Consider the following 114,967-nt stretch of genomic DNA (forward strand, 5'->3'; position numbering starts at 1 on the left):
GACCGGGGGCGCCGGGTCTGACCCGGGTCTGGCGTATCCGCAGTTCCTCGGCGACCGGCTGACCCTGGAGGGGGTATCGCGGGGTGTCGGCCGGTTTCTGCGGATCCGCGAACGCTCAGCGGAGGGGGACGGCCGCGCTCCAGTCCGACGGCGCGTGCTGCGCTGCGAGCACCCGCCAGTCGCCGCTCCGCGGCCCCCACGTCCGCGTCTCCGGGTCCCGCTCGAGGGTCGGCCGGGCGTCGATGGCGACCCGCACCGTCGAGGATGCGCCGGCGTCGAGGCGGACCTTCGCGAAGCCGAGCAGCTGCGCCACGGGCCGGTCGCGCGACACGTCGGCGCCGTAGAGCTGCATGACCGTCGTCCCGGCCCGGGCCCCGACGTTCTCGACGCGGACCTGCGCCTCGCCGCCGCCGTCGTCGAAGCGGTGCCCCTCCCAGGTCAGCGCGAAGTCGGTGTAGCCGAGTCCCCAGCCGAACGGGTGGGCGGCCGGGTGGCCGTCCGCGTCGAGCCGGCGCTGGCCCCAGCGGTCGTCGTAGACGACCCGGCGCGCCAGCCGGCGGAACGGCGGCAGGTGCGCGGCGTCGGTGGGGATCGCGAACGGCAGGCGGCCGCCCGGCTCGGCCGCGCCGGTGAGCACGTCCGCGATCGCGGCGCCGCCGGCCATGCCGCCGTACCAGGCGAGGAGGACCGCGGGCACGCGGTCGCGCCACGACTCGGTCAGGATCGCGCTGCCGCCGATCAGCACCACGACGGTGCGCGGATTGGCCGCTGCCACGGCCTGGATGAGCGACTCGTCGTGCGGGCGGAGGGTGAGCCGCTCCCGGTCGCCGCCGCGCACGAACCGGGCCGCGAGGTGCGCGAGCCCCACGACGACCGGCCGCAGGGGCCCGCGTCGGAACACCGAGCCGAGCACCCCGACGTCGACCCGGCCGGTGACGACGGATTCGCCCTCGTCGTGCTGGTCGTAGCCGACGACGACCACCGCCGCGTCCGCGTCCCGCGCGAGCGCGGTCGCCGTCCGCTCGTCCCGGCCCGCGTCCCAGCACACATCGGCGGCCGGGAGCGCGGCGCGGAGGGCGTCGAGCGGCGTGTCCGCCGTCGGGGGCCGCACTCGCGACGAGCCGTGGTCGCCCAGGTTCGGGCGAGCCGCCGCGGCGCCGATCACGGCCACGGAGCCGATGTCGGGCGGGAGCGGCAGCAGCGGGCGCCCGTCGATCCGCTCGTTGCGCAGCAGCACGGCCGCGGCGACGGCCGCCTCCTTGGCGAGCGCGCGGTGCTCGGGCGAGGCGATGACCGTCCGTGCCGGCTCGGCCCGGTCGCGCTGCGCGGCATGGAGCAGGCAGGTGCGGAGGATGCGGCGCCCGGCCTCCTCCGCCAGCGCGCGCGGCAGCCGGCCCGACCGCGCCGCGCGCGGCAGCCGGCGGGCCCGGATGAGCCGGAGCGGCATCTCCACGTCGAGGCCCGCGGCGAGGCTGTCGACCGCGGCGTGGGTGCCGAACACCCAGTCGCTCGTCGTGAAGCCGCGGAACCCCCACTCCTCCCGCAGCACACCGGTGAGCAGCGGCCGGTTCACGTCGGCGTACTCCCCGCGGATCCGGTTGTAGGCCGTCATGATCGAGTCCGCCCCCGCGTCGATCGTCGCGCGGAACTGCGGCAGGTACACCTCGTGGAGCGCGTGCTCGTCGACGTCGACGTCGACCTCGAAGCGCGCGTCCTCCATCGAGTTCAGGGCGAAGTGCTTCACGCACGCCATGACGTTCCGCCGGAGTCCGCGCGTCGTCGCGGACCCGAGCACGCCGGTGAGCAGCGGATCCTCGCCGTAGCACTCCTGCGCCCGGCCCCATGCGGGGTGCCGCAGCAGGTTCACGCACACGGAGGCGGCGTAGTTGGCGCCGCTCGCCCGCGCCTCCAGCCCGATCGCGACGCCGACCCGCTCCTCCAGCTCGGGATCCCAGGCCGCCGCGCGCGCGATGGCGACCGGGAACGCGGTGGCGCGGCCGAGCACGACCCCCCGCGCGCCGTCGGTGAAGCGGACCCCAGGGATCCCGAGCCGCGGGATCGCGCCCGCCGTGAACGGTCGCCGGGGCTGCAGGAGGGGGATGAGCGGGAGCATCCAGCCGGGCGCGTCCCCGTCGAGCAGCCCGAGCAGCTCGCGGTCGCGCAGCAGCCCGAGCAGGCGGTCGGCGGTCGCGTCCGCGTCCGCGCCCCGCTGCACGGCGCGGACGGCGTCCGCCCACGCGTGCGGGCCGCCCCGCTCGATGCTCCTGCCCGCCATCCGTGCCTCCGGTCGGTTCAGCGTATGGCCGTCCGAGCCGCGCGCTCGGAGCGTCCCGTAGGGTCCTCCAGTGGTCGTCCGCATCGAGCCGAGCATCCTGTCCGCCGACTTCGCGTCCTTCGCGCGCGAGATCGAGCGCATCCCCTCCGCGGACCTCGTGCACTGCGACGTGATGGACAACCACTTCGTGCCGAACCTCACGTTCGGGCTGCCGATGGTGCAGCGGCTCGCGCAGGTGAGCGCGCTGCCGCTCGACGTGCACCTCATGATCGACGATCCCGACCGATGGGCTCCCGGATACGCGGAGGCCGGCGCTCACACCGTCACCTTCCACGCGGAGGCCGCGCAGGATCCGGTCGCGACCGCGCGGGCCATCAGGAGGGCGGGCGCCAGGGCCGGCATCGCGCTGAAGCCGGCGACGGACGCCGGCCCGTACCTGGCGTCGCTCGGCGAGTTCGATCAGGTGCTCGTGATGACGGTCGAGCCCGGCTTCGGCGGCCAGTCGTTCCGATCCGAGCTGATGGACAAGGTGCGGGAGGTGCGCGCCGCGATCGGCGACCGGGACGTGTGGCTGCAGGTCGACGGCGGCATCGCCGCGGACACGATCGGGACCGCGGCCGCGGCCGGCGCCGACACCTTCGTCGCCGGCAGCGCCGTGTTCGGCGCCGACGACCCCGACGCGGCGGTGCAGCGCCTCCGCGCCCTCGCCCAGGCCTGACCCGAGGCTCGCGGATCCGGAGATCCTGCGCGACACCCCGCCTCCGGACCGGATCCGCCGGCGTGTCGGCGGATTTCTCCGGATCCGCGGACGACCAGCCGACTCACTCGACCCCGATAGCCTGAACGGGTGAAGACGTTCGAGGGGCTGTTCGCCGAGCTGTCGGCGAAGGCGGCCTCCCGTCCGGCCGGCTCCCGCACGGTCGCGGAGCTCGACTCCGGTGTCCACGGCATCGGCAAGAAGATCGTGGAGGAGGCGGCCGAGGTCTGGATGGCCGCCGAGTTCGAGAGCGACGACCGGCTGGCGGAGGAGGCGTCGCAGCTGCTGTACCACCTGCAGGTGCTCCTGCTCGCGAAGGGCCTGACGCTCGAGGACGTGTGGCGACATCTCTGACGAGACGTCCGTGCCCGCCTCCGACCAGGAAGACCACCCCATGCTGAGGATCGCCGTGCCCAACAAGGGCGCGCTCGCCGACACCGCCGCGCAGATGCTCGGCGAGGCCGGCTACCGGCTCCGCCGCGACCCCAAGGAGCTCACCGTCTCCGACCCGCGCAACGACGCGGAGTTCTTCTACCTCCGGCCGCGCGACATCGCGACGTACGTGGGCTCCGGCGCCCTCGACGTCGGCATCACGGGCCGCGACCTGCTGCTCGACTCCGGTTCGCCCGCGGTCGAGGTGGCCGCGCTCGACTTCGCGTCGTCGACGTTCCGGTTCGCGGGACCCGCCGGCCGCTTCACCGGCCTCGATGACCTCAGGGGGCTGCGCGTCGCGACCAGCTACACCGGGCTCGTCGGCGCGTTCCTGGAGCGGGAGGGCGTGGAGGCCGACCTCGTGCACCTCGACGGCGCCGTGGAGACCGCGGTGCGGCTCGGCGTCGCGGACGCGGTCGCCGACGTGGTCGAGACCGGCACCACGCTCCGCGCGCAGGGGCTCGAGATCTTCGGACCCGTGATCCTCGAGTCGACCGCGGTCCTCATCTCCGGTGCCGCGCGGGCGGACGGCATGGAGGTGCTCGAGCGCCGCCTGAACGGCGTGCTCGTCGCCCGCAGGTGGGTCATGGTCGACTACGACATCCCGCGGCACCTCCTGGACGAGGCCGCAGCGGTCGCGCCCGGGTACGAGTCGCCGACGGTCACCTCCCTCCACGACCCCCAGTGGGCGGCCGTGCGCGTGCTCGTGCGGCGGACCGAGATGAACCTGATCATGGACCGCCTCTACGCCCTCGGGGCGCGGGCCATCTTCGTGACCCCGATCCACGCCGCGAGGCTCTGATGGTGCTGGCGACCCGCGTCATCCCGTGCCTCGACGTCGCCGCGGGCCGGGTCGTCAAGGGGGTGCGCTTCCAGGGCCTCACGGACGCGGGCGACCCCGTCGAGCTCGCGGCCCGCTACGCGGCGGAGGGCGCGGACGAGATCACCTTCCTCGACGTCACGGCGACCGTGGAGGCGCGCGGCACGCTCCTCGACACGGTCCGCCGCACGGCGGAGCAGGTGTTCGTCCCGCTCACGGTCGGCGGCGGGGTCCGCAGCGTCGCCGACGTCGACGCCCTCCTCCGCGCCGGTGCGGACAAGATCGGCGTGAACTCGGCGGCGATCGCCCGCCCGGAGCTGATCGCCGAGATCGCGGACCGCTTCGGCGCCCAGGTGTGCGTGCTCAGCCTCGACGTCCTGCACGATCCGCGCAGCCCGTCCGGCTGGTCGGTCACGACGCACGGCGGTCGGACGAACACCGGCATCGACGCGCTCGAGTGGACCGAGCGGGCCATCGCGCTCGGCGCGGGGGAGCTGCTGCTCAACTCCATCGACGCCGACGGCACGAAGGCCGGCTACGACCTGCGGCTCATCCAGGCGGTGCGGGCGGTCAGCACGGTGCCGCTGATCGCCTCAGGAGGCGCTGGCGGCCTCGAGCACTTCGCGCCCGCCGTGGCGGCCGGGGCGGACGCGGTGCTCGCCGCGAGCGTGTTCCATCGCGGCGAGCTCACGATCGGCGAGGTGAAGGCGGCGCTCGCGGACGCGGGGGTCGTCGTCAGGACGGAGCGGGTGCGATGACGGCGGTGCTCGACCCGGAGGAGGCGCTCGCGCTCGCCCGTTTCGGCCCGGACGGGCTGCTGACCGCGGTGGTGCAGGAGGAGACGACCCGGCAGGTCCTCATGGTCGGGTACATGGACCGCGAGGCGCTGCGCAGGACGCTCACCGAGGGCCGGGCGGTGTTCTGGTCCCGATCGCGAGGCGAGTACTGGCGCAAGGGCGACACGTCGGGGCACGTCCAGTTCGTCCGCGGTGCGGCGCTCGACTGCGACGCCGACGCCCTCCTCCTGACCGTCGAGCAGGTCGGTCCCGCGTGCCACACGGGCGCGCACGCCTGCTTCGACACCCACCCGGTGCACGCCGAGACGGGAGCGCACGCATGACCGGCATGCCGGGCACCACCACGAGGCAGGGCTTCGCGTCGCTGCTGGCCGGCCGTCGCGTCGTGCCCGTCGCGCGCGTGCTCTTCGCCGACAGCGAGACCCCGCTCGGGATCTTCCGGAAGCTCGCGATGCGCGCGGGCGGCCGGATGCGGCCCGGCTCCTTCCTGCTCGAGTCCGCGGAGCAGGGCGGCATCTGGTCGCGGTACTCCTTCGTCGGCGTCGCCGCGTTCGGCGCGCTCACCGAGCAGAAGGGCCACCCGGTCTGGCAGGACTGGGGCCTGCCCGCCTCCCGCGCGTTCGGCAGCGGCGGCATCACGGGCGACTACCTCGAGGCGCTCGACGACCTCCACTCGCACTGGGCGTCGCCCCGTGTGCCGGGGCTGCCGCCGCTCACGGGCGGCCTCGTCGGCTACATCGGCTGGGACGCCGTCCGCCTGCTCGAGCACCTGCCCGACGCGCCGCCCGCGGACTACGCGGTGCCGGAGCTCGGGATGGTGTTCGCGTCGGAGGTCGTCGCGTTCGACCACCTCGAAGGCACCGTGTCGCTCATCGTCACGGTCCTGAACGACGACGCCGCGCCGCAGTCGCCCGACGAGGCCTGGGCCGACGCCCAGCGCCGGCTCGACGCGCTCGAGCGTCGGCTCGGCACGCCTACCGAGGCGTCGCTGGCCGAGGTGGACTTCGGGATCGCCCCGGAGCCCTCCGCCCGCACGACGCGCGACGACTACCTCGCCGCCGTCGAGCGCTCGAAGGCGCACATCCGGGACGGCGACGTGTTCCAGGTCGTGATCGCGCAGCGGTTCGACCTGCCGACCACGGCCAGCCCACTCGACGTGTACCGCGTGCTGCGGCAGCTGAACCCGTCGCCGTACATGTACCTGATCGCGCACGAGCGGCCGGACGGCGCACCCGTCGCGGTGGTCGGCTCGTCGCCGGAGGCGCTCGTCAAGGTCGAGGGCGGCCGCGTCTACAGCCACCCGATCGCCGGGTCGCGACCCCGCGGGGCGACGCCGGAGGCGGACGAGGCGTTCGCCGCGGAGCTCGGCGTCGACGAGAAGGAACGCGCGGAGCACCTCATGCTCGTCGACCTCGCGCGGAACGACCTCGCGAAGGTGTGCGTGCCCGGCACCGTCGAGGTGACCGAGTTCATGCGGATCGAGCGGTTCAGCCACATCATGCACATCACCTCCAGCGTCGAGGGGGAGGCCGGTCCCGGCGTCGGCCCCGTCGACGTGCTGCGCGCGACGTTCCCCGCCGGCACGCTCTCCGGGGCGCCGAAGCCGCGGGCGCTCGAGATCATCGACGCGCTCGAGCCCGCCCGCCGCGGCGTGTACGGCGGCGTGGTCGGCTACTTCGACTTCGCCGGCGCTCTCGACCTCGCGATCGCGATCCGCACGGCCGTGATCGCGGACGGGGTCGCGCGGGTGCAGGCGGGCGGCGGCCTCGTCGCCGACTCGGTGCCGGAGCTCGAGTGGGCGGAGAGCTGGAACAAGGCGACCGCACCGCTGAAGGCGGTCGCGGTCGCGAGCGCCATGCGGCAGGTCGGCTCCGCATGACGGCGGCACGCGAACGGCTCGTCGTCGTGCTCGGGGTGCTGCTCGCCGGCGCACTCGCGGTGCTCGCGTCGACCCAGACCTTCGCGACGGCGACCGTCACCGGCGTGCGCGCGCCCGTCGTCGTGGCCGGTCAGGCGGCGGCGCCCGCCCTCGCCCCGCTCGGGATCGTCGCGCTCGCGCTCGGCATCGCGCTGACCATCGCGGGCCGGGTCGCCAGGGTCGTGCTCGGCGTCGTGCTCGTGCTCCTCGCGGCCGCTGTGCTCGCCGTCTCGTTCCCGAGCGTCGTCGACGACGCCGCAGGCACGAAGGGCGCGATCGTCACCGCGACCGGCGTGAGCCAGGTCGACCCGTTCGTGGTCGCGAGGCACGGCACGGCCTGGCCGCTCGTCGCCGTGATCGCCGGCGTGCTCGCCCTGGTGCTCGGGCTCGTCGTCGTGATCCGCGGGCGGCGGTGGACGACGGGCGGCAGGCGCTTCCGCGCGGACGGCGTCGTGGCCACGGACCCGATCTCGGAGTGGGACGCGTTGTCCCGCGGCACCGATCCGACGGGGGCCGGCGAGGGGCCGGACGGGCCGGACCGGTAGGATCCGAGCATGGCGAACACCACCGACGAGCCCGGCCACGGCTCCTCCCCGGCGGCCTGGACGGCCGTGGTCATCATGCTGATCGGGATCGCGATCGCGACCGCGGCGCTGTTCCTGAACGTGATCCCGCTCGTCTGGCTCGGCGCCGCGATCGTGCCGGTCGGCCTGATCGTGGGCGGCGTGATGAAGGCCGCGGGCCTCGGGGTCGGCGGACACCGCGCCGGAGGCTCGCACTGAGCAGCGCAGCCACCCTCCGGGGCCTGCTCGCGGACCTCACTGCGGGGTCCGCGGAGGACGCGCGCGCACGGGAGGCCGATCGTCCGCTCCTCGCGGTCGAGCGCGCCGCGCTGAGCGCCCCGCCCCCGATCGACGCGATCGCCGCGCTCGCGCCGGACCCGGCGGTCGTGAAGGTGATCGCGGAGGTGAAGCGCGCGAGCCCGTCCCGGGGAGCGATCGCCCCCATCGCGGATCCCGCGGCGCTCGCGCGCACGTACGCCGACTCGGGGGCGAGCGCCATCAGCGTGCTCACCGAGCAGCGCCGGTTCGCGGGGTCGCTCGCCGACCTCGAGGCCGTCCGGGCGGCCGTCGACGTGCCCGTGCTGCGCAAGGACTTCGTCTCCACCCCGTACCAGGTGCTCGAGGCGCGCGCCGCGGGCGCCGACCTCGTGCTGCTCATCGTCGCGGCGCTCTCCGACGAGGAGCTGCGCCCCCTGCTCGCGCTGGTCCACGACCTCCGCATGACGGCGCTGGTGGAGACGCACGACGAGGGTGAGGTGGATCGCGCGCTCGCGGCCGGAGCCGCGCTGCTCGGCGTGAACGCCAGGGACCTCGACACCTTCGAGCTCGACCGCGGGCTGTTCGGCCGGGTCGCGGACCGCATCCCCGACGGCGTGGTCAAGGTGGCCGAGTCCGCCGTGCGGACGGCGGACGACGTCGCCGCGTACCGCGCGGCCGGTGCCGACGTGGTGCTGGTGGGGGAGGCGCTCGTCACCGGCGACCCTGCCGTGCTGATCGAATCCTTCAGGAGGGCCGGCGCGTGACCGATCTCGCTGCTCCGCTCAGCCCGTCGGGGCAGGGCCCGTACTTCGGCGCCTACGGCGGCCGCTGGGTGCCCGAGCCGCTCGTCGCCGCGCTCGACGAGCTGGCGACGGCGTGGGAGGAGCTCCGGGTCGACCCGGGGTTCCGCCGCGAGCTCGCCGACCTGCACCGCGACTACACCGGCCGACCCTCTCCCTTGACGGAGGTGCCCCGCTTCGCCGCGCACGCGGGCGGCGCCAGGGTGTTCCTGAAGCGCGAGGACCTGAACCACACGGGCTCGCACAAGATCAACAACGTGCTCGGCCAGGCGCTGCTCACCCGGAAGATCGGCAAGAAGCGGGTGATCGCCGAGACCGGCGCAGGCCAGCACGGTGTCGCCACGGCGACCGCGGCGGCGCTGTTCGGGCTCGACTGCACCGTCTACATGGGCGAGGTCGACACCGAGCGGCAGGCGCTCAACGTCGCGCGGATGCGCCTGCTCGGCGCGGAGGTCGTGCCGGTCACGGCCGGGTCCCGCACCCTGAAGGACGCGATCAACGAGGCGATGCGCGACTGGGTGACGAACGTCGCCACCACGACCTACATCTTCGGCACCGCGGCGGGCCCGCACCCGTTCCCCGCGATGGTGCGCGACCTGCAGCGGATCATCGGCGACGAGGCCCGCGCGCAGCTGCTCGAGCGCACGGGCGCGCTGCCGGACGCGGTCGCGGCCTGCGTGGGCGGCGGTTCGAACGCGATCGGCATCTTCACCGCGTTCCTCGACGACCCGGACGTCGCGCTCTACGGGTTCGAGGCGGGCGGCGACGGCGCGGACACCCCGCGCACCGCCGCCACGATCGGGGTGGGCCGGCCCGGCGTGCTGCACGGCGCGCGCACCTACGTGCTCCAGGACGAGGACGGGCAGACCCTCGAGTCGCACTCGGTCTCAGCCGGCCTCGACTACCCGGGCGTCGGCCCGGAGCACGCCTACCTCGCGGACATCGGCCGGGCCACCTACCGCTCGGTGACCGACGCCGCCGCGATGGACGCCCTGCGCCTCCTGAGCCGGACGGAGGGGATCATCCCGGCCATCGAGTCCGCGCACGCCCTCGCCGGGGTCCTCGAGCTCGGCGCCGAGCTCGGCCCGGAGGGGACGATCCTCGTCAACCTCGCGGGCCGCGGCGACAAGGACACGACGACCGTGGCCCGCTGGTTCGACCTCGTCGACCGCGGCGCGGTGCAGGAGTGAGCGCCTCGACGCGGCCCGCGTCGCGCGCCGAGGCGAGGATCCGCTCGGCGAAGGCGTCGCGTGCGGGCGCGCTCGTCGGCTATCTCCCGATCGGCTACCCGGACCTCGCGACGAGCATCGAGGCCGCGATCACGCTCACCCGGCACGGCGTCGACATGCTCGAGCTCGGCCTGCCGTACTCCGACCCGGTGATCGACGGCCCGACGATCCAGGCCGCCACGACGCAGGCGCTCGAGAACGGCTTCAAGCTGCGGCACGCCTTCGAGGCGGTGCGCGAGATCAGCGCTGCCTCGGACGCCGTCGTGCTGTGCATGACCTACTACAACCCGGTGCTGGCGTACGGGGTCGACCGGTTCGCCGGCGACCTCGCCGACGCGGGCGGCGCCGGCCTGATCACACCGGACCTGGTGCCGGACGAGGCGGGGGAGTGGATCGCGGCCAGCGATGCGCACGGGCTCGACCGCGTGTTCCTCGCCGCGCCCACCTCCACCGACGCCCGACTGCGCAGCGCGACGGCGGCGTCGCGGGGCTTCACCTACGTCGTCTCGACGATGGGCATCACGGGTGCGCGGTCGGACGTCGACTCCGCGGCTCGCACGCTCGTCGGCCGGCTGCGGCCGCGGACCGAGCGCCCGCTCGCGGTCGGGATCGGCATCTCGACGGGTGAGCAGGTCGCGGACGTGCTCACCTACGCCGACGGCGCGATCGTCGGCAGCCACCTCGTCACGGCGCTCGGTCGCGGTCTCGGCGCCCTCGCCGACGCGGCGGACGGCCTCGCCGAGGGCACCGCGCGCCGGTAGCCGTCGGCGGACCCCGGCCGCCCGGTATCTTCGAGGCCGTGATCCCGGCGTCCATCCCGAGTCCTCCCGCCTCCTGGGCGTCGTTCTCGATCGGCGTCTTCACGTTCCGCAGCTACGCGCTGTGCATCCTGGCGGGCATCATCGTGGCGGTCCTGCTCACGTCACGCCGCCTCACGAAGCGCGGTGCGCAGCCCGGCGTGGTCGTCGACTTCGCGATCGTCGCGATCCCGCTCGCCCTCATCGGCGCCCGGGCGTGGCACGTGCTCACGCACCTCGGCGACTACTTCGGACCGGCCCACCCGCTCACCGACATCGCCACCTACGGGAACGCGATCGCGATCTGGAACGGCGGCAACGCGATCTTCGGCGCGATCGTCGGCGGCGCGGTCGGCGCGTGGATCGCGAGCCGCTGGACCGGCGTCCGGTTCCTCTCTTTCGCCGACGCCGTCGCGCCCGGCCTGCTGCTCGCGCAGGCGATCGGGCGGATCGGCAACTGGTTCAACACCGAGCTCTACGGCATGCCGACGACGCTGCCGTGGGGTCTGCAGGTGCCGTCGTCCAACCCGTCGTTCCCCGCGGGCCTCGCCCCGGGCACGCTGTTCCACCCGACCTTCCTCTACGAGCTGGTCTGGGACGTGGCCGGCGCCGTCGTGCTGCTGCTCGTCGAACGGAGGACGGCGCTGCGCTGGGGCCGCGCGCTCGGGTTGTACCTGATCTGGTACGGCCTGGGCCGCAGCGTGTTCGAGTCCATCCGGATCGATCCGACCACCGTCGTCCTCGGCCTGCGGGTGAACGTGTGGGTGGCGTTCCTCGCGGTCCTGATCGGCATCGCGATCATCGTCGTCTCCAGGAGGCGCCACCCGGGCGTCGAGGCGAGCGTGTACCGGCCCGGGCGCGAGTGGGTTCCCGACGCGCCGGTAGTATCGCGCTACACCGCAGCGGACTTCGAGGACGATCCCCACGCGGATCAGGCCGAGGCGCCCGCCACAAGCGGAGCCCCGAGGCGGCGGTGAGGCGGCGCGGCGGACGAACGCGCTCCGCCGTCCCCGACGCACCAGGGCCGAAGGCGTCCCGCACGGAACATCTGTCCCCCCGATCCCCGGGCCCCCTGGAGGACGTCATGGTCGACACCGCATCCCCCGCAGGTAGCGCGCTGCCGTTCAGCAGCGTCCCCGCGGCCACCGGTCTCTACGACCCCGCCGCCGAGAAGGACGCGTGCGGGCTCGCGATGGTCGCGACGCTCCGCGGCACCCCTGGCCACGACATCATCGACCACGCGCTGGACGCGCTCCGGCACCTCGAGCACCGCGGGGCGGTCGGCTCCGACGCCGGCACCGGGGACGGCGCGGGGATCGTGACCCAGATCCCCCACGAGTTCCTCGCCGCGGTCGCGCCGTTCCCGCTGCCGGAGGCGGGGGAGTACGCGGTCGGGCTCGCGTTCCTGCCCACGGACGCGCGCGAGCGGAACGCGCAGAAGGCCGCGATCGCGGAGATCGCGGGTCAGGAGGCGCTCGAGGTCCTCGGCTGGCGCCAGGTCCCGACGCGCCCGGAGACGATCGGCACGCTCGCGCGGAACGCGATGCCGGTGATCGAGCAGCTGTTCGTGGCGTCCACCCGCCGCACCGACGGGCGGCGTCCCGCCGGCATCGTCCTCGACCGGCAGGCGATGCGGCTGCGCAAGCGCGCGGAGCGCGAGCTGCAGGCGTACTTCGCGTCGCTGTCGAGCCGGACGATCGTCTACAAGGGCATGGTCACGACGCTCCAGCTGGAGCCCTTCTACCCGGACCTGTCCGACGAGCGGTTCGCCTCCACCCTCGCGCTCGTCCACTCCCGGTACTCGACGAACACGTTCCCGTCCTGGCCGCTCGCGCAGCCGTTCCGGATGATCGCGCACAACGGCGAGATCAACACGGTGCAGGGCAACCGCAACTGGATGCGGGCGCGCCAGTCCCAGCTCTCCTCCGAGCTCATCGGCGACATCGAGCCGCTGCTGCCGATCTGCACGCCGGGCGTCAGCGACTCCGCCTCCTTCGACGAGGTGGTCGAGCTGCTCAGCCTCGGCGGCCGCAGCCTCCCGCACGCGGAGATGATGATGGTGCCGGAGGCGTGGGAGAACCAGCCCGACCTCGACCCCGACCTGCGGGCCTTCTACGAGTACCACTCGGGGATCATGGAGCCGTGGGACGGCCCCGCCGCGATCGTGTTCACCGACGGCTCGCTCGTCGGCGCGACGCTCGACCGGAACGGCCTCCGGCCCGGCCGCTGGCTGGTCACGACGGACGGGCTGATCGTGCTCGCCTCCGAGACCGGGGTGCTCGACATCGCCCCGGGCAGGGTCGCCAGGCGCGGGCGGCTCCGTCCGGGGAAGATGTTCCTCGTCGACACGGAGGCCGGCCGGATCATCTCCGACGACGAGATCAAGTCCGAGCTGGCGGCGTCGAAGCCGTGGGCGCAGTACATCGAGCAGGGCCGCATCCGCCTCGCCGATCTGCCGGAGCGCGAGCACGTCGTGCACACCCCCGCCTCCGTGCAGCGCCGCCAGCGCACGTTCGGCTACACGGACGAGGAGGTGCGCATCCTGCTCGCTCCGATGGGGGAGAAGGGTGCGGAGCCGCTCGGCGCGATGGGGTCGGACACCCCGATCGCGATCCTGTCGAAGCGGCCGCGGCTGCTGTTCGACTACTTCGTGCAGCAGTTCGCGCAGGTGACGAACCCGCCGCTCGACTCCATCCGCGAGGAGGTCGTGACCTCGCTCGGGCTGGGGCTCGGGCCGGAGCGCAACCTGCTCGCCTCCACGCCCGAGCACGCGCGGCAGGTCGTGCTCGACTTCCCGGTGATCGACAACGACGAGCTGGCGAAGCTCCAGCACATCGACGGCGCGCCGGGCTCCGCGACGACCACGGTCGTGCGCGGCCTCTACCGCGTCGAGGACGGCGAGCGCGCGCTCGAGGACCGGATCGCGGCGATGCGCGACGAGGTCGACCGCGCGATCGAGCGCGGCGCCGAGTTCATCGTGCTGTCCGACAGGGACTCGAGCCGCTAGCTCGCGCCCGTGCCGAGCCTGCTCATGATCTCCGCGATCCACCACCACCTCATCCGCAAGCAGAACCGGATGAAGGTCGGGCTCATCGTCGAGGCCGGCGACGTCCGCGAGGTGCACCACGTCGCGCTGCTCATCGGCTACGGCGCCTCCGCGGTGAACCCGTACCTCGCGATGGAGACGGTCGAGCAGCTCGTCCGCTCCGGTGCGCTCACCGGTGTCACGCCCGAGAAGGCGGTCAGGAACCTGATCAAGGCGCTCGGCAAGGGCGTGCTGAAGATCATGTCGAAGATGGGCATCTCCACGGTGTCGTCGTACGCCGCCGCGCAGGCCTTCGAGGCGGTCGGCCTCTCGGCGGAGTTCGTGGAGGAGTACTTCACCGGCACCACGACGAAGCTCGGCGGCATCGGCATGCCCGAGATCGCGGCCGAGTGCGCCGCGCGGCACGAGGCCGCGTTCCCGGAGGAGGACGCCGCCCTCGCCCACGTCGGCCTCGCGACCGGCGGCGAGTACCAGTGGCGCCGCGGCGGCCCGCCGCACCTGTTCAACCCGGAGACCGTCTTCCGCCTCCAGCACGCCACGCGCGCCAGGCGCTACGACGTGTTCAAGGAGTACACGCACCTCGTCGACGACCAGGCGAAGGACCTGATGACCCTGCGGGGCATGTTCGCCTTCGCGCCCACGCACCGCGACCCGGTGCCGCTCGACGAGGTCGAGTCGATCGAGTCGATCGTGTCCCGCTTCAACACGGGCGCCATGTCGTACGGCTCGATCTCGAAGGAGGCGCACGAGACGCTCGCGATCGCGATGAACCGGCTCGGCGGCCGTTCGAACACGGGCGAGGGCGGCGAGGACGTCGAGCGGCTGCTCGACCCGGAGCGGCGGAGCCGGATCAAGCAGGTCGCCTCCGGCCGGTTCGGCGTCACGAGCATGTACCTCACGCACGCCGACGACATCCAGATCAAGATGGCGCAGGGCGCGAAGCCGGGCGAGGGCGGCCAGCTGCCGCCCGCGAAGATGTACCCCTGGATCGCGCGCACCCGGCACTCGACCGCGGGCGTCGGGCTCATCTCACCGCCGCCGCACCACGACATCTACTCGATCGAGGACCTGAAGCAGCTGATCTTCGACCTGAAGCGGGCGAACCCCGCTGCGCGGATCCACGTCAAGCTGGTCAGCCAGGCCGGGATCGGCGCGGTCGCCGCGGGCGTGACGAAGGCGAAGGCCGACGTCGTGCTCGTCTCCGGGCACGACGGCGGTACGGGCGCCTCCCCGCTCAACTCGCTCAAGCACGCGGGGACGCCCTGGGAGCTCGGGTTGGCGGAGGCGCAGCAGACGCTCATGCTGAACGGCCTCAGGGACCGGGTGACCGTGCAGGTGGACGGGCAGATGAAGACCGGCCGCGACGTCGTCGTCGCCGCGCTGCTCGGCGCGGAGGAGTTCGGCTTCGCCACCGCGCCGCTCATCGTCGAGGGCTGCGTCATGATGCGCGTCTGCCATCTCGACACCTGCCCGGTCGGGGTCGCGACGCAGAACCCGGAGCTGCGCGCCCGGTTCTCCGGGAAGCCGGAGTTCGTCGTGAACTTCTTCGAGTTCATCGCGCAGGAGGTGCGGGAGCTGCTCGCCGAGCTCGGCTACCGCAGCATCGAGGAGATCATCGGGCGCAAGGAGCTGCTCGACGTGAACGCCGCGATCGAGCACTGGAAGGCGGACGGACTCGATCTCGAACCGATCCTCGTCGGCCCGACCTTCGCCGACGACGAGCCGCGCACCCGCCGGGTCGGTCAGGACCACGAGCTCGACGAGCACTTCGACAACCTCCTGATCCAGCGGGCCGCCGACGTCCTCGCGAACGGCGGCGCGACGAGCATCGAGCTGCCGATCCGGAACACCGAGCGCGCGGTCGGCACCATGCTCGGTCACGAGCTGACGAAGCGGCACGGCGAGCACGGACTGCCGTCCGGCTCGATCGAGGTGACCCTCACCGGGTCCGCCGGGCAGTCGTTCGGCGCGTTCCTGCCCGCGGGCATCACGCTGCGCCTCATCGGCGACAGCAACGACTACGTGGGCAAGGGGCTCTCGGGCGGCGAGATCGTGCTGCGGCCGCACCCCGACGCGTCGTTCGAGGCGGCGGACAACGTGATCGCCGGGAACGTGATCGGCTACGGCGCGACCCAGGGCACGATGTTCATCTCCGGGATCGTGGGCGAGCGGTTCCTGGTCAGGAACTCCGGTGCGACCGCGGTCGTCGAGGGCGTCGGCGACCACGCGCTCGAGTACATGACGGGCGGCCTCGCGGTGATCCTCGGGCCGACCGGGCGCAACCTCGGCGCGGGCATGTCGGGCGGCACCGCCTACGTCCACGCGCTCGCGCCGGAGCGGGTGAACACCGAGGCGCTCGCGAGCGAGCTCGACCTGGTGCCGATGGACAGCGCGGACGCGGAGATCCTCCGCGACCTCCTGCAGCGCCACGTCGAGACCACCGACTCGGCGCTCGCCGCCAGGATGCTCGACGACTTCGACACCGTCGTGGACGAGTTCGTCAAGGTGCTGCCCCGCAACTACGCCGCCGTCCTCGCGACGCGCGCGGAGGCGGAGGGCGAGGGCCTCGACCCCGACGGCGACGTGGTGTGGCGCCGCATCCTCGAGGTGACCGGTGGTTAGCGGGCTCCGCCCGCGGAGCGTCCGGAACCGCGCAGCGAGCCTCGAGACCACCCCGACCCCTCTTCCCGCTGGTCGAGGTGCGAGCGAAGCGAGCCTCGAGACCACCCCGAGCAAGAACGGCATCTCCCATGGCTGACCCCAAGGGCTTCCTCAAGACCCGCGAGCGCGAGCTGCCGCCGCGCCGCCCGGTCTCCGTCCGGCTGATGGACTGGAAGGAGGTGTACGAGCAGCAGGAGTCCGGCGAGCTGCGCAGGCAGGCGGGTCGCTGCATGCAGTGCGGCATCCCGTTCTGCCATCAGGGCTGCCCGCTCGGCAACCTCATCCCGGAGTGGAACGACCTCATGCACCGCGGCGAGGGGCGGCTCGCCATCGAGCGCCTCCACGCCACGAACAACTTCCCGGAGTTCACCGGCACGCTCTGCCCTGCGCCGTGCGAGTCCTCGTGCGTGCTCGGCATCAACCAGCCCGCGGTCACGATCAAGCAGGTCGAGGTCTCGATCATCGACCAGGCGTTCGAGCACGGCTGGGTGCAGCCGCACCCGCCGCAGCGGCTGACCGGGAAGACGGTCGCGGTCGTCGGCGCCGGGCCGGCCGGCCTCGCCGCCGCGCAGCAGCTGACCCGGGCCGGCCACACGGTCGCCGTGTACGAGCGCGACGACCGGATCGGCGGCCTGCTCCGCTACGGCATCCCCGAGTTCAAGATGGAGAAGCACCGGCTCGACCAGCGGCTGAACCAGATGATCGCCGAGGGCACCCGGTTCCGCGCGGGCGTCGAGATCGGCAAGGACCTCGCCTGGGACGAGCTCCGGCGGCGCTACGACGCGGTGATCGTCGCGACCGGCGCTCCCGTGCCGCGGGATCTGCCGGTGCCGGGCCGCGACCTCGACGGCGTCCACTTCGCGATGGAGTACCTGACCCAGTCGAACAAGGCGGTCGCGGGCGACGACGTGCCCGGGCAGATCACGGCGGAGGACCGCCACGTGGTCGTCATCGGCGGCGGCGACACGGGTGCGGACTGCATCGGCACGGCGCACCGGCAGGGTGCCGCGAGCGTCACGAACCTCGCGATCGGGCGGCAGCCTCCTGCCACCCGCAGCGACTCGCAGCCGTGGCCCATGATGCCGACCGTCTTCGAGATCTCGAGCGCGCACGAGGAGGGCGGGAAGCGCGAGTACCTCGCCTCGACCGTCGAGTTCGTCGCGGACGAGCAGGGCCGGGTGGCGCAGCTCCGGGTCGCGGAGACCGAGTACCTCGACGGCCGCCGCGTGCCGAAGAGCGGCACGGAGCGGCTGATCCCGGCCGACCTGGTGCTGCTCGCGATGGGCTTCAGCGGTCCGGAGCAGGACGCGATCGCCGAGCAGCTGGGGCTGCCGTTCGACGCGAGCGGGGCCGTGGCGCGCGACGACCGGTTCCAGACCTCCGAACCCGGCGTCTTCGTGGCAGGAGACGCGGGCCGGGGGCAGTCCCTGATCGTCTGGGCGATCGCGGAGGGCCGCAGCGTGGCCGCCGAGGTCGACGCCTACCTGGAGGGGCGCACCGAGCTGCCCGCCCCCGTGCGACCGACCGACCGGCCGATCTCGCTCTGACCCCGCCCGTTCGTCGGCGCCCGCGACATGCGGATAGCCTCGACGGGCACCATCCGCACCACACGCCGAAAGCTGGAACCGCACCGCATGAGACGCGCCAAGATCGTCGCCACGTTGGGCCCCGCGACCTCGAGCCTCGAGAACATCCGGGCCGTGATCGACGCAGGCGTCGACGTCTGCCGGATGAACCTCAGCCACGGCAGCTACGAGGTCCACGAGGGCGTCTACCGCAACGTCCGCGAGGCGGCCGACGCCTCCGGGCGCGCCGTCGCCGTGCTCGTCGACCTCCAGGGCCCGAAGATCCGCCTCGGCCGCTTCGCGGACGGGCCCCACGACCTCGCCGAGGGCGACGTCTTCACGATCACGACCGAGGACGTCCTCGGCACCAAGGAGATGGTCGGCACGACCTTCAAGGGGCTGCCGCAGGACGTGCACCCCGGCGACTTCCTGCTGATCGACGACGGCAAGGTCCGTGTCCAGGTCATCGACACGGACGGCGTCCGCGTCCGCACCAGGGTCGTCGTCGCCGGCACGGTGTCGAACAACAAGGGCATCAACCTGCCCGGGGTCGCGGTGAACGTGCCGGCCCTGTCCGAGAAGGACGAGGCGGACCTCCGCTGGGGCCTCCAGCTCGGCGCCGACCTGATCGCCCTGTCGTTCGTGCGCAGCCCCGACGACCTCACCCGCGTCCACGAGATCATGGACGAGGTCGGCAGGCGGGTCCCCGTCATCGCGAAGATCGAGAAGCCGCAGGCCGTCGAGCACCTCGAGGCGATCATCGACAGCTTCGACGGCGTGATGGTCGCGCGCGGCGACCTCGGCGTGGAGCTGCCGCTCGAGCAGGTGCCGATCGTCCAGAAGCAGGCGTGCGAGATCGCTCGCCGCCTCGCGAAGCCGGTCATCGTCGCCACCCAGATGCTCGAGTCGATGATCTCCTCGCCCGTGCCGACGCGCGCCGAGACCTCCGATGTCGCGAACGCGGTGCTCGACGGCGCGGACGCGGTCATGCTCTCGGGCGAGACGAGCGTGGGGGAGTACCCCGTCGTGACCGTCTCGACGATGGCGCGGATCGTGACCTCGACCGAGGACCACGGGCTCGAGCGCATCAAGCCCCTCGGCACGAAGCCCCGCACCCAGGGCGGCGCGATCACGCTCGCCGCGGCGGAGGTCGCGGACTTCGTCGACGCCCGGTACCTCTGCGTGTTCACGGAGTCGGGCGACTCCGTCCGGAGGATGGTGCGGCTGCGCTCGAAGATCCCCGTGCTCGCGTTCACGCCCGAGCCCGGCATCCGCTCTCGGCTCGCCCTGTCCTGGGGCGTCGAGACCTTCCTCGTGCCGCGGGTCACGACGACCGACGAGCTCATGCACCAGGTCGACGACGTGCTGCTCGGCATCGACCGCCTCCAGCGCGGCGAGAAGGTCGTCGTGATCGCGGGGTCCCCTCCCGGCATCCCCGGATCCACGAACGACATGCGCGTGCACGTGATGGGCGACGCGATCGGCGGCGCCGCGCCCGCCTACCAGCGACTGGTGTGACGCGGTGGCCGAGACGTTCGCGGTGACCGTCTCGGCCGGCACCCTGCGCGACGACGGCGCGCTGTTCACGAGTCCGCACCGGTGGACCGAGGGCGGCGTGTCCGTCGTCGGCGCGTTCACGGGCGCGCACCTGCTGCACGTCGCGGTCGGCGGGTGCGTGCTGAACGACGTCTACCGCGAGGCGGAGGATCTTGGCATGGACGTGCTCGGGGTCCGCGTCGCGGTCGAGGGCGGCTTCGACACGGCGACCTGGGCGTCCACCGGGATCGGCTACCGCGTCGAGGTCGACGCGGCCGCGTCGGCGGCCGAGGTGGGCGCGCTCCTCGACCGCGTGGAAGCGGTGGCTGAGATCCCGAAGGCGATCACGCAGGGCACCCGGGTCACCCGCCTGCCCTGACCCGCCTGCCCCGACCCGCCGCGTGGAGCACGTCAGCAGGACCGAGGAGCTTCAGCAGGACAGGACGCGCGCCTCCGTCCTGCCGACGGTGCTGGGTCCTGCTGTCGTGCTCGGAGTACCGGTGGTGGGACTCGATCCCTGCGCGCGCCCCACGCCGTCGCTCCGCGCCGCCGTGGGACCCCGGCGCGCGCAGGGGCCCACCACAGGTGCGTCCTCGCCGACACCACCGGTCCGGGACGGCCGACGGTCCTTCGGACGGTCGCACGTCCCGTACCGGTGGTGGGACTCGAACCCACATGCCCTTGCGGACAGCGCATTTTGAGTGCGCCGCGTCTGCCGTTCCGCCACACCGGCTCGTCGATCGGCACCACCATAGGGGGCTGCACGGTCGTGCGTCGGTCCGCGTGGGCGCAGGGTGGGCGTGTCGGGTGCCCTAATGTTGCGTAGGTGGCCGAGAACGCAACCGATGCTCCTCGCCGCGTCGTCGTCGCGGAAGACGAATCCCTGATCCGTCTCGACATCGTCGAGATCCTGCGTGACAACGGATTCGACGTCGTGGGCGAGGCCGGTGACGGTGAGACCGCTGTCCAGCTCGCGACCGAGCTCCGTCCTGACCTCGTGGTGATGGACGTGCGGATGCCGCAGCTCGACGGCATCAAGGCCGCGGAGCGGCTGACCAAGGACCACATCGCCCCGGTGGTGCTGCTCACCGCGTTCAGCCAGAAGGAGCTCGTCGAGCAGGCGAGCGAGGCGGGCGCGCTCGCCTACGTGGTGAAGCCGTTCACGCCGGCCGACCTCCTGCCGGCCATCGAGATCGCGCTCGCGCGGTACGCGCAGATCGTCGCGCTCGAGTCCGAGGTCGCCGACATGGTCGAGCGCTTCGAGACGCGCAAGCTCGTCGACCGCGCGAAGGGCCTCCTGAACGAGAAGATGGGCCTCTCCGAGCCGGAGGCGTTCCGCTGGATCCAGAAGGCGTCGATGGACCGCCGGCTGACGATGCACGACGTCGCCCAGGCCGTCATCGAGCAGCTCTCCGCCCCCAAGAAGTAGCCTCGTCCCTCCGGCGGAGGAGCACTTCGGCAGGCTGAGCGCGCTCCGGCAGGCTGGAACAGCGCTTCTTGGCCTGCCGAAGGGGAACCGGCCTGCCGAAGTGCTCCGGTGACAGGCGTCAGCGGGCGTCGCGCAGGAGGTTCGTCATCCGGACCGTCGAGCAGCGGTTGCCCGCCTCGTCCCGGACGACGATCTCGTGCGTGCACAGGGTGCGGCCGAGCACCAGCGCCTCGCACGTCGCCGTCACCCAGCCCTCGGTCGCCGACCGGGAGTGGGTGGCGTTGATCTCGATGCCCACCGCGTAGCGTCCCGGCCCTCCGTGGATCGCGGAGGAGATGCTGCCGAGGCTCTCGCCGAGCACGACGTACGCGCCGCCGTGCAGCAGGCCGACGACCTGACGGTTGCCCGCGACCGGCATCCTCGCGACCGAGTGGGACGCGGACAGCTCGAGGAACTCGATGCCCATCTTCACGGGCAGCTCGCCGCCGCGGGTGTCCACGAGCCGCTGCACGAGCTCGGGGTCCAGGTCGTCGGGGAGCTGCACGGTGCCTCCAGGGGGCTCGGGGGAGCGTCGGGGGCGCTCACTACGCTGGCATCATGCCCGAATCGTCGAAGCCGACGCTGCTGGTGGTCGACGGGCACTCGCTCGCGTTCCGCGCGTTCTACGCCCTCCCCGTCGACAGCTTCACCGCGGCCGACGGCCAGCACACCAACGCGATCCACGGCTTCCTGTCGATGCTGCTGCTCCTGCTGCAGAAGGAGCGCCCGAGCCACCTCGCGGTCGCGTTCGACATCTCCCGCTTCTCCTTCCGCAGCCGCGAGTACCCGGAGTACAAGGGCACGCGCGGGGAGACCCCGCCGGAGTTCAAGGGCCAGGTGCCGCTGCTGCAGGAGGCGCTGGCGGCGATGAACATCCCGACCGTCACGAAGGAGGACTTCGAGGCGGACGACATCCTCGCGACGCTGTCGGTGCAGGGCCGCGAGCAGGGGTACCGCGTGCTGGTGGTCTCCGGCGACCGCGACACCATCCAGCTGGTGAACGAGGACGTGACGCTCCTCTACCCGTCGGTGCGCGGCGTGAGCGAGCTCACCCGGTACGACGTCGAGAAGGTGCACGACCGCTACGGCATCGAGCCGCACCAGTACCCGGAGATCGCCGCGCTCGTCGGGGAGACGAGCGACAACCTGCCCGGCATCGACAAGGTGGGCGAGAAGACCGCCGTCAAGTGGATCCTCCAGTACGGCTCGCTCGAGCAGCTCCTCGAGCGCAGGGACGAGATCAAGGGCGTCGTCGGCAACAACCTGCGGGCGCAGTGGGAGAACGCGGCGCGGAACCGCCGACTGAACCGGCTGCACACCGACGTCGAGCTGCCGGTCGCTCCTGACGACCTGGTGCGTCGGCCGATCGACGAGGCGGCCGTCCGCGCGGTCTTCAAACGGCTCGAGTTCCGCACGCTGCTCGACCGGGTGCTGAAGCTCGAGGGCGGCGGCGTCTCCGGCTCCGCGCCGGAGGCGGACGAGGACGCGGACGCCGCCCCGCCCGCCCCGGCTCCCGCGCAGCTGCTCGGCGAGCAGCTCGAGGGCTGGCTGGACCGGATGCGCACCGCGAATCCCGAGGGCCTCGGGCTGCAGGTGGAGTCGCAGGGCGGCAGGGTCGCGTCGATCGGCGTCGCCGGGCCGGAGGAGTCGGTGGACGTGCCGTGGCAGCCGGACCGCGCGGAGTTCGCGCCGCTCGAGCGCTGGCTCGCCGACCCCGATGCCCCGAAGCTGCTGCACGACGCGAAGACGCAGACGAAGGCCCTCACCGCCGTCGGGCTCGCGCTCCGCGGCACCGCCTTCGACACCCTCCTCGCCGCGTGGCTGCTGCGGCCGAGCGGGCAGGAGAAGACGCTCGTCCAGATCGTGTCCCGCTACCTCGACGAGACGCTGCCCGAGGCGGATCCGAACCAGCTCGTGCAGGACATCGGCGGCGGCAGCCCCGCGCCGACCCACGCCTGGTACGTCCTCCGCGCCGCCCACGTGCTGAAGGCCGGCCTCGACGCCAAGACGCTCCAGGTCCTCGTGGACATCGAGCTGCCGGTCCTCGACGTCCTGGCGAGGATGGAGACGGCCGGCGTCGCGATCGACGCCGTTGCGCTCGACGCGCTGAACACCGAGCTGTCGACCCGCATCGCCGAGCTCGCCGACGAGGCGTACCGGATCGTCGGCCACGAGCTGAACCTCGGCTCCCCGAAGCAGCTCCAGGAGGTGCTGTTCGGCGAGCTCGGCATGCCGGGCACCCGTCGCACGAAGACCGGCTTCTCGACCGACGCCGACTCGCTCGCCGACCTGCAGGCCTCCCACCCGCACCCGTTCCTCGACGTGCTGCTGCAGCACCGCGACGCGTCCAAGCTGCGCCAGATCATCGAGACGCTGCAGCGCGGGATCGGCGAGGACGGCCGCATCCACACCACGTACGTGCAGACGGGCACGACGACCGGGCGGATCTCCTCCAACGACCCCAATCTGCAGAACATCCCGATCCGGGCGGAGGAGGGCAGGCGGATCCGCGCCGCCTTCGTCGCGGGGGATGGGTACCCCACGCTCCTGACGGCGGACTACTCGCAGATCGAGATGCGGATCATGGCGCACCTCTCCGAGGATGCCGGGCTGATCGAGGCGTTCCACTCCGGCGAGGACCTGCACCGCTTCGTGGGATCGCGCGTGTTCGGCGTCGCGCCCGCCGAGGTGACGCCGTTCATGCGCACGAAGGTCAAGGCGATGTCCTACGGCCTGGCGTACGGGCTGTCGGCGTTCGGCCTGTCCCAGCAGCTCCGGATCGACCGCCGCGAGGCGGAGGACCTGATGCAGGGCTACTTCGAGCGCTTCGGCGGCGTCCGGGACTACCTCCGGAACGTGGTGGAGCAGGCGCGCGTGGACGGCTACACGGAGACGATCTTCGGCCGCAGGCGGCCGTTCCCCGACCTGAACAGCGCCAACCGTGTGTTGCGCGGCAACGCGGAGCGCGCGGCGCTCAACGCGCCGATCCAGGGCACGGCCGCGGACATCATGAAGATCGCCATGATCGGTGTCGGTGCGGACATGGTGGCTGCGGAGCTGCGGTCGCGGCTCCTGCTCCAGGTCCACGACGAGCTGGTGCTCGAGGTCGCTCCCGGCGAGCAGGAGGTGCTCGAGGAGATCGTGGAGCGCCGGATGCGCGACGCGGCACAGCTCCGGGTGCCGCTCGAGGTGCAGGTCGGTCTCGGCCACGACTGGGACGCCGCAGCGCACTGAGTCGCCCCGCACTGGGGGTGCCCGGTGCGTGTGCCGCTTCCACGGTTGACACGGTCAACGTTAAAGGCTTGGATGCACTCGGCCGCCGTATCGGCGCCACCGCTGCACACGCTGTACCTGACCTCTGGACTCGCTACAAAGGAGTAACAAGGACAATGTCCGCTTACACGCCGACCGTCACGGGCACCGGCCCGCGCGCGGCGGTCCAGCGCTTCGGCGCCTTCCTCGCCGGCATGATCATGCCGAACCTCGGCGCGTTCATCGCGTGGGGCCTCATCACCGCCCTCACCATCCCCAACGGATGGATCAACCTGATCGCGCGCGCCACCGGCGCCATCCCGAACACCGCGACCAGCTCGACGGCGTTCTCCACGACGGTCGGCGTGGTCGTCGGCCCGATCATCGTCTTCCTGCTGCCGATCCTCATCGGCTACACGGGCGGCCGGCTCGTCCACGGGCAGCGCGGCGCCGTCGTCGGTGCGATCGCGACGCTCGGTGCGGTCGTCGCGCCCGTCGCGCTGCAGATCGCGCCCGCCGGCCTGGCCGTTCCGAAGGACATCACGGGCCTCGGCCCGAACTTCCTTGCGGGCTTCGTGATGGGCCCGCTCACGGCCCTCGTGCTGAAGCTGTGGGACCGGCTCGTCGACGGCAAGCTCGCCTCCGGCTTCGAGATGCTCGTGGACAACTTCTCCGCCGGAATCATCGGTGGCCTGTTCGCGGTCATCGGCATCTACGTGTTCGGCCCGATCATCATCGCGATCAACACGGGCCTCGGTGCGGTCGTCGACTTCCTGGTGAAGTCGAGCCTCCTGCCGCTCGCGTCGATCATCGTCGAGCCCGCCAAGGTGCTGTTCCTCAACAACGCGATCGGCAACGGCGTGCTCGTGCCGCTCGGCACCCAGCAGGCGCACGGTGGCGGCACCTCGATCCTGTTCATGATCGAGTCGAACCCCGGCCCGGGCCTCGGCATCCTCGTCGCGATGTGGCTCTTCGGCCCGCGCGCCATCCGCCCCACGGTGCCGTCCGCGATCATCGTGCAGTTCCTCGGCGGCATCCACGAGATCTACTTCCCGTACGTGCTGATGAAGCCGATCCTGGTCATCGCGGCCATCCTCGGCGGTGGCATGGGCGTGCTCACGTTCGTGCTGCTGGGCGGCGGCCTCGTCGCCCCGGCGTCGCCCGGCTCGATCATCGCCTACGTGCTTGTCTCGGCCCCGAGCACGATCGTCGCGAACCTCATCGGCGTCGTGATCGCCGCCGCCGTGGCGTTCGTCGTCGGGGCGCTCCTCCTCGGCTTCGGCCGGAACGAGAAGGTCGCCATGGACCTCGACGAGGCGAATGCCCGCAACGCGGAGAACAAGGGTCGCAAGACCGCCGTCGCCGGCGCCTGATCGACCCATCGGAGGGCGGGGCGGGGGCATTGCCCCCGCCCCGCTCCCGGTGTACCGGGTGCGGCCCGGAGCCCCTTCCGGCTTGCCGGACCGCGGCCAAGCGCAGTGAAGTAGGGTCGGCAGCGACCCGGGAACCGAAGGAGCACACCCCCAAGATGACGACCATCGACGGCTCGAGCATCAAGAAGCTGATCGTCGCGTGCGACGCCGGCATGGGCAGCAGCGTGATGCTGGCCGGTCAGCTGAAGAAGCAGTTGAAGAAGAACGGCGTCACGGTCGAGCACTCGCCCGTCGCCCACATCCCGCAGGACGCCGACATCGTCGTCACCCAGGCGGGCCTCGCTGATCGCGCCAGGGGCGTCGTGCCCGACGTGCCCGTCATCCCCTTCCAGCTGTTCCTGGGCGACCCGAAGGTCGCGAAGATCGTCAAGGCGATCCAGGACGGCTCGACCGTCGAGATCTGACGATGACCGACACCGCACTCACCTCCCTGCTGGCGGAGGACTCCATCCGGCTCGACTGCACGGCCGAGGATCGCTTCGACGCGGTCCGGCAGTGCGGGGCCGCCCTCGTCGCCGCAGGCGCGGTCGACGAGTCCTACGTCGACGCGATGATCCAGCGCGAGGAGACCGTCTCCACGTTCGTGGGCGAGGGCGTCGCGATCCCGCACGGCACGCTCGCCGGCAAGGAGTCGGTCAAGCGCGACGCGCTCGTGGTCCTGCGCTTCCCGGAGGGCGTGGACTGGGAGGGCAACGCCGTCTCGGTGTGCGTCGGGATCGCCGCGGCGGGCGGCGGCCACATCGCGCTGCTGTCGCAGCTCGCCGAGATCCTGCTCGACCCGGACAAGGCCGAGCAGCTGCGGAACGCGTCGAGCGCCGAGCAGGTCTACGCCCTGCTGACGCCCGACGAGGACGACGACTGAACCCGGCCGAAGCCCCCTTCGATCCCACCACCTAGGAGCACCATGCCTGAGCGCACCGTTTCCATCGCATCGAGCGTCGGTCTGCACGCCCGGCCCGCTTCCCTGTTCAGTCAGGCGGCGGCCAAGGCGGGCGTGCCCGTGACGCTGACCACCAAGGCCGGCAAGAGCGTCAACGCCGCCAGCATCCTCGGCATCCTCTCGCTCGGCATCGGCCACGGCGAAGAGGTCACGCTGAAGGCGGACGGCGACGGCGCCGACGCCGCGCTGGACTCGCTCGTCGAGCTGCTGTCGACCGACCTCGACAAGGAGTAGCCGAGCACTTCGGCAGGCTCTCCTCCCTTCGGCAGGCCAGGACCTCGGGTCCTAGCCTGCCGAAGGTGTTTAAGCCTGCTGAAGTACTCAGCCTGCTGAAGTGCTCAGCCTGCTGAAGTGCTCAGGCGACGCGGCGGGAGGCGTCCGCGGCGGAGAGCGGGACCGTCCGAACCGCGAGCGTCGCGAGATCCACCCGGGTCACCGTCTCGGGCGGCACCGCGTCCCAGCCGGCGATGTCGAGCCCGCTGGAGGCGAAGACGATCGAGCCGTCCGGCCCGCGCCGTGTGCGCATCAGGTAGTAGGCGTCGACGTGGTGCCGCGGCAGGCGGTCGGCCGGGATGCCGCTCGCGACGAAGGCGCCGTGGGGGATCGGCACGCCCTCGCTCGCGTGGACCGCGAACAGCTCGGTGGGCGTGAGCAGCAGCGCGTTCAGGCTCCGCTCCGGGTAGGCCGCCCGCAGGGAGGAGACCGTCGAGACGAGCGCCTCGAACACCGAAGCGCCGCGCGCGACGAGGGTGCGGATCGCCGCGAAGTAGCGCTCGCTGTCGGTCGTGCCGCGGAGGGAGGCGAGCTGCTCGCGGCCGACGAGCCGCTCGACCGGGCCGGCCGGCTCGAGCGATCCGTTGTGCGCGAACGCCATGCCGTCGGCGAGGAACGGGTGCGTGTTCGCCGGCGTCCGGGCGAGTCCCATCGTCGCCAGGCGAAGGTGCACGATGCGGGCGGTCGACGGTTCGTGGGTCAGTACGGTCTGCAGCGCGGTGTCGCCGACCCCGCTCGTGGGACGCCGGTCGCCGCGGACGCGGCCCTCGTCGTCGAGGCACGCCGTGCCCCAGCCGTCGCCGTGCAGGCGCGCCATGTCGGCGAAGACCGCACGCTGTCCGCTGCCAAGGACGGTCTCGACGGTGACGGGTGCGGGCGAGGCCGCACCGAGCAGTCGGCACATGCCGCCTCCAGCGCGTCGGGTGTTGGCCAGCGACACCCTTGACGCCGGTGGGATCCCTTCCACGGTACGCCGCCGTGCGGCGGGATCGTGTGCACACGCTGATGAGGCGCGCGGAGACCGTGTCCCGACCGGCCGGCCTCGGCTAGCGTCGCCGCGTGGAGCCGACGCGCGAGTGGACCGAGATCGACCGGATCGCCGAGGACTGGGTCGACGAGTCGCTGTCGCTCCACCCGGAGCTCGCGGTCTTCCTCGGCCGGCAGGGGTTCGAGGGCCGGTACAGCGACTTCTCGACGGACGGTCTCGCGGCGGAGGACGCCGCGGAGCGCGCCGTCCTGCGGCGCCTCGCGGGCGTCCGGCCCCTCGACGAGACGGACGCGGTGACGAAGGCCGACCTCACGCGCGAGCTCGAGCTGTCGATCGAGCAGCGGGCGGCGCAGCTGCCGCTCCGCGACCTCAACAACGTCGAGTCGCCGCTCCAGGGGGTGCGGGACGTGTTCGACCTCGAACCGACGGCGACGGAGGACGACTGGGCGCACATCGCGAGCCGGCTCGAGGCGGTGGGCGCGGCGCTCGACGGCTACGCGCACCGGTTGCGCGCCGGGATCCGCGCCGGGGTGGTCCCCGCGGTCAGGCAGGTCGCGCTCGCGGCCGGGCAGGCCCGCGAGTTCGCCGCTCCGCACGGGTTCTTCGCCGACCTCGTCGGCCGGGCGCCGGAACCCGGCGGGGCGCTCGGTGCGCGGCTGGCCGCGGGGGCGAGGGACGCCGCGGAGGCGTACGACCGGCTCGCCCGGATGCTCGAGGACGAGCTCGCGCCCGTCGCAGGGGAGGACGACGCGGTGGGCAGGGAGGCGTACGCCCTGCAGTCGCGCCGGTTCCTGGGCGCGGCCGTCGACCTCGACGACACCTACGAGTGGGGGCTCGAGGAACTCGCCAGGATGGCGGCCGAGCAGGAGGCGACCGCGCGCCTCATCGTCCCGGGCGGCACGGTGGAGGACGCGATCGCGGCGCTCGAGCAGGACCCGGCGCAGCGCATCGACGGGACCGAGGCGCTGCAGGCGTGGATGCAGCGCCGCTCCGACGCGGCCATCGACGCCCTCGGCGCGACGCACTTCGAGATCGAGGGCCCCGTCCGCACGCTCGAGTGCCGGGTCGCGCCGACGCACTCCGGTGTCATCTACTACACGCCGCCCGCCGACGACTTCTCCCGGCCCGGCCACATGTGGTGGTCGGTACCGGAGGGGGTCGAGCGCTTCACGACCTGGCGCGAGACGACGACGGTGTACCACGAGGGCGTCCCGGGGCATCACCTCCAGATCGCGACGGCCCTCACCAACCGGTCGCTGAACACGTGGCGTCGCAGCGCGGGCACCTCCGGGTACTGGGAGGGCTGGGCGCTGTACGCGGAGCGGCTGATGGCCGAGCTCGGGTACCTCAACGCCCCGGCCGACCGGCTCGGCATGCTCGACGGCCAGCGGATGCGCGCGGCTCGGGTCGTGATCGACATCGGCCTGCACCTGCGCAAGCGGGACCCCGACGGCGCGGTCTGGACGCGCGACTCCGCGCTCGCGCTGTTCCGCCGGCACGTGCACATGGACGACGCCTTCCTCCGCTTCGAGGTGGACCGCTACTGCGGGTGGCCGGGCCAGGCCGCGTCGTACAAGGTGGGGCAGCGGATCTGGGAGGAGCTGCGGGCCGCGTCCGCCGCCCGGGCGGGCGCGACGTTCGACCTGAAGGCGTGGCACCGGCGGGTCCTGCGGGAGGGCGGGATGGGCCTCGACACCCTCAGGTCGACGCTGCTCGGCTGAGCGTCACCTGGCCGAGCAGGAGGGAACCGCCGAGGGAGCACGGCCTTCGGCGGCGGGGGAGGCGTGGCCGGGGGAATGCGGGTAGACTGGGGGATCGCGTTCGCGGGTCACCTCGCGCTCGCGCGCGGCGCCGGTTCGGAACCATCGACCGACGCCCTGGGCATCGCCCCTCCCGGGGCGCCCGCCACAACTCCATCCGCACCGCTCGCGGCGCCGTTCCGGCGCGTCCGAGCCAGACACGAAACCATCACACCATCTCCATGACGATTACACCGACCGCATCGGCCCCCAAGCAGGTCGCGATCAACGACATCGGATCCGCTGAGGAATTCCTGGCCGCGGTCGAGAAGACCCTCAAGTTCTTCAACGACGGGGACCTCATCGAGGGCACCGTCGTCAAGATCGACCGCGACGAGGTCCTCCTCGACGTCGGCTACAAGACCGAGGGCGTCATCCCCTCGCGCGAGCTCTCGATCAAGCACGACGTCGACCCCAACGAGGTCGTCGCCGTCGGCGACAACGTCGAGGCCCTCGTCCTCCAGAAGGAGGACAAGGAGGGTCGGCTGATCCTCTCCAAGAAGCGTGCGCAGTACGAGCGCGCCTGGGGCGACGTCGAGCGCATCAAGGACGAGGACGGCGTGGTGACGGGCACCGTCATCGAGGTCGTCAAGGGCGGCCTGATCGTCGACATCGGTCTCCGCGGCTTCCTCCCGGCCTCGCTCATCGAGCTCCGTCGGGTCCGCGACCTCACGCCGTACCTCGGCCAGAGCCTCGAGGCGAAGATCCTCGAGCTCGACAAGAACCGCAACAACGTGGTCCTCTCCCGCCGCGCGCTGCTCGAGCAGACGCAGTCCGAGAGCCGCACGACGTTCCTCAACAACCTGCACAAGGGCCAGGTCCGCAAGGGCACGGTGTCCTCGATCGTCAACTTCGGCGCGTTCGTCGACCTCGGCGGCGTGGACGGGCTGGTGCACGTCTCCGAGCTCTCGTGGAAGCACATCGAGCACGCGAGCGAGGTCGTCGAGGTCGGCCAGGAGGTCACCGTCGAGGTGCTCGAGGTCGACCTCGAGCGCGAGCGCGTCTCCCTGTCGCTGAAGGCGACGCAGGAGGACCCGTGGCAGGTCTTCGCCCGCACCCACGCGATCGGTCAGGTCGCGCCGGGCAAGGTCACGAAGCTCGTGCCGTTCGGTGCGTTCGTCCGCGTCGCGGACGGCATCGAGGGCCTCGTGCACATCTCCGAGCTGTCGGCCCGCCACGTCGAGCTCGCCGAGCAGGTCGTGTCCGTGAACGACGAGGTGTTCGTCAAGATCATCGACATCGATCTGGAGCGTCGCCGCATCTCGCTCTCGCTGAAGCAGGCGAACGAGGACGTCGACCCCGAGGGCACCGAGTTCGACCCGGCGCTCTACGGCATGCTCACCGAGTACGACGAGCAGGGGAACTACAAGTACCCCGAGGGCTTCGACCCGGAGACCAACGAGTGGCGCGAGGGCTTCGAGGAGCAGCGCGACAAGTGGGAGCAGGAGTACGCCGCGGCGCAGGCCCGCTGGGAGGCGCACAAGGCGCAGATCCAGAAGCAGCTCGCCGACGAGGCGACCGCTGCCGCGGAGAACTCGTTCTCGAGCGACACCTCCTCCGGTGGCGCGCTGGCCGACGACGAGGCGCTCGCCGCGCTTCGCGAGCGGCTCGCCAGCCGCTGATCGGCTGATCGCAGCGACAGGGCGGTTCCCCTTCGGGGGAGCCGCCCTGTGCTGTTCGCCGCGCCGCCGCTGCTGCGGCGCGGCTGCCGTACCGGCGCGCTGGACGCGCGCTTGGCTGACGGCGGTGCCGGTCTCCCGCCCGCCCGGATGAGCGCTCTCGCGAGGGCTCGACGGGGAGCGCTCAGCCCGCGAGGGCGGGGAGCGCGAGGAGCACCGGGGGGACGACGACCAGCGCGATCGAGGCGATCGGCACGAGCACCCGGACGGCCGGCGCCGCCGGGGCCGGCGCGACGAGCCGGCGCACCCGGCGCTCGACGGACGCCGGGTCCGCGGCCGCGGCGTCCTCCACGTCCGCGCCCCGCTCACCGCCTCCGGTCGCGACGGCCGCGATCGCCTCGGCGAGCACCGGGTCCGGCACGGACCGGCGGGCCTCGTCGTCGGCGAGCATCTCCGTGAGCAGCCCGACCGCGTCCTGCGCCCGGCTCGCGACGGGGAACCACGGGAGCGCGATCCGCCAGGCGCGGAACGCCACGAGCACGAGCGCGTGGTGCTGGCGGAGGTGGGCGCGCTCGTGCTCCACGACGCCCTGCACCTCCTGCGGCGTCAGGAGGTCGAGCAGCCCGGCGGACAGCACGGTCAGGCTGTGCACGGTGCCGGGCAGGCAGTACGCGATCGGCGCGGCGGCGTCGAGCAGCCGCGTCCTGGGCGCCTCGGGCATCGGCGCGCTGAGCATCAGGAGGAGGCTGCGGTGCCTGGCGCGCTGCCGCTCGGTCCGCACCACGGTGAAGACGAGGTTCGCGACGAGATGGCCGGCGAGCAGGACGGCTGCGGCGAGCGCGAGCGCGGACGCCCAGGTCGTGCCGGGCGGCACCTCGGCGCGGGTGAGATCGCTCGCGAGCACCTGGATGGCCGCGACCGGGTGGTCGCCGTAGGGGGCGAGGCCGCTCACCAGGAGCGCCCCGAGCAGGGACAGCACACCGGCGAGCGCGATCGCCTGCCACAGGAGGAGCGCCGTGCCGGGCGCGCGGTCCGGCCACGTGCTCCTGGCGAGCGCGAGCGGCACGGGCCAGGCGAGCAGGATCGCCATCACCGCGAGCAGCGCCGCCGCGAGGATCATCGTGGGCGCGGTCAGCCGAGCCCGAGCAGACGCTTCAGCGCGGCGGTCTCGTCCGCGGTCGCGCGGCCGACGAAGCGGGCGAGCGCCTCGGTCCGGTCGCCCGCCGCGCCGAGCGCGTCGTGCATCAGCTCGGCGATGTACTCCTCCCTGGCGGAGACGGGCGCGTACGTCGCCGGGCGCACCGAGCGGTCACGCGCGACGAAGTTCTTCTTCTCGAGACGGCTGAGCACCGTCATCACCGTCGTCAGCGCCAGCCCGCGCCGATCGCCGGTCGCGAGCCGGTCGCGCAGCTCACCCGGGGTGAGCGGTGTACCGGCATCCCAGAGCTGCTCGAGCGCGGTGCGCTCCAGCTCACCGAGCGACTCCATGTCGTGACCTCCCGAACTCTTCTACACGTGGTAGAAAACTGTTGTCTCTACGAGACGTAGAAATCATCCCACGGGGGAGGGCCTGCATGGACGTCGTCGCGATCGCTCGCTGGCAGTTCGGGATCACGACCGTCTACCACTTCCTGCTCGTACCGCTCACGATCGGCATGGGGCCGGCGCTCGTCTTCATGCAGTGGCGCTGGCTGCGCACCGGCGACGACCGCTGGTACAGGATGACGCGCTTCTGGGGCAAGGTCTACCTGATCAACTTCATCATGGGCGTGGCCACCGGCATCGTCCAGGAGTTCCAGTTCGGTCTCGCCTGGAGCGAGTACAGCCGCTTCGTCGGCGACGTCTTCGGGGCCCCGCTCGCGATGGAGGCGCTGCTCGCGTTCTTCGTCGAGTCGACGTTCCTGGGGCTCTGGATCTTCGGCTGGCAGCGGCTGCCCAGGCGGCTGCACCTGCTCGCGCTCACGCTCGCGGCCGGCGCCAGCGTGTTGTCGGCCTACTTCATCATCGTGGCGAACTCGTGGATGCAGCACCCGGTCGGCGTCGCGCTCGTGCACGGGCATCCGGTCATGACCGACGTGTGGGCCGTGCTCACGAACAACACCGCACTCGTCGCGTTCTCGCACACGATCGCCGGCAGCGCCGGGGTCGCGGGCGGGTTCCTGCTCGGCATCGGCTGGTACCAGCTGTGGCGGCGGCGGCAGGAGGGCATCGACACGGTGGGCGCGGACGGCCGCGTCGTGCCGGGGGAGGACCCCGCCCAGCCCGGTCGCGACCGGCTCGACCACCGGGTGTGGATCAACACGCTAAGGGTCGGCGCCGTCGTCGCGGTGCTCGGCTTCGGCGCGGTCGCGATCACCGGTGACGCGCAGGGCAAGCTGCTGTTCCAGCAGCAGCCGCTGAAGATGGCGTCGGCCGAGGCCGCGTGCGAGACCGGCACGTCGTTCTCCGTGCTCGCCGTCGGGGACGTGTCCTCCGCCTCCTGCGCGAACGTCACGAACCTCATCGAGATCCCGGCCGTCCTGTCCTTCCTCGCGAACGGCGACTTCACGACACCGGTGCGGGGCGTGAACGAGCTCATTCCGCAGTACCAGCGGGAGTACGGCCGGACCCTGCCGACCGGTTCGATCTACGGCAGCCGCTCGGGGCAGGCGATCGACTACCAGCCGGACATGACGGTGACCTACTGGGGGTTCCGCATCATGATCGGGTTCGGCGCGATCGCCGCGTTCGCGGCGCTCGTCGCGCTCTGGCTGACCAGGAAGGGCACCGTCCCGGCGTCGAAGCCGCTCATGCGGCTCGCGCTGTTCGGCATCCTCGCCCCGTTCGGCGCCAACGCCGCCGGCTGGATCTTCACGGAGATGGGACGGCAGCCGTTCGTCGTGGCCCCGAACCCGACCGGGGTGGACGGGCTGCACCTGTTCACGGCGGCCGCGGTCTCGCCCGGGGTCACCGCGGGCGAGCTGATCACCTCGCTCGTCTCGTTCGCGGCGCTGTACGGCGCGCTCCTCGTCGTCGAGGTCTTCCTGATCGCCCGCACCGTCCGCGGGGGCGTCGCGGCGGTGGTCCCCGAGCTCGAGCCGCCCGCGCCCGCCGACCGCGAGGACGACGTCCTCGCCTTCGCCTACTGAGTCCGGAGGGATCCGCAGCATGGACACCGTCCTCCCCGTCGTCTGGTTCGTGCTCATCGGCGTGCTCTGGGCCGGCTACCTGTTCCTCGAGGGGTTCGACCTCGGCGTCGGCATGCACATGCTCGTCAGCGCCAGGTCGGAGGAGGACCGGCGGGTCATGCTCAACACGATCGGGCCGGTGTGGGACGGCAACGAGGTGTGGCTGCTCACGGCCGGAGGCGCGACGTTCGCCGCGTTCCCGTACTGGTACGCGTCGCTCCTCTCCACCCTCTACCTGCCCTTCCTCGCGCTGCTGCTCGCGCTGATCGTGCGCGCCGTGGCGATCGAGTTCGCGGGCAAGGTGGCGCGCGCCGGATGGCGCCGGTTCTGGGACACCGCCATGGGCGTCGGCTCGTTCGCCGCCGCGTTCTGCGTCGGCGCGGCGCTCGCGCTCACCACCACGGGCCTGCCGCTCGACGCCAACGGCGACCGCGTCGGCGGCCCGTTCGTGTGGGTGACCTGGCAGGCCCTGCTCGGCGGCCTCGCCGTCGTCGGCTTCTGCCTGGCGCACGCCTCGACGTACCTCGCCCTGAAGACGGACGGACCCGTCCGGGCCAGGGCCGCCCGCTTCTCGGCGCGATGGGCGCCGGTGGCGCTGGTCCCGATCGCGGCGTGGGTCCTCGAGCTGCAGCTGCGTCGCGGGACCCCGGTCACCTGGTTGCTCCTCGGCGTCGCGCTCGTCACGGCGGTGGCAGGAGGCGTCGCCGCTGGCCGGAGGCACGAGGGCAGGGCGTTCCTCGGCTACGGCGCGTTCCTGCTGCTCGGGGTCGGGGCGCTGTTCGGCGCCGCGTTCCCCGTCGTGCTGCCGTCGACCCTCCGTGCCGCGTGGTCCCTCACGGTCTGGAACGCCTCCTCGTCGCCGTACACGCTCGGTGTCATGTCCGTCGTCGCGGCGTTCGGCGTCCCGCTCGTGCTCGCCTACCAGGCCTGGAGCTACTGGGTGTTCCGGCGCCGCATCGCGCCCGGCGCCATCCCTGCGGCACACTGACGCCCGTGTCGTCCCGACGGTCGCCCGCTGCGGATCTGCGGGTGCTCCCTCGCGGGCGGATGCTCGCGCTCGGGGCCGCGAGCCTGGTCAGGGCCGCCGGGCTGGTGCTGCTCGCGGAGGGCGTCGCCGACGGGATCGCCGCGGCGGTGCAGGGGAGGCAGGCGCCCGCGGCCGTGCTGCTCGGGGTGCTCGGGGCGCTGCTGCGCGGGGCGGCCGTCGCCTGGACGGCCCGCGTCTCCTCGTCCGCCGCCGCGGAGCTCAAGGACGGACTGCGCCGCGGGCTGCTCGGCGCCCTGGTCCGGACCGCTCGGGCGCGGACCGGCTCCTCGGCCGTGCTCGCGACCGACGGGCTCGACGCGCTCGACGACCACGTCGGGACGTACCTGCCCGCGCTCGTCGAAGCCGCGGTCGTGCCGGTGCTCGTCGGGCTCAGGATCCTGGGCGCGGACCCGCTGTCCGCCGCGATCATCGTGCTCACGGTGTGGCTCGTGCCGCTGTTCATGGTGCTGATCGGGCAGCACACCAGGGACCGCGTGGCGCGGAGCGCCGACGCGCTCGCGCGGCTGTCGGACCACCTGGTCGAGCTGGCCCGCGGCCTGCCGGTGCTCGTGGGACTCGGGCGCCTCGAGGCCCAGGCTGCGCGGCTCCGGTCGGTCTCCGACGCGTACGCGGACCGGAGCGTGCGCGTGCTGAGGACGGCGTTCCTCTCCGCGCTCGCGCTCGAGCTGATCGGTACCGTCTCCGTCGCGCTCGTCGCCGTCGTCATCGGTCTGCGGCTGCTCGTCGGCGAGCTGCCGCTCTCCGCGGGGCTGCTGGTGCTGCTGCTCGCGCCCGAGTGCTTCACGCCGATCCGGGAGGTGGGCGCCGCGTTCCACCAGGCGCAGGACGGCCGGGAGGCGGAACGGCGTGCGCGCGCGGCGATCGACGAGGCGCCGCCGCTCGCAGCGCCGTCCGACGGCGGCACGATCGCCGTCCGCGGGCTCACGGTCCGCCGTCCGGACGGCCGCGCGCCCGTTCGCGACCTCGACCTCGAGGTCCGGCCGGGTGAACTCGTGCTGCTCGCGGGCAGCAGCGGCAGCGGCAAGTCCACCGTGCTCGACGTGCTCGCGGGGCGCGGCGCCGCGCTCGAGCCGGGCGCCGTCGGCGGCGCCGTCGCGTGCGGCGGACCGCTCGCGGTGCTGCCGCAGCGGCCCGCCTTCGTCGCCGGGACCGTCGAGGACGAGCTCGTCGCGTTCGGGGCCCAGCGGGAGGACGTCCCCCGGCTGCTCGCGGCGGCGGGCCTGGCCGGCGCGGATCCCGCGGCGGAGCCGGCGACCCTGAGCCCGGGGGAGGGGCGCCGGCTCGCCCTCGCCCGGGCGCTCGCGCGGGTCGAGGCCGGCGCCCGGATCGTGCTGCTCGACGAGCCGACCGCGCACCTGGACGGGGCGGCCGCTGCGACGGTGCTGCGGCTCCTCGAGCGCCTCCGGGAGCACGCCGCGGTCCTCGTCGCGAGCCACGACCCGGCGATCGCCGCCGTCGCCGACCGCGTCGTCGCGCTGGACGGGGGCGCTCCCGCAGCAGGCGAGGCGCCGGAGGCGGCCCGGGAGAAGGCGCGGCACGCGATCGGCGGGGCGGGCGCCCCGGCGGCGACCCCGTCGACGGTGCGTCTGCTCGCGTCGATCGTCGCTCCGGCGGCGCCCAGGCTGGTCGGCGCGACGCTGCTGTCGGCGCTCGCGTCCGCGATCTCGGTCGCGCTGCTGGTGCTCTCCGGCTGGCTCATCGTGCGCGCTGCGGAGGAGCCCTCGATCGCGCTCATCACGGTCGCGATGGTCGGGGTGCGCTTCTTCGGGATCGGCCGGGCCGCCCTCCGCTACGCGGACCGGCTCGCCGTGCACGTCGCGGCGTTCGCGGCCGCCGGCGCGCTGCGCATGCGGCTGTGGCGCGGGCTCGCCCGACTCGGCCCCGCGTCCCGCGCGCTGCTCACGCCCGGCGCCACGATCGAGGCGCTCGTCTCCGACACGGACCGGGTGCGCGACCTCCTCCCGCGCACCCTGGTGCCGATCGCGGCCGGCGGCACGGTGCTCCTCGCCGCTGGCGTCGCGGCGCTCGTCCTCGATCCGCTCGCCGGCCTGCCGGTCGCGGCGCTCGCCGTGGTCGGCGGCGTCCTGCCCGGGATCGCCGCGGTGACGGCGCGCTCGGCGCAGCGGCGGGCGGTGGCGCTGCGGTCGGCCGGCGTGCGGTCGACCGCGGCCGTGCTGGCCGCTGCGGACGACCTCGTCGCCAACGGGGTCGAGGCGGCGGCGGTCGATCACGCGGCCGGTCTCGCCGCGGCCGCCGACCGGGAGGAGGCGATCCACCGGCGACGGCTCGGGCTGCTCAGGGGGACCGGCGTGCTCCTCGGCGGCCTCGCGGCGCTGAGCGTGATCGCGCTGGCGACCGCCGGGGTCGCCGGCGGCGGCCTCACCGGCCCGGCGGTCGGCGCACTCGCGCTGCTGCCGCTCGGGCTGGTCCCCGTGCTCGACGAGGAGGTCGTCGCCGCGTCCAGGGCCGCACGGCTCGCGCCGCTGCTCGCCGCGCTCGAGCCGCTGCTCGCCGGGGCCGAGCCCGAGCCGTCCGGGGGAGCCGAGCCCGGACCGGTGTCGGCGCTCGCGGTCCGCGACCTCGCCGTGCGGTACCCCGACGCGCCGGTCCCGGTGTTCGCCGGGCTCACCGCCGGGCTCCGGCGCGGCGAGCGCCTGGCCGTCACGGGGCCGTCCGGGTCGGGCAAGTCGACGCTGCTCGCGGCGCTGCTGCGCGCCCTCCCGGCCGACGCAGGCGCGATCGAGTTCGACGGCGTCCCGTATCCGGCGCTGTCGATCGCCGGGGTGCGACGGCGGATCGCCTGGGCGCCGCAGGAGGCGCACGTGTTCGACTCGACGCTGCGCGGGAACCTGCTGCTCGCCAGGGGCGAGCACGACCGGCCGGACGACGACGAGCTGCGCGAGGTGCTGGCCCGGGTGGGCCTCGGCCCGTTCCTCGCATCGTCGCCGGCGGGGCTCGACACCCCGGTCGGCCCGGCTGGCTCGTTCCTGTCCGGCGGTCAGCGGCAGCGGCTCGCCGTGGCGCGGGCGCTGCTGACCCGCGCCGACGTGCTGCTCCTCGACGAACCGACGGCCCACCTCGACCGGGAGGCGGCCGACGCCCTGCTCGCCGACCTCGACGCGGCGCTGGTCGACCGGCTCCAGGTGCTCGTGACCCACGACGTGACCGCAGCGGCGACGGCGGACCGCACGGTCGCCATCGGCGGCCCGCTCGCGGTCGTCGGGGAGGCGCGCCACGGGTCCTAGGCTTCCGGCGTGCCCCTGATCGCCCTCACCGGCGGCATCGCCTCCGGCAAGTCGACCATCGCGGACCGCCTCCGGGAGCTCGGCGCCGTCGTCGTGGACGCGGACCGACTCGCCCGGGAGGTCGTCGAGCCGGGCGAACCGGCGCTGGCCGCCATCCGGGACGCGTTCGGCGACGAGGTGATCCGGGAGGACGGCTCGCTCGACCGGCAGGCGCTCGGCCGCATCGTGTTCGGGGACCCCGAGCGGCTGCACGTGCTGAACGGCATCGTGCACCCCGCCGTGCTGCACCGGTCCCAGGCGGCGTTCCGGGCGGCGCTCGGCAGCGACCCGCTGGCCGTCGTCGTGTACGACGTGCCGCTGATCGACGCGAGGGGGGTCGGCGAGTTCGACCGCGTGGTCGTCGCCGACGCGCCCGTCGAGACCCGCGTCGACCGCCTCGTCCGGCTGCGGGGGATGACCGAGGAGGACGCCAGGGCCAGGGTCGCGGCGCAGCTCGACGACGACGAGCGGCGGCGGCTCGCGACCGACGTCGTGGACACGGGCGGGACGCTCGAGCGGACGCTCGAGCAGGTCGATGCGCTCTGGGCCCGGCTCCGGCCCTGACGCCGACCGCGCTCAGCGGATGCGCCGGGTCGCGAGCACCGCGAGGACGTTCGCCGCGCAGACCGCCGCGATCCCGCACAGCTGCACGACCCCGAGCAGCTGCTGCAGCACCAGCAGACCGAACAGCGCCGCGGCCACCGGGTGCAGGCTCTGCAGCATCCCGAACAGCGCCCGAGGCATGCGCCGCAGCACGAGCAGGTCGATCGAGTACGGCAGCGCGCTCGAGAGCAGACCCGTGACCGCCCCGAGCAGGAGCAGGTGCGGCAGCTGCCGTGCCGGCACCGCGAGCAGCAGGACCACGAGCCCCGGCAGGGTGAGGACCGTGCCGGTCAGGCTCGCGACCGCGGTGCCGGTCACCCCGGGCAGCGTGCCCGCCCGCTGGTTGAGCAGGATGTAGGCGGCCCACAGCACGGCCGCGGCCGCGCCGAACGCGAGGCCCGCCACCTCCGGACGCGCGCCGGCCAGCGGATCGGTGATGAGCACCACGCCGGCGAGCGCGAGCGCCCCGCAGCCCGCCCGGGCCGCCCTGGCGCGTGCGGTGACGGCGCCCGCGCCGATCAGCGCGACGGCGAGCGGGCCGAGGAACTCGACGGTGACGCCGAGTCCGAGCCCGATCCGCTGCACCGCCGAGTAGAGCGAGAAGTTCATCCCGACGAGCACGAGGCCGAGCAGCACCGCGGGCAGCAGCCGCCTGAACCCGATGCGGTGCAGCGGCGGTCGCGCCACCGCGAGCAGCGCGACCGCGGCGACGACCTGCCGCATCGCGGTGACGCCGAAGGGCCCCACGAGCGGGAACAGCGTCGCGCCGACGGCGGCGCCGGCCTGCACGGAGGAGGCGCTGAGCGCGACCGCGGCGACCGGGCCGGCCTCGTCGCGCGCACCCGGACCTCCGCGCGCGCGCACGCCATCAGCGTACGCGCGCGGCGCTGTCGGCGGCCGGTCGTAGCGTGTCGGCATGCGACCCACGCGCGCCGTCCGCCCGTTCGAGGTGGTGAGCGACTACACGCCGAGCGGCGACCAGCCGGCGGCCATCGCCGACCTCGCGCGCCGGGTGAGGGCCGGCGAACCCGACATCGTGCTGCTCGGCGCGACCGGGACCGGCAAGTCGGCGACCACCGCCTGGCTGATCGAGCAGGTGCAGCGGCCGACGCTCGTGCTCGCGCACAACAAGACGCTCGCCGCCCAGCTCGCGAACGAGTTCCGGCAGCTGCTGCCGAACAACGCGGTCGAGTACTTCGTCTCGTACTACGACTACTACCAGCCCGAGGCGTACGTGCCGCAGACGGACACCTTCATCGAGAAGGACTCGTCGATCAACGCCGAGGTCGAGCGGCTGCGGCACTCGACGACGAACTCCCTGCTCAGCCGACGGGACGTGGTGGTCGTCTCGACCGTCTCCTGCATCTACGGCCTCGGCGCCGCGGAGGAGTACCTGGAGGCGATGGTCGCGCTGCAGGTCGGGCAGCGGATCAGCCGCGACGCCCTGATCCGCGGCTTCATCGCGATGCAGTACCAGCGCAACGACATCGACTTCTCCCGCGGCCGGTTCCGGGTCCGCGGCGACACGATCGAGATCATCCCGGTGTACGAGGAGCACGCCGTCCGGATCGAGATGTTCGGCGACGAGATCGAGGCCCTCTACTCGCTCCACCCCCTGACGGGCGAGGTGCTCGCGAAGCTCGACGCCGTCTCGATCTTCCCCGCGACCCACTACGCCGCCAGCCCCGCCACCATGCAGCGCGCGATGGGCACGATCCGGGAGGAGCTCGACGACCGGCTCGGGGTCCTGAAGCGGGAGAACAAGCTGCTCGAGGAGCAGCGGCTGCGCATGCGCACGGGATTCGACCTCGAGATGATGGAGCAGATCGGGTTCTGCAACGGCATCGAGAACTACTCGCGGCACATCGACGGCCGGGCGCCGGGGGAGGCGCCGCACTGCCTCCTCGACTACTTCCCCGACGACTTCTTGACCGTCATCGACGAGTCGCACGTGACCGTGCCGCAGATCGGGGCGATGTACGAGGGCGACGCGTCCAGGAAGCGCGTGCTCGTCGAGCACGGGTTCCGGCTCCCGTCGGCGCTCGACAACCGGCCGCTCACCTGGGAGGAGTTCTCCGAGCGCGTCGGCCAGACGGTGTACCTGTCCGCCACCCCCGGCCGGTACGAGCTCGGCATGGCCGACGGCGTGGTCGAGCAGATCATCCGGCCCACCGGGCTCATCGACCCCGAGATCGTCATCAAGCCGTCGAAGGGCCGCGTGGACGATCTGCTCGAGGAGATCCGCATCCGGGCGGAGAAGGACGAGCGCGTCCTCGTCACGACCCTGACGAAGAAGAGCGCGGAGGACCTCACCGACTTCCTCGGCGAGGCCGGTGTGCGTGTGCGGTACCTGCACGCCGACGTCGACACGCTCCGGCGGGTCGAGCTCCTCACCGAGCTCCGGCAGGGCGTGTTCGACGTGCTGGTCGGCATCAACCTGCTGCGGGAGGGCCTCGACCTGCCCGAGGTGTCGCTGGTCGCCATCCTCGACGCGGACAAGGAGGGCTTCCTCCGCTCCTCGACGTCCCTGATCCAGACCATCGGCCGCGCGGCGCGCAACGTCTCCGGCCAGGTGCACATGTACGCCGACACGATCACGGACTCCATGGCCCGCGCGATCGACGAGACCAACCGTCGCCGGGAGAAGCAGGTCGCGTACAACACGGAGCACGGCATCGACCCGCAGCCGCTCCGCAAGCGCATCGCGGACATCACCGACCAGCTCGCCCGGGAGGCCGCGGACACCGACCGGATGCTGGCGAAGGACGGCGGCGGCAAGCGCTCGCCGGTCCCGAACCTCCGCGCCGGGAGCGGCGGGGGTCGCGCGGGTCTCGCCGCGCAGGGCGCCGCCGAGCTCGAGGCCGTGATCGCGGACCTGAACCAGCAGATGCTGCAGGCGGCGAACGAGCTGAAGTTCGAGCTCGCGGCCCGGCTGCGCGACGAGCTCTCCGAGCTGAAGGGGGAGCTGCGGCAGATGGCGAAAGCCGGCCACCTCGTGTGATCCCCTTGGCGGGCTCATAGCGCATCGCCATGCGGTGCTCGCGACCGCTGCGTAGTGTGGTTCGAAGATGACTGCTCCCGGCCCGCTCCCCGAGCGCACGAAGCTCTTCCACGTCGGGCCGCCGAAGACCGGCACCACCGCGCTGCAGCAGGCCGCGGCCGCGAGGCGTCCGGCGCTGCTCGCCAACGGGGTCCGCTATCCGGGCACCGGCGTCGACCACGGCATGGCCGTGGCCGCCTTCATGGGCCAGCGATGGGGGTGGGAGGGGACCGGCGGCGCGGTGCCGCCGATGTCCCGCTGGCTCGACCTCGCGGCCGAGCTCCGCGCCGACCGGGGCAACCGGATCCTGTTCGGCCACGAGTACGCGGCGAAGGCCGACGTGGCGACCATCGGCCGGTTCGCCGACGAGTTGGGCGACGACCTGCACGTGGTGCTGACCCTCCGGCCGTTCGCCGCGATGCTCCCGTCGACGTGGCAGGAGTCGCTCAAGCTCGGCGGCGTGCAGCCGTTCGAGCCGTGGCTCCGGCGCGTCCTGGAGCGGCCGGGGGCGAGCGGGGTCGACCACCCCGCCCGCAACCAGGGGCTCCTCGTGTCGCGCTGGGCGTCGGTGGTCGGTGCGGACCGGGTGACCGTCGTCGCCCTGGACCGGTCGCGGCCCGCGTTCCTCTTCACCGCGTTCGAGGGGCTGCTCGGCCTGCCGGAGGGACTGCTCACCGCGGGTGCGGACGCGCGGTCCGGCAACCGCGGCCTCACCAGGCCCGAGTCCGAGTTCCTCCTCCAGCTCAACCGGGCGGTGCGCGACGACGGCATCCGCTGGGAGGACTACGCCGACTACGTCGGCGACGCGGCGATCGGGAGCGTGGTGCGGGACCGGGTGCCGCCTCCTGAGGAGGAGCGGCTGACCCTGCCGGCCTGGGCGGCCGACTGCGCCAACGAGCTGTCGGCCGGGTTCGTCGGGACCATCCGGGACAGCGGGGTGCGGGTCGTCGGGGACCTCGACGCGCTCGCGGCGCCCGCGCAGGGTACCGCGGTGGGGGGCGCGCCGGGCGCCGTGCCGGTCGACGTCGCGGTGGCCAGCGTGCGCAGCGCCATCGCGACCGCCACCCGGCGGGAGCCGGAGACGACGACCGGGCCGATCGACGGCCGCGAGTACCTGATCGTCCGCCACGTCGGCATCGGCGGCCTGCTCATGGTCGTCGCGAGCCGGGTGCGGCGCCGGGCGAAGAAGGCCGTGCGGCTCGTGCCGTCTGCGGCGTCGGGAACGCTCCGCCGCCCGCTTCAGCTGGCGAAGCGCCGGCGCCACGCCTCGGGCGACGCCAGCCCGCGGGCGGCCGCCCGGGAGCGGGCCGCGGTCGACCGCCAGCGCACCACGAGCGCGAGGTGCAGCAGCAGCGCCTCGCCGAGCCCCGTCAGCAGCGCGCGTCGGTCGGTGACGAACCGGAGCACGGCCTGCCCGTCCGCCGTCGGCGCCGTGATCCTGCCGTGGCGCGCGAGCACCCACCAGCGGGCCCGGTCGGTCCGCACCAGGGGGCCGGCGGCCCCCAGCAGCAGCTGGCGCACCGTCATCGCCGCCGCCCACGGTGCGAGCGCCGCCCCGGAGGGGCCGGTCGCCGGCGCGCGCACCTCCGGCGCCCCCTCCGCCGTGGACCGGGGGAGGCGCGGCAGCGCGGGCTCGGCCGCGGCGATCGCCCTCGCCCTGGCGAGTCCGTCGCGGCGCTCGAGCGCGGCGGGCCCGGCGAGCGCCGCACGGATCCCCGCGTGCCGGAGGCGCGCCGCCGGGTACTGCTTGGCGAGCAGCTGCTTCACGTCGAGCGCCAGGCTGTGCCCGGCGACGTGCACCGGGGAGCCGCCGTGGAGCATGGCCACGACGATCCGGTTGCGCGCGTGGAAGAACGCCTGCCATTCGATGGAGTCGTCCTTCGTGCGGAACGCGACGTGCCAGACGGCCGCGCCCGGCAGGCTCACGGTGGGACTGCCGATCCGCGCGGCGCGGAGGCTGTACTCCGCGTCGTCCCACTTGAGGAAGAGGGGCAGCACGAAGCCGATCCGGCGCACCACCTCGAGCGGGAACTGGCACATCCACCAGCCGTTGTAGTCCGCGTCGCGCCGCTCGTGCACCCACGGCGCGTCCGGGAGCGGCACCGCGGCGTGGTCGTGGGTCGAGGTGCGCTCGTCGGCGCCCGCCCACCAGAACACGCCGGGCACGACCCGCTCGGCGGCCGCCTGCACGGTGCCCGGCTCCGCGAGATCGAGCATCTGACCGCCGACGACGGTCGGCACCGTCGTCAGGCGGCCGAACGCGAGCGAGCGCAGCAGCGAAGCGGGTTCCACCTCGATGTCGTCGTCGAGGAACACGACGACGTCGGCACCGCGTTCCCCGGTCGCCTCCTGCAGGATCCGGGAGTAGCCGCCGGAACCGCCGAGGTTCGCCTGCCGCAGCAGCCGCAGCACGCCCTCGAGCGGCTCGGCCGCGGCCAGGACCGCGGGGTCGTCCTCGACCGGGGCGGCACCCTGGTCCACGACGACGATGCGCAGGACCTGGCGCAGCAGCTCGGGCGCGGACGCGAGGCGCCTGAGGTTCGCGGCGACGAACGGCCCACGGTCCATGGTCGGCATCCCGAGCACGGCGCGGCCGCCGCGGGCCGGCGCGGCGTCCACCGACCAGGTGCCGTCCAGCACCTCGACGCCGGTCTCGGCGCGGACGTCGAACCACAGGTAGCCGCCGTCAGGCTCCCCGAGCGGCAGCACGACCGAGAGCCGACCCGCCGCGTCGGGGCGGTGCGTGCTCGTCTCGGTCCTGGTGCCGCGCGCGTCCGATCGGAGCACGACGATCTCCGCCTCGCCGGTGAGCCGCAGATCGAGCCGGACCGCGGTGGCGGGGGTGGAGTGGCGCCAGACCGCGGCGGGGAACGCGTTGAAGTACGCCCCGAACGACGCGGTGGTCCCGGCGTCGACCCGCAGCCGTGCGCGCACGCCGGACGGCGTCGCGACGGGGTCGCCGAACCGCGCGCCCAGCGCGTAGAGCGCCTGCGCCGAGACGCCGCCGTCGAGGGGCCCGACGACGTCCTGCACGGCGGTCCACGCGGCGCCGGGTGCGTCGGCTCGGTCGGAGGGGTCGCCCATCGGCGCAAGCTTAGGCAGCGCTCGCCGGGCGCGCCGTCGATACACTCGCCTCCGATGCGACCGACCCTCCACGGCCTGCGGCGCCGGGCCCAGAGCGCAGGCATCCGGGCCGTGCGGCGCTCCCGGTTCTTCCCCAGGTCGATGATCGACCGCATCGGTGACGACGCGGCGTTCGCGGACCGGCGCCTCGACGCCAGGGTGATCGTGTTCTTCCCCGGGCCGCCGGACCAGCTCTACCAGCTCCTGCCGTGGCTGCCCACGCTGGAGGCGCTCGACGCCGCGCACGGCGTCGCGGTGGTGTGCCAGGACTCGCGCGTCGCCGCGGCGATCCGGGAGCGGACCCGGGTGCCCGTCGTGACCTTCGCGCGCTACGGCGCGCTCGACGGGGTCATCGGCCGCAGCGACGTGGCGCTCGCGCTCTACGTCGGGCACGCGTCCGCGAACTTCGAGTGCCTCAGGTTCGCGTCCCTGCTGCACGCGTACATCGGGCACGGGGACAGCGACAAGGGGGTCTCCGCCTCCAACCAGCTGAAGGCGTACGACGCGGTGCTCGCCCCGGGGCAGGCGGCGATCGACCGGATCGTCGCGCGCCTCATGCGGTTCGACGCCGAGCGCCGCTGCATCGTGGTCGGCCAGCCCACCACCCTGTCCGCCCCGCCGCTGACGCGGTCGGCGGACCGGCAGCGCACGACGGTGCTGTACGCGCCGACCTGGGAGGGCGCGCAGCCCTCGGTCGCCTACAGCTCCGTGCTGACGCACGGGCCCGCGCTCGTGGATGGGCTCCTCGCGGACGGGCGCTACCGCGTGCTGTACCGGCCGCACCCGCTCACCGGCGTCACCTCGGGCGACTACGCGGGAGCGGACGCCGCGATCCGGGCGGCCATCCGGCAGGCCGGCGGCGACCACCGCGTGCTCGCGGCCGACGACGAGCCGCTCGAGGCGAGCTTCGCGCGGGCGGACGTGCTCGTCTCCGACGTCTCCGCGGTCGCCACCGCGTGGCTGCCATCCCTCCGGCCGCTCGTCGTGACCGCGCCGGCCGGACCCGCGTCCGTCACGGCCGACTCGGGCATGCTCGCCCGCGTCCGGCGCCTCCCGCCCGCCGAGGCGCGCTCCGCGGCGGCGGTGCTCGCGGAGGAGCTCGCGGACACCGGCGGTCGCGCCGTGCTCGAGGAGCTCGTCGCCTACTACCTGTCCCCGTACTGGCCCGACCGGGCGATGGAGCGGTTCGTGACCGTGTGCGGCGAGCTGATCGGGGAACGGGACCGCCTCCGGGCCGCGCTGGTCGCCGGCGGTGCGACGGGCACCTGATCCACCCGTCCGTCCCGCCGCCTGCACCTCGCCCCGAGCGAACGCGCACGGGGCTGTCGGAGGGGCTCCCTAAGCTGCTCCGGTGCCGATCTCGAGGGTGGCGGGGAACGCCAAGCTGAGCGTCAAGGGGGCCAGGGTCCACAACCTGCGCGACGTGGACGTGGAGATCCCGAGGGACTCGCTCGTGGTGTTCACCGGGCTGTCCGGCAGCGGCAAGTCGTCGCTCGCGTTCGACACGATCTTCGCGGAGGGCCAGCGCCGGTACGTGGAGTCCCTGTCGGCCTACGCGCGGCAGTTCCTCGGCCAGGTGGACCGCCCCGACGTCGACTTCATCGAGGGGCTCTCGCCCGCGGTGTCGATCGACCAGAAGTCGACGAACCGCAACCCGCGCTCGACCGTCGGCACGATCACCGAGGTCTGGGACTACATGCGTCTGCTGTGGGCCCGCATCGGCGTCCCGCACTGCCCCGTCTGCCACGAGCGCATCGAGAGCCAGACGGTGCAGCAGATCGCGGACCGGCTGATGGAGCTCGCTGAGGGCACCCGCTTCCAGGTCGTCAGCCCGATCGTGCAGCAGAAGAAGGGCGAGTTCGTCGACCTCTTCAAGGAGCTGCAGGCGAAGGGCTACAGCCGAGCCGTCGTCGACGGCGAGACCGTGCAGCTGGCGGACGCCAAGCCGCTGAAGAAGTCGTACAAGCACGACATCGCGGTCGTCGTCGACCGGCTCGTCGCCAGCCCGGACGGCCTCACCCGGCTGACGGACTCGCTCGAGACCGCGCTCGGCCTGACGGACGGCGTCGTGCAGGTCAACTTCGTCGACCTCGAGGGCGACGCGGCCTGGCAGACGTTCTCCGAGAAGCTGTCCTGCCCGAACAACCACCCGATCCAGCTGACCGAGATCGAGCCGAGGACGTTCTCGTTCAACGCCCCGTTCGGTGCGTGCCCGGAGTGCTCGGGGCTCGGCACCCGCATGGCCGTCGATCCCGACCTGCTGCTCGGCGACCCGTCGCTGTCCATCCGCGAGGGCGTCATCATCCCGTGGAGCAATCAGGGCAAGCAGCTCTACAACTACTACGAGCGCATGCTCGGGGGCCTCGCCCGCGACCTCGGCTTCTCCCTTGAGAGCCCGTGGGAGGCGCTACCCGACGACGTGCGGGACGCCGTGCTGCACGGCAACAACTTCGAGGTCCGGGTGCGGTGGAAGAACCGCTACGGCCGCGAGATGTCCTACACGCAGGGCTTCGAGGGCGTCATCCCCTACCTCGAGCGCAACTGGCTGCAGGCCGAGACCGACGTGCAGCGCGCGCGCTGGGCCGAGTACCTCCGCGAGGTCCCGTGCGCGGTCTGCCACGGCAAGCGGTTGAAGCCCGAGGTGCTGGCGGTGCTCGTCGACGGCCGCAGCATCGCCGACGTGGCGGAGCTGTCGATCGCGGACGCGGCCGAGTTCATGGACACCGTCGTGCTCACCGACCGCGAGGCGCGGATCGCGGCGCAGGTGCTGCGGGAGATCCGGGCACGGCTCGAGTTCCTCGTCGAGGTCGGGCTGACCTACCTGAGCCTGTCCCGCTCCGCGGGGACGCTGTCCGGCGGCGAGGCGCAGCGCATCCGGCTCGCCACCCAGATCGGCTCGGGGCTCACCGGGGTCCTGTACGTGCTCGACGAGCCCTCGATCGGGCTGCACCAGCGCGACAACCGCCGGCTCATCGACACGCTGGTGAAGCTGCGCGACCTCGGCAACACGCTGATCGTCGTCGAGCACGACGAGGACACCATCCGGATGGCGGACTGGATCGTCGACATCGGCCCCGGCGCGGGCGTGAACGGCGGGTCGGTGGTCCACTCGGGCGACTACGAGTCGCTGCTCGACGACCGCGCCTCCATCACGGGCGACTACCTCGCGGGGCGCCGCGCCATCGAGGTGCCGACCGAGCGCCGCGCGGTCGACCGCAGGCGCCGCATCCAGGTGGTGGGCGCCGCCGCGAACAACCTCAAGGACGTGACCGTCGACTTCCCGCTCGGCGTGATGACCGCGGTGACGGGGGTGAGCGGGTCGGGCAAGAGCTCGCTCGTGAACGACATCCTCTACCGGGTGCTCGCGAACCGCTTGAACGGTGCCAGGAAGGTGCCGGGCAAGCACAGGAGGGTCACCGGCACCGAGGACCTGGACAAGGTCGTGCACGTCGACCAGGCGCCCATCGGCCGCACGCCGAGGTCCAACCCGGCCACCTACACGGGCGTCTTCGACCGGATCCGCACGCTCTTCAGCGAGACGGTCGAGGCCAAGGCGCGGGGGTACCTGCCCGGCCGGTTCAGCTTCAACGTCAAGGGCGGCCGCTGCGAGCACTGCCAGGGCGACGGCACCATCAAGATCGAGATGAACTTCCTGCCCGACGTCTACGTGCAGTGCGAGGTCTGCCACGGCGCCCGGTACAACCGGGACACGCTGCAGGTGCACTACAAGGGCAAGAACATCGCCGAGGTCCTCGACATGCCGATCGCGGAGGCGGCGGAGTTCTTCGAGCCGATCAGCGCGATCCACCGGTTCCTCAAGACCCTCGTCGACGTGGGCCTCGGCTACGTCCGGCTCGGGCAGAGCGCCACGACGCTGTCGGGCGGCGAGGCCCAGCGCGTGAAGCTCGCCACCGAGCTGCAGCGTCGGACGAACGGGCGCAGCGTCTACGTGCTCGACGAGCCCACCACCGGGCTGCACTTCGAGGACGTGCACAAGCTCCTGCTGGTGCTGAACGGGCTCGTCGACAAGGGCAACACGGTCGTCGTCATCGAGCACAACCTGGACGTGATCAAGTCCGCGGACTGGATCGTCGACATGGGCCCCGAGGGCGGCGCGGGCGGCGGCACGGTCGTCGCCGAGGGCACCCCCGAGCAGGTCGCGGAGACCTCTGGCAGCCACACCGGCCGGTTCCTCGCCGAGATCCTCGGCCAGCCCGCGCTCGCGGCGTCCGCCTGACCGTGGCCGAGACCGTCGCCTGGCGGCCGAGGACGGGCGACATCCCCACGTCCCCGGGCGTCTACCGCTTCCGCGATGCGCGCGGTCGGGTGCTCTACGTCGGGAAGGCGAAGAACCTCCGCGCCCGCCTGTCGAACTACTTCCAGCCCCTCCGCGCGCTGCACGACCGCACCAGGCGGATGGTGCTCACGGCCGCGGGCGTCGAGTGGACGGTCGTCGGCACCGAGTTCGAGGCGCTGCAGCTCGAGTACAGCTGGATCAAGGAGTTCTCGCCCCCGTTCAACGTCCAGTTCCGCGACGACAAGTCGTACCCGTACCTCGCGATCACGCTCGCCGACGAGGTGCCCAGGGTGCTGATCACGAGGAACCGCAAGCTCAGGGGCGCGAAGTACTTCGGCCCGTACACGAAGGTGTGGGCGATCCGGGAGACGCTCGACCTGATGCTCAAGGTGTTCCCCGTGCGCAGCTGCTCGGACACCACCTACCGCCGGGCGGAGCAGACCGGGCGGCCGTGCCTGCTCGGGGACATCGGCAAGTGCGCCGCGCCGTGCGTCGGCCGGATCCCGAGGGACGCCCACCGCGGCCTCGCCCAGGATCTCGCGACCTTCATGGGCGGTGGGGACCAGCGGTTCCGCGGCGACCTGACGAAGCGGATGCAGGAGGCGTCCGCCGCGCTGAACTTCGAGGAGGCGGCCCGGCTCAGGGACGCGATCGGGGCGATGGACGCGGCGCTGTCGAAGACCGCGGTGGTGCTGCGGGAGGACGTCGACACCGACGTGTTCGGGATCGCCGACGACGAGCTCGCCGCTGCGGTGCAGCAGTTCATCGTCCGCGGCGGCCGGATCCGCGGCACGCGCAGCTGGGTGGTCGACAAGGAGCTCGACGTCCCGCTCGGGGAGCTCGTCGAGACGGTCCTGCGGAACGCCTACGACGAGGAGGTGTTCCCACCCCGCGAGGTCCTCGTGCCGGAGCTGCCCGACGACGCGGAGGAGCTCGCGACCTGGCTGTCGCAGCGCCGCGCGGAGGGACGCGAGGCGGAGGGCCTGCGCGGCAGCGGCCGCACGCGCCTCCACGTCGCCGAACGCGGCGAGAAGGCCCAGCTCGCCGAGACCGCGGCGCGCAACGCGGCGCAGGCGCTCATGCTCTACAAGACCCGCCGCAGCGCGGACTTCACCGCGCGGTCGCAGGCGAACGCCGACCTCCAGGAGGCGCTCGGCCTCGACGACGCCCCGTTGCGGATCGAGTGCTTCGACGTGTCGCACCTCGCCGGTACGAACGTCGTCGCGTCGATGGTGGTGTTCGAGGACGGGCTGCCGCGCAAGGACCAGTACCGGCGCTTCAACGTCGCCTCGACGACCGACGACACGGACTCCATCTACCAGGTGCTCAGCCGGCGCGTCGCGCATCTCGAGGACGAGGAGGCGGCTCCTGCGCAGCAGGGGGACCGGTTCGCCTACCGGCCGAACCTGCTGCTCGTCGACGGCGGCCAGCCGCAGGTCGCCGCCGCGAAGCGGGCCCTCGACGAGGCGGGCGTGACGGGCGTCGCGCTCGCCGGCATCGCGAAGCGGCTCGAGGAGCTCTGGCAGCCGGACAGCGACTACCCGGTCATCCTGCCGCGCAACAGCGACGCGCTCTTCCTCGTGCAGCGCCTCCGGGACGAGGCCCACCGGTTCGCGATCACGCACCAGCGCACCCGCCGCAAGCGCGACATCGGCTCGCAGCTGGCCACTGTGCCCGGGCTCGGGGAGGCGAGGGTCAAGCAGCTGCTGAAGCACTTCGGCTCGGTGGCCCGGCTCCGGACGGCGACGGCCACGGACATCGCGGACGTCCCCGGCTTCGGTCCGGTCCTCGCCGCCGCGGTCGTCGAGCGGCTGCACGGCGGCGACACCGACGGGGCGCCGCGTGAGGAGGGGGCGGACGAGGAGGCGCTCGACGCGCAGGCCGCCGGATAGGCTGGTCCGCGCACGTGCTCGATGGTTCGGAGGATCCTCCCGTCATGACGGACGACACGTCGGAAGCCGCGGCCGCCGCTGCGCAGCCGCCCGCCCGCTCCGTGCTCGTGGTGACCGGCATGGCCGGCGCCGGCCGGTCGACCGTCAGCAACGCGCTCGAGGACCTCGGCTGGTACGTCGTCGACAACCTGCCGCCGCAGATGCTGCGGCCGCTCCTCGACCTCGCGAGCCATTCCGACCAGCGGCTGTCCCGGATCGCCGTCGTCGTCGACGTGCGCGGCGGTCAGCTGCTCACCGAGCTGGGGGACGCGGCCCGGCACGACGGCGACGGCCCCCAGCTGCGGCTGCTGTTCCTCGAGGCGAACGACGCGGCGCTCGTGCGGCGCTTCGAGGCGGTGCGCCGCCCGCACCCGCTGCAGGGCGGCGGCACGATCCTCGACGGCATCACCGCGGAGCGGGCGATGACCGCGGCGGTCCGCGAGCAGAGCGACATCATCATCGACACGTCCGAGCTGAACATCCACCAGCTCGCGACGACCATCAACGAGCTGTTCGCGGACGACGAGACGCCGGGCGTGCGGGTGACGATCACCAGCTTCGGCTTCAAGTACGGCGTGCCGACCGACGCCGACATGGTCGCCGACGCCCGCTTCCTCCCGAACCCGTTCTGGGTGCCGGAGCTGCGCCCGCTCACCGGCAAGGACGCGGCGGTCCGCGACTACGTCCTCGGGCAGCCGGGGGCGCTCGACTTCGTCGAGCGCTACGCGGAGGCGCTGCGTCCCGTGCTCGCCGGCTACCAGCGGGAGAACAAGAGCCACGCGACGATCGCCATCGGCTGCACGGGCGGCAAGCACCGCTCCGTCGCGGTCGTCGAGCGCATCGCGGACCTCATCGCGGCGCAGCCGGGCGTGGCCGTGAGCATCAAGCACCGCGACCTCGGGCGGGAGTGACGCGCGGCAGCGCATGCAGAAGTCCCTGAACGACCGCTGAATATGCGGTGGCCCATCCCGGGTGCGACACTGTTCGCCAACGCCGTCACCCATCCGGCGTCCATCGGGTGACTGCGGGGGTGGGGACGCCGGGGGAGAGACGGGGAGTCGCGAGCATTGGCACTGACCGCTGAGGTGAAGGACGAGCTGACCCAGGTCGACGTCGGGAAGACGTCCGTCCGGGCGGCCGAGTTGGCGACGATCCTCCGGTTCTCCGGAGGCCTGCACCTCATCTCCGGCCGCATCGCGGTCGAGTCGGAGCTGGACACCCCGCAGCTCGCCAGGCGGGTGCGGCGCGACCTCAGCGAGCTCTACGGGGTGCGCAGCGAGATGACGGTGCTCTCCGCCTCTGGCGTGCGGCGCAGCAGCCACTACCTCGTCCGCGTCGTCGACGGCGGCGAGACCCTCGCGCGGCAGACGGGCCTCCTCGACGCCAGGCGCCGGCCGATCCGCGGTCTGCCGAACCGGCTGACCACCGGGTCGCCCGACGAGATCGAGGCGGTCTGGCGGGGCGCGTTCCTCGCCCACGGCTCGCTCACCGACCCGGGCCGCTCCGCAGCGCTCGAGGTGACCTGCCCCGGCAACGAGACCGCCATGGCCCTCGTCGGCGCGGCGGGCCGGCTGCAGGTGCAGGCGAAGGCGCGCGAGGTCCGCGGCGTCCACCGCGTCGTCATCCGCGACGGCGAGGCGATCAGCGACATGCTCGGCCACATGGGCGCGCGCCGCAGCGTGCGCAACTGGGAGGAGCTCCGTCAGCGCCGCGAGGTGCGGGCGAACACGAACCGGCTCGTCAACTTCGACGACGCGAACCTCCGCAGGAGCGCGCAGGCCGCCGTGGCGGCGTGCGCCCGCGTCGAGCGCGCGCTCGAGATCCTCGGGCCGACCATCCCGGAGCACCTCCGCTACGCGGGCCAGCTGCGGCTCGACCACCGCGACGCGAGCCTCGACGAGCTCGGCCACCACGCCGACCCGCCGATGACGAAGGACGCCGTCGCCGGCCGCATCCGCCGCCTCCTGGCGCTCGCGGACAAGCGCGCGGCGGAGGAGGGCATCCCGAACACGGAGGCCGCGGTCCCGGCCGAGATCGAGGGCTGAGCCCGACCAGGAGGGCACCAGGAACCGTCCGGCGGACGGTCATAAGCTCGACGGTGAACCTCAAGGAGGAACCGTCATGCCCGTGTACACCCTGCCCGACCTGCCGTACGACTACGCCGCGCTCCAGCCCAGCATCAGCGCCAGGATCATGGAGCTGCACCACGACAAGCACCACCAGGCCTACGTCACCGGCGCGAACACCGCGCTCGACCAGCTGGCCGAGGCGCGCGAGAGCGGCAATCTCGCGAACATCAACAAGCTGACGCGCGACCTCGCCTTCAACCTCGGCGGGCACGTCAACCACTCGATCTTCTGGAAGAACATGTCGCCGGACGGCGGCGACAAGCCGACCGGGGAGATCGCCGCGGCGATCGACGACTTCTTCGGGTCGTTCGACAAGTTCACCGCGCAGTTCACCGCCGCGGCGATGGGCGTGCAGGGCTCCGGCTGGGCCGCCCTCGTCTACGACGCGATCGGGCAGCGGCCGATCGTGGTGCAGTTCCACGACCAGCAGCAGGACTTCCCGGCCGGCACCGTGCCGCTGCTGCTCCTCGACGTGTGGGAGCACGCCTACTACCTCGACTACGCGAACGTGCGGGCCGACTACGTCAAGGCGTTCTGGAACATCGTCGACTGGGCCGACGTCGCGCAGCGCTTCGCGACCGCCAGGAAGCAGACGCCGGGCCTGCTGGTACCGTGATCGCGGCGCCCGCCGCCTCCGGGCGGCGGGCCCCACGACCCCAGTCCGCGCCCATGCTGGCGCGCACGACCACGGAGGAACTGTGACGACTCGCGTCGGGATCAACGGCTTCGGACGGATCGGCCGGAACTACTTCCGCGCCGCCCTCGCCAAGGGAAGCGACCTGGAGATCGTGGCGGTGAACGACCTCACCGACAACGCGGCGCTCGCGCACCTCCTGAAGTACGACTCGACCGCCGGCCGCCTGGCGGAGACCGTCGAGCTCGACGGCGACAACATCGTCGTCGGCGGCAAGCCGGTGCGCGTGCTCGAGCAGCGCGACCCGGCCCAGCTCGGCTGGGGCGACCTGGGCGTGGACATCGTGATCGAGTCCACCGGGCGCTTCACGAAGGCCGCGGACGCGCGCAAGCACATCGAGGCCGGCGCGAAGAAGGTCATCATCTCCGCCCCCGCCTCCGGCGAGGACGGCACGTTCGTGATGGGCGTCAACGAGGGCACCTACGACCCCGAGTCGATGCACATCCTCTCGAACGCGTCCTGCACGACCAACTGCCTCGCGCCGCTCGCGAAGGTGTTCAACGACGCGTTCGGCATCGAGACCGGTCTGATGACCACGGTGCACGCGTACACCGCCGACCAGAACCTCCAGGACGGCCCGCACAGCGACCTCCGGCGCGCCCGCGCCGCCGCGCTGTCGATCATCCCCACCTCGACCGGTGCGGCGAAGGCCATCGGCCTCGTGCTGCCCGAGCTGAAGGGCAAGCTCGACGGCTTCGCCCTCCGGGTGCCGGTGCCGGTCGGGTCGATCACCGACCTCACCGTGACCACCTCGCGGAACCTCAGCGTCGACGAGGTGAAGGCCGTGTACAAGGAGGCCGCCGACGGCCCGCTGAAGGGCATCCTGAAGTACGTCGACGAGCCCATCGTGTCGGCCGACATCGTCGGCGACCCGCACTCGTCGCTGTTCGACGCCGAGCTCACCCGCGTCATCGGCAACCAGGTCAAGCTGTCGAGCTGGTACGACAACGAGTGGGGCTACTCCAACCGCCTCGTCGACCTGACCGACTACGTCGCCGCGCGGCTCTGATCGCGTCGAACGCGCTCCGATGACGCTGCGAACCCTCGACTCCCTCGGGGACCTCGCGGGCACGCGGGTCGTCGTCCGCTGCGATCTCAACGTCCCGCTGCAGGACGGGGAGATCACGGACGACGGCCGCGTGCGCGCGAGCGTGCCCACGCTCACCCGGCTCCTCGACGCCAGGGCGACCGTCACGGTGATCTCGCACCTCGGCCGTCCGGACGGGACACCGAACCCGAAGTACAGCCTCGAGCCCGTGGCGAGGCGGCTCGGTGAGCTCCTCGACCGACCGGTGACGTTCGTCCCCGGCACGGCGGCGGACGCCGAGCCGGGCAGCGGGCCCGTGACCGTGCTCGAGAACCTGCGCTTCGACCCGCGCGAGACGAGCAAGGACGCGGGGGAGCGTCGCGCCTACGCGGAAGCGCTCGCCGCCCACGGCACCGCGTTCGTCTCCGACGGGTTCGGCGTCGTGCACCGTGAGCAGGCGAGCGTCTACGAGCTCGCCCAGGTCCTGCCGAGTGCGGCCGGCCTGCTGATCGCAGAGGAGCTCTCGGTGCTCGAGCGCCTCACCGAGCGGCCGGAGCGGCCGTACACGGTGGTGCTCGGCGGCTCGAAGGTCAGCGACAAGCTCGGCGTCATCGATCACCTCCTGCCGAGGGTCGACACGCTCCTGATCGGCGGAGGGATGCTGTTCACCTTCCTGGCCGCGCAAGGGCACGCCGTCGGCAAGAGCCTGCTCGAGGCCGACCGGATCCCCGTGGTGCAGGAGTACCTGCGCCGGGCGGACGAGCTCGGCGTCACGCTGCTCGTGCCCACCGACGTGGTGGTCGCGGCCTCGTTCGCGGCTGACGCGGCGCACGAGACGGTGGCCGCGGACGCGATCGAGGGCTCGTCCTTCGGCGCGGACGGCATCGGGCTCGACATCGGACCGGCCACCGCCGACGCGTTCGCCGAGGCGATCGCCGGGTCGCGCACCGTGTTCTGGAACGGCCCGATGGGCGTGTTCGAGTTCCCCGCGTTCGCGAACGGCACGAAGCGGGTCGCGGAGGCGCTCACCGAGGTCCAGGGGCTGTCGGTGGTGGGCGGCGGCGACTCCGCCGCCGCCGTGCGGACGCTGGGGTTCGCCGACGACCGGTTCGGGCACATCTCGACGGGCGGCGGCGCGAGCCTCGAGTTCCTCGAAGGGAAGCGACTGCCGGGCCTCGAGGTCCTCGGCTGGGAGGCGGGCGAATGAGCCGCAGACCGTTCATCGCGGGCAACTGGAAGATGAACATGGATCATCTCCAGAGCATCGCGCTCGTGCAGAAGCTGGCGTGGACGCTGAAGGACGCGAAGTTCGACGGCTCGTCCGTCGAGGTGGCGGTCTTCCCGCCGTTCACGGACCTCAGGAGCGTGCAGACGCTCATCGACGCGGAGCGCTTCACACTCGCCTTCGGGGCGCAGGACCTGTCGCCGCACGACGCCGGTGCGTACACCGGGGACGTGTCGGGCGCGTTCCTCAAGGCGCTCGACTGCTCGTACGTCATCGTCGGGCACTCCGAGCGCAGGCAGGGGCACGGCGAGACCGACGAGATCGTCGCCGCGAAGGTCCAGGCGGCGGTGCGTCACGGCCTCGTCCCGGTGATCTGCGTCGGCGAGACGGAGGCGGAGCTCGCCGAGCACGGCACCAGTGCCGTGCCGGTGGCGCAGACGAAGGCGGCGCTCGCGGGGCTGCCGGCCGGGACCCCGGTGGTGGTCGCCTACGAGCCGGTCTGGGCGATCGGCACCGGCAAGGTCGCGACGCCGGAGGTGGCGCAGGAGGTCGGCGCGGCCATCCGCGCGGCGATCGCGGAGGCGATGAGCGACGAGGACGCGGCGGCGTCCCGCATCCTGTACGGCGGATCGGTGAAGAGCGGGAACATCGCCGGCTTCATGCGGCAGCCGGATGTGGACGGCGCGCTGGTCGGCGGGGCGAGCCTCGACCCGACCGAGTTCGCCGGCATCGCCCGGTTCCCGGACCACGTGGGCGCGTAGCGCGACACAGCGGTTGCTCGGATCGCGGGGCCCGGAACGGCCCGGCGGTTATACTTTTCGCGGCTGAGAGTCGGCTGCGATGTCAGGAGGAGATCCGGATGCAGATCCTGCAGGCGGTCCTGCTCGTGGTCCTGGCGATCACGAGCATCCTGCTCACGCTGCTGATCCTGCTGCACAAGGGTCGCGGCGGCGGGCTGTCCGACATGTTCGGCGGCGGCGTCACGTCGAGCCTCGGCGCCTCCGGGGTTGCCGAGCGGAACCTCAACCGCATCACGGTCGTGCTCGGGCTGGTGTGGTTCGCGTGCATCGTGGTGCTCGGCCTCCTGACCCGCTTCGGCCTGCCCGCCTGACCAACGAGGGATACGAGAACACATGGCTTCTGGTGGAAGTGCGATCCGCGGTTCGCGCGTCGGTGCCGGCCCGATGGGCGAGCAGGACCACGGGCATCACGCGGAGCGCGTCGCGGTCTCCTACTGGGATGCGCTCGGCAACGAGACGGTCCGGTACTTCGCGGCCAACCTGCCTCCGGAGGAGATCCCGGCCACCATCGACTCCCCGACGAGCGGCCTGCCCGCCGGCCGGGACAAGGCGAACCCGCCTTCGGTGCAGAAGAACGAGCCGTACAAGACGCACCTCGCCTACGTGAAGGAGCGTCGCACGGACGAGGAGGCCGCTGTGCTCCTCGAGGACGCGCTGCGCCAGCTCCGCATCCGGCGCGGGAAGATCAGCGCCGACAGCTGACCCACTGTCAGTCGACCACTGACGCGACGAAGGGCCGCCCCGCTCGGGGCGGCCCTTCGTGCTGTGCGGTCAGTAGCTGGAGGCGATGAGGTTCTGCGGGACCTGCTCCGCCGCCTCCTGGTCGACGAAGAACACCGTGCGGCGGCGGCCCTGCGCGCCCGCCGCGGGGACCTCGATGGGGGAGGCGCCGGCGAGGGCGAGCCCGAGGGCCGACGCCTTCTCCGCCCCGGACAGCACCATCCAGATCCGCTGCGAGCTGTTGATCACCGGCAGGGTGAGGCTCAGCCGCTCGGGCGGGGGCTTGGGGGAGTTGCGCTCGGACACGACGAGCCGCTCGTCCTCGAGGCGCACGTCGTGCTCGGGGAACAGGGACGCGATGTGCCCGTCCGGGCCGACCCCGAGGAACGTGATGTCGAAGCGCGGCACCGTCAGCCGCAGCGCCGGGTCGGCGTGCGCGGCGAGCTCCTCGGCGTACACCCTGGCCGCCTCGTCGATGTCGGGCACGACGTCGGAGGCGGGGAAGGGGTGGATGTGCTCCGGCGGCACCGGGATGTGATCGAGCAGCGCCTCGTGGGCCTGCGTGTCGTTCCGCTCCGGATCGCCCTGCGGCAGGAAGCGCTCGTCGCCCCACCAGAAGTGCACGCGGCCCCAATCGATCGCACCGCGCATGGGCGAAGCCGCGATCGCGCGCTGCACCCCCTGACCGCCGGCCGTGCCGCCCGTGAGGACGACGTTGACCTCGTTGTACTCGTCGAGCAGGTCGGTCAGCTTGGTCAGGAACCGCGCGGCGACCGCTGCGATGAGCGAGTCCACGTCGGGGTGCACGAGCACACGGCGTTCGTTGGTCACAGTCCTCCAGTCGCGATCGCTGCAGGGAGGCCGCGGTCCAGCCCGGCCAGCCCCTCCGTCAGCACCTGACCGTAGAGGTCGTCCGGGTCGAGGCGCCGCAGCTCCTCCGCGAGGCAGTCTCGCAGACTGCGCCTGGGCAGCGACACGTCCTGCGTCGGCTGTCCCGGCTGGGAGAGCGTCGCGACGTCGGGCACGTTGCGCTCCAGCTCGACCGGGCCGGAGGCGCGGAACAGCCGGACGCCGTGGATGCCGCTCGAGCCCGTCGAGCGGTCCGACAGCACGACCGTGACGGGCACGTCGAGCGCGAACCGCAGCCAGGCGGCGAGCAGCTCCGTGGACGGGGAGTCCACGGCCCCCGCGACCTCGATCGCCTCGACCTGCTCGTACGGCGGCTGGTCGAGCGCCGCGGCGAGCACCGCGCGCCACAGCGTGAGCCGGGTCCAGGCGAAGTCGCTGTCACCCGGCCGGTAGGTGGCCGCGAGGTGGTCGAGCGCCCGCTGCGGGTCGGTCTGCGCGGAGGCGTCGGTGATGCGGCGCTGCGCGATGCGCCCGAGCGGCGACTCCGCGGCGACCTCCGGCACGTCGGGGCCGGGCCACCAGGCGACGACGGGCGCATCCGGCAGCAGCAGCCCCGTGATCAGCCCCTCCTCGTCGGCGCCTGCTGGGCCCCACACGCGCAGCATCACGACCTCGCTCGCGCCGGCGTCCCCGCCGACCCGGATCTGCGCGTCGAGTCGGGGAGGCGCGTCGAGGCCGCCGGGCTCGTGCACGACGACGATGACCCGCATCGGGTGCTCGCGCGAGGCGTCGTTGGCGGCCTGGATCGCCTCCTCCGCCGCGTCGCTGGTGGTGCTGATGACGAGCGTGAGCACGCGTCCGAGCGCGACCGCGCCGCCCTCCTCACGCAGGGTGACGAGGGCCCTGCTGACCTTCGCGATGGTGGTCTCGGGCAGATCGACGATCACGGGCGTCTCCAGACTCGGCCGTCACGGCTCATCAGCGCGTCGGCGGACGAGGGTCCCCACGTCCCGGGGCGGTACTGCTCCGGGCGGCCGCCCGACGCCCAGAACTCCTCGACGGGGTCGAGGATCCGCCAGGACAGCTCGACCTCCTCGTGCCGGGGGAAGAGCGGCGGCTCGCCGAGCAGCACGTCGAGGATCAGTCGCTCGTACGCCTCCGGGCTCGCCTCGGTGAAGGCGTGCCCGTAGCCGAAGTCCATCGTGACGTCCCGCACCTGCATGCCGGCGCCGGGGACCTTCGAGCCGAAGCGGATGGTCACGCCCTCGTCGGGCTGCACGCGGATCACGAGCGCGTTCTGGCCGAGCAGTGAGGTCTGGCTCTCCTCGAAGAGCTGGTGCGGTGCCCGCTTGAACAGCACGGCGATCTCGGTGACGCGCCGGCCCAGCCGCTTGCCCGCCCGGAGGTAGAAGGGGGCGCCCGCCCACCGGCGCGTGCCGATGTCGAGCTTGAGCGCCGCGTACGTCTCCGTGGTGGAGGCGGGGTTCATCCCCTCCTCCTCCAGGAAGCCGACGACCCGCTCGCCGCCCTGCCAGCCGCCCGAGTACTGGCCCCGCGCGGTCGCCGCACCGAGGTCGGCGGGGAGCCGCACCGCGGACAGCACCTTCTCCTTCTCGGCGCGGAGGTGCCCGGCCTCGAACGAGACGGGCTCCTCCATGGCGGTGAGCGCGAGCAGCTGCAGGAGGTGGTTCTGGATGACGTCGCGCGCGGCGCCGATCCCGTCGTAGTAGCCCGCGCGACCCCCGACGCCGATGTCCTCGGCCATGGTGATCTGGACGTGGTCGACGTGGTTCGCGTTCCAGATCGGCTCGAACAGCGTGTTCGCGAACCGCAGCGCGAGCAGGTTCTGCACCGTCTCCTTGCCGAGGTAGTGGTCGATGCGGAACACCGCGTCGGCGGGGAAGACCCGTTCCACGACGGCGTTCAGCTCGCGCGCGGTCGTGAGGTCGGACCCGAACGGCTTCTCGATGACGACACGGCGCCAGCGACCGTCGCGCTGCTCGGCGAGCCCCGCCGCCGAGAGGTGCTCGGTGACCTGCGGGAAGTCGCGGGGCGGGATCGACAGGTCGAAGGCCGCGTTGCCGAGCGTGCCGCGTTCGGTCTCGAGGCGCTCGAGCGTCTCCCGCAGGCGCAGGTAGCCGGCCGGGTCGTCGAAGGTGCCCTGCACGAAGCGGATGCCGCGCGCGAGCTGCTGCCAGACGTCCTCCCGGAACGGGGTGCGGGCGGACGCCTGCACGGCCTCGCGCACCACCTCCACGAACCGGTCGTCGTCCCAGTCGCGGCGGGCGAAGCCCACGAGCGCGAAGCCGGGCGGCAGCAGGCCGCGGTTCGCGAGGTCGTAGATCGCCGGCATCAGCTTCTTCCGCGCCAGGTCGCCCGTGATCCCGAAGATCACGAGCGCCGACGGACCGGCGATGCGGGCGAGGCGGCGGTCGGCGGGGACGCGCAGCGGGTTGGAGCCGGGGCTCACGAGGGGGGCGTCCATCGGCCGCTCCGGCACATGCCGACGGCCGGCGCCCGCGGGCGCCGGCCGCACAGCGGTGGGGAGTCAAGCGGACTCGAGGGCCTTCGCGACGGTGTCGCTGAGCTCGTGCCAGGAGACGATGAACTTGTCGACGCCCTCCCGCTCGAGGAGCGCGGTCACCTCGTCGAGGTCGATCCCGGCGGCGGCGAGCTTCGCGAGGTCCTCGCGGGCCTCGTCGTACTTGCCCACGATGGTGTCGCCCTTCACGTCGCCGTGGTCCGCGACCGCGTCGAGCGTCTTCTCCGGCATGGTGTTCACGACGCCGTGCGTGACGAGGTCGACGACGTAGAACGTGTCGGGGAGCGAGGGGTCCTTCACCCCGGTGGACGCCCAGAGCGGGCGCTGGCGGTTCGCGCCGGCCTCCTGCAGCTCGATGGCGTCCTCCGCGCCGAACGCGTCGACGAACACCTCGTAGGCGAGCCGCGCGTTCGCGACGGCCGACTTGCCCTTCAGCGCCTTGGCGTCGTCGGTGCCGATCGCGTCGAGGCGCTTGTCGATCTCGGTGTCCACGCGGGACACGAAGAACGAGGCGACCGAGTGGATCGTGGACAGGTCGATCCCCGCGTCCTTCGCCTGCTTGAGTCCCTCGAGGTAGGCCTGGATGACCGCCTTGTAGCGCTCGAGCGAGAAGATCAGCGTGACGTTGACGCTGATGCCGGCGGCGATCGCCGCCGTGATCGCGGGCAGGCCCTCGACGGTCGCCGGGATCTTGATCATCACGTTCGGCTTCTCGATGGTGCCCCAGAGGCGCTTCGCCTCGGCGATCGTCGCCTCGGTGTCGTGCGCGAGCTCGGGGGAGACCTCGATCGAGACCCGGCCGTCGTACCCGTGGGACGCCACGAAGATGTCGTGGAACACGTCCGCCGCGTCCGACACGTCCTTCGTCGTGATCTCGAAGATCGCCTGCGCGACGTCCGCGCCCTTGGCCTTCAGCTCCTTGACCTGCTCGTCGTAGGTCTCGCCCTTCGCGAGCGCCGACGCGAAGATCGTCGGGTTCGTCGTCACGCCGACGACGTCCTTGTCCGCGATCAGCTGCTGCAGGTTCTTCGTGACGATCCGCTCCCGGGAGAGGTCGTCGAGCCAGATGCTCACGCCCGCCCGCGACAGCGCGGCGGTGTTGGAGTCGGTCCTGGTGTCCGTGATACTCATGTCAGCTCCTTGGTCTGTCTGGTGGAACCGCCTCAGCGGCCCAGGGATTCCTTCGCGGCGGCCACGACGTGCTCGTGGGTGATGCCGAACTCCTGCAGCAGGAAGTCGCCGTCGGCGCTGGCGCCGAAGTGGTCGATGCCGACCGCCCGGCCCTGGTCGCCGATGTACTTCGCCCAGCCGAGCGTGGCGCCCGCCTCGACCGACACGCGCGCCTTCACCGCGGACGGGAGCACCGACTCCCGGTACTCCGGGCTCTGCTCGTCGAACCACTCGAGGCACGGCGCCGACACGACGGACGCGTCGATGCCCTCCTTCGCGAGCTGCTCGCGGGCGGCGACCGCGACCTGCACCTCGGAGCCGGTGGCGATGAGGATCACGTCGGGCGTGCCCTGCTTCGCGGCGGCGAGCACGTACGCACCCTTCGCGACGCCGTCGGCGGACGCGAAGGTGTCGCCGGACGCGTCCCCGTCCCCGCGCTCGAACACGGGCAGGTTCTGCCTGGACAGCGCGAGGCCGGCCGGGCCCATGCGGCGCGACATGATCTGCTTCCACGCCGCCGCGGTCTCGTTCGCGTCGGCCGGCCGGACGATGTCGAGCTGGGGGATCAGCCGGAGCGCCCACAGCGTCTCCACGGGCTGGTGGGTGGGGCCGTCACCGCCCAGAGCGACCGAGTCGTGCGTCCAGACGTAGATGGTCGGCGCCTTCATGAGCGCGGCGAGCCGCACGGCGGGGCGCATGTAGTCGCTGAAGATCAGGAAGGTCGCGCCGAAGACGCGCGTGTTCCCGTGCAGCACGATGCCGTTCAGGATGTTGCCCATCGCGTGCTCGCGGATGCCGAAGTGCAGCACGCGGCCGTACGGGTTCGCCTTCCACATCGCCGTCGCCCGCTCGGGCGGCAGGAAGCTGCCCGCGCCCTCGATGGTCGAGTTGTTCGACTCGGCGAGGTCCGCGGAACCGCCCCAGAACTCGGGGATCCGCTTGGCGAGGCCGTTGATGACCTTCCCGGAGGCGACGCGGGTCGACACGGCCTTCCCCGCCGGGAAGACCGGCACGTCCTCGAAGGCGTCGTCCGGCAGGTCGCCCGCGAGCATCCGGTCGAGCAGCGCCTTGCGCTGGGGGTTCGCCGACGCCCACGCGTCGAAGGCCTCGTTCCACTCGGCGTGCTGGGCCCTGCCCCGGTCGACCGCCTGGCGGGTGTGGGCGAGCACCTCGGGCGCGACGGCGAAGGACTGCTCGGGGTCGAGCCCGAGCGCCTGCTTCAGCCCGGCGATCTCCTCGGCGCCCATGGCCGCGCCGTGGATCTTGCCCGTGTTGCGGAGGGTCGGGGATGGCCACCCGATGATCGTCTTCAGGACGATGATCGACGGCTTGTCGGTCACGCGCTGCGCCTCGAGGGTCGCGGCGTAGAGCGCCTCGACGTCCTCGTGGTAGTCCGCTCCGGCCTTCCAGTCGATCGTCTGCACGTGCCAGCCGAGCGCCTCGTAGCGCTTCGCGACGTCCTCCGAGAGGGCGATGTTCGTGTCGTCCTCGATCGAGATCTGGTTGTCGTCGTAGAAGAGGATCAGGTTGCCGAGCTGCTGCGTGCCGGCGAGCGAGGACGCCTCGTTGGTGACGCCCTCCTCGATGTCGCCGTCGCCCGCGATCACGTAGACGAAGTGGTCGAAGGGGCTCGCGCCCGCTTCGGCGTCCGGGTCGAAGAGGCCGCGCTCGAAGCGAGAGGCGTACGCGAAGCCGACCGAGGCGGCGAGGCCCGAGCCGAGGGGCCCGGTGGTGATCTCGATGCCGTCGGTGTGCCCGTACTCGGGGTGGCCGGGCGTCTTCGAGCCGTACTGGCGCAGCTGCTCGAGGTCCTCGAGCTCGAGCCCGTAGCCGCCGAGGAAGAACTGGATGTACTGGGTGAGCGACGAGTGGCCGTTCGAGAGGATGAAGCGGTCGCGCCCGAGCCACGTGCTGTCGGACGGGTCGCGCCGCATGACCTTCTGGAACAGCAGGTACGCGAGCGGCGCCAGGCTGATCGCCGTGCCGGGGTGCCCGTTCCCGGTCTTCTGCACCGCATCGGCGGCGAGGGCTCTGGTCGTGTCCACCGCCCTGCGGTCGAGCTCCGTCCATTCGAGCTCGGTGCTGGGTCGGGTCCTGAGATCGGTCACGACGATCCTTCCGTCGGTGGAGTTCGTAAGCGGTGGCTGTACGGCGGCCGTCGGAAAGTCTATTGACGGCAGGACGGCCGTCGTGTGCCGGTGCAATGGTGCCCCGCTTCGATGAGCGCCGGCTTCGAGGGCCGGGCCGGTTCGCCTAGAATCGCTCAGCAGTGAGCACGACGGTCAGGGCGGAAGGCGGGCAGGCCCAGGCCGCCCGGCGCGGTCGCGTACCCGCTGGGCGACAGGCCCGCGGCTACGTGGCGCTGATGAAGCTGCGGGTGGTCGAGCTGCTGCTCGTCACGACCGTGCCGGTGATGATCCTGGCGGTGCACGGCGTACCCGACCTGCTGGTCGTCGCGGCGACGCTCGTCGGCGGCACCATGTCGGCCGGCGCGGCCAACGCCTTCAACATGGTCATCGACCGCGACATCGACAAGGTCATGCACCGCACGCGCCACCGGCCGCTCGTGACGGGGGACCTCGGCCCGGCGCAGGCCCTCGTGTTCGCGTCCCTGCTCACCGTGGTGTCGACGCTGGTGCTCGGCCTGCTCACCACGTGGCTGGCCGCGCTGCTGTCGCTCGCGGCGATCGGGTTCTACGTCTTCATCTACACGATGTGGCTGAAGCGCCGGACGAGCCAGAACATCATCTGGGGCGGCCTCGCGGGCTGCTTCCCGGTCCTGATCGGCTGGGCCGCGGTGACGGGGACCCTCGCCCCGGCCGCCTGGGTGCTGTTCGCCGTGATCTTCCTCTGGACGCCGCCGCACTACTGGCCGCTGTCGATGCGCTACCGCGACGACTACTCCTCCGTGGGCGTCCCGATGCTCGGCGCCGTCCGGTCCCAGGCGCAGGTCGGCCTGCAGACCGTGCTGTACGCCTGGGCGACGCTCGCCTGCTCCCTCCTGCTCATCCCGGTCGCCGGGATGGGGCCCGTCTACTCCCTCACCGCGCTCGGCGCGGGCGGCTGGTTCGTGCTCGAGACCCACCGGCTCTACGCGAGGGCGCTCGCGGGGGAGCGGGTCGCGCCGATGCGGGTGTTCCACGCCTCCATCGGCTCGCTGTCCCTGCTGTTCCTCGGGATCGCCGTCGACGCGCTGCTGTTCCGATGACCACGCGACCGGAGGCGGCGCCCAGGCCGAGGACGCCGTTCGCGTGGCTCGCGGAGCGGGTGGTGCTCCGCGACCGCGCACTGCGCTGGGGGACCACCGCCGCGCTCGTCGTGAGCATCCTGATCATCGTCACGGGCGGCGTCGTCCGCGTCACGGGGTCCGGTCTCGGCTGCCCGACGTGGCCGGTGTGCGAGGCGGGATCCCTCACCACGACGCCCGCGCTCGGCGTGCACGGGGCGATCGAGTTCGGCAACCGGATGCTGACCTGGGTGCTGGTCGCGGCGGTCGGCTGGGCGATCGTGGCCGCCGCGCTGCAGCGGCAGAGGCAGCGCTCGCTTGCGCGGCTGACCTGGAGCCAGTTCTGGCTCGTGGTCGTGAACGCGGTCGCGGGCGGCCTCACGGTGCTCGCCGGGCTCAACCCGTACTTCGTCGCCTTCCACTTCGTGCTCGCGATCGCCCTGCTCACCACGACGACGCTGGCGTGGCACCGGGCGAGGCAGTCGGCGGCGGCGACCGCGGTCCGCGGTCCCGCCGGCCCCGTCGCGTGGCTGCTCACGGCGGTCACGGCGGTGCTGGTCGTGCTCGGCACGGTCGTCACCGGCGCAGGACCGCACTCCGGTGACTCCGCCGACGTCCCGCGGATCCCGGTGAGCTGGACGTCCGTCACCCTCGCGCACGGCACGGCGGCGGTGCTGACCGTGGTCCTCGCCGTGGTGCTGGCCGTGCTGCTCCGCGCGGGCGGCCGGGAGACGGCGCTCGCGCGCCGCCGGGTCGCGGTGCTGCTGTGGGTCCTCGGTGCGCAGGTCGTCATCGGCGTCGTGCAGGCCGTGACCGCGCTGCCCTCCGCGCTCGTCGTGGTGCACCTGCTCGGCGCGGCGCTCGTCTGGGTCGGCGTGCTCCGGGTGCTGCTCGACACCCACCCGACGCTGTTCGGCGGCGTCATCCCGGTGCGCGCGGCGCCCGAGGAGACGACCGGGCCGCACGCACACGTGGTTCCGGGTCGACGGCGATAGGATCGGCGTCCGGTCGGAGGGCCGCGCCGGTGGCGCCTCCGTCGGGCCGCACGGCGCCGCGACCATCCGATGCGCGCGGCACGACCGACCGAGAGCCGGCGGAATGCGACGCCCTGACGCCGCGTTCGGAACCGGCAACGAGAGGAGCACCCGTCATGACCGACGTGCTGATCGACCGCCCCGAGCTCGCAGGGCTCGGCGTCTACGAGTTCGGCTGGGCCGACTCGGACGTCGCGGGCGCGTCCGCGAAGCGCGGCCTCTCCAAGGAGGTCGTGGCCGACATCTCCCGGCGCAAGGGCGAACCCGACTGGATGCTGCGGAACCGCCTCAAGGGGCTCGCGATGTTCGAGCGCAAGCCGATGCCGATGTGGGGCGCGGACCTCACGGGCATCGACTTCGACAACATCAAGTACTTCGTCAAGTCCACCGAGCGCCAGGCGCAGACCTGGGAGGACCTCCCCGAGGACATCCGGGCCACCTACGAGCGGCTCGGCATCCCTGAGGCGGAGCGGCAGCGCCTCGTCGGCGGCGTCGCGGCGCAGTACGAGTCGGAGGTCGTCTACCACCAGATCCAGGAGGAGCTGGAGGAGAAGGGGGTGATCTTCATGGACACGGACACCGCGCTCAAGGAGCACCCCGAGTTCTTCGAGGAGTACTTCGGCACCGTCATCCCCGCGGGCGACAACAAGTTCGCTGCGCTGAACACCTCCGTCTGGTCAGGCGGCTCCTTCGTCTACGTGCCGAAGGGCGTGCACGTCGACATCCCGCTGCAGGCCTACTTCCGGATCAACACCGAGAACATGGGGCAGTTCGAGCGGACGCTGATCATCGCGGACGAGGGCTCGTACGTGCACTACATCGAGGGCTGCACCGCCCCGATCTACAAGAGCGACTCGCTCCACTCCGCCGTGGTGGAGATCATCGTGAAGAAGGACGCACGCGTCCGGTACACGACGATCCAGAACTGGTCGAACAACGTCTACAACCTCGTCACGAAGCGGGCGATCGCCCACGAGGGCGCGACGATGGAGTGGATCGACGGCAACATCGGCTCCAAGGTGACGATGAAGTACCCGTCGATCTACCTGGTGGGGGAGCACGCGAAGGGCGAGACCCTCTCCGTCGCGTTCGCCGGGCCGGGGCAGCACCAGGACGCCGGCGCGAAGATGATCCACATGGCGCCGTACACGCAGTCGTCGATCGTCTCGAAGTCGATCGCGCGCGGAGGCGGCCGGGCCGGGTACCGCGGCGAGGTCCGGGTCGACCCGAACGCGCACCATTCCGCGAACACGGTCCGCTGCGACGCGCTGCTGGTCGACACGATCAGCCGCTCGGACACCTACCCGGCCATCGACATCCGCGTCGACGACGTGCAGCTCGGCCACGAGGCGACCGTCTCGAAGGTGAGCGAGGAGCAGCTCTTCTACCTGATGAGCCGCGGCATGCCGGAGGACGAGGCGATGGCGATGATCGTGCGCGGCTTCATCGAGCCCATCGCGCGCGAGCTGCCGATGGAGTACGCCCTCGAGCTGAACAAGCTCATCGAGATGGGCATGGAAGGGAGCGTCGGCTAGGTGGCGGACACGCCTGAGACGGACACCGTCGACACCCTGTCCACGGATGCCGAGCACCCGGCCCAGGGCACGACCGAACCGGTCGTGACGGGGACCGGCACGCGGCCGGCGATCGTCGCGGACGCGTCGACGGGACACGGCGCCGTGCCGGTGCAGACGCGCAACGAGCGCTTCGCCTCCACCGACGTGACGGCGTTCCCGCCGGTGACCGGGCGCGAGGCGACCTGGAAGCTGACCCCGGTCGCGGACCTCGAGGAGCTGATCGGCGGCACGCTCGACGGCTCCAGGTACGAGGTCGATGCGACGACGACCGGCGGCGCCGAGGTCGGCTGGGTCGGGCGGGACGACGAGCGCATCGGTGCGGCCGGGATCCCCGAGGACCGGGCCGCCGCGAACGCGTGGTCCTCGTTCCAGGAGGCGCTCCTCGTCCGCGTGAGCGGTGACGAGCCGTCGAGCGCGACGGTCGTGCGCAGCGCGCTCGGGCCCGCGGCCCGCGCCGCCCACACGCTGGTGGACGTCGCCCGGTTCGCGCGCGCGGTCGTGGTGCTCGACAACCGCGGCGCGGCGCAGCTGGCCGAGAACGTGGAGATCCTGGTCGGTGACGGCGCCGAAGTCACCGTCGTCTCGGTGCAGGACTGGACGGACGACGCGAAGCACGTCGCGAACCACTTCGCGCAGGTCGGGCGCGACGCGCGCCTGAAGCACGTCGTCGTGTCCTTCGGCGGCGGGGTCGTGCGCGTCAACCCCTCCGTCACCCTGGCCGGCTCCGGCGCGGACGGCGAGCTCCTCGGCGTGTACTTCGCCGACGCGGGCCAGCACCTCGAGAGCCAGGTGTTCCTCTTCCACAAGGCGGACCACACGAAGGGCCGGGTCGAGTACCGGGGCGCGCTGCAGGGCGACGGCGCGCACACCGTGTGGATCGGCGACGTCCTGATCGGCCCGGACGCGACCGGCACGGACTCGTACGAGCAGAACCGCAACCTCGTGCTCACCGACGGCACCAGGGCGGACTCCGTGCCGAACCTCGAGATCGAGACCGGCGACATCGAAGGGGCGGGGCACGCCTCCGCCACCGGTCGCTTCGACGACGAGCAGCTGTTCTACCTGCAGGCGCGCGGCATCCCGGAGGACGTCGCGCGGCGGCTCGTGGTCCGCGGCTTCCTCGCCTCGATCGTGCAGAAGATCGGCCTGCCCGAGCTGCAGGAGCGCCTCCAGGACCGGATCGAGGCCGAGCTCGCCGGCGGTGCCGATGTCTGAGCGCGTCTGCTCGTACGACGAGCTCGAGCAGGACACGGCCCTCCGCGTCGTGATCGGCGGCACGCCCATCGCGGTCGTGAAGGACGGCAACGGCGACGTGTTCGCGATCGGCGACACGTGCACCCACGGCGACATCTCCCTGGCGGAGGGCTTCGTCGAGGACGACACGCTCGAGTGCTGGGCGCACGGCTCCAAGTTCTCCCTGCGGACCGGTCGTCCGCTCACCCTGCCGGCGTATCAGCCGGTCCCCGTCTTCAAGGTCACCGTGGAGGGGGGCGACGTGCTCGTCGACCCGACCCCGGTGCCCGCGTCCGAGCTGCCGGCCTAGCGCCGGCGCACGAGTTAGGAACCCCGATGTCCACCCTCGCGATCCGCGACCTCCACGTCTCCATCGAGACCGAGCAGGGCACCAAGCCGATCCTGCGCGGCGTCGACCTCACCATCAACGAGGGCGAGACGCACGCCGTGATGGGCCCGAACGGGTCCGGCAAGTCGACGCTGGCGTACACGATCGCCGGGCACCCCCGCTACACGGTCGACTCCGGCTCGATCACGCTCGACGGCGAGGACGTCCTCGCCATGAGCGTCGACGAGCGCGCCCGCGCCGGGCTCTTCCTCGCGATGCAGTACCCGGTCGAGATCCCCGGCGTGACCGTGTCGAACTTCCTCCGCACCGCCAAGACCGCGATCGACGGCAAGGCGCCCGCCATCCGCGGCTGGGTCAAGGACGTGCGCGGGTCGATGGAGGCGCTGCGCATGGACAGCACCTTCGCCGAGCGCAACGTCAACGAGGGGTTCTCCGGCGGCGAGAAGAAGCGCCACGAGATCCTGCAGCTCGAGCTGCTGAAGCCGCGGTTCGCGGTGCTCGACGAGACCGACTCCGGTCTCGACGTCGACGCGCTGAAGATCGTCTCCGAGGGCGTCAACCGCGCCAAGACCTCGACCGGGCTCGGCGTGCTGCTCATCACGCACTACACGCGGATCCTCCGCTACATCAAGCCGGACTTCGTGCACGTCTTCGTCGCGGGCCGCGTCGCCGAGGAGGGCGGCCCGGAGCTGGCCGACCGCCTCGAGGACGAGGGCTACGACCGCTACGTGGCCGCTGCGGCCGCCTCCGCCTGATGCCCACCGAGCTCGCACCCGAGCGGTTCGACGAGATCTCCGAGGCGCTCAAGGACGTCGTCGACCCGGAGCTCGGCGTGAACGTCGTCGACCTCGGGCTGATCTACGACCTCGGCTGGGACGAGGAGAACGACGCGCTCGTCATCAACATGACCCTCACGTCCGCCGGCTGCCCGCTGACCGACGTGATCGAGGACGAGACCGCCCAGGCCCTCGACGGCCACGTCGAGCGGTTCCGGATCAACTGGGTGTGGATGCCGCCGTGGGGTCCCGAGCGGATGACCGACGACGGCAAGGAGATGATGCGGGCGATCGGCTTCCAGATCTGAGTAGGTCAGCGCTTCGCGGTGTCGGCGCGGTCGACGAGCGCCCAGGCGCCGCGCAGCACCAGCGCCGCGATCACGGCCTTGATGACGCCGCCGACGATGAACGGGGTGAGGCCGCTCGTGATCGTCGTGCCCCAGTCGAGCCCGAGCGAGACCTTCAGCCAGGGCAGTCCCACCAGGAACACGACGCCGGACCCGGCGACGAACGCGAGCATGCCGCGCAGGAGGCCGCGCTCCCAGCGGCGCTGCGCGAGCCAGCCCGTGAAGGCCGCGGCGAGCACGAAGCCGACGATGTAGCCGCCCGTCGGGCCGAGCAGGATCGCCGTGCCCGCGGTGTGGTCGGAGAAGATCGGCGCGCCGAGCGCCCCGACGAGCGCGTACAGGACCATCGACAGGCCGCCCCTGGCGGCGCCGAGCGACGCCCCGACGAGCAGGACGGCGAGCGTCTGCCCGGTGATCGGCACCGGCCACAGGGGGATCTCCACCTGCGCGAGTCCTGCGGTCAGCGCCGCGCCGGCCACCACGAGGGTCGCGTCCGTCACGATCGACCTCGGCAGGCGGTCCGCGAGGACCGGGCGGGACGGGGCGAGCGAGATCGATGACACGGGCGGCTCCTTCGACGACGGGCCGGGCGCCCGCCGCGAACTACACTAGATCGCCGCCCGAAGCGCGCTTCTGTGCCGAACGCACAACCGCAGGGCCCAATCGCCGTCGATCTCGTCAAGGAGGTTCCGCATGCTCGCCGTGCACGGCCTCGAGATCACCGTCGGCGCCCGCCGCCTCATGGCGGACGTCGAGTTCCGCGTGTCGAACGGGGACAAGGTGGGGCTCGTCGGCCGCAACGGCGCCGGCAAGACCACCCTCACGAAGGTGCTGGCGGGGGAGGCGCAGCCCGCCGACGGGAAGGTCGAGCGGTCGGGCGAGATCGGCTACCTGCCCCAGGACCCGCGTGCGGGCGATCCCGAGCAGCTCGCCCGCACCCGCATCCTGGACGCCAGGGGCCTCGGCACCCTGCAGCTGCAGATGGCCGAGGCGACCGAGCGGATGGGGTCGGCGGACCCCGCGGTCGCGGAGAAGGCGATCAACCGCTACGCCCGCCTCGAGGAGGAGTTCACCGCGAAGGGCGGCTACGCCGCCGAAGCCGAGGCGGCCTCGATCTCCTCGAACCTCGCGCTGCCCGACCGGATCCTCGACCAGCCGCTGAAGACGCTCTCCGGCGGTCAGCGCCGCCGCATCGAGCTCGCCAGGATCCTCTTCAGCGACGCCGACACGCTGATCCTGGACGAGCCCACGAACCACCTCGACGCCGACTCGATCGTCTGGCTCCGCGAGTTCCTGAAGACCTACAAGGGCGGCGCGAGCGTGATCAGCCACGACGTCGACCTCGTCGGCGACGTCGTGAACCGCGTCTTCTACCTCGACGCGAACCGTCAGGTGCTCGACGTCTACAACATGGGCTGGAAGCAGTACCTGAAGCAGCGCGAGACCGACGAGCAGCGTCGCAAGCGCGAGCGGCAGAACGCGGAGAAGAAGGCGTCCGCACTGCAGCTGCAGGCCGCGAAGATGGGCGCGAAGGCGACGAAGGCCGTCGCGGCGCAGAACATGGTGCGCCGCGCGGAGCGCCTCCTGTCCGGGCTCGAGGAGGTCAGGCAGGTGGACCGCGTCGCGAAGCTGCGGTTCCCCGATCCGGCGCCGTCGGGCAAGACCCCGCTCATGGCCTCCGACCTGTCGAAGTCGTACGGCTCGCTCGAGATCTTCTCCGCGGTCGACCTCGCGATCGACCGCGGTGCGAAGGTCGTGATCCTCGGCCTGAACGGCGCGGGCAAGACGACGCTGCTGCGCATCCTGGCCGGGGTGGACCAGCCGGACACGGGACAGCTCGAGCCGGGCTACGGCCTCCGCATCGGCTACTACGCGCAGGAGCACGAGACGATCGACGTGGGGCGCACCGTGCTCGAGAACATGGTGTCCGCGGCGCCGAACCTCACGGCGACGGAGGCGCGGCGCGTCCTCGGCTCGTTCCTGTTCACCGGCGACGACGGCGACAAGATCGCCGGGGTGCTCTCCGGCGGTGAGAAGACCCGGCTCGCGCTGGCGATGCTCGTCGTGTCGGCCGCGAACGTGCTCCTGCTCGACGAGCCGACGAACAACCTCGACCCCGCCAGCCGCGAGGAGATCCTCGGTGCGCTCGCGAACTACACGGGCGCCGTCGTGCTGGTCAGCCACGACGAGGGCGCCGTGGAGGCGCTGAACCCCGAGCGGGTGCTGATCATGCCCGACGGCACGGAGGACCTCTGGACGCCCGAGTACGCGGAGCTGATCAGCGTCAGCTGATCCTCCGCGGAAGGCGCGGCCGCGTCAGCGGTCGGCCAGCGCGTCCTCCACGGCTTCGTCCGACGGCGCGCGCTTCGCGCGGCGTTCGAGCGCTCGCTCCTCCGCCGCGACCACGACCTCGTCGCCCGCGTCGAGCAGGTCGCGCCGGATGGACCAGCCGAGCGCCCCGAACCCGAGCAGCGCGAACAGGATCCACTGGATCGCGTACGACAGGTGCGTGCCCTCGTCGACCCCGGTGCTCGCGGGCTGCGGCTCGATGCGTTCGGGCGTCGACGCCGGCGCGGGAAACTCCGACCGCACCTGGCCGTATGCGCCCGTGTAGGTCGGGGCGCCGACCCGCTTCGCGACGGACTTCAGGTCGATCGACGGGATCTCACCGGACGGCGCGGTGCGGCCGGCCAGCGGGCCCTCGTTCGCCTGGAGGCGCGCGTCGACCGTCACCGGGCCGGCAGGCGGTGCCGGTACGGCGTCGGGCCGGTCCTGCTTGGAGCCGACGGACACCCAGCCCCGGTCGAGCACGAACACCGTGCCGTCCGTGAGTCGCAGCGGGGTGAGCACCTCGAACCCCGGGTTGCCGGCCGGATCCACGCGGTTGCGCACGAGCAGCTGCTGTGCCGGCAGGTAGGTGCCGGTCATCCGGACCGTGCGCCACTGCAGGCCGGGGCGGTATGCGGTGAGCGAGGGCAGCAGATCCGCGAGCGGGGATGGCGCCGCGGACGCGTTCGCCGTGATCAGCGCGTTCGCGGCTGCGGTCTCGGCGCGCCGCGAGAACTGCCACCACGACAGCAGTCCGCACCCGATTGCGAACGCGATCGCGAGCGCCAGGGAGCGGTGCCAGCGCCCGTCGGCGACCAGGGTGCGGAGGATCCGGCCGAGCTGCTTCACGGGTGCGTCAGCGTACCCGGTCGCCCGATGGGTCGAGCGGCCGCAGCGCGAGCGGGAACGCCCGCGCCGCGAGGAAGTCGCGCAGGACCGTCACGTGCTCGTCGCACGCGAGCCAGGTCTTGACCCGGTCGCCCGTGTGGATACGCGGGTTGCGCCACTCGATCGCCGTCGTCGCCTCGGCCCGGCAGCCCGCGCGCGAGCAGGTGTGCCGCATCGGCGTCGTGCTCATTCCTCGCGGTGCTGCTCGAGCGCGAGCTGCTGCTGTGCGGCACCGGGGTTGACCGGCTTCGTGCCCAGGGTCGACCCCGCGTTCGCGAGCACGACCGCGATGTACGGGAGGACGACGGCGCCGATGCCGAAGACGAGCTTCCACCAGCCCGGCACGAAGAACACCAGGACGAGGCAGACCATGCGCACCGACATCGCGGTCGAGTACGCGCGCATGCGCCGCTTCCGGTCCTCCTGGGGCGAGGCCGGGAGCGAGGTCGCGGACTGCACGGCGTCATGAGTCATGAGTGGTGTCAACCTACGCCGCTCCGGGGCGCTTCCCGGCCCGATCACTAGGCTCACGGAGTCCTTGCGGAAGGAGACGCCCCCTTGACCCAGCGCACCGTCCTCGTGACCGGCGGCAACCGCGGCATCGGCCGCGCGATCGCGACGGCCTTCGCGGCCGAAGGCCACCGCGTCGCGATCACCTCGCGGAACGGCTCCGGACCGGAGGGGGTGCTCGCCGTGCAGGCGGACGTCACGGACGCCGCCTCCCTCGACGCCGCGTTCCGCGTGGTCGAGGCGGAGCTCGGCCCCGTGGAGGTCGTCGTCGCGAACGCGGGGATCACGAAGGACACCCTGCTGCTGCGGATGAGCGAGGCGGACTTCGACGACGTCGTCGCCACCAACCTCGGCGGCGCGTTCCGCGTGGTCAAGCGCGCCTCGAAGGGGATGCTGCGCGCCCGGTTCGGCCGCGTGATCCTGATCTCGAGCGTGGTCGGCATGCTCGGCTCGGCGGGCCAGGTGAACTACGCCGCCTCGAAGTCGGCGCTGATCGGCTTCGCCCGCTCGCTGACGCGCGAGCTCGGCGGCCGGGGGATCACGGCGAACGTGGTGGCGCCCGGCTTCATCGAGTCGGACATGACGGCGGCGCTACCGGACGAGCAGCAGCACGAGTACCTCGGCCGGATCCCCGTCGGCAGGTTCGGCTCGGGCGAGGACGTCGCACGGGCCGTGCTCTGGCTCGCCTCCGACGACGCCGCCTACGTCTCGGGCGCGATCATCCCCGTGGACGGCGGCCTCGGGATGGGGCACTAGCCGGATCGGCGCTCAGAGGCCCCACCACCCGGCGAGGTGGTCGAAGCCCCAGAGCATGCCTGCGCGTCCCACCTTCCAGTTGTGGTTCAGGCCCGCGACCCGCATGGTGTGCACGCGCGCGCCCGCAGCGGCCGCGTGCGCCGCCATCAGCCGGACCACCGGTCCGTAGTTCCGGTCGAGCGCGCCCGCGGCGAAGTACGCCTGCAGGCCGCGCACGTGGTGGTGGGCGAGCAGCCAGGCGGGCGACGCGTGCAGGTAGGCGACCGTGCTGCCGTGGAACGCGACGGCGATCGTGTGCGCCTCCGAGCCGGCGATCGGGGCCGCCTCGCCCGAGACGTCGACGACCGAGCCGAACACGTCCGGGTGGGCGGAGGCGAACTGGATCGCGCAGGTGCCGCCCTGCGAGAAGCCCGCGACCGTCCAGTCCCGGCTCCCGGTCGCCACGGGCAGGTGGGTCAGGATCCAGTCGCGCACGTCGGTCATGACGTAGGTGGCGGAGTGCCCGAGCGGCGAGTCGACGCACATCGGGTTCCCGGAGGCGGGCCCGAGCTGGTCGGGCACGACGACGACGGGGGCGACGCCGTGATGCCGCGCGGCGATGCCGTCCATCATGCTGCGGAGCCCGGCGCTCCAGACGAGGTCGGCGGGCCCTGCACCGCGGCTCTGGCCCGAGAAGGCGATGATCACGGGCAGCAGCCGAGGCCGGGGGACGAGTGCCGCAGGCGGGAGGTAGACGATCGCCGGACGCGCGACGAACCGCGATCGGGTGGCGGGGATGACCACCGAGCCGATCTCGCCGTTCCGCGGCAGCGTCTGCGTGCCGGCGGCGGTCGTCCGCAGCCCGGCCGGGAACACCGGGATCGACCATCGGGTGATGTGCGCGTAGCCGGCGCGGTCGTGGGCGTCCGCCGGCCGCCAGGTCGGCAGCGCCACCGCGGTCGTGGCGGTCCGTGAGGGCGACGCGGAGGGCTGGTCGACGACCGACGCCACGGCACCGGGCGGCAGGACGCCGAGCCCGATCGTGCCGGCTGCGAAGCCGAGCAGCGCGGCCGCGGCGAGCACGCCGCGCCACCGGCGGGCCGTCCGGTGCCGTGCGAGGCGCACGAGCATGACGAGCGCGCCGAGCCCCGCGACCGCGGCGCAGGCGAACAGGATCGGTTCCAGCACCGCTGGATCATCGCGCGCCTGAGCCGCCTCCGGGTCGCGCCGGAGCGCGCACGCGGCGGGGGTTCACGTTGCGCTCAGGTGCGAGCACCGATCAGAGCAGGGCCAGGAGGGGGAGGAGGGACCGGCCGGGGAGGCTGACGTCCGCGGCGGCTCGCACGGCGGGCTTCGCGTCGAACGCGACGGAGAGGTCCGCGGCGCCCATCATCGCGAGGTCGTTCGCACCGTCGCCGACCGCGACGGTGCGCGTCGCCCCGAGCTCCGCCGCCCAGGCGAGCAGCCGCTCGCGCTTCGCGGCCGCGTCGACGATGCCGCCCAGGACGCGGCCGGTGAGCCGGCCGTCCTCGACCTCGAGCTCGTTCGCGTGCCGTCGGTCGAGGCCCAGCTCGGCCGCGAGCGGGTCGAGCACCTGACGGAAGCCGCCCGAGACGGCGCCGACGGCACCGCCGGCGGCGTGGACCGCGGCGAGGAGCTCCGGCACCCCGTCCGTGACGGTGATCCTGGCGCGCACCTCGCTGAGCACGGAGGCGGGCAGCCCCTCGAGGAGCGCGACGCGGCGCGTCAGGCTGCCGGCGAAGTCGAGCTCGCCGCGCATGGCGGCCGCGGTGATCGCCGCGACCTCGTCGCCCACCCCGGCGGCGTCGGCGAGCAGGTCCACCACCTCCTGGCCGATCAGGGTCGAGTCGACGTCCAGGACGACCAGGAGGCTCACGGCACCAGCGTGGCAGAGGTCAGGGATCGACCCGGACGCCCTTGCCCACGACGACGATGCCGCTGTCGGTGACCGTGAGCCCGCGCTCCCGGTCCCGTTCGTGCTCGACGCCGACCCTGGCCCCCTCCGCGATCACGACGTTCTTGTCGAGGATCGCCCGCTGCACCACGGCACCGGGACCGATGCGCGCCCGGTCGAAGAGCACCGAGTCCACGACCGACGCACCCGACTCGACGACGGCCCACGGCCCCAGCACGCTGTTCTGGATGCGGGACCCGGAGAACAGCGACCCCGGCGACACGATCGAGTCGTGCACCACGGTGTTGTTGCCGTAGGAGTCGCGGTTGAACTTCGCGGGCGGCGAGTTCAGCGTCTGCGTGTAGATCGGCCACCGCCGGTTGTACAGGTTGAACACCGGCAGGGCGGACACGAGGTCCATGTGGGCGTCGTAGAACGACTCGATCGAGCCCACGTCCCGCCAGTAGAACCGGTCGCGGTCGGTCGATCCCGGCACCTCGTTGCGGTTCAGGTCGTACACGCCCGCCTCGCCCTGCTCCACGAACCAGGGGACGATGTCGCCGCCCATGTCGTGCTTCGAGCCGGGGCGCTCGGCGTCCACCTCGAGCGCGGCCACGAGCGCGTCGGTGTCGAACACGTAGTTGCCCATCGAGGCGAGCACCTCGTCGGGGGAGTCGGGGAGCCCGCGCGGATGCTGCGGCTTCTCGAGGAACTCGTGGATCGTCGTGGGGTCGTCCGGCGCGACGTCGATGACGCCGAACGCGTTCGCGAGCGCGATGGGCTGCCGGATCGCGGCGACCGTGGCCTTCTTGCCGGAGGCGATGTGCGCCTCGATCATCTGGCTGAAGTCCATGCGGTACACGTGGTCGGCACCGACCACGACCACGATGTCGGGCTGCTCGTCGCCGATCAGGTTGAGGCTCTGGAAGATCGCGTCGGCGCTCCCGAGGTACCAGCGCTTGCCGAGCCGCTGCTGCGCGGGCACGGACGCCACGTACGAGTTGAGGAGGCCGGAGAGGCGCCAGGTCTCCGCCACGTGCCGGTCGAGGCTGTGCGACTTGTACTGCGTCAGCACGACGATCTGCGTCAGCCCCGAGTTCAGGAGGTTCGACAGCGCGAAGTCGATCAGGCGGTACACGCCGCCGAACGGCACCGCGGGCTTGGCACGGTCCTCCGTGAGCGGCATGAGCCGCTTGCCCTCGCCGCCGGCGAGCACGATGCCGAAAATCTTCTTCGATGGCATGGCGCTCACCGTACTCCCACCGGACGTTCGGACATCCTGGAAATTCCCGGTCAGCGCACGTATTGGGGGTGTCTGTCGGCGCCGCGCCCCGGGGTCTAGGGTGGCGCCCGTGCGCGTCGATCTGCTGACGAAGGAGTATCCGCCCGAGATCTACGGCGGGGCGGGGGTGCACGTCGCCGAGCTGACGAAGGCGCTGCGGAGCCGCATCGAGGTGCAGGTGCGCTGCTTCGGCGCACCCCGCGACGAGGCGGACGTGACGGCGTACCGGGCGCCCGCGGAGCTCGAGACGGCCAACGGCTCGCTGTCGACGCTCGGGGTCGATCTGCAGATGGCCGAGGGCGCGGCCGGCACGGACCTCGTGCACTCGCACACCTGGTACGCGAACGCGGGCGGCCACCTCGCGAAGCTGCTGCACGGCGTGCCGCACGTGGTCACCGCGCACAGCCTCGAGCCGCTCCGCCCCTGGAAGGCCGAGCAGCTGGGCGGCGGGTACCGCATCTCCAGCGAGATCGAGCGGACCGCCTACGAGGCCGCGGACGCCGTGATCGCGGTGAGCAGGGGCATGGGCGACGACATCCTCCGCTCGTACCCCCGGGTCGACCCCTCCCGGTTGCACGTCGTCTACAACGGCATCGACCTCACCGCCTGGCAGCCGAACGACGACCGGGAGCTGGTGCGGTCGCTCGGTGTCGACCCGGACCGCCCGACGGTCGTCTTCGTGGGCCGCATCACGCGCCAGAAGGGGCTGCCCTACCTGCTGCGCGCGGCCGCTTCGCTGCCGCCGGAGGTGCAGCTCGTGCTCTGCGCGGGTGCGCCGGACACGAAGGAGATCATGGCCGAGGTGACCGGCCTCGTCCGCGAGCTGCAGGAGCAGCGCAGCGGGGTGGTGTGGATCGAGCGCATCCTGCCGAGGCGCGAGCTGACAGCGGTCCTCACCGCGGCGGACGTGTTCGTGTGCCCCTCCGTCTACGAGCCGCTCGGCATCGTCAACCTCGAGGCCATGGCCTGCGGCACCGCGGTCGTCGGCACCGCGACGGGCGGGATCCCCGAGGTGGTCGTCGACGGCGAGACGGGGTGGCTCGTGCCGATCGACCAGGTGCAGGACGGCACGGGCACGCCCACCGACCCGGAGCGGTTCGTGGCGGACCTCGGCCGGGTGCTCGCGGAGGCGGTCGCGGACCGCGCGCGTGCACAGCGGTACGGGCGGGCCGGTCGCGAGCGCGCCAGGGCGGTGTTCGACTGGGACGCGATCGGCGCGCAGACGGTCGAGATCTACCGTTCGCTCGTCTGACCGCCCGGCTGAGGCGATCGGACGGCGGCTGGCTCTAGGGTTGACGGCATGCCAGTGGTGCTGCAGCTCTCGGACGTCACGCTGACCCGGGGCAGCACCACGATCCTCGACCAGGTCTCCTGGACGGTCGACAGCGCCGAGCGCTGGGTCGTCCTGGGGCCGAACGGCGCGGGCAAGACGACGCTGCTGCAGCTCGCCGCGGCGCTCCTCCACCCCACCCGCGGCACCGTGCAGGTGCTCGACGCGCAGCTGGGCAAGACGGACGTGTTCGAGGTGCGGCCGAGGATCGGCTTCGCCTCGAGCGCCATGGCCAAGCGGATCCCGCCGTCGGAGGCGGTGCTCGACGTGGTGCTGACGGCGGCGTACTCCGTGACGGGGCGCTGGAACGAGCAGTACGAGGACATCGACGTGCGCCGTGCGAACCGGGTGCTCGCCGAATGGCGCCTCGACCACCTCGCGGACCGCCGGTTCGGCGACCTCTCGGACGGCGAGCAGAAGCGGGTGCAGATCGCGCGGGCCGTGATGACCGACCCGGAGCTGCTGCTGCTCGACGAGCCGGCCGCGAGCCTGGACCTCGGTGCCCGCGAGGAGCTGCTGCAGCTGCTCGGCGGGTACGCGAGCGCGCCGAGCGCACCCGGCATGGTGATGGTCACGCATCACGTGGAGGAGATCCCGGTCGGCTTCACGCACGCACTGCTCGTGCAGCACGGGAAGGTCGTCGCCGCCGGTCCGATCGCGGAGACGATCACCTCCGAGCGCATCGGGGAGACGTTCGGCCTCGACGTCGAGATCACCGAGCGCGACGGGCGCTACGCGGCGCGCGCCACCGCCTGACCCGCACCCCGCCGCTCTGGTAGCATCGACGGTCGGTCGCGGAAGCGGCCCTGCCGCCGTCCGCGGACGTGCGGCCCACGACTCGCTCTCGATCCGAAGAGGTCCATCCGTCATGAAGTCCGGCATCCACCCCGAGTACCGCGAGATCGTCTTCCGTGACCTCGCGTCCGGGGAGACCTTCCTCACGCGCTCCACCGCGACGAGCGACAAGACGGTCGAGCTGAACGGCACGACCTACCCCGTGATCGACGTCGAGATCTCGTCCGCGTCGCACCCCTTCTACACCGGCAAGCAGCGCATCCTCGACTCGGCCGGCCGGGTGGAGAAGTTCAACCAGCGCTTCAAGAACTTCGGTCGCTGACGGCGCGAAGCGCCGCGACCGCGCATCGCATGAAGGGCCGTTCCCCCGCAAGGGGAGCGGCCCTTCGGCTTGCTCCCGGTACCGTCGCCGGGTGAGCGTGCGGCAGACCCTGCCAGCCGTGTCGGTGATCAGCCGTCCGGCGGCCGTGCGGATCCCGCTCCCCGCGCCGATCTCCTGGCGGACCGTGCTGCCGGCCGCCGGCACGCTGGCCGTGCTGCTGATCGCGGTGTCCGGCGCATACGGCTACCACCGGGACGAGCTCTACTTCCGCCTGCTGCCACCGGCGTGGGGCTACACCGACCAGCCGCCCTTCACACCGCTCGTCGCGCGCGCGGTGAGCGCGATCTCCGACGAGCCGTCGTCCCTCCGGCTGGTCGCAGCCGTCGTCGCCGCGGTGGCCGTGGTGGTGGTCGCCGCGATCACCGCCGAGGTGGGCGGCGGCCGCGGGGCGCAGGCCCTCGCCGCGTGGGGAGCCGGCTTCGGCTACTACCCGCTGGTGCTGGGACACGTGCTCTTCACCGCCACGTTCGACCTGGTGGTGTGGCCGCTGGTGCTGCTCTGCCTGCTGCGCGGCGTGCTCAGGCAGCGGGGACGCTGGTTCCTCCTCGCCGGCGTCGTGGCGGGGCTGAGCCTGTACAACAAGCTGCTCGTGCTGGCCCTCCTGCTCGCGATCGCGGTCGGGCTCGCGGCGGTGGGACCGCGGCGTCCCGCCGTCTGGGGCTGGGCGTTCGCGGGCTCGCTGCTCGTGCTCGTGATCGGGGCGCCCAACCTCGTCTGGCAGCTCGTGCACGCCGCGCCGGAGCTGCAGGTCGGCGCCGCGCTCTCGGCGCACAACGCCGCGGGGGTGCGGCCGGCGGTCGTCCCGTTCCTCGGCGCGCTGCTCGGGCCGCTGCTCGTCCCGGTGTGCGTCGCCGGGTTCGTGGTGCCGTTCCGGCGCGCGGGCTGGGAGGACGTCAGGTGGCTCTCGGCCACCCTGGTCGCGATCGTCGTGCTCGTCATCGTCATGGGCGCCCAGCTCTACTACGACCTCGGGGTGCTCACGGCGGTCTTCGCGGTCGGCTGCGTGCCGACGGTGGAGTGGGCCGCGTCCCGCCGCCGCACGGGCCTGCTCATCGCCGCGACCGCGCTGAACGCGACCGCCGCCGCGCTCCTGGCCCTGCCGCTCGTGCCGTCCGGTGCCCTCGCGGGCACCGTGCTGCCGTCCTGGAACCAGGCGACCAGGGATCAGCTCGGGTGGCCGGCCCTCGCCGGCCTGGTCGACGCCGTGCCCGCCGCGCACGAGCCCGGCGCGGTGGTGCTCGCCCACAACTACGGCGAGGCGGGCGCGATCGAGCGGTTCGCGCCGTCGCTCGCGCACCGCACCTACAGCGGCCACAACGCCATGCACGCCCTTCCGGCGCCGGCGCCCGGCACCCGCACGGTGGTCGCCGTCGGGTACGGCCTCAGCTGGCTGCACCACGACTTCGCGTCCTGCACGGTCGTGGCGCGGGTCCCTGCGGATCAGGGCGTGGTGAGCCAGGAGACGGGCGCACCGATCCGCGTCTGCACGGGCAGGACGGCTCCGATGACCTCCGTCTGGGCGAAGGCCGCCTGGGTCGGCTGAGCGCTCAGCGCACGGGCCAGGCACCGCTCGTCGTGAAGCCAGGATCGCGCTTCTCGCGCATGTACGCCTGGAACCGCTCCGCCTGATCGGCGCACCACGCGACCTGCGCGTCGTGCAGCTCCTGCGCCTCCATCGCCACCGCGTCGGGGTGGCGCCGGGCGATCGCCTGCGCGAGGCGGCCCGCCGCGATCGCGTCGGCGCCCGCGTCGTGCGCGTCCGTCAGGTCGACGCCGTACGCCTCGGCCGCCGCGGCGAGGGTGCGCTTGCCCTTCCGGAAGCGGTCGATCTGCTTGTCGAGCACGAACGGGTCGACGATCGGCGCCGTGACCTCGAGCGGCCAGAGCCGGTGCCGCTCCGCCTCCGCGGCGAGCAGCGTGAGGTCGTACGGCGCGTTGTAGACGACCAGCGGGAAGCCACGGAGGAACACGCTCCGGATCGCGGCGAGGATCTCCGCGACGACCTCGCCCGGCGGCCGGCCGAAGCGCCGGGCGCGCTCGTCCGTGATGCCGTGCACCGCTGATGCGCCCTCCGGGATCGGCACGCCAGGGTCCACGATCCAGTCCTTGCGCTCGACCACCGCACCGGTCTCGTCGATGACGCCGACGTGGGCCGTGACGATCCGCGCGGTCGACGTGTCGATCCCGGTGGTCTCGAGGTCGAAGACGCCGAGGGCCGACGCCCAGGCCGGCAGCGGCGCCTCCGGCAGCGGCGCCTCCGGCTCCAGCGGTGGTTCCGGCTCGAGCGCCACGACCGCCGCCGGCTCCTCCAGGAGGAGCAGCGGTACCGGTTCGGTGAGCGCCTCCGGCGCGGGCGGCGTCCAGGTGGAGACGACCTCGAGCGTCTTCACCGCGTCCGCAGCGGGCGCCTCGAACTCGAAGAGGAGCGTCGGAGTGTCCTGGGCCACGCCGCCGACGGTACGTCGCCGCTCCGACACCGCCGTCGCGGCACGCAGCGCTGCGCGGATCAGCCCTGCTGGTCGGAGACGCTCACGATCGGGATCGCGGTCGTGGTGACCGGCACCTCCGGCGGCACGGGCTGCGCGACCTTCAACCAGAAGAAGCTCTGGGTGCCGAGGGTCAGCGTCACACGCCCCTCCGCGTCGAACGACGGGAACCGGCTGCCGCCGAACAGGTCGGTGAGGGTGTGGTTCGCGAGGTCCGGGGCGGTGATCGTGAACGACACCGGGTTGTGCAGGAAGGAGAACACGCAGAGCACGGCCTCGGCAGGGTCGCCGATCGAGCTGCCCGAGCCGGCGTAGTTGCGGAGGAACGCCAGTGCCGAGTCGTGATCGGTCTCGAGCACCGTCAGGTCGCCCATCCCGAAGACGGGGTGCGCCTTCCGGGTGTGCACGACGTTGCGCACCCAATGCAGCATCGACCTCGACTGCGCGAGCTGCGACTCCACGTTGACGAGCGAGTAGTGGTACACGAGCGACTGCACGACCGGCAGGTAGAGCTTGCCGGGGTCCGCCGTCGAGAAGCCCGCGTTGCGGTCCGGCGTCCACTGCATCGGCGTGCGCGACGAGTCGCGGTCGTTCAGCCAGATGTTGTCGCCCATCCCGATCTCGTCCCCGTAGTAGAGGAACGGGCTGCCCGGCAGGGAGAACAGGAGGGCGTGCGCGAGCTCCATCTCCGCCCGGGAGTTGTCCACGAGCGGCGCCAGCCGGCGGCGGATGCCGATGTTCGAGCGCATCCGCGGGTCGTAGGCGTACCAGCCGTACATCGCCTGCCGGTACTCCTCGTCCACCATCTCGAGCGTGAGCTCGTCGTGGTTGCGGAGGAAGACGCCCCACGCCGCGGTGTCGGGGATGTCGGTCTGCTCCGACAGGATCTTCACCAGCTCCGTCGCGGTCTGGGCCCGCAGCGAGTAGTAGATCCGCGGCATGACCGGGAAGTCGAAGGCCATGTGGCACTCCGGCTCGTCGTCGGTGCCGAAGAACGCGGCGACCTCCCGCGGCCACTGGTTCGCCTCCGCGAGCAGGATGCGGCCCGGGTACTCGCGGTCGACGTACTCCCGGAGGCGCTTGATGAACTCGTGCGTCGGCGGCTCGCCCTCGCCGTTGCCCTCCTCGCTCTCGAACAGGTACGGGATCGCGTCCAACCGGAGCCCGTCGACGCCGAGGTCGAGCCAGAACTTGACGATGTCGAACACCGCCTCCTGCACCTTCGGGTTCTCGTAGTTGAGATCCGGCTGGTGGCTGAAGAAGCGGTGGAAGAAGAACTGCCGCCGCACCGGGTCGAACGTCCAGTTCGACTCCTCCGTGTCCACGAAGATGATGCGGATGTTCTTGTACTTCTCGTCCGTGTCGCTCCAGACGTAGAAGTCGCCGTAGGGGCCGTCCGGGTCGCTGCGGGACTGCTGGAACCACTCGTGCGCGTCGGAGGTGTGGTTCAGCGGGAAGTCCATGACGATGCGCATGTTCCGCTCGTGGGCGCGCCGCACGAGGTCGCGGAACTCGTCGATCGTGCCGAACTCCGGCAGCACGGCCTTGAAGTCGGAGATGTCGTAGCCGCCGTCGCGGAGCGGCGACTGGTAGAAGGGCGGCAGCCACAGCGAGTCGATCCCGAGCCACTGCAGGTAGTCGAGCCGCGACGCGAGCCCCGCGATGTCGCCGGTGCCGTCGCCGTTGCTGTCCACGAAGCTGCGGACCATGACCTCGTAGAACACCGCGCGCTTGTACCAGGTGGGATCCCGGGTCAGCCCCGGCAGCTGGATCGGTGCGGTGAAGCTCACGTCTGGTGTCCTCTCGATCGCCTGGCGGGCGCGCTGCGGCGATCCTAGGAGGAGGCGCTGGACGGCCTTCCTAGACTCGTGGCTCGATGCGCATCGTCCCCTCTCCCTACGCCGACGGCCTCTCCCGCACCCCGGTCGCGCGGCGCGACACGACCGTCGACGGCGTGCCGGCCGCGTGGTGGGAGTACGGCGAGCCGGGGACCGGCCCCACGCTCCTCCTGGTCCACGGGTTCCGGGGCGACCACCACGGGCTCGAGCCGGTGGTCTCCTACCTCCCAGGCGTGCACGTCGTCGCGCCGGACCTGCCGGGGTTCGGGGCCTCCGCACCGCTTGCGGGGGAGCACTCGATCGACGGCTACGCGGCCTGGCTGCTGCGCTTCGCCGCGGCGGTGGGGCTGCCCGCCGACGCCGTGGTCGTCGGGCACTCGTTCGGCACGATCGTGGCCGCGAAAGCGCTCGCCGACGGCCTGCCCGCCGCGCGCGCGGTGCTGATCAACCCCATCGCGGCGCCCGCGCTCGCCGGACCGAACGCGCTCGGCACGCGGCTCTCGTCGCTGGACTTCGCGGTCGGCGGGGCGCTCCCCGAGCGCGCCGGGAACGCCCTGCTCCGCAGCAGGGCGATCACGCGCGGCGCGGGCGCCTTCCTCGCGAAGACGTCCGATCCGGCGCTGCGGGCGTGGATCCACAACCAGCACGACCGCTACTTATCGGGCTACGCGACCCGCCGCGTCGTGCTCGAGGCGTTCCGCGCCTCCGTCACCCACGACATCACGGAGTGGGCGGACCGGCTCACCCTGCCCGTGCACCTCGTCGCGGCCGAGCACGACGACATCACGACGGTCGATGCGGTCCGGGCGCTCGCCGCGATGCTGCCGGACGCGACCATGGCGGTCATCCCGACCGTCGGGCACCTCGTCCATTACGAGACCCCGCGGGCCGCCGCGGAGGAGATCGCCGCGGTGACCGGCGTGCGGGTCGCGTGAAGCTCGTCGTCGACTGCCGCTACGTCCGCCGCGACGGGCGGCACGACGGCATCAGCCGGTACACCGCCGGCATCACGGGTGGCCTCGGGCGGCTCGTCCCGCTCACGATGCTGATCGACGACGAGCGGCAGCTCGAGCTCCTCCCCGACCTGCCCTGGGCGCGGACCCGGCCGCCCGCCTCCCTCCTCGAACCGCTCATCCCGCGGGTGGTGAACCGCCTCCGGCCCGACGTCGTGTTCTGCCCGCTGCAGACCTCCGGCTCGCTCGGACGCCGGTACGGGCTGGTGCTGACGCTGCACGACCTCATCTACTACCGGCACCGCACGCCGCCCACCGAGTTCGCGTGGTGGGTCCGGCTCGGCTGGCGGCTGCTCTACGCGAGCTACCTGCCGCAGCGGCTGCTGCTGAACCGCGCCGACGAGGTCGTCACGGTCTCGGAGACCGTCGCGGAGGAGATCGCGCGGCATCACCTCACCAGGCGTCCGGTGACCGTGGTGCCGAACGCGGCCGACGGCGAGCCCCTCCCGGCTGCGGCGCCGGGGGAGCGCGCCAGGTCCATCGTCTACATGGGCGCCTTCATCGGCTACAAGGACGTGCCGACGCTCGTGCGCGCCGCGGCGCTGCTGCCCGGCTGGACGCTGCACCTCACGAGTCGGATCGGCGCCGATGAGCGCGCACGCCTCGAGCGGCTGGCCGCCGGCGCGACGCTCGTGTTCCACGACGGCATCGACGACGCGGGCTACCACCGGCTGCTCGACACGGCCACGGCCCTCGTCTCCGCGTCCAGGGACGAGGGGTTCGGGCTGCCGGTCGTGGAGGCCATGCAGCGGGGCGTGCCCGTCGTGCTCACGGACATCCCGATCTTCCGCGAGGTGGGCGGCTCGGCCGCGCTCTACGCCGCTCAGGGCGACCCGGCCGCGTTCGCGGCCGCCGTGCGGCTGCTCGAGGATCAGGGGGAGTGGCGCCGCCGCTCCACCGCCTCGCTGGAGCAGGCGGCGCGGTACAGCTGGGACGCCTCCGCCGCCCGACTGCTCCCGGTCCTGCAGCGCGTCGCCGAGCGCCGCCGCTGAGCGTCAGTCGCGGGTGGGGACCTCGTCGTCGGAGGGGAGCAGGTCGGCGGACCAGGGACGGCCGGCGAACTCCACGAGCTCGATGTCGCCGTCGACGACCCGGAACAGGTGATCGGACCCGTTCTCGATCCGCTCGCCGCGCTCCGGCCAGACCCATCGCGTCGTGTGCCGCACGAGGGAACCGATCACCCCGCCGTGCGAGACGACCAGCACCCGCGGGCCGGGATGCCGCTGCGCGATCGCGAGCAGCGCGGGCGTGACCCGCGCGACGACCTCCTCGCGCGTCTCCTGCGCCTCCAGCCGGCCGCCCCAGCGCGCGTCGAGGTCGGCGCCCGTCATCCCCTCCGCGTCGCCGTAGTGCCGTTCGACGAGGTCGTCGACGAGCTCCACGGGTCCGATGCCGAGACCGTCGGCGATGAGGTCCGCGGTCTCGGCCGCCCGGGAGAGCGGGCTGGCGACGACCGCGTCGAACCGGTCGCCGCGGAGCCGCCTCGCGGTCGCCCTCGCCTGCTCGCGTCCCGTGTCGTTCAGGGGGAGGTCGGTGCGGCCCTGGACCCGGCCGACCCGGTTCCATTCGGTCTCGCCGTGGCGCACGAGGACGAGGTCGGTCATAGCCCGGCCAGCCTACGGGCCGCCTCCCGACCGTTCGCGGATCCGGAATTGCGAGGCGACACGCCGCCCCCGGGCGCCCGCTCGCGGCGTGTCGCCGAATAGCTCCGGAACCGCGAACGGGGTCAGGGGAGGAGGAGGTCCCGCAGGGCGGTCAGGGTCTCGGTCGTACCCGCGTCGATCTTCAGCGTCGCGACCCGGTCCGCCTTGGTCGCGCCCCGGTTCACGACCACGATCGGCACCCTGCGCCGCCGCGCCTGCTCGATCAGGCGGATACCGCTGTTCACGGCGAGGGAGGACCCGGCGACGAGCAGGGCGTCCGCCCGGCGCACGACCGCCGCGGCCTCCTGGAACCGCTCACGCGGCACGAACTCGCCGAAGAAGACCACCTCGGGCTTCAGCGTGCCGCCGCAGACCGTGCAGTCCGGCACCACGAAGTCGCTGACGTCGCCCACGTCCGCATCGCCGTCCGGGTTCAGCGTCACCGTCGCGCCGCCCACGAACCATCCGTTCGCGGCCTCGATCCGCTCCGCGACGGCGCCTCGCGCGAACAGCTGGCCGCACCGGAGGCACACCACGCGGTCCACCGACCCGTGCACCTCGACCACGTGACGGGAACCGGCCTTGCCGTGCAGCCCGTCCACGTTCTGCGTCACGACGCCGGGGACGCGGCCCGCCGCCTCCAGCTCTGCCAGCGCGCGGTGCGCGTCGTTCGGCTCGGCCGCCACGAACCGGGCCCAGCCGAGGTAGCTGCCCGCCCAGTAGCGCTGGCGGAACGACTCCGCGGAGAGGAACTGCTGGATGGTCATCGGCGTGCGCTTCGGGGCACCCTCGCCGCGGTAGTCGGGGATGCCCGAATCGGTGCTGATCCCGGCGCCGGTGAGCACCGCGACGGTGCCGGTGAGCAGCTCGGCCGCCTGCTCGAGGACGTCGGCGGCCGGCTGCTGCGCGATTCCGGCCGCCGCTCCACCCATAGCCTGGAAGCGTAATCGGGGAGGGGAGGACGACGATGCGGATCCTTCCGCTGTCCGCGGACGGCCTCGGCGACCCTGCGCTCCGCGACTTCACCCGGCTCACCGACGTCGCGCTGCGGCGGCTGCTGGAACCGGAGGGCGGGCTCTACCTCGCCGAGTCGACGAAGGTGATCGCGCGGGCGATCCACGCCGGGCACCGCCCGCGTGCCGTGCTCACCCGCGCGGAGTGGCTGCCCCAGCTCGAACCGCTGCTCGCACCGTTCCCGGACGTGCCCGTGCACGTCGGGGAGGACGCCGTGTTGGAGGAGCTCACGGGCTTCCACCTGCACCGCGGCGCGCTCGCCTCGATGCACCGGCCGGACCTGCCCGATCCCGCCGCGCTGCTGCGGGGCGCGAGGCGCGTGGTCGTGATCGAGGACGTCGTCGACCACACGAACGTCGGCGCGATCTTCCGGAGCGCGGCAGCGCTCGGCGTGGACGCCGTGCTCGTCACCCCCCGCTGCGCCGACCCCCTCTACCGCCGGAGCGTCCGCGTCAGCATGGGCACCGTGCTGCAGGTGCCGTGGACGCGGCTGCCGGAGTGGCGGGAGGCCGCTCCGCTGCTGCACGACGCCGGGTTCTCGATCGCCGCGCTCGCGCTCACCGACCGGGCGGAGGACATCGACGTGCTCGCGGCCGACCTCCCGGAGCGCCTCGCGCTCGTGCTCGGCACGGAGGGCGACGGGCTCAGCCGGGCCGCCCTCGCGGCCGCCGACCGGCACGTGCGGATCCCCATGTCCCACGGCGTGGACTCGCTGAACGTCGCCGCGGCCGCCGCGCTGGCCGTCTACGCGCTGCGGCCGGCGTCCTCGGCCGCCTGACCGATCCAGGAGGAGGGGGAGCCGCGTCGCTCGACGGCTCCTGCACGCGGGCTGAACCGACCTGCGACACCCCAGGGACCGAGGCCGCGGGGTGCGCACCCCTCCTCCTACACTCGCACGGTGCCGCGAGAGGAGAAGCCCCGATACGGTCTGCGCCGATTCGTCGCGTCCGTGTCCGTCGGACTGATCCTGATCATCGGCGTCGGCGTGCCGGTGTCGATCGTCGCCCCCGTGCCCCAGGCGCAGGCCGAGGTCGCCGCGGCGACCCGGTCGGCGACGCCCGCGGCGGACCCCGTCTTCCCCTCGTTCGGCTCGTCCGCGATCGGCGCGGTCGGCATCGACGGCGTGCTCGCCGAGCACGGTCCGCAGACGCCGCACGAGATGGCGAGCATCACGAAGATGGTCACCACGCTGGTCCTGCTGGAGAAGAAGCCGCTGACGGTGGACGAGCAGGGTCCGACGATCACGTTCGGCCAGAAGGACGTGCAGATCCTCCGCGACGTGATCGCCCAGAACGGCTCGTGGCAGCCGGTGCAGGCGGGCTGGCGGGTGTCCGAGCGCGCGGCGATCGAGACGACGCTCATCCCGTCCGCCAACAACTACGCCGAATCGCTCGCGATCTGGGCGTTCGGGTCCGTGCCGAACTACCTCGTCGCGGCGCACGCGTTCCTGAAGGCGCACCACCTCACCGACATCTCGATCGTCGACACGAACGGGCTGTCGGCGGGCGACCGGGCGACGCCCGCCGCGCTCATCCGGCTCGGGGAGCTCGCACTGCAGAACCCGGTGCTCGCGGCGATCGTGCAGAAGCGGGCGGCCGACGAGCCGAACGTGGGTGAGATCACGAACACGAACGAGCTGCTCGGCAGCAACGGGGTGAACGGGATCAAGACCGGCACCTACGGCATCAGCTCCGCGAACCTCCTGTTCAGCGCCCGGGTCCGGGTCGGCGCGAGGACGGTGCAGCTGGTCGGGGTGGTGCTCGGGGCGAAGGACCACCCGACGCTCGACGCGCACGTGCCCGCGCTGCTCGCGAGCGTGACGAAGAGCCTGCACGACCTGTCGCTCGCCACGAAGGGGCAGGTGTTCGCGACGTACCGGACGAAGTGGGGCGGCGTCGGCAAGGCGGTGGCCGCGGAGGACGTCAGCCGGCTCGTGTGGGGCCGGGCCAAGGTCCAGCGGTCCGCGGCGGTCGAGTCGATCACCGGAGGCCGCAAGGGCGAGCACGTCGGCACCGTCACCTACGTCGTCGACGGGAAGCGCGTCGTCGTGCCGCTCGTGCTGGACCGGGACGTCCTCGCGGCCCCGGTGTGGTGGCGGCTGACCCACCCGCTGCGCTGCCCGGCGGGACCCGACACGGGCCCCGCCGCGAACGATCAGGGCCGGCTGATCAGCCCCTCGCGCACCATCCAGTCGAAGGCGACGTTGGCCGGCTCGCGGCCGTCGACGTCCACCTGACGGTTCAGCTCGATCATGACGTCGTTCGTGAGCTTCGCCGCGACCTTCTCGTACACGGCGCGCAGCCCCGGATAGGTCTTCAGCAGGTCCGTGCTGAGCACGGGGGACAGGTTGTACGAGGGGAAGAACCGCTTGTCGTCCTTGAGCACGACGAGCCCGAGGCTCGCGATCCGGCCGTCGGTGGCGAACACCTCGCCGAAATTGCACTGGTTCCCCTTCGCCGTCGCCGCGTAGATCGCGCCGATGTCGAAGATGTGCACGCTCCCGCGCGGCACGCCGGCCCGCGAGTCGCGCGGGATGCCGTAGTGCCGGAGCATCGGGGTGAAGCCGTCCGAACGGCTGTTGAACTCGGAGTCGAGGCAGAAGGTCCGCTGATCGGGCGGCACGTCGGTGATCTGCGAGAGCTTGCTGATGCCGGTGCGCTTCGCGAACGACTTCCGCACGGCGATGGCGTACGTGTTGTTCTCGCGGGACACGGGAAGCCAGGTCAGGCCGTTGGCGCGGTCCGCGTCGCGCACCGCCCGGTACTGCTGCTGCGGGTTCGGGATCCCGCGTCGGTGCCCCAGGTACGTCAGCCAGGCGGTGCCGGTGTACGTCCAGGTCATGTTCGCGCCCCCGGAGACCATGAGGCGGCGCACGGGGACGCTGCCGGGCACGTTCGTGAGGTCGGTGACGGGGTAGCCGGCCGCCTTCGCGGCGAGGACGCCCATCTTGCCGAGGATCAGCTGCTCCGTGAACTGCTTCGACGTGACGACCACCGGGGGGCCCGGCTTGGGGTGGTGCGCGGTGATCGCGGCGGGGGCCGCGGCGGGGACGTACGACGAGGCGGGCTGGAGCCCGCACCCGGTCAGCGCGGCCGCCGCCGCTGCGGTGACGGCCGAGGCGGCGGCGATGCGGAGGAGGCGTGCCATGTCAGATGCCCTTCGGGTGCGCGACGACCTCGACGATGCGGCCGAGCCAGTCGATGACGAGTGCGAGCAGTGCGATGAGGATCGCCCCGGCGATGAGGACGCGCATGAGGTAGAGCGACACCCCGGTGGTGATCAGCTGGCCGAGGCCGCCGGCCCCGACGAACGCGCCGAGCGCGGCGGTGCCGACGAGCAGCACCAGGGCGGTTCGGACGCCCGCGAGCACGATCGGGACCGCGAGGGGGAGCTCGATGCGCAGCAGGACCGCGGCCGCGCTCATGCCCATCCCTCGTCCCGCCTCGACGAGCCTCGGGTCGACCTGCTCGATGCCGATCATCGTGTTCCGGAGGACCGGCAGGAGCGCGTAGAGCACGAGGCCGATGAGCGCGGCGTTCCAGCCCAGCCCGATCAGCGCCGCGATCAGCACGATCAGCCCGAACGGGGGCGCTGCCTGACCGAGGTTCGCGAGGGCGAGCACGATCCCGCTGACGCGTCGGACGCCACGGCGGGTGAGCAGCACCCCGAGCGGGAGCCCGATCACCAGCACGATCGCCGCGGCCACCGCGGTGAGGAGGAGGTGCTGGCCGGTCGCGGCGAGGATCGCCCGGACCGCGAGCGTGTTGCGCTCCGTCGCGCTGAGGTGCGCGGTGCTCAGCCAGACGCCGAGGAGCAGGAGCGCGGCGGCGACGGCGAGCGGCTGGATCAGCAGGGGCAGCCGGCTGGAGCCGCGGCGGAGGCCGCGGCTCCGCGCCGGTGCTCCGCCCTTCGGCGGCGTGCGGACCGGTTCCGCGGTCACGACCCGGCCCCCTGCGCCACGGGACCCGATCCGGTCGTGGAGCCGATCGGAGCGGCGTCGGCCGTGGTCGCCCCGGCGCTCTCCCGGGCCTTCGTGATCGCGGTCATCACGGTCTCGACGTCGATCACGCCGGCGAAGACGTCACGGCGGCCCACGACGAGCGCGGCGCCGGCGCTCGAGACGAGCATCGTGTCGAGCGCGTCGTTCAGCGTCGCCCCGCTGCCCACCACGGGCAGATCCCCGTCGACCTCGTGACCGATCGTCTCCGAGCGGCCGAGCTGCCGCTCGGACAGCCACTGCACCGGCCGGTCCCGCTCGTCGAGGACGACGACGTGCCGATGGCCCGCCGCGCGCATCCCGCGGATCGCGTCCGCGGCGGGGGAGCCGGTCGGCACGGTCACCGCCGAGCGCAGCTCGACGTCCCGGACCCGGGTGAGCGTCAGCTGCTTCAGCCCCGCGCCGGAGCCGATGAAGTTCTCGACGAACTCGTCGGCGGGGTCCGCGAGGATCCGTTCGGGGGTGTCGTACTGGACGACGCGGGCGCCGCGGTCCATGACGACGATCCAGTCGCCGAGCTTCACCGCCTCGTCGAAGTCGTGGGTGACGCAGACGATGGTCTTCTGCACCTCCTCCTGGATCCGCAGCAGCTCGTCCTGCAGTCGTTGCCGCGTGATCGGGTCGACCGCGCCGAACGGCTCGTCCATGAGCAGCACGGGCGGGTCCGCCGCGAGCGCGCGGGCGACCCCGACGCGCTGCTGCTGGCCGCCGGAGAGCTCGCGCGGGTACCGATCGCGGTACTGGGCCGGGTCGAGGGACACGAGCTCGAGCAGCTCGTCGACCCGCTCGGCGATCCGCGCCCTGGACCAGCCGAGCATCTTCGGCACCATCCCGATGTTGGTCGCGACGGTCATGTGCGGGAACAGGCCGCCCGCCTGGATCACGTATCCCATCCGCCGGCGCAGCTCGTCACCGCGGATCGAGGTCACGTCCTCGTCGCCCATCAGCAGCCGCCCGGAGGTGGGCTCGATGAGGCGGTTGATCATCTTCAGCGTCGTGGTCTTGCCGCAGCCCGACGGCCCGACGAGCATCACGATGCTGCCGGCCGGGATCTCGAGCGTGACGTCCGCGACGGCCGGTTCCTCCTGGCCCGGGTAGCGCTTGGTGACGTGCTCGAGCAGGATGCGCTGCCCGGTGGCGGTGGCGGTGGCGGTGGCGGTGGTCGCGTGATCAGACACGGATTCCTCTCGGGGTGGTGAGTCGGCCGAGGCCGACGAGCAGCAGATCGAGGACGAGGGCGAGGACGACGACGCCCACGACCCCGACGACGACGGCGTTCAGCGCGTTCGCGCCGCCGAGACGGGCGAGCCCGGAGAACAGCAGGCCGCCGAGCCCCGGCCCGAGCGCGTACGCGGCGACCGCGGCGATCCCCATCACCATCTGGGCGGAGACCCGGACGCCGCCGAGGATCACGGGCCAGGCGAGGGGGAGCTCGACGGTCAGGAGGGTCCGCGTGCGGCCCATGCCGATCCCGCGGGCGGCTTCGACGGTCGCGCGGTCGACGCCGGCCAACCCGACGATCGCGTTCCGCAGGATCGGCAGCACCGCGAAGAACGTCACGGCGATCACGGAGGGCAGCACGCCGAACCCGAACGGCGCGACGAGCAGCCCGATCAGGGCGAACGAGGGGATCGTGAGCCCGACGGCCGTGACGCCGTCCGCGAGCGACCGGAGGGCGGGCAGGCGGTAGCTGAGGACGGCGAGCACGAGGGCGATGAGCGTCGCGAGCGCCAGGCACTGGACGACGAGGCTGACGTGCTGCCAGGAGGAGAACAGGATCTGGCCGAGCCGGTTCGAGATGTAGCTGAGCATGGGCACCGTTCGGTGGACGGACGGGGAACGGGCACGTCGGGTGCCCGGCAAACGGGCAGCGACGGTACTGAAGGGCCGCGCTCGGCGGCGCATCCGGAGGGCGCCGGCCTTGCTCCGAGCACCCCGAACGGGTCGTTACCGGATCGATGCCCGGCCCGTGGATCCGCGTCCCCGTGAGAACGGGCCCGACGGCGCGGCCGCCGGCCGCGCGAACGTCCGAGTTCCCTGAGGATCCGGAGGCGGATCGGAGGAGGAGTGCGGTACCGCGGGCGCGAGCGCCCGCGTGCACCCACGCGCGCTCGGGTCAGACGGCTCCGAGTCGAGTGATCGCGCGTATCGCGCCGGTCAGAACCCCGGGCGCTTCGGTGCGACCGTGTCGCCGGAGGAGACGCCGCGGATGCGGCGTCCGATCCAGGGGATCAGGTGCTCCCTGGTCCAGTGCAGGTCCTCCACCCGCGCCTCCCGCCACGAGCGGGCCGGCAGCGGCGCCGGGTTGCTCGGCTCGAGGTCGTTCGGCACCCCGAGCACGCCGAGCACCATCCGCGCGACCTCGTGGTGGCCGAACGCGTTCAGGTGGAGCCGGTCCTCGCTCCAGAAGTCGGCGCGCTGGATCGCCTTCAGCCCCCACTGGTCCGCGACGAGGGCGCCGTGCTTCGCCGCGAGGCCGCGCAGGAGCTCGTTGTAGATCGCGACCTTGCCGCGGATGCGCCGGAAGACCGGCGAGAACGCGACGTCGACCCCGGTGAACAGGACGAGCGTCGCGCCCGTGGCCGCGAGCCGCTCGAGCGCGGGGTCGAGCCGGGCCGCGATCGCGTCGGGGTCCGTGCCGGGGCGGATCACGTCGTTGCCGCCCGCGGAGATCGTGATCAGGTCGGGCCGCAGCCGGATGGCCGGTTCGATCTGCTCGTCGACGATCCGGCCGAGCAGCCGCCCGCGGACCGCCAGGTTGGCGTACGCGAAGTCCTCCGTCCGCGTCGCGAGCACCTCCGCGGTCCGGTCCGCCCAGCCCCGCAGGCCGCCAGGGCTGTCCGGATCCGGGTCGCCGAAGCCCTCCGTGAACGAGTCGCCGATCGCGACGTACCGCTGGAACACCACGTCACCATCCTCTCCCGCGGCGCGGGCGGCGAAACGCCCGGCGCACGGTGGTGGTCGGCGAGTCGGGCCGGTCGCGGTTACCGTGGACGTCCCGATGAGCACTCCCTCGAAGGCGCCGGAGGCCGCCCCCGTCTTCGACGCCGCCCCCGGTGCCCATCAAGCCGCCAGCCTGCCTCCGGCGTTCCCGGACCGCGCGCCGAGGGGGACCGGGCCCCGCCTCCGGCGCTGGCAGGAGGAGGCCCTCAGCGCCTACTTCGAGCGCGAGCCGCGCGACTTCCTCGTCGCCGCGACGCCCGGCGCGGGTAAGACCACGTTCGCCCTCCGGCTCGCGAAGGAGCTCCTCGCGCGCGGCACCGTCGACAAGGTCACCGTGGTCGCGCCGACGGACCACCTGAAGCGGCAGTGGGCCGAGTCCGCGGAGCGGGTCGCGATCCACCTGAACCCCGCGTTCAAGAACTCGGACGGCTGGCTCGGCCGGCACTGGCACGGCGCCGCGCTCACGTATGCCCAGATCGGCATGGATCCGGCGCTGCACAAGCGGCTCACCGAAGGGGCCAGGACGCTCGTGATCCTGGACGAGGTCCACCACGGCGGCGACGCGCTCTCCTGGGGCGACGGGATGCGGGAGGCGTTCGCGAACGCCACGCGGCGGCTGTCGCTGTCCGGCACCCCGTTCCGCAGCGACACCGCGCCGATCCCGTTCGTCGAGTACGCCCCCGACGAGCACGGGATCCGCACCTCCGTCACGGACTACTCCTACGGCTACCGTCGCGCGCTCGAGGACGGCGTCGTGCGCCCGGTGCTGTTCATGGTCTACTCCGGCGCGATGACCTGGCGCACGAGCGCCGGCGAGGAGATGAGCGCGCGACTCGGCGAGCCGTCGACGAAGGACATCACCGCGCAGGCCTGGCGCACCGCCCTCGCGCCGGAGGGGCAGTGGATCCCGGCCGTGCTGCGCGCGGCCGACCAGCGGCTCAGCGAGGTGCGGCGGCACGTGCCCGACGCGGGCGGCCTGGTGATCGCGACGGACAAGACCGTCGCGCGGGCCTACGCGGAGCAGCTCCGCGTGATCACCGGCCAGCGGGCGACCGTCGTGCTCTCCGACGAGAAGGAGGCGTCCGACCGCATCGCCGCGTTCTCGGCCGGGACGGACCGCTGGCTCGTCGCGGTGCGGATGGTCTCGGAGGGCGTCGACGTCCCCCGCCTGTCGGTCGGCGTGTACGCGACCAACGCCTCCACCCCGCTGTTCTTCGCGCAGGCGATCGGGCGGTTCGTACGGGCGAGGAAGCGCGGCGAGAGCGCCTCCGTGTTCCTGCCGAACGTGCCGGTGCTGCTGAAGCTCGCGGAGCAGCTCGAGCTCGAGCGCGACCACGCCCTCGACCGGCAGGAGCAGGGCGACGACGCGCAGGGCGGTCTCGATGACGGTGCCCTCGACGAGGCGAACCGGCTCGAGAAGGCGTCGGAGTCGCTCACCCTCGACGGGTCGTTCCAGGCGCTCGGCAGCGACGCGACGTTCGACCGGGTGCTCTACGACGGCGGCGAGTTCGGCTTCGAGGCCGAGGTGGGCAGCGAGGAGGAGCTCGACTTCCTCGGGCTGCCGGGGCTCCTCGAACCGGACCAGGTGCGCGACCTCCTGAAGCACCGTCAGGCGAAGCAGCAGCGGCGCGGGAAGCGGGCCGCCCCGCCCGCCGGACCCACCCCGGCCGAGCAGCGCCTCGCCGACATCCCCCTCCACCGGCGCATCAAGGAGCAGCGGCAGCAGCTGCAGGACCTCGTCGGGCTGTGGTCGCACCGCACCAACACCCCGCACGGCGCCATCCACAGCGAGCTGCGCCGGACCTGCGGTGGGCCCGCGGTCGCGCAGGCGACCCCCGAGCAGCTGCAGGCGCGCATCGACCTGCTCCGCAAACGGATCCAGGGCTGACCGGCCGCAGGGGTCGCCCTAGGCTCGAGCAGCGATGCAGACGTTCCTCCCGTACGCGTCGTTCGACGCGAGCGCCCGCGTGCTCGACGACGCCCGGCTCGGCAAGCAGCGCGTGGAGACCCTGCAGATCCTCCGCGCCGTGCTCATGCCCACCTACGGCTGGCAGCGGCACCCGGCGGTCGCCATGTGGCGGGGCTTCGTGCCCGCGCTGACCGCGTACGGGCTCGCGACGGTGCGCGCCTGGACGGAGCGGGGGCACGCCGATTCGGTCGCGGAGCAGGTGCTCGAGTTCGCGCCGGAGGTCGAGGGCGTGCCGCAGGGCGCGCTCGCCGAGCGCGGGCTGCTGCCGCCGTGGCTCGGCGACCCCCTCCTGCACGAGAGCCACCGGTCGCGCCTGATCGCGAAGGACCCGGCGTTCTACCGGCCCCGCTTCGCCGGCACGACCGAGGGGCTCGAGTACGCGTGGCCAGGCGCCCGGGCGCAGGCCGGCGTGGCGGCTCCGGAGCCCGACCTCTGGGTGCTGCGCGTCGACGACATCGACCCGGAGAGCCCGGCCGCGCTCCTCGGCCTGCCGGCGGCCGACCCGCGCGGTCGGGTGACCCCGGCCTGGCGCGACCAGCTGCGCGCCTTCGAGGACGAGCTCGTGCCCGGCGTGCGCATCGGCGTGCTCGCCGCCGGGCAGCCGGACCGCCTCCGGCTCGCGCGCGTCACCGGAGGCGTCGCGCCCGGCGTCGTCGACGGCGCCCTGTGCACCGCGGTCGCCGTCCGGTTCGAAGGCGCGCTCGGCCGCCGGGCGCTGCCGGAGCCGGCCGAGCTGCAGAACCCGCGCCGCTTCTTCCGCGTGCGATCGACCGCATCGCTCGACGCCCCGACCGCCGCCCTTCAGGAGGACGCATGACCGCACCCCCGACCCGCGAGCAGGTCCGTCGCTGGCGCGGCTACCTCGCCGACGAACGCGCCGAGGCCGCCGTCTACCGGGATCTCGCGTCCCGGCGCACCGGTCCCGACCGCGACATCCTGCTCGAACTCGCCGAGGCGGAGGGACGACACGAGCAGCACTGGCTCGACCTCCTCGGCGAGGCGGGCGAGCGGCCGACCCCCGTAAGCCCCCGCACGCGCCTGCTCGGCCTGCTCGCCCGCCGGTTCGGCTCCGTCTTCGTGCTCGCCCTGCTGCAGCGCGCGGAGTCGCGCTCGCCGTACGAGGACGAGGACGACGCCACCCCGCAGATGGCCGCGGACGAGCGCATCCACGAGGAGGTCGTCCGGTCCCTCGCGATGCGCGGCCGGAACCGCATCTCCGGCACGTTCCGCGCGGCGGTGTTCGGCGCCAACGACGGGCTGGTCAGCAACCTGGCCCTCGTGCTCGGCGTGGGCGCCGCGGGCGCGGACCCGGGGCTCGTGCTCGTGACCGGCATCGCCGGGCTCCTCGCCGGCGCGCTCTCCATGGGCGCGGGCGAGTACGTGTCGGTGTCGTCGCAGCGGGAGCTGCTCGCCGCCTCCTCGCCGTCACCGCAGTCCGCGAGGGCGCTGACCCGCATCGACTTCGACGAGAACGAGGTCGCCCTCGTGTTCCGCGCCCGCGGCATGGGGGAGGCGGAGGCCGAGCGCGCGGCCCACGAGGTGCTCCGCGTGCAGGAGGCGCCGAGCCTGCCCGCGAACGAGGTCGACGTGGAGACGGTCGGCACCCCGCTCGGGGTCGCGCTGTCGAGCTTCGCGTTCTTCGCCTCCGGCGCGCTCGTGCCGATCCTGCCGTACCTGTTCGGGGCGTCCGGGGTGCTCGCGGTCGCGCTCGCCGCCGGTCTCGTGGGCATCGCGCTGCTCGCCTCCGGCGCGGTGGTCGGCCTGCTGTCCGGCGCGCCGATGCTGCTCCGCGCGCTCCGGCAGCTGCTGATCGGCTACGGCGCGGCGGCGGTGACGTACGTGCTCGGCCTCGCGTTCAACGCCGCGGGGATCTGAGCGGCGTCCAGGCTCGTCGCGCAGGCTGAGCCCGTGAGCAGTACGACGACCTCCGCCTCCCGCTACCGGCTCGGCGACCGGGACGTGCCGCGCATCGGGTTCGGTGCGATGCAGCTGCCCGGCACGGGCGTGCTCGGGCCGCCGGACGACCGGAACGAGGCGCTCGCCGTGCTGCGCACCGCGGTCGAGCTCGGGGTGCGGCACATCGACACCGCGGACTTCTACGGGCCCGCCGTCGCGAACGAGCTCATCAGGGAGGCGCTGTCGCCGTACCCGGACGACCTGGTGATCGTGACCAAGGTCGGCGCCCGCCGCGACGAGCGGGGCGGCTGGCCGCCCGCGCGCGAACCGGAGGACCTCGTGCGGCAGGTGCACGAGAACCTGGAGCACCTCGGGCTCGACGCCCTCGACGTCGTGAACCTCCGCGTCGGCGGCCAGGACGCGCCCATCGCGGGCTCGATCGCGCGGCAGTTCGAGGCGCTCGCCGACCTGCAGGAGCGGGGGCTGATCCGCCATCTCGGGGTCAGCAACGTCGACGCCGAGCAGATCGCGGAGGCGCGGACCATCGCGCCCGTCGTGGAGGTGCAGAACCGGTACAACCTCGCCCATCGGCAGGACGACCGGCTGATCGACCTGCTCGCCGACGAGGAGATCGCATACGTGCCGTTCTTCCCGCTCGGCGGCTTCACGCCGCTGCAGTCCGACGAGCTCGACGGGGTGGCGCGGCGGCTCGGGCTGTCGGCGTTCCAGGTCGCGCAGGCGTGGCTGCTGCAACGCAGCCCGAACGTGCTGCTCATCTCCGGTACCTCCTCGCTCGCCCACCTTCGCGAGAACCTGGCGGTGGCCGACATCGTGCTGCCGGCGGACGAGGTCGCCGTGCTCGACGCGATCGCCTCCTGACTTCGCTCACGCTTCTCGCCGCTCCACCACGCGACGGGCGTCGAGAAGCGTGAGCGAAGTGCTCAGCGCACGAGGCGGATCTCGGGCTGGTGGTTCAGCTCGGGGCCGAAGACGTGGCGTGCTCCGTCCGCGACGAACCCGTGCTTCGCGTAGAAGGCGATCGCGCGCGGGTTCGCCTCGAAGACCCAGAGCTCAGCTGGCTCATCGTCCGGCAGCACCGCCGTCAGCAGCACGTCCGCGAGTCCCGTGCCGTACTCGGCGGCGAGGACGTAGAGCGACCAGAGCTCGCGCTCGCGGACCGGCGGCCCCGCGGTCTCGTTCGCGCGCGCGGGGCCCGCGGCGGCGTGCCCGACGACGTCGCCGTCCCGGACCGCGATCCGGAGCGCACCGCTCCCGGCCGGTGCGGCGATGATCCGCCGCCACCGTTCGATGCGCGCCGCCTCGCCCTCCGGCGTGAAGAAGCCGGCTGGCAGGAGCTGCCCGTACGCCTCCTGCCAGGAGGCGCAGTGCATCCGCCCGAGCCCCTCCGCGTCGTCCACCGTCGCGGCCCGGATCGTCGTCATAGGTGCATTTTGAAGGGGATCCGGTGGCCATCGGCTGACCGGATCCCCTTCAAAATGCACCTGTTCAGCGGAAGTCGCGGCTCGTGTGCCGCGCGCCGATGGGGAGGCGCTCGAAGCGGTCCGCGACGACGTTGACGACGCCCTCGGGGGAGCGCTCGAGGATGCCGCGCACGATCATCGCCGGTGCCTCCCTGGCGATGCGGCGGTAGCGCTGCCACACCCCGACGGAGGCGATCACGTTCACCATCCCGGTCTCGTCCTCGAGGTTGAGGAACGTGATGCCCGAGGCGGTCGCCGGCCGCTGCCGGTGGGTGACCACGCCGCCCACCTCGACCCGGCGGCCCGACTCGGCGCCCTGCAGCGCCGCGAACGTGAGCACCCCCCGCTTCGCGAGGTCCTGCCGCACGTGTGCGACGGGGTGGTCGTCGGGGGAGATGCCGGTCGCCCAGAGGTCGGCCGCGACCCGGTCCATCCCGCTCGTCTCGGGCAGCAGGGGCGGCTGCACCACGATCGACGTGTGGGGCAGGGTGTCCGGCCGCTCCTCCGCCGCCGCGCCCGCCGCCCACAGCGCCTCCCTGACCGTCATGCCGAAGCCCTCGAACGCCCCGGCGGTCGCGAGCGCCTCGAGCTGCGGCGCGGTCAGCCCGACCCGCCTGGCGAGATCCCGCTGATCCCGGTAGTGCCCGTGCGCGGTCCGCTCCGCGACGATCCGCGCCGCGAGCCTCGCCCCGATGCCGGTGACCCCCGCGAGCCCGAGCCGCACCGCGAACGCCCCGTCCCGGCGGTGCTCCGCGTCACGGACGGGAGCCGTGCGGTCGAACTCCTCGGGTACCGGCGGCTGCACGCCGAGGCAGCTCGGCATGCCCCCGCTGGTCGAGGTGCGAGCGGAGCGAGCCTCGAGACCACCGCTCTCGATCGCCTCCAGTCCCGCATCCGCACCGGACCGGTTGATGTCCGGTCGCCCCACGACCACCCCGTGCCGCCGCGCGTCCGCGGTCAGGGAGGCGGGGGAGTAGAAGCCCATCGGCTGCGCCCGAAGCAGCGCCGCGAGGAACACCCCCGGGTAGTGCAGCCGCATCCACGCCGAGGCGTAGACGAGCAGCGCGAACGACAGCGAGTGGCTCTCCGCGAAGCCGAAGCTCGCGAACGCCTGGATCTTCGTGTAGATCTCGTCGGCCGTCGCCCCGGTGATGCCGTTGCCGGCCATCCCGGCGTACAGCTTCTCCTTCAGCGACTCGATCCGCTCGACCCCGCGCTTGCTGCCCATCGCGCGGCGCAGCAGGTCCGCGTCCTCGCCCGAGCACCCGCCGACCGCCATCGCGATCTGCATCAGCTGCTCCTGGAAGATCGGCACGCCGAGCGTGCGGGAGAGCACCGGCTCGAGCAGCGGGTGGAGGTACGACACCGGCTCGTCCCCGCGCCTCCGCCGGACGATGGGATGCACCGCGCCGCCCTGGATCGGGCCGGGGCGGATCAGCGCGACCTCGATCGCGAGGTCGTAGAACCGCCTGGGCAGGAACCGGGGCAGCAGCCCGAGCTGCGCCCGCGACTCCACCTGGAACACCCCGACCGCGTCCGCGCGGCAGAGCTGGTCGTAGACGCCCGCCTCCTCCTTCGGGATCGTCTCGAGCGTCCAGCGCTCGCCCGTGTGCTCCGCCGCCAGGTCGAACGCGTACTGCAGCGCCGCGAGCATCCCGAGGCCGAGCAGATCGAACTTCACGAGCCCCATGTAGGCGCAGTCGTCCTTGTCCCACTGCAGGACGGTGCGGTCCTCCATCCGCGCGTGCTCGATCGGCACGACCTCGCCGACGGGCCGGTCGGTGAGCACCATGCCTCCTGAGTGGATCCCCAGGTGCCGCGGAGCCTTCAGCAGCTGCTCCGCGAGCTCGACGACGGGGCCGGGGATGTCGTGGTCCTGCGACGAGGTGACCGCGCCCCAGCGCTCGACCTGCCGGCTCCACGCGTCCTGCTGGCCCGTCGAGGCGCCGAGCGCCTTCGCCATGTCGCGCACGGCGTTCTTCGGCCGGTAGGTGATCACGTTCGCGACCTGCGCCGCGTTCCGCCGCCCGTAGCGCCGGTACACGTGCTGGATCACCTCCTCGCGCCGGTCGGAGTCGAAGTCGACGTCGATGTCCGGCTCCTCGTCGCGGAGGGCGGAGAGGAAGCGCTCGAACGGCAGGTCGAAGAAGATCGAGTCGATCGCCGTGATGCCGAGCAGGTAGCAGACCGCGGAGTTCGCGGCCGAGCCGCGGCCCTGACAGAGGATGCCCTGCGACCGGGCGTAGTCGACGATGCCGTGCACGATGAGGAAGTAGCCGGGGAAGTCCTTCTCCTCGATCACGGCGAGCTCCCGCTCGATCCGCGCGAGGTGCGCTGGCGTCGCATCCGGGTACTTCACCGGGACGGCGTCGTGGACCAGCCGCCGCAGCCAGGACATCGGGGTGTGCCCCTCCGGCACCGGCAGCTTCGGGAGCCCCGGCTTCAGGCTCCGGAGGGCGAACCGGAGCTCGTCCGCGACCTCCACCGTCGTCGCGACGGCACCCGGGTACCGCACGAAGCGGTCGCGCTGCTCCGCACCGCTGCGGAGGTGGGGGACGGAGGCCGGCAGCCAGCCGTCCATGTCGTCGAGGCTGCGGCGCGCGCGGACTGCGGCGAGCGCGGTCGCGAGCCGGCGTCGCTCGGGGGAGGCGGCGTGCGCGTTGGACGTCGCCACGACCCGGAGGCGCCGGGCCTGCGCCAGCGCGAAGAGCGCATCGTTCGCGGGGCCGTCGAGCGGGTCCCCGGTGTCGAACAGCTCGACGACCGTCCCGTCGCGGCCGAACACGTCGACGAGCCGGTCGAGCTCGCGGCCCGCGGCGGCCGCGTCGAGTCCGGACGGGGTGATCAGCGCCCGCCGGACCCGCCCCTTGCGGCATCCGGTGAGCGCGATCACCCGCCCGGCCAGCCGCTCGGCGATCAGCGCCTCGTCGTACTCGGGCCGCCCCTTCTCCGCGCGGCTCGCGAGCTGGGCCTCCGTGATCAGGCCCGACATCGCGTGATAGCCCGCAGAGCCCCTGGCGAGCAGCAGGAGGTGGGAGCCCTCGGGGTCGGGCACGCCCTGCTGCGGGGTGCCGAGGCCGATCGACAGCTCGGCGCCGAACACGGTGTGCACGTCGGTCTGCTCGGCGGCCTCCGCCATCCGGACGGCGCCGTAGAAGCCGTCGTGGTCGGTGAGCGCGAGCGCGTGGAGACCGAGCCGGTCCGCCTCCTCGAGCAGCTCCTCCGGGCCGGACGCGCCGTCGAGGAAGCTGAAGTGCGAGTGCGCGTGCAGCTCCGCGTACGGCACGGCGTCCGGGTCGCGCTCGGGAGGGGGCGTGCTCGGCCGGTAGGGATGCCGCTTGTGCGACCAGGCGGGGGAGTCCCCGCCGTCCGCATCGACGCCCGGGCCGCCGGGGCGGCGCGCATCGCTGAGCCGGCGCTCGAACTCCGACCACGGGATCGGCGGGTTGCTGTATCCCACGGAATCAGTATCGAACGCATGTTCGATACGCGCAACACGCGCTTCGTCGTTAAGGAGAATGTCGCCGGCCGGCCCGAATTCTCCTGAACGACGAAGGAGGGATCAGTCGTAACGGGCCTCCGCCCACCAGCCCGAGTCGTCATGGGCGAGGAGCCACGCGGTGCCGTCGGCGCAGGCGACCTGCATGCGGTGGAGCCGGAGGGCCGCTGCCGGATCCCACCACCGTTCCTCGAGCGGCCACGGGCCGGCCCATCCCTCGACGCGGACGGCGGGGCGCCCTGCGGTGACGAGCACCGCGGGCGGCCCGCTGATCGCCCCCCGGCCGTCCACCACGACGTCGTGGCCGGCCGGGTCCTGCACGACGACGCGCGGCCGGTCGGCGAGGACCGCGGAGGGGGAGAAGCCCGGCAGCCGTCCTGGCCACGGCGCGTCCGGCGAGCGCTGTGGCGTGCGCTGCTCGCCCCAGGGGGCGAGCACGACGCGGTCGGTGGTCAGCCGGCCGCCGGCGAGCACCGGCGTCACCACCGCCTCGTGCCCGAGCAGGCTCTGTACGCGGGAGAGCGCGTGGTGGATGCGCTCACCCGGACCGCCGCCCCAGAGTCCCTGCTCGTGGTGCGCCGCCTCGTCGGCCGCCTCCGGATGCAGCAGCACGTCGACGACGGGCGCTCCCAGCTCCGCCGCCTCGAGCTGCCACCTGACCCGGTCGATCACGTCGAGCGGGGTGAACGAGCGCGGGTGCAGCCAGGTGCGACGGTGCGTCCTGCCGTTGTCGGCCGTCAGCTCCACGGTCAGGGCGGTGCAGACCAGGAGGTCGGCGGCGAGGGCCTCGATGAACGCCTCCGCGGTGCGCCGGATGGCGAACGCGACCTGATCGACCCGATCGAGCGGCGGCTCGAACGCCTGCCGCCGATCCCGGTCGGCCGGCACGACGCGCGCGACGACCCTGCGCGGGTCGAGCCCGGCCGCGAGGCGGTGCGCGATCTCGCCCTCCGGCCCGAACCGGTCGCGCACGGAGGCCTCCGGGAGGCGCGCGAGGCCGCCGAGGGTCCGCACGCCGAGCCGGGCGAGGAGGTGCGCGAGCGACGGCAGGCCGAGCACGGTCACGGGCAGCGGTGCGAGGAAGTCGGCGCTCCCGCCCTCCTGGACGACCAGGATCGGGGCGGCGGCCCTGGCCGCCTGCTCCGCGGTGAACGGCCCGTCCGCGACCCCCGCGCGCGCGTCGGGGACGCCGGCCTCGGTGAGGAGGTGCAGCGCCTCGCCCGCGGCGGCTTCCTCGCCGCCGAAGAACCGGGCCGGCCCTGCGGCGCGGATCACCACGAGCCCCGGCCGCACCACCTGCACGGTCGGGATGCCCGACTCGAGTGCCGCGAGCACCGGTTCGAACCGGCGCGCATCGACCGCCGGCTCGAGCGGCAGCACGACGAGGGCCGCGCAGCGGGACTGCGCCTCCCGCACCTTCAGCCCCCGCTGCACGCCCGCCGCCCGTGCCGCAGCCGAGCAGGCGTGCACGACCCCGTGCTCGACGAGGGCGATCGGTGCCGCCGGATCGATCCCCGTCTCCGCGGCGGCGGCGCGGACGGGCCAGTCGGGGCACCAGAGCACGAGGCAGCGCTCGGTCATACGGCCTCGAGCCGGCGCGGGATCGCAGGAGCGGGGGGAGAAGAGGGGGAGGGGGCGGGGGCGAGCCGGAACCCGGTCTCGATCCGCACCCGGTGCGGCCTCCGGACCTCGCGGGCGGTGACGGTCACCTCCAGCTCCCGTGCCGCGAGGTAGCCCCAGCCGGTCCCGATCCCGGACCAGGATCCGCCCGTGGCCTCGAGCGTCGCCTCCGCGCCCGGCCACGCGCCGGCGACGATCAGCGTCGCATCCCGCTGTCGCAGCCGGGAGGCGAGCCGTGCCGTCTCGGCGGGGGAGGCGCCCCTGGCCGGCGGCCGCACGAGCACGAGGGGCAGCACCTCCGTCAGCTGCGCGGTGACCGCGAGCCAGTGCTCGCCGGGGGTGGGGACGAGCACGAGCCGATCCAGGGCGACGCCCAGCTCGGCCGCCGCCTCCGCGCCGAACTCCGGGACCCCGACCACCCCGCACCAGGCGCCCGCCGCGGACGGGCCGGCGAGGAGCAGCATCGCGAGCGCGAGCGATCCCGGTGCGGCGTAGGCGACGCCGGACCGCAGGGCGCCACCGGGGAGCAGCCCGGCGACGGCGGGCGCCGTCGGCAGGGAGCGGGAGCCGAGCGACCGCGCCTGCATGCCGGCGATCCGGGCCTGCAGCGCGGCCACCGTCTCCGATCGGGCTGCAGCGGGCACGATCCAGTATCGAACACGTGTTCGAGATGTGACAAGTCCGCCGCGCCCATCCTGCCCGACCCGGGGTTCCGGCCCAAGCAGACCATTACGGGGACCCATTTGCCCCCATCTGCCAGGGGCACTGTGCACGCACGGAGGGATTTGTGCTGCACTTTCCGCACAGGGGGGCGGATCCATCCGCGGTTCCGGCCCCTCATCGGTGAATCTGGTCCCACCAGATCCGGGAGGAATTCGGAACCGATGCGCACGAGCACCGAGCAGAGCGTCCCCACGATGGAATGGGACGGTGCCGGCGGCTTCGAGCGGTTCGGTGCGACGGGCCGGTTCGCGGTCCCGGATGCGAGGCGGTTCCGGTCGACCTGGCGCGCGCTCGCGGTCGACGGCGTGCACGTCGGGGAGTGGGCGACGTCGCCGATCTCCGGTGCGCTCCGCCCGCGACGCGAGGCGAGCGCCGTGTTCCTCATGCAGGTCGCCGAGGGATCGCTGCGGTACTGGTCCGACGGCCGGGCGGTCGACGCGCGCAGCGGCTCCGTGCACCTGCTCTCGGCCGGCGATCAGATCCGGTTCGCGGTGCCCGAGCCGACCCGGCTGCTGCGCATCACGGTCCCTGCCGCGTTCCTGCCCCAGGAGGTGCGGGCGGCGACCTCCGGCACCATCGGGCAGGTGCCGGTCAGCCGCGTCACCTCGGGCCTCACCTCGCTGGTCGAGCAGGTGCTCGACCCGGGGGTGGGCGGCGCGGCCTCGCCCGCGGCGCGGGCCGTGCGGGCGCTCGCGGTCGCGGCGCTCGAGGACTCGGTGCCGGAGGCCGCCGAGCACGACCTCCGCAGCCAGATCGTCGAGTACATCGAGCGGCACCTCGCCGACCCCGACCTCGGGCCGCAGTCGATCGCGGCCGCGTTCGGCATCAGCCTCCGCTGGGTGCATCACGTGTTCAACGTCGACGGCGCCTCCGTCGCCAGGCACATCCGGGAGCGCAGGCTGGACGTGGTCGCCGCGCAGCTGCGGAGCGACCGGCGGTTCCCGCGGATCGGCGCGCTCGCGGAGCGCAGCGGGTTCGCGGCGCGGGACCAGCTCACGCGCGCGTTCAAGGCCAGGTACGGCATGACGATCGGCGACTACGCGGAGCGGGCGAGTGCCGGAGATCCGCCTGAGCCGGTCGAGCGCACCGGCGCCGAGAGCGCATGAGGAGCCCCGGGCGCGCGACGCCCGGGACTCCTCGACCCGCCAGGAGCGCGGCTACTTCAGCGTCCTGAAGGCGTACCGGTACAGCAGGGACGAGATCCGAACGGTCCCCTTCTTCCAGGTGTGCGAGATCGTGTAGGAGGTGAACCCCTTCGGGATCGTCACGGCCTTCGACGTGTGCTTCCCGTTGCGGATCAGGACCTTGATCCGCTTGCCGCCGTGCGTGAAGACCAGGTACTGCCTGCCCTTCACGTGCGACGCCACGGCGGTGATCCGCAGCGTGACGGCGCCCTTCGCCATGGCCGCGCGGGGCTTCGCCGCCATCCGGTGCCAGCCGGAGACCGCCTTGCTCGCGTACCGCGCCGTCGTGCCCATGAGCCGGGCGGACGAGACGTCGACGGCCGCGGTGGCCGCGATGCGGGCGCCGCCGGCGTCCCCGACGGTCACCGTGAGCACGTACCGGCCGGGCACGAGGCTCGCGCCCTGCATGCCGTTCCAGACGATCCGCTGATCGGTCGACGCCACCGGCCAGTCCGCGACGACCCTCGAGCCGAGCATGAGGGTCGCGGTGCCGCCCACCACGTGCTGCGCGCCGTCCGAGGTCACGCCGTCGAGCGCGAACGCGACCGTGTCCCGGTACCCGTCCCGCACCGGGAAGACCGTGGCGTACTGCGCGGTCACCGACAGCGCCGAGAGCGTGGCCGGCGCCGAGGGCGTTCCGCCGGACGCCGGCGTCGGCGCGCCCGCGGTGGATGTGTCCATGCCGGACGCGGTGGACGAGGACGTGGATGACGTCGATGTGTTCGACGTGCTCGACGAGGTGGGCGTGCTCGACGGGGTCGTCGACGAGCCGGACGGTGCCGGGGTGCCGTCCGTGCCGGTCGAGCCCTGGGTGCCGGTCGAGCTCTGAGCGGTACCGCCGAGCTGCACCGTGACGACCGAGGTGTCCCCGCTCGTCACGTCGGCGGTGACGCCGCCCGTCGTCGGCGCGGTGGTGGCGCCCGGATCCGGCGTCGGCGAGCCGAGCAGCCCGGTGACCGTCGAGGTCGTCGACCCGACCGCATCGCCGACCGTGCCGAGCAGGTCGAACGGCGACGCCGTCTGGCCGCCCGGTGTCGCCGCTTCGGCCGCCGGTGCGCACACCAGCCCCGTCCCGACGAGCAGCGCGGCCGCGGCGCACGTGCCGACGGCGACGCGCGAGAACTGCTTCGTGTTCACGTCTTCCCCCCAGAAGATCGATCGTGAGCGCTCCCCCCGGAGCGGACGGGGCGAGCGTAGGAACCGGCCGACACGCTGAGGAAGACGACTGCACGGAGCACGACTGCGGCACTGCACGGATCCGCGTGCCGGGACCTGAACGGGGGCGCCCTACTCTGGTTCCGTGGGCGAGACGAGCTCGGCGTTCGCGGGCCTGGTCGCGTGGACGGTCGCCGGTCTGCTGCTCGTGGTGACGGTGACCGGGCTCTCCCGCAAGGTCGGCTGGTCCGCGCCGCTCGTGCTCGTCGCCGTGGGCGTCGGGCTCTCCTACCTGCCGTTCACGCCCCAGGTGCGACTCGAGCCGGACGTGGTCCTGGTCGCGGTGCTGCCCGCGCTGCTGTTCGCCGCCGCCCTGCAGACCTCGTTCCTCGAGGTGCGGTCGCGCGGTGATTCGATCCTCGCGCTCTCCGTCGGCCTGGTGCTGTTCTCGGTGCTCGTCGTCGGGTTCGCGACCTACTGGCTCCTCGGTGCCGTCGTGCCGGGCGTGACGCTCGCGGTCGGGCTCGCGTTCGGGGCGATCCTCGCCCCGACGGATGCGGTGAGCGTCGGGGCGCTCGCGGGCACCGGCAGGCTGCCGCGCCGGCTCGCCTCTCTGCTCGAAGGGGAGGGGCTGCTCAACGACGCGACCGCGCTCGTGTCGCTGAACACGGCGATCGCGGCGATCCTCGAGCCCGGCGCGGGCTTCGGGAACGCGTTCTGGCTCTTCGGCAGGGCCGTGCTCGGCGGCGTGGCGTTCGGCGTCGTGGTCGCGTGGGTGATCGGCAGGGTGCGCCGCCGGCTCCGGGCTCCGGTGCTCGACACCTCCCTCTCGCTCGCCACCCCGTACGTCGCCTACCTGCCGTCCTCGCTCATCGGCGGGTCCGGGTTCCTGTCCGTGGTGATCACCGGCATCTGGCTCGGCTACCGCGCGCCGTCGTTCCAGTCCGCGGAGTCGCGTGTCGCGGAGCGCATCAACTGGCGCACCGTCTCGTTCCTGCTCGAGAACGCGGTGTTCCTGCTCATCGGCCTGCAGCTGAAGGGGATCGTCGAGCTCGCCGCGACCTCCGACATCGGGGTGCTGCCCGGCGTGCTCATCATCGCGGGGATCTATCTGTCGATGGTCGTCGCCCGGTTCGCGTGGGTGTTCGGGGCGACCCTGCTCTACCGATTCGGTCCGGAGGCGCTCCGGGAACGGCGCTGGGACTGGAAGACGGCGATCGCGATCTCCTTCGCGGGGGTGCGCGGGGTCGTGACGCTCGCCGCGGTGTTCCTGCTGCCGCCCGGCACGCCCGACGTCGGCTTCCTCCAGCTCGCCGCGTTCGTCATCGTGGTCGTGAGCCTGCTGCAGGGGCTGGCCATCGGGCCGCTCGTGCGCCGGTTGCGGCTGCCGCTGCCGAACCCGGAGCAGGACCGCGTCCAGATCCGGTCGCTGGTCGCCGAGGCGCAGGACGCGGCGATCTCCCGGCTGGAGCAGGAGGCGACCGAGGAGGACCCCGAGGAGCTCGTCTCGAGCCTGAAGCGCAGCGCCGAGTACCGCATGATGATCGGCACGTCCGACGAGCAGGGGATGATCACCCAGCCGGACGCCTACTCGCGGCTGCGCCTCCTGATGCTCGACAGCGAGCGGCGAGCGGTGCTCGACGCCCAGCGGGAGGGGCGGTACGAGGACAGCGTCATCAACGCGGTCCTCGGCGACTTCGACTCGATCGAGACCGCGTTGAAGCGGTCGTACCGGCGCGACGTCGCGAAGCCCCAGGCCCGCTCGAACCCGCTCGGCGCCCTGGGCCGGCTGCGGCGCAGGCCCTAGTAGGCGTCCTCGTTCGCGCTGTCGAGATCCGCGCCGTCCCGCTGGAGGCGGACGTCGGGCTCGTCCGGGGTGAGCTCGCGGGGAGCGCCTCCGGTCGGGCCGTCGTTGCCGTCGCCCGCACCGGGCTCGACCGTCTCACCGGCGACCGCGTCGTTCGTCACGACCTCGTCGGACTCGGCGCGGATCGCCTCCCAGTCGGGCGCAGCGCCCTCGTCGGGCAGCTGCGCATCCGCGTCGAGGTCGTCGCCGCCCGCGGCCACCCCGGTGATCGGGTCGGCGGCGCCGACGCCCTCGGACTCGTTGCTGCTGTCGCTCATGCCTCGACGCTAGGCGGGGGCGTCTGGAGGGTCCGTGCGAGTGAGCAGGGAGTGCTCGGCGACCGCGGGGAGCGAGAGGGTGCGGTAGCCCTCGCGCTCGAAGAACACCGTGATCCGGTCCTCCTCCACCCGCATCACGCGCCCGTCGCCCCATTCCGCGTGCCGCACGGCGGCGTCGACCGGGTACGGGACGTCCGCGCCGGCGCTCACGTCGTGCTCCTCGGCGGCCCGGGAGGCCGAGCCGCTGTCGCACGTGTCGCAGTTGCCGCACGGCCCTGCGGTCGTGTCGCCGAAGTAGCCGAGCACGAGCTGCCGCCTGCACGCCCGGGTCTCGGCGTACTCGCGCATCATCGCGAGCCGCGACTCGTCGATGCGCTGCCGTTCCGCGGCCGCCTGCATCGCGGCCTCCGCCGCCGCGTCGACGTCGTCGGACCGCAGCCGGACCCGGTCGCCGTCGAGCTCCGCGACCCCCGCGTCGGCGAGCAGGTGCGCGAGGGTCGTCCCGCGCCGCCCGCTGATCCCGAGCGCTTCCGCCGCCGCCCGGACCCCGCCGTGCTCCTGCGTCGCCCGCGCGAAGCGCCGGAGGTCGCCGCGCTTCGGCGTGGTCGCCGCGAAGAAGCGCCGGAGGCCGAGATCGGCCTCGCGGTAGTGCAGCACCGCGGCCGACGGCAGCCCGTCGCGGCCGGCCCGCCCGACCTCCTGGTAGTACGCGTCGAGGGACTCGGTGACCGCCGCATGCACGACGAACCGGACGTCCGGCTTGTCGATGCCCATCCCGAACGCGCTCGTGGCGACGACGACGTCGATCTCGCCGGCGTGGAACGCGGCGTGCAGCTCGCGTCGGCGCTTGGCGGGGAGGCCGCCGTGGTACGGCTCGGCCTCGATGCCGCGCTCCCGGAGCCGGTCCGCGAACACCTCCGTCCCGCGCCTCGTCGCGACATAGAGCAGCCCCGGCTTCTCGAGCGCCTCGACGTCGTCGAGCACCGCCGCCACCTTCGCGTCCTCGTCCTCGTGCCGCCGCACCGCGAGGTGGATGTTCGGGCGGTCGAAGCCGTGGGTGAGCACCAGGGCGTCGCGCAGGCCGAGGCGCGCCACGACCTCCTCACGCACGGGCCGCGACCCGGTGGCGGTGAGCGCCAGGACCGGGGGCCGGCCGAGCCGCTCGGCCACCTCGCCGAGGCGCAGGTAGTCGGGGCGGAAGTCGTGCCCCCAGCTGGAGACGCAGTGGGCCTCGTCGACGACGAGCAGCGCAGGACGTGCCGCCGCGAGCCGGTCGATCACGGCGTCGTCCGCGAACCGCTCGGGTGCGACGAAGAGGTAGCCGAGGCTCCCGTCGTCGACGCCGGCCCAGGCCGCCTCCGTCTCGCGCTCGCCCGCCGCGGAGTTGACGAGCGCCGCCGGCCGCGCACCCGGGCGGTCCCGCAGCGACGCGACCTGATCCGCCTGGAGGGCGATGAGCGGGGACACGACGACGACGAGCCCTGGTCGGAGCGCTCCGGCGAGCTGGTACACGGCGGACTTGCCGTACGCGGTCGGCATCACGGCGAGCACGTCCCGCCCGTCCACGACCGCCGACACCGCCTCCGCGATGCCGCTGCGCAGCGGATCCCAGCCGAAGACGTCGCGAGCCACCGCCCTGATCCGCTCGAGCCGGTCGGGGCGCACGTCCCGGTCGCCGACGCGCTCGACGACGGCCTCCTCGATGCTCACGCCGTGCCGTACAGGTCGGCGGGCACCTGGTCGAGCATGATCCGCGCCGTCGTGTCGCCGATCCCCTTGTAGGCGACGAGCCGGTCGTGCGCCTCGGCACGGTCCTTGGCGGAGGCGAGCAGGTGGTTCACCGACCCCCAGTCGGCGACGACCCCCGCCATCACCCCGTGCAGCTCGTCGGCCATCAGGTAGTCGAAGCGGTCGTAGCCGCCCTCGTCGAGGAGGGCGCGCAGCTGCTCCCGCGACAGGTCCGCGAAGCGTTCCGGGCTCGTGAGGCCGTGGTCGATGAGCACGCGGTAGGTGTGCGCGGCCTGCGTCTGCCGGATGTTCCTGCCGAACAGCAGGGAGGCGAGGAACCAGCGGTAGCGCTGCTCGGGGCTCCTCGCCACGTCGATGTCGAGGTCGGCGGGGCCGAGGTTCGCGTCGGGCATCCACCGAGCGTCGCATCCGCCACCTCGACACGGGCCGAGCACCGCCCCCACGCGGAGTCCGGGCGTGATCGTGCGAGACGGGCGTGCGGATACGCCCGGATGGTGAGATCACGCCCGGATTCGCGTGCGCCCCGCGCTAGGAGACGTGGACCATGGGGCGGCGGCGGACGTCGGGCTCGGTCTCCCTGAGCACCTCGCGCGTGACCGGCGCGACCTCGCCCTCGCCGGAGACGAGGAACCGCACCATGTTCGACACCGGGTTCCCCTCCGTCCACTCGAAGTAGACGTGCGGGACGACGCCCGTGAGGTTGCGGATCTGCAGCAGCACGATCGCGATCGTGTTCGGCACGTTCCCGGAGGCGACCTCGAGCACCCGGAACCCGTGCCGGATGATCCCGCGCACGAGCAGGTCCTCCTCGAAGTCGGAGGAGTCGGTCTTCTCGACCTCGAGGAAGATGATCGAGGCGCGGCCGGGGATGTTGCTGTCGCGCCGCTCCTCCTTCGCCTTGACGGTGTACTCGAGCGCGTCGCGGGCGCCGGGCTCGTTCGCGACGAGATGGATCTCGCCGAAGTCCTCCGCCTCGCGCAGGAACCCGAGCGCGGCCTCGTCGAAGGTGACGCTCGTCGCCCGGATCTCGAACGAGCGACGCACCCGCGAG

The 114,967-nt window shown here is 72.8% G+C and carries 101 protein-coding genes, 1 tRNA gene and 1 pseudogene (1 of these 103 cut by a window edge); 63 read left to right on the plus strand and 40 right to left on the minus strand.

The features are described from left to right. Positions 1-115: 115 nt before the first annotated feature. Positions 116-2,275: a beta-glucosidase family protein gene (locus ACTHLI_RS05395; RefSeq protein WP_440182043.1), complete on the minus strand. Its 2,160-nt coding sequence runs from the start codon at positions 2,273-2,275 to the stop codon at positions 116-118. Between the two features lie 70 nt (positions 2,276-2,345). On the opposite strand from ACTHLI_RS05395, the gene rpe reads away from it, so the two are divergent. The 16 genes and pseudogenes from rpe (at position 2,346) to ACTHLI_RS05475 (ending at position 19,833) form a co-directional block, all read left to right on the plus strand. Then, the gene (rpe, locus tag ACTHLI_RS05400; protein ID WP_440182045.1) at positions 2,346-2,993 is read left to right on the plus strand and encodes a ribulose-phosphate 3-epimerase; all 648 of its coding nucleotides are present in this window, start codon (positions 2,346-2,348) and stop codon (positions 2,991-2,993) included. A 129-nt stretch (positions 2,994-3,122) separates the two neighbouring features. Further along, the gene (locus ACTHLI_RS05405; RefSeq protein ID WP_440182047.1) at positions 3,123-3,386 is read left to right on the plus strand and encodes a phosphoribosyl-ATP diphosphatase; all 264 of its coding nucleotides are present in this window, start codon (positions 3,123-3,125) and stop codon (positions 3,384-3,386) included. A gap of 40 nt (positions 3,387-3,426) precedes the next feature. Continuing rightward, complete coding sequence (gene hisG, locus ACTHLI_RS05410; RefSeq protein ID WP_440182048.1) at positions 3,427-4,266, plus strand: ATP phosphoribosyltransferase; 840 nt, start codon at positions 3,427-3,429, stop codon at positions 4,264-4,266. Beyond that, the gene (gene hisF / locus ACTHLI_RS05415) at positions 4,266-5,042 is read left to right on the plus strand and encodes an imidazole glycerol phosphate synthase subunit HisF (RefSeq protein WP_440182049.1); all 777 of its coding nucleotides are present in this window, start codon (positions 4,266-4,268) and stop codon (positions 5,040-5,042) included. Before hisG ends, hisF begins: the two co-directional genes overlap by 1 nt. Next, entirely contained in the window at positions 5,039-5,404 is a 366-nt protein-coding gene (gene hisI / locus ACTHLI_RS05420; RefSeq protein WP_440182050.1) for a phosphoribosyl-AMP cyclohydrolase, read from the plus strand. Before hisF ends, hisI begins: the two co-directional genes overlap by 4 nt. Positions 5,405-5,409: 5 nt before the next feature. Beyond that, entirely contained in the window at positions 5,410-6,960 is a 1,551-nt protein-coding gene (locus tag ACTHLI_RS05425) for an anthranilate synthase component I (RefSeq protein WP_440182218.1), read from the plus strand. Then, positions 6,957-7,544 (plus strand): Trp biosynthesis-associated membrane protein, encoded by a 588-nt coding sequence (locus ACTHLI_RS05430; protein ID WP_440182051.1) that lies wholly within the window; start codon positions 6,957-6,959, stop codon positions 7,542-7,544. The genes ACTHLI_RS05425 and ACTHLI_RS05430 overlap by 4 nt, the downstream gene beginning before the upstream one ends. A gap of 9 nt (positions 7,545-7,553) precedes the next feature. Continuing rightward, positions 7,554-7,781 (plus strand): HGxxPAAW family protein, encoded by a 228-nt coding sequence (locus tag ACTHLI_RS05435; protein ID WP_440182219.1) that lies wholly within the window; start codon positions 7,554-7,556, stop codon positions 7,779-7,781. Positions 7,782-7,804: 23 nt separating this feature from the next. Further along, complete coding sequence (trpC, locus tag ACTHLI_RS05440; RefSeq protein ID WP_440182220.1) at positions 7,805-8,584, plus strand: indole-3-glycerol phosphate synthase TrpC; 780 nt, start codon at positions 7,805-7,807, stop codon at positions 8,582-8,584. Further along, the gene (trpB, locus tag ACTHLI_RS05445) at positions 8,581-9,810 is read left to right on the plus strand and encodes a tryptophan synthase subunit beta (protein WP_440182052.1); all 1,230 of its coding nucleotides are present in this window, start codon (positions 8,581-8,583) and stop codon (positions 9,808-9,810) included. Before trpC ends, trpB begins: the two co-directional genes overlap by 4 nt. Next, a complete protein-coding gene (trpA, locus tag ACTHLI_RS05450) occupies positions 9,807-10,610 on the plus strand; it encodes a tryptophan synthase subunit alpha (RefSeq protein ID WP_440182054.1) in 804 nt (267 codons plus the stop codon). The genes trpB and trpA overlap by 4 nt, the downstream gene beginning before the upstream one ends. A gap of 38 nt (positions 10,611-10,648) precedes the next feature. After that, positions 10,649-11,623, plus strand: coding sequence for a prolipoprotein diacylglyceryl transferase (gene lgt, locus ACTHLI_RS05455; RefSeq protein ID WP_440182055.1), 975 nt, complete (start codon positions 10,649-10,651; stop codon positions 11,621-11,623). Between the two features lie 107 nt (positions 11,624-11,730). Then, positions 11,731-16,314, plus strand: a pseudogene (gene gltB / locus ACTHLI_RS05460) (glutamate synthase large subunit). Between the two features lie 128 nt (positions 16,315-16,442). Then, positions 16,443-17,900, plus strand: a complete 1,458-nt coding sequence (locus ACTHLI_RS05465) for a glutamate synthase subunit beta (RefSeq protein ID WP_440182056.1) — start codon at positions 16,443-16,445, stop codon at positions 17,898-17,900. An 87-nt stretch (positions 17,901-17,987) separates the two neighbouring features. After that, positions 17,988-19,436, plus strand: coding sequence for a pyruvate kinase (gene pyk, locus ACTHLI_RS05470; RefSeq protein ID WP_440182058.1), 1,449 nt, complete (start codon positions 17,988-17,990; stop codon positions 19,434-19,436). 4 nt (positions 19,437-19,440) lie between these two features. Continuing rightward, on the plus strand, positions 19,441-19,833 hold the full coding sequence (locus tag ACTHLI_RS05475) for an OsmC family protein (protein ID WP_440182059.1): 393 nt from the start codon (positions 19,441-19,443) through the stop codon (positions 19,831-19,833). Between the two features lie 271 nt (positions 19,834-20,104). Here the strand turns inward: ACTHLI_RS05475 and ACTHLI_RS05480 are convergent. After that, a tRNA-Leu gene (locus tag ACTHLI_RS05480) sits at positions 20,105-20,187 on the minus strand. 93 nt (positions 20,188-20,280) lie between these two features. Here ACTHLI_RS05480 and ACTHLI_RS05485 point away from each other — a divergent pair. After that, positions 20,281-20,883 carry an ANTAR domain-containing response regulator gene (locus tag ACTHLI_RS05485; protein ID WP_440182060.1) on the plus strand — a complete coding sequence of 201 codons (603 nt, stop codon included), beginning with the start codon at positions 20,281-20,283 and terminating at the stop codon, positions 20,881-20,883. A gap of 118 nt (positions 20,884-21,001) precedes the next feature. Here ACTHLI_RS05485 and ACTHLI_RS05490 read toward each other — a convergent pair whose 3' ends face one another. Next, positions 21,002-21,427, minus strand: a complete 426-nt coding sequence (locus ACTHLI_RS05490) for a PaaI family thioesterase (RefSeq protein ID WP_440182061.1) — start codon at positions 21,425-21,427, stop codon at positions 21,002-21,004. Between the two features lie 53 nt (positions 21,428-21,480). Here ACTHLI_RS05490 and polA point away from each other — a divergent pair, with 53 nt between their 5' ends. The 5 genes from polA to ACTHLI_RS05515 all read left to right on the plus strand — a co-directional run bounded on the left by polA (position 21,481) and on the right by ACTHLI_RS05515 (position 26,781). Continuing rightward, positions 21,481-24,156 carry a DNA polymerase I gene (gene polA / locus ACTHLI_RS05495; protein WP_440182062.1) on the plus strand — a complete coding sequence of 892 codons (2,676 nt, stop codon included), beginning with the start codon at positions 21,481-21,483 and terminating at the stop codon, positions 24,154-24,156. A 155-nt stretch (positions 24,157-24,311) separates the two neighbouring features. Then, on the plus strand, positions 24,312-25,547 hold the full coding sequence (locus ACTHLI_RS05500; protein WP_440182063.1) for a PTS transporter subunit EIIC: 1,236 nt from the start codon (positions 24,312-24,314) through the stop codon (positions 25,545-25,547). A 155-nt stretch (positions 25,548-25,702) separates the two neighbouring features. Then, positions 25,703-26,011 carry a PTS lactose transporter subunit IIB gene (locus ACTHLI_RS05505; protein WP_440182064.1) on the plus strand — a complete coding sequence of 103 codons (309 nt, stop codon included), beginning with the start codon at positions 25,703-25,705 and terminating at the stop codon, positions 26,009-26,011. Positions 26,012-26,013: 2 nt separating this feature from the next. Further along, positions 26,014-26,469 carry a PTS sugar transporter subunit IIA gene (locus ACTHLI_RS05510; protein ID WP_440182065.1) on the plus strand — a complete coding sequence of 152 codons (456 nt, stop codon included), beginning with the start codon at positions 26,014-26,016 and terminating at the stop codon, positions 26,467-26,469. A gap of 42 nt (positions 26,470-26,511) precedes the next feature. Beyond that, the gene (locus ACTHLI_RS05515; RefSeq protein WP_440182066.1) at positions 26,512-26,781 is read left to right on the plus strand and encodes an HPr family phosphocarrier protein; all 270 of its coding nucleotides are present in this window, start codon (positions 26,512-26,514) and stop codon (positions 26,779-26,781) included. 121 nt (positions 26,782-26,902) lie between these two features. Here ACTHLI_RS05515 and ACTHLI_RS05520 read toward each other — a convergent pair whose 3' ends face one another. Next, positions 26,903-27,724: a class II glutamine amidotransferase gene (locus ACTHLI_RS05520; RefSeq protein ID WP_440182067.1), complete on the minus strand. Its 822-nt coding sequence runs from the start codon at positions 27,722-27,724 to the stop codon at positions 26,903-26,905. Positions 27,725-27,879: 155 nt separating this feature from the next. On the opposite strand from ACTHLI_RS05520, the gene ACTHLI_RS05525 reads away from it, so the two are divergent. Both ACTHLI_RS05525 and rpsA read left to right on the plus strand, forming a co-directional pair. Then, positions 27,880-29,529 (plus strand): DUF885 domain-containing protein, encoded by a 1,650-nt coding sequence (locus ACTHLI_RS05525; protein ID WP_440182069.1) that lies wholly within the window; start codon positions 27,880-27,882, stop codon positions 29,527-29,529. Positions 29,530-29,789: 260 nt separating this feature from the next. Continuing rightward, positions 29,790-31,229 carry a 30S ribosomal protein S1 gene (gene rpsA, locus ACTHLI_RS05530; protein ID WP_440182070.1) on the plus strand — a complete coding sequence of 480 codons (1,440 nt, stop codon included), beginning with the start codon at positions 29,790-29,792 and terminating at the stop codon, positions 31,227-31,229. A gap of 181 nt (positions 31,230-31,410) precedes the next feature. Here rpsA and ACTHLI_RS05535 read toward each other — a convergent pair whose 3' ends face one another. Together ACTHLI_RS05535 and ACTHLI_RS05540 are read right to left on the minus strand one after the other, a co-directional pair. Beyond that, positions 31,411-32,346, minus strand: a complete 936-nt coding sequence (locus ACTHLI_RS05535) for a M56 family metallopeptidase (RefSeq protein ID WP_440182071.1) — start codon at positions 32,344-32,346, stop codon at positions 31,411-31,413. Positions 32,347-32,357: 11 nt separating this feature from the next. Continuing rightward, positions 32,358-32,714, minus strand: a complete 357-nt coding sequence (locus ACTHLI_RS05540) for a BlaI/MecI/CopY family transcriptional regulator (RefSeq protein WP_440182073.1) — start codon at positions 32,712-32,714, stop codon at positions 32,358-32,360. A gap of 86 nt (positions 32,715-32,800) precedes the next feature. Here ACTHLI_RS05540 and ACTHLI_RS05545 point away from each other — a divergent pair, with 86 nt between their 5' ends. The 4 genes from ACTHLI_RS05545 to coaE are packed head-to-tail and all read left to right on the plus strand — an operon-like array spanning position 32,801 to position 39,289. Next, on the plus strand, positions 32,801-34,354 hold the full coding sequence (locus ACTHLI_RS05545; protein WP_440182074.1) for a cytochrome ubiquinol oxidase subunit I: 1,554 nt from the start codon (positions 32,801-32,803) through the stop codon (positions 34,352-34,354). Between the two features lie 19 nt (positions 34,355-34,373). Continuing rightward, positions 34,374-35,381, plus strand: coding sequence for a cytochrome d ubiquinol oxidase subunit II (gene cydB / locus ACTHLI_RS05550; protein WP_440182076.1), 1,008 nt, complete (start codon positions 34,374-34,376; stop codon positions 35,379-35,381). 5 nt (positions 35,382-35,386) lie between these two features. Beyond that, positions 35,387-38,686, plus strand: a complete 3,300-nt coding sequence (gene cydC, locus ACTHLI_RS05555; RefSeq protein WP_440182077.1) for a thiol reductant ABC exporter subunit CydC — start codon at positions 35,387-35,389, stop codon at positions 38,684-38,686. 9 nt (positions 38,687-38,695) lie between these two features. Further along, positions 38,696-39,289 carry a dephospho-CoA kinase gene (gene coaE / locus ACTHLI_RS05560; protein WP_440182079.1) on the plus strand — a complete coding sequence of 198 codons (594 nt, stop codon included), beginning with the start codon at positions 38,696-38,698 and terminating at the stop codon, positions 39,287-39,289. Between the two features lie 12 nt (positions 39,290-39,301). On the opposite strand, the gene ACTHLI_RS05565 is transcribed toward coaE, so the two are convergent. After that, the gene (locus ACTHLI_RS05565) at positions 39,302-40,192 is read right to left on the minus strand and encodes an EamA family transporter (RefSeq protein WP_440182080.1); all 891 of its coding nucleotides are present in this window, start codon (positions 40,190-40,192) and stop codon (positions 39,302-39,304) included. Between the two features lie 52 nt (positions 40,193-40,244). Between ACTHLI_RS05565 and uvrB the strand changes: the two genes are divergently transcribed. After that, positions 40,245-42,329: an excinuclease ABC subunit UvrB gene (uvrB, locus tag ACTHLI_RS05570; RefSeq protein WP_440182081.1), complete on the plus strand. Its 2,085-nt coding sequence runs from the start codon at positions 40,245-40,247 to the stop codon at positions 42,327-42,329. Positions 42,330-42,524: 195 nt separating this feature from the next. On the opposite strand, the gene ACTHLI_RS05575 is transcribed toward uvrB, so the two are convergent. The 3 genes from ACTHLI_RS05575 to ACTHLI_RS05585 form a co-directional block, all read right to left on the minus strand. Beyond that, entirely contained in the window at positions 42,525-43,043 is a 519-nt protein-coding gene (locus ACTHLI_RS05575; RefSeq protein ID WP_440182082.1) for a hypothetical protein, read from the minus strand. Between the two features lie 117 nt (positions 43,044-43,160). Further along, a complete protein-coding gene (locus ACTHLI_RS05580) occupies positions 43,161-43,505 on the minus strand; it encodes a hypothetical protein (RefSeq protein ID WP_440182083.1) in 345 nt (114 codons plus the stop codon). A gap of 102 nt (positions 43,506-43,607) precedes the next feature. After that, on the minus strand, positions 43,608-45,452 hold the full coding sequence (locus ACTHLI_RS05585) for a glycosyltransferase (protein ID WP_440182085.1): 1,845 nt from the start codon (positions 45,450-45,452) through the stop codon (positions 43,608-43,610). 54 nt (positions 45,453-45,506) lie between these two features. On the opposite strand from ACTHLI_RS05585, the gene ACTHLI_RS05590 reads away from it, so the two are divergent. From ACTHLI_RS05590 to ACTHLI_RS05640, 11 genes are all read left to right on the plus strand, one after another. Further along, positions 45,507-46,760 (plus strand): CDP-glycerol glycerophosphotransferase family protein, encoded by a 1,254-nt coding sequence (locus tag ACTHLI_RS05590; protein ID WP_440182087.1) that lies wholly within the window; start codon positions 45,507-45,509, stop codon positions 46,758-46,760. Between the two features lie 82 nt (positions 46,761-46,842). After that, on the plus strand, positions 46,843-49,728 hold the full coding sequence (gene uvrA, locus ACTHLI_RS05595) for an excinuclease ABC subunit UvrA (protein ID WP_440182088.1): 2,886 nt from the start codon (positions 46,843-46,845) through the stop codon (positions 49,726-49,728). A gap of 2 nt (positions 49,729-49,730) precedes the next feature. Continuing rightward, positions 49,731-51,680: an excinuclease ABC subunit UvrC gene (gene uvrC, locus ACTHLI_RS05600; protein WP_440182089.1), complete on the plus strand. Its 1,950-nt coding sequence runs from the start codon at positions 49,731-49,733 to the stop codon at positions 51,678-51,680. A gap of 44 nt (positions 51,681-51,724) precedes the next feature. Beyond that, positions 51,725-52,630, plus strand: a complete 906-nt coding sequence (gene rapZ, locus ACTHLI_RS05605) for an RNase adapter RapZ (protein ID WP_440182090.1) — start codon at positions 51,725-51,727, stop codon at positions 52,628-52,630. A gap of 156 nt (positions 52,631-52,786) precedes the next feature. Beyond that, positions 52,787-53,764, plus strand: a complete 978-nt coding sequence (whiA, locus tag ACTHLI_RS05610) for a DNA-binding protein WhiA (RefSeq protein WP_440182091.1) — start codon at positions 52,787-52,789, stop codon at positions 53,762-53,764. 76 nt (positions 53,765-53,840) lie between these two features. Further along, entirely contained in the window at positions 53,841-54,464 is a 624-nt protein-coding gene (locus tag ACTHLI_RS05615) for a superoxide dismutase (RefSeq protein ID WP_440182092.1), read from the plus strand. Positions 54,465-54,546: 82 nt separating this feature from the next. Further along, complete coding sequence (gene gap, locus ACTHLI_RS05620) at positions 54,547-55,551, plus strand: type I glyceraldehyde-3-phosphate dehydrogenase (RefSeq protein WP_440182094.1); 1,005 nt, start codon at positions 54,547-54,549, stop codon at positions 55,549-55,551. 19 nt (positions 55,552-55,570) lie between these two features. After that, positions 55,571-56,776, plus strand: a complete 1,206-nt coding sequence (locus tag ACTHLI_RS05625; RefSeq protein ID WP_440182095.1) for a phosphoglycerate kinase — start codon at positions 55,571-55,573, stop codon at positions 56,774-56,776. Further along, entirely contained in the window at positions 56,773-57,555 is a 783-nt protein-coding gene (gene tpiA / locus ACTHLI_RS05630) for a triose-phosphate isomerase (RefSeq protein ID WP_440182096.1), read from the plus strand. Before ACTHLI_RS05625 ends, tpiA begins: the two co-directional genes overlap by 4 nt. Before the next feature lie 98 nt (positions 57,556-57,653). Continuing rightward, positions 57,654-57,905 carry a preprotein translocase subunit SecG gene (secG, locus tag ACTHLI_RS05635; RefSeq protein ID WP_440182097.1) on the plus strand — a complete coding sequence of 84 codons (252 nt, stop codon included), beginning with the start codon at positions 57,654-57,656 and terminating at the stop codon, positions 57,903-57,905. Between the two features lie 22 nt (positions 57,906-57,927). Continuing rightward, positions 57,928-58,296 (plus strand): RNA polymerase-binding protein RbpA, encoded by a 369-nt coding sequence (locus ACTHLI_RS05640; protein ID WP_440182098.1) that lies wholly within the window; start codon positions 57,928-57,930, stop codon positions 58,294-58,296. A 69-nt stretch (positions 58,297-58,365) separates the two neighbouring features. Here the strand turns inward: ACTHLI_RS05640 and pgl are convergent, their stop codons facing one another. The 5 genes from pgl to tkt all read right to left on the minus strand — a co-directional run bounded on the left by pgl (position 58,366) and on the right by tkt (position 64,983). Further along, the gene (gene pgl / locus ACTHLI_RS05645) at positions 58,366-59,145 is read right to left on the minus strand and encodes a 6-phosphogluconolactonase (RefSeq protein ID WP_440182099.1); all 780 of its coding nucleotides are present in this window, start codon (positions 59,143-59,145) and stop codon (positions 58,366-58,368) included. Continuing rightward, complete coding sequence (locus tag ACTHLI_RS05650) at positions 59,142-60,110, minus strand: glucose-6-phosphate dehydrogenase assembly protein OpcA (protein WP_440182101.1); 969 nt, start codon at positions 60,108-60,110, stop codon at positions 59,142-59,144. The genes pgl and ACTHLI_RS05650 overlap by 4 nt, the downstream gene beginning before the upstream one ends. After that, on the minus strand, positions 60,107-61,648 hold the full coding sequence (gene zwf / locus ACTHLI_RS05655; protein WP_440182102.1) for a glucose-6-phosphate dehydrogenase: 1,542 nt from the start codon (positions 61,646-61,648) through the stop codon (positions 60,107-60,109). Before zwf ends, ACTHLI_RS05650 begins: the two co-directional genes overlap by 4 nt. 63 nt (positions 61,649-61,711) lie before the next feature. Continuing rightward, complete coding sequence (gene tal / locus ACTHLI_RS05660) at positions 61,712-62,836, minus strand: transaldolase (RefSeq protein WP_440182103.1); 1,125 nt, start codon at positions 62,834-62,836, stop codon at positions 61,712-61,714. Between the two features lie 32 nt (positions 62,837-62,868). Beyond that, positions 62,869-64,983, minus strand: a complete 2,115-nt coding sequence (gene tkt / locus ACTHLI_RS05665) for a transketolase (protein ID WP_440182104.1) — start codon at positions 64,981-64,983, stop codon at positions 62,869-62,871. 161 nt (positions 64,984-65,144) lie between these two features. On the opposite strand from tkt, the gene ACTHLI_RS05670 reads away from it, so the two are divergent. From ACTHLI_RS05670 to ACTHLI_RS05700, 7 genes are all read left to right on the plus strand, one after another. After that, positions 65,145-66,083: a heme o synthase gene (locus tag ACTHLI_RS05670; RefSeq protein WP_440182106.1), complete on the plus strand. Its 939-nt coding sequence runs from the start codon at positions 65,145-65,147 to the stop codon at positions 66,081-66,083. Next, positions 66,080-67,096, plus strand: coding sequence for a COX15/CtaA family protein (locus ACTHLI_RS05675; protein WP_440182108.1), 1,017 nt, complete (start codon positions 66,080-66,082; stop codon positions 67,094-67,096). Before ACTHLI_RS05670 ends, ACTHLI_RS05675 begins: the two co-directional genes overlap by 4 nt. A gap of 155 nt (positions 67,097-67,251) precedes the next feature. Further along, positions 67,252-68,670, plus strand: coding sequence for a Fe-S cluster assembly protein SufB (gene sufB, locus ACTHLI_RS05680; RefSeq protein ID WP_440182110.1), 1,419 nt, complete (start codon positions 67,252-67,254; stop codon positions 68,668-68,670). Between the two features lie 84 nt (positions 68,671-68,754). Further along, positions 68,755-69,927, plus strand: a complete 1,173-nt coding sequence (sufD, locus tag ACTHLI_RS05685) for a Fe-S cluster assembly protein SufD (protein ID WP_440182221.1) — start codon at positions 68,755-68,757, stop codon at positions 69,925-69,927. Beyond that, positions 69,920-70,255 (plus strand): non-heme iron oxygenase ferredoxin subunit, encoded by a 336-nt coding sequence (locus tag ACTHLI_RS05690; protein ID WP_440182111.1) that lies wholly within the window; start codon positions 69,920-69,922, stop codon positions 70,253-70,255. Before sufD ends, ACTHLI_RS05690 begins: the two co-directional genes overlap by 8 nt. Before the next feature lie 26 nt (positions 70,256-70,281). After that, entirely contained in the window at positions 70,282-71,049 is a 768-nt protein-coding gene (sufC, locus tag ACTHLI_RS05695; protein ID WP_440182112.1) for a Fe-S cluster assembly ATPase SufC, read from the plus strand. Further along, positions 71,049-71,378: a metal-sulfur cluster assembly factor gene (locus tag ACTHLI_RS05700; RefSeq protein ID WP_440182114.1), complete on the plus strand. Its 330-nt coding sequence runs from the start codon at positions 71,049-71,051 to the stop codon at positions 71,376-71,378. Before sufC ends, ACTHLI_RS05700 begins: the two co-directional genes overlap by 1 nt. Positions 71,379-71,383: 5 nt before the next feature. Here ACTHLI_RS05700 and ACTHLI_RS05705 read toward each other — a convergent pair whose 3' ends face one another. Next, positions 71,384-71,980 carry a biotin transporter BioY gene (locus ACTHLI_RS05705; RefSeq protein ID WP_440182116.1) on the minus strand — a complete coding sequence of 199 codons (597 nt, stop codon included), beginning with the start codon at positions 71,978-71,980 and terminating at the stop codon, positions 71,384-71,386. Positions 71,981-72,110: 130 nt separating this feature from the next. Here ACTHLI_RS05705 and ACTHLI_RS05710 point away from each other — a divergent pair, with 130 nt between their 5' ends. Continuing rightward, complete coding sequence (locus ACTHLI_RS05710) at positions 72,111-73,709, plus strand: ABC-F family ATP-binding cassette domain-containing protein (RefSeq protein WP_440182117.1); 1,599 nt, start codon at positions 72,111-72,113, stop codon at positions 73,707-73,709. Positions 73,710-73,733: 24 nt separating this feature from the next. Here the strand turns inward: ACTHLI_RS05710 and ACTHLI_RS05715 are convergent, their stop codons facing one another. The 3 genes from ACTHLI_RS05715 to ACTHLI_RS05725 are packed head-to-tail and all read right to left on the minus strand — an operon-like array spanning position 73,734 to position 75,107. Further along, complete coding sequence (locus tag ACTHLI_RS05715) at positions 73,734-74,594, minus strand: SURF1 family cytochrome oxidase biogenesis protein (protein WP_440182118.1); 861 nt, start codon at positions 74,592-74,594, stop codon at positions 73,734-73,736. A 7-nt stretch (positions 74,595-74,601) separates the two neighbouring features. Beyond that, complete coding sequence (locus tag ACTHLI_RS05720; protein WP_440182120.1) at positions 74,602-74,823, minus strand: hypothetical protein; 222 nt, start codon at positions 74,821-74,823, stop codon at positions 74,602-74,604. Next, positions 74,820-75,107 carry a DUF3099 domain-containing protein gene (locus tag ACTHLI_RS05725; protein WP_440182121.1) on the minus strand — a complete coding sequence of 96 codons (288 nt, stop codon included), beginning with the start codon at positions 75,105-75,107 and terminating at the stop codon, positions 74,820-74,822. Before ACTHLI_RS05725 ends, ACTHLI_RS05720 begins: the two co-directional genes overlap by 4 nt. Positions 75,108-75,191: 84 nt before the next feature. Here ACTHLI_RS05725 and ACTHLI_RS05730 point away from each other — a divergent pair, with 84 nt between their 5' ends. Further along, positions 75,192-75,899: a beta-ketoacyl-ACP reductase gene (locus tag ACTHLI_RS05730; RefSeq protein WP_440182123.1), complete on the plus strand. Its 708-nt coding sequence runs from the start codon at positions 75,192-75,194 to the stop codon at positions 75,897-75,899. 12 nt (positions 75,900-75,911) lie between these two features. Here the strand turns inward: ACTHLI_RS05730 and ACTHLI_RS05735 are convergent, their stop codons facing one another. The 3 genes from ACTHLI_RS05735 to glgC all read right to left on the minus strand — a co-directional run bounded on the left by ACTHLI_RS05735 (position 75,912) and on the right by glgC (position 79,036). Next, the gene (locus tag ACTHLI_RS05735) at positions 75,912-77,066 is read right to left on the minus strand and encodes an alpha/beta hydrolase (RefSeq protein WP_440182124.1); all 1,155 of its coding nucleotides are present in this window, start codon (positions 77,064-77,066) and stop codon (positions 75,912-75,914) included. A 91-nt stretch (positions 77,067-77,157) separates the two neighbouring features. Further along, positions 77,158-77,775 carry a phosphoserine phosphatase SerB gene (gene serB, locus ACTHLI_RS05740; protein ID WP_440182126.1) on the minus strand — a complete coding sequence of 206 codons (618 nt, stop codon included), beginning with the start codon at positions 77,773-77,775 and terminating at the stop codon, positions 77,158-77,160. A 19-nt stretch (positions 77,776-77,794) separates the two neighbouring features. Further along, positions 77,795-79,036, minus strand: a complete 1,242-nt coding sequence (gene glgC / locus ACTHLI_RS05745; RefSeq protein ID WP_440182128.1) for a glucose-1-phosphate adenylyltransferase — start codon at positions 79,034-79,036, stop codon at positions 77,795-77,797. Positions 79,037-79,145: 109 nt separating this feature from the next. On the opposite strand from glgC, the gene glgA reads away from it, so the two are divergent. The 4 genes from glgA (at position 79,146) to ACTHLI_RS05765 (ending at position 83,125) form a co-directional block, all read left to right on the plus strand. Beyond that, entirely contained in the window at positions 79,146-80,327 is a 1,182-nt protein-coding gene (glgA, locus tag ACTHLI_RS05750) for a glycogen synthase (protein WP_440182129.1), read from the plus strand. A gap of 48 nt (positions 80,328-80,375) precedes the next feature. After that, entirely contained in the window at positions 80,376-81,161 is a 786-nt protein-coding gene (locus tag ACTHLI_RS05755) for an ABC transporter ATP-binding protein (RefSeq protein ID WP_440182130.1), read from the plus strand. Between the two features lie 112 nt (positions 81,162-81,273). Then, positions 81,274-81,522, plus strand: coding sequence for a type B 50S ribosomal protein L31 (locus tag ACTHLI_RS05760; protein ID WP_440182131.1), 249 nt, complete (start codon positions 81,274-81,276; stop codon positions 81,520-81,522). A 91-nt stretch (positions 81,523-81,613) separates the two neighbouring features. After that, entirely contained in the window at positions 81,614-83,125 is a 1,512-nt protein-coding gene (locus tag ACTHLI_RS05765; protein WP_440182132.1) for a glycosyltransferase family 39 protein, read from the plus strand. Between the two features lie 4 nt (positions 83,126-83,129). On the opposite strand, the gene ACTHLI_RS05770 is transcribed toward ACTHLI_RS05765, so the two are convergent. Both ACTHLI_RS05770 and treS read right to left on the minus strand, forming a co-directional pair. Beyond that, the gene (locus ACTHLI_RS05770; RefSeq protein WP_440182133.1) at positions 83,130-84,029 is read right to left on the minus strand and encodes an exonuclease domain-containing protein; all 900 of its coding nucleotides are present in this window, start codon (positions 84,027-84,029) and stop codon (positions 83,130-83,132) included. Between the two features lie 59 nt (positions 84,030-84,088). Then, a complete protein-coding gene (gene treS / locus ACTHLI_RS05775) occupies positions 84,089-85,858 on the minus strand; it encodes a maltose alpha-D-glucosyltransferase (RefSeq protein WP_440182134.1) in 1,770 nt (589 codons plus the stop codon). 86 nt (positions 85,859-85,944) lie between these two features. Between treS and ACTHLI_RS05780 the strand changes: the two genes are divergently transcribed. Continuing rightward, complete coding sequence (locus ACTHLI_RS05780; protein WP_440182135.1) at positions 85,945-86,841, plus strand: alpha/beta fold hydrolase; 897 nt, start codon at positions 85,945-85,947, stop codon at positions 86,839-86,841. Then, on the plus strand, positions 86,838-87,911 hold the full coding sequence (locus tag ACTHLI_RS05785) for a glycosyltransferase family 4 protein (RefSeq protein WP_440182137.1): 1,074 nt from the start codon (positions 86,838-86,840) through the stop codon (positions 87,909-87,911). Before ACTHLI_RS05780 ends, ACTHLI_RS05785 begins: the two co-directional genes overlap by 4 nt. A gap of 3 nt (positions 87,912-87,914) precedes the next feature. Here ACTHLI_RS05785 and ACTHLI_RS05790 read toward each other — a convergent pair whose 3' ends face one another. Further along, positions 87,915-88,523 carry a histidine phosphatase family protein gene (locus tag ACTHLI_RS05790; RefSeq protein WP_440182138.1) on the minus strand — a complete coding sequence of 203 codons (609 nt, stop codon included), beginning with the start codon at positions 88,521-88,523 and terminating at the stop codon, positions 87,915-87,917. Positions 88,524-88,645: 122 nt separating this feature from the next. Continuing rightward, complete coding sequence (locus tag ACTHLI_RS05795) at positions 88,646-89,494, minus strand: NAD-dependent protein deacetylase (RefSeq protein ID WP_440182140.1); 849 nt, start codon at positions 89,492-89,494, stop codon at positions 88,646-88,648. Between the two features lie 35 nt (positions 89,495-89,529). On the opposite strand from ACTHLI_RS05795, the gene ACTHLI_RS05800 reads away from it, so the two are divergent. Together ACTHLI_RS05800 and ACTHLI_RS05805 are read left to right on the plus strand one after the other, a co-directional pair. After that, positions 89,530-90,354, plus strand: a complete 825-nt coding sequence (locus ACTHLI_RS05800) for a TrmH family RNA methyltransferase (RefSeq protein ID WP_440182142.1) — start codon at positions 89,530-89,532, stop codon at positions 90,352-90,354. Positions 90,355-90,474: 120 nt separating this feature from the next. Further along, the gene (locus ACTHLI_RS05805; protein WP_440182144.1) at positions 90,475-91,812 is read left to right on the plus strand and encodes a D-alanyl-D-alanine carboxypeptidase family protein; all 1,338 of its coding nucleotides are present in this window, start codon (positions 90,475-90,477) and stop codon (positions 91,810-91,812) included. On the opposite strand, the gene ACTHLI_RS05810 is transcribed toward ACTHLI_RS05805, so the two are convergent. The 5 genes from ACTHLI_RS05810 to ACTHLI_RS05830 form a co-directional block, all read right to left on the minus strand. Further along, entirely contained in the window at positions 91,731-92,723 is a 993-nt protein-coding gene (locus ACTHLI_RS05810) for a glycine betaine ABC transporter substrate-binding protein (RefSeq protein WP_440182145.1), read from the minus strand. The genes ACTHLI_RS05805 and ACTHLI_RS05810 overlap by 82 nt on opposite strands. 1 nt (position 92,724) lies before the next feature. Next, positions 92,725-93,435 carry an ABC transporter permease gene (locus tag ACTHLI_RS05815; RefSeq protein ID WP_440182223.1) on the minus strand — a complete coding sequence of 237 codons (711 nt, stop codon included), beginning with the start codon at positions 93,433-93,435 and terminating at the stop codon, positions 92,725-92,727. Between the two features lie 77 nt (positions 93,436-93,512). Beyond that, positions 93,513-94,751 carry an ATP-binding cassette domain-containing protein gene (locus ACTHLI_RS05820; protein ID WP_440182146.1) on the minus strand — a complete coding sequence of 413 codons (1,239 nt, stop codon included), beginning with the start codon at positions 94,749-94,751 and terminating at the stop codon, positions 93,513-93,515. Continuing rightward, positions 94,744-95,385, minus strand: a complete 642-nt coding sequence (locus ACTHLI_RS05825; protein WP_440182148.1) for an ABC transporter permease — start codon at positions 95,383-95,385, stop codon at positions 94,744-94,746. The genes ACTHLI_RS05820 and ACTHLI_RS05825 overlap by 8 nt, the downstream gene beginning before the upstream one ends. A gap of 345 nt (positions 95,386-95,730) precedes the next feature. After that, positions 95,731-96,480 (minus strand): SGNH/GDSL hydrolase family protein, encoded by a 750-nt coding sequence (locus tag ACTHLI_RS05830; protein WP_440182149.1) that lies wholly within the window; start codon positions 96,478-96,480, stop codon positions 95,731-95,733. Between the two features lie 94 nt (positions 96,481-96,574). Between ACTHLI_RS05830 and ACTHLI_RS05835 the strand changes: the two genes are divergently transcribed. Genes ACTHLI_RS05835 through ACTHLI_RS05850 form a run of 4 tightly spaced genes read left to right on the plus strand, consistent with a single transcriptional unit; the run spans position 96,575 to position 101,260 of the window. After that, a complete protein-coding gene (locus ACTHLI_RS05835; RefSeq protein WP_440182150.1) occupies positions 96,575-98,404 on the plus strand; it encodes a DEAD/DEAH box helicase in 1,830 nt (609 codons plus the stop codon). Positions 98,405-98,438: 34 nt separating this feature from the next. Next, positions 98,439-99,302, plus strand: a complete 864-nt coding sequence (locus ACTHLI_RS05840) for an MSMEG_6728 family protein (protein ID WP_440182151.1) — start codon at positions 98,439-98,441, stop codon at positions 99,300-99,302. Continuing rightward, a complete protein-coding gene (locus ACTHLI_RS05845; protein WP_440182153.1) occupies positions 99,299-100,360 on the plus strand; it encodes a VIT1/CCC1 transporter family protein in 1,062 nt (353 codons plus the stop codon). Before ACTHLI_RS05840 ends, ACTHLI_RS05845 begins: the two co-directional genes overlap by 4 nt. Before the next feature lie 33 nt (positions 100,361-100,393). Then, complete coding sequence (locus ACTHLI_RS05850) at positions 100,394-101,260, plus strand: oxidoreductase (protein ID WP_440182155.1); 867 nt, start codon at positions 100,394-100,396, stop codon at positions 101,258-101,260. 62 nt (positions 101,261-101,322) lie between these two features. On the opposite strand, the gene ACTHLI_RS05855 is transcribed toward ACTHLI_RS05850, so the two are convergent. The 4 genes from ACTHLI_RS05855 to ACTHLI_RS05870 all read right to left on the minus strand — a co-directional run bounded on the left by ACTHLI_RS05855 (position 101,323) and on the right by ACTHLI_RS05870 (position 107,625). Continuing rightward, positions 101,323-101,823 (minus strand): N-acetyltransferase family protein, encoded by a 501-nt coding sequence (locus ACTHLI_RS05855; RefSeq protein WP_440182157.1) that lies wholly within the window; start codon positions 101,821-101,823, stop codon positions 101,323-101,325. A 64-nt stretch (positions 101,824-101,887) separates the two neighbouring features. After that, positions 101,888-105,322 carry an error-prone DNA polymerase gene (locus ACTHLI_RS05860; protein WP_440182159.1) on the minus strand — a complete coding sequence of 1,145 codons (3,435 nt, stop codon included), beginning with the start codon at positions 105,320-105,322 and terminating at the stop codon, positions 101,888-101,890. A gap of 102 nt (positions 105,323-105,424) precedes the next feature. Beyond that, a complete protein-coding gene (locus tag ACTHLI_RS05865; RefSeq protein ID WP_440182160.1) occupies positions 105,425-106,942 on the minus strand; it encodes a DNA polymerase Y family protein in 1,518 nt (505 codons plus the stop codon). After that, entirely contained in the window at positions 106,939-107,625 is a 687-nt protein-coding gene (locus tag ACTHLI_RS05870; RefSeq protein ID WP_440182161.1) for a hypothetical protein, read from the minus strand. The genes ACTHLI_RS05865 and ACTHLI_RS05870 overlap by 4 nt, the downstream gene beginning before the upstream one ends. Before the next feature lie 240 nt (positions 107,626-107,865). On the opposite strand from ACTHLI_RS05870, the gene ACTHLI_RS05875 reads away from it, so the two are divergent. Then, a complete protein-coding gene (locus ACTHLI_RS05875) occupies positions 107,866-108,810 on the plus strand; it encodes a helix-turn-helix domain-containing protein (protein WP_440182162.1) in 945 nt (314 codons plus the stop codon). Between the two features lie 51 nt (positions 108,811-108,861). On the opposite strand, the gene ACTHLI_RS05880 is transcribed toward ACTHLI_RS05875, so the two are convergent. Then, positions 108,862-110,025: a hypothetical protein gene (locus ACTHLI_RS05880; RefSeq protein WP_440182163.1), complete on the minus strand. Its 1,164-nt coding sequence runs from the start codon at positions 110,023-110,025 to the stop codon at positions 108,862-108,864. 163 nt (positions 110,026-110,188) lie between these two features. Here ACTHLI_RS05880 and ACTHLI_RS05885 point away from each other — a divergent pair, with 163 nt between their 5' ends. Continuing rightward, positions 110,189-111,850 carry a cation:proton antiporter gene (locus tag ACTHLI_RS05885; RefSeq protein ID WP_440182165.1) on the plus strand — a complete coding sequence of 554 codons (1,662 nt, stop codon included), beginning with the start codon at positions 110,189-110,191 and terminating at the stop codon, positions 111,848-111,850. Here the strand turns inward: ACTHLI_RS05885 and ACTHLI_RS05890 are convergent. The 4 genes from ACTHLI_RS05890 to ACTHLI_RS05905 all read right to left on the minus strand — a co-directional run. After that, positions 111,847-112,167 (minus strand): hypothetical protein, encoded by a 321-nt coding sequence (locus ACTHLI_RS05890; RefSeq protein WP_440182166.1) that lies wholly within the window; start codon positions 112,165-112,167, stop codon positions 111,847-111,849. The genes ACTHLI_RS05885 and ACTHLI_RS05890 overlap by 4 nt on opposite strands. A 9-nt stretch (positions 112,168-112,176) precedes the next feature. Beyond that, positions 112,177-113,877 carry a RecQ family ATP-dependent DNA helicase gene (locus tag ACTHLI_RS05895; protein WP_440182168.1) on the minus strand — a complete coding sequence of 567 codons (1,701 nt, stop codon included), beginning with the start codon at positions 113,875-113,877 and terminating at the stop codon, positions 112,177-112,179. Next, on the minus strand, positions 113,874-114,308 hold the full coding sequence (locus ACTHLI_RS05900; RefSeq protein ID WP_440182169.1) for a hypothetical protein: 435 nt from the start codon (positions 114,306-114,308) through the stop codon (positions 113,874-113,876). Before ACTHLI_RS05900 ends, ACTHLI_RS05895 begins: the two co-directional genes overlap by 4 nt. A 136-nt stretch (positions 114,309-114,444) precedes the next feature. After that, a protein-coding gene (locus ACTHLI_RS05905) for an amino acid transporter (RefSeq protein ID WP_440182170.1) crosses the window boundary here: on the minus strand, positions 114,445-114,967 show its 3' end. It continues 1,547 nt past the right edge of the window; 523 of the gene's 2,070 nt are visible here — the last part of the coding sequence; its start codon lies off the right edge, out of view; the stop codon is at positions 114,445-114,447.

The sequence above is a fragment of the Amnibacterium sp. genome (assembly GCF_051956055.1).
In the GTDB taxonomy this organism is placed as follows: Bacteria; Actinomycetota; Actinomycetes; order Actinomycetales; family Microbacteriaceae; genus Amnibacterium.

Excerpts from the sequence above, each read along its gene's own strand:
- ACTHLI_RS05395 (WP_440182043.1), bottom strand. The coding sequence starts at position 2,275 with ATGGCGGGCAGGAGCATCGAGCGGGGCGGCCCGCACGCGTGGGCGGAC.
- hisG (WP_440182048.1), top strand. The coding sequence starts at position 3,427 with ATGCTGAGGATCGCCGTGCCCAACAAGGGCGCGCTCGCCGACACCGCC.
- hisF (WP_440182049.1), top strand. The coding sequence starts at position 4,266 with ATGGTGCTGGCGACCCGCGTCATCCCGTGCCTCGACGTCGCCGCGGGC.
- hisI (WP_440182050.1), top strand. The coding sequence starts at position 5,039 with ATGACGGCGGTGCTCGACCCGGAGGAGGCGCTCGCGCTCGCCCGTTTC.
- ACTHLI_RS05425 (WP_440182218.1), top strand. The coding sequence starts at position 5,410 with ATGCCGGGCACCACCACGAGGCAGGGCTTCGCGTCGCTGCTGGCCGGC.
- ACTHLI_RS05430 (WP_440182051.1), top strand. The coding sequence starts at position 6,957 with ATGACGGCGGCACGCGAACGGCTCGTCGTCGTGCTCGGGGTGCTGCTC.
- ACTHLI_RS05435 (WP_440182219.1), top strand. The coding sequence starts at position 7,554 with ATGGCGAACACCACCGACGAGCCCGGCCACGGCTCCTCCCCGGCGGCC.
- ACTHLI_RS05465 (WP_440182056.1), top strand. The coding sequence starts at position 16,443 with ATGGCTGACCCCAAGGGCTTCCTCAAGACCCGCGAGCGCGAGCTGCCG.
- pyk (WP_440182058.1), top strand. The coding sequence starts at position 17,988 with ATGAGACGCGCCAAGATCGTCGCCACGTTGGGCCCCGCGACCTCGAGC.
- polA (WP_440182062.1), top strand. The coding sequence starts at position 21,481 with ATGCCCGAATCGTCGAAGCCGACGCTGCTGGTGGTCGACGGGCACTCG.
- ACTHLI_RS05500 (WP_440182063.1), top strand. The coding sequence starts at position 24,312 with ATGTCCGCTTACACGCCGACCGTCACGGGCACCGGCCCGCGCGCGGCG.
- ACTHLI_RS05505 (WP_440182064.1), top strand. The coding sequence starts at position 25,703 with ATGACGACCATCGACGGCTCGAGCATCAAGAAGCTGATCGTCGCGTGC.
- ACTHLI_RS05510 (WP_440182065.1), top strand. The coding sequence starts at position 26,014 with ATGACCGACACCGCACTCACCTCCCTGCTGGCGGAGGACTCCATCCGG.
- ACTHLI_RS05515 (WP_440182066.1), top strand. The coding sequence starts at position 26,512 with ATGCCTGAGCGCACCGTTTCCATCGCATCGAGCGTCGGTCTGCACGCC.
- ACTHLI_RS05520 (WP_440182067.1), bottom strand. The coding sequence starts at position 27,724 with ATGTGCCGACTGCTCGGTGCGGCCTCGCCCGCACCCGTCACCGTCGAG.
- rpsA (WP_440182070.1), top strand. The coding sequence starts at position 29,790 with ATGACGATTACACCGACCGCATCGGCCCCCAAGCAGGTCGCGATCAAC.
- ACTHLI_RS05535 (WP_440182071.1), bottom strand. The coding sequence starts at position 32,346 with ATGATCCTCGCGGCGGCGCTGCTCGCGGTGATGGCGATCCTGCTCGCC.
- ACTHLI_RS05540 (WP_440182073.1), bottom strand. The coding sequence starts at position 32,714 with ATGGAGTCGCTCGGTGAGCTGGAGCGCACCGCGCTCGAGCAGCTCTGG.
- ACTHLI_RS05545 (WP_440182074.1), top strand. The coding sequence starts at position 32,801 with ATGGACGTCGTCGCGATCGCTCGCTGGCAGTTCGGGATCACGACCGTC.
- cydB (WP_440182076.1), top strand. The coding sequence starts at position 34,374 with ATGGACACCGTCCTCCCCGTCGTCTGGTTCGTGCTCATCGGCGTGCTC.
- uvrB (WP_440182081.1), top strand. The coding sequence starts at position 40,245 with ATGCGACCCACGCGCGCCGTCCGCCCGTTCGAGGTGGTGAGCGACTAC.
- ACTHLI_RS05580 (WP_440182083.1), bottom strand. The coding sequence starts at position 43,505 with ATGCCGACGTGGCGGACGATCAGGTACTCGCGGCCGTCGATCGGCCCG.
- ACTHLI_RS05585 (WP_440182085.1), bottom strand. The coding sequence starts at position 45,452 with ATGGGCGACCCCTCCGACCGAGCCGACGCACCCGGCGCCGCGTGGACC.
- ACTHLI_RS05590 (WP_440182087.1), top strand. The coding sequence starts at position 45,507 with ATGCGACCGACCCTCCACGGCCTGCGGCGCCGGGCCCAGAGCGCAGGC.
- rapZ (WP_440182090.1), top strand. The coding sequence starts at position 51,725 with ATGACGGACGACACGTCGGAAGCCGCGGCCGCCGCTGCGCAGCCGCCC.
- ACTHLI_RS05615 (WP_440182092.1), top strand. The coding sequence starts at position 53,841 with ATGCCCGTGTACACCCTGCCCGACCTGCCGTACGACTACGCCGCGCTC.
- ACTHLI_RS05625 (WP_440182095.1), top strand. The coding sequence starts at position 55,571 with ATGACGCTGCGAACCCTCGACTCCCTCGGGGACCTCGCGGGCACGCGG.
- tpiA (WP_440182096.1), top strand. The coding sequence starts at position 56,773 with ATGAGCCGCAGACCGTTCATCGCGGGCAACTGGAAGATGAACATGGAT.
- secG (WP_440182097.1), top strand. The coding sequence starts at position 57,654 with ATGCAGATCCTGCAGGCGGTCCTGCTCGTGGTCCTGGCGATCACGAGC.
- ACTHLI_RS05640 (WP_440182098.1), top strand. The coding sequence starts at position 57,928 with ATGGCTTCTGGTGGAAGTGCGATCCGCGGTTCGCGCGTCGGTGCCGGC.
- zwf (WP_440182102.1), bottom strand. The coding sequence starts at position 61,648 with ATGGACGCCCCCCTCGTGAGCCCCGGCTCCAACCCGCTGCGCGTCCCC.
- tal (WP_440182103.1), bottom strand. The coding sequence starts at position 62,836 with ATGAGTATCACGGACACCAGGACCGACTCCAACACCGCCGCGCTGTCG.
- ACTHLI_RS05675 (WP_440182108.1), top strand. The coding sequence starts at position 66,080 with ATGACCACGCGACCGGAGGCGGCGCCCAGGCCGAGGACGCCGTTCGCG.
- sufB (WP_440182110.1), top strand. The coding sequence starts at position 67,252 with ATGACCGACGTGCTGATCGACCGCCCCGAGCTCGCAGGGCTCGGCGTC.
- ACTHLI_RS05690 (WP_440182111.1), top strand. The coding sequence starts at position 69,920 with ATGTCTGAGCGCGTCTGCTCGTACGACGAGCTCGAGCAGGACACGGCC.
- sufC (WP_440182112.1), top strand. The coding sequence starts at position 70,282 with ATGTCCACCCTCGCGATCCGCGACCTCCACGTCTCCATCGAGACCGAG.
- ACTHLI_RS05700 (WP_440182114.1), top strand. The coding sequence starts at position 71,049 with ATGCCCACCGAGCTCGCACCCGAGCGGTTCGACGAGATCTCCGAGGCG.
- ACTHLI_RS05710 (WP_440182117.1), top strand. The coding sequence starts at position 72,111 with ATGCTCGCCGTGCACGGCCTCGAGATCACCGTCGGCGCCCGCCGCCTC.
- ACTHLI_RS05720 (WP_440182120.1), bottom strand. The coding sequence starts at position 74,823 with ATGAGCACGACGCCGATGCGGCACACCTGCTCGCGCGCGGGCTGCCGG.
- ACTHLI_RS05725 (WP_440182121.1), bottom strand. The coding sequence starts at position 75,107 with ATGACTCATGACGCCGTGCAGTCCGCGACCTCGCTCCCGGCCTCGCCC.
- glgC (WP_440182128.1), bottom strand. The coding sequence starts at position 79,036 with ATGCCATCGAAGAAGATTTTCGGCATCGTGCTCGCCGGCGGCGAGGGC.
- ACTHLI_RS05755 (WP_440182130.1), top strand. The coding sequence starts at position 80,376 with ATGCCAGTGGTGCTGCAGCTCTCGGACGTCACGCTGACCCGGGGCAGC.
- ACTHLI_RS05760 (WP_440182131.1), top strand. The coding sequence starts at position 81,274 with ATGAAGTCCGGCATCCACCCCGAGTACCGCGAGATCGTCTTCCGTGAC.
- ACTHLI_RS05780 (WP_440182135.1), top strand. The coding sequence starts at position 85,945 with ATGCGCATCGTCCCCTCTCCCTACGCCGACGGCCTCTCCCGCACCCCG.
- ACTHLI_RS05790 (WP_440182138.1), bottom strand. The coding sequence starts at position 88,523 with ATGACCGACCTCGTCCTCGTGCGCCACGGCGAGACCGAATGGAACCGG.
- ACTHLI_RS05795 (WP_440182140.1), bottom strand. The coding sequence starts at position 89,494 with ATGGGTGGAGCGGCGGCCGGAATCGCGCAGCAGCCGGCCGCCGACGTC.
- ACTHLI_RS05800 (WP_440182142.1), top strand. The coding sequence starts at position 89,530 with ATGCGGATCCTTCCGCTGTCCGCGGACGGCCTCGGCGACCCTGCGCTC.
- ACTHLI_RS05810 (WP_440182145.1), bottom strand. The coding sequence starts at position 92,723 with ATGGCACGCCTCCTCCGCATCGCCGCCGCCTCGGCCGTCACCGCAGCG.
- ACTHLI_RS05825 (WP_440182148.1), bottom strand. The coding sequence starts at position 95,385 with ATGCTCAGCTACATCTCGAACCGGCTCGGCCAGATCCTGTTCTCCTCC.
- ACTHLI_RS05835 (WP_440182150.1), top strand. The coding sequence starts at position 96,575 with ATGAGCACTCCCTCGAAGGCGCCGGAGGCCGCCCCCGTCTTCGACGCC.
- ACTHLI_RS05840 (WP_440182151.1), top strand. The coding sequence starts at position 98,439 with ATGCAGACGTTCCTCCCGTACGCGTCGTTCGACGCGAGCGCCCGCGTG.
- ACTHLI_RS05845 (WP_440182153.1), top strand. The coding sequence starts at position 99,299 with ATGACCGCACCCCCGACCCGCGAGCAGGTCCGTCGCTGGCGCGGCTAC.
- ACTHLI_RS05855 (WP_440182157.1), bottom strand. The coding sequence starts at position 101,823 with ATGACGACGATCCGGGCCGCGACGGTGGACGACGCGGAGGGGCTCGGG.
- ACTHLI_RS05865 (WP_440182160.1), bottom strand. The coding sequence starts at position 106,942 with ATGACCGAGCGCTGCCTCGTGCTCTGGTGCCCCGACTGGCCCGTCCGC.
- ACTHLI_RS05875 (WP_440182162.1), top strand. The coding sequence starts at position 107,866 with ATGCGCACGAGCACCGAGCAGAGCGTCCCCACGATGGAATGGGACGGT.
- ACTHLI_RS05890 (WP_440182166.1), bottom strand. The coding sequence starts at position 112,167 with ATGAGCGACAGCAGCAACGAGTCCGAGGGCGTCGGCGCCGCCGACCCG.
- ACTHLI_RS05900 (WP_440182169.1), bottom strand. The coding sequence starts at position 114,308 with ATGCCCGACGCGAACCTCGGCCCCGCCGACCTCGACATCGACGTGGCG.